Origin of the sequence: Runella zeae DSM 19591, assembly GCF_000423565.1 — a bacterium.
GTDB lineage: Bacteria > Bacteroidota > Bacteroidia > Cytophagales > Spirosomataceae > Runella > Runella zeae.
Map to the genome: position 1 here is coordinate 57,361 of NZ_KE384039.1, position 115,343 is coordinate 172,703.

Consider the following 115,343-nt stretch of genomic DNA (forward strand, 5'->3'; position numbering starts at 1 on the left):
AAAGGAACCTTGCCCGCCAAAAACTGCGCCTGAATAAAAGTATGCTCATAGCGAGCGCCGGCATTGATACTCCATTTGTTTTTGGAAGTACGCGAGTAGGCAAGGTAAGCAGAGGCTACTTGCTGGTTATAATCAAAGACATTGGCAAGTGCGGGTACATCCTGAAAATCATCACTTCCGTCGAGGGCGGTGGCTACTCGATAGTCGCTTTTTACATTTCTCAAAATACTCTTAGCCCCGATTTCTAAGGTACTTACGCTATCAAGCGGATTGGTAAAGTCGATTTGAATAGTCCCTTCATAATTGCGACTTACGTTAGGGCTTTTTTCGCGGTAATAAATAATGTTTTCGGCGTTGAGTTGGTCGAGGTTGTAATAGCTATCTTCTGCTTCTTTCGAAAACATCGTCAGAACGTTAAATTCTTTTTTAGGCTTTTTGAAAGTCTTATTATAGTCAATGTTGAGCGTACCCCCGTCCCAATCATAAATACGATACAATTTTCGGGTAAACAAAGAAGGATTGGCCGTGCCGCTCGAAAATTCATTGAAATAATCAAAATTCATGGCGTTTTTGCCATCATAAAAATTGAGTCCTGCACTCAAACGATTAAGGGTATCGATATCCCATTCAGCCGAAATGGTACTATAAAGATTTTCGCCACCGCCTCTAAATGAAGTATTTTGAATAAGCGTGGTTTGATAGCTTTCGACGGTAGAGAGGCGAGTCATGCTATTTTCGCCTAGGTTACGCCATTTGTTAAAACCTCCTCTTGCCGATACCCCAAAGCTTTTTTTACGGTAGTTGAGCGAGCCGTTGTAGTTATCATTCCAGCGTCCAAAAGACGTATTGGCTTTGCCGTTGATGCCCTGTAAATTGTTTCGTTTGGTGATGATGTTGATGATGCCTGCGGTGCCTTCGGCGTCGTATTTGGCAGAGGGTGAGGTGATTACCTCAATCTGCTTGATGTCGTCGGCGGGGATGAGTTTCAGTACATCGGCAATGCTCTTCGCCATCAGATTGGAAGGCTTATTGTTGATGAGTACTTTGATGTTTGAACTTCCACGGAGTTCGACGTTGCCGTCCAAATCTACCGCAATAGAAGGGATTTTGCGCAATACATCGCCTGCATTTCCTCCCTTGATTGTGATGTCTTTTTCGGCATTATACACAAGGCGGTCGGGTTTGTCTTCAAACAAAGCCTTTTGCTCTACGACCCTTACTTCATTGAGTTGTTGGGCGGTTTGTGAAAATGAAATAACGCCTACATCTAGGTCATTGTCTTGGCTTACTTTTAGTCCCCTCACTATTTTATCTTGATAGCCTACGAAGGTAATTCGGATCTCGTAGGTTCCGTCAGCTACTTTCAAAAACACGAATTTGCCAGTTACGTCGGAAGTTGCACCTTCTAAAATTTTGTTGTTTTGCAAGAGTGCCACCGTTGCAAATTCAACAGGTTTGCGAGATGCAGAATCAAGGATAAAACCTGTGATTTGTGATTTTTGGGCAAAAGCGTAGCCCGTAAGCCCTAAAAATAGGGCCAAGCAGCATAGATGTTTCATGGTTTAGATTATTTGGCTGTCAAAAAGAGTGAGTGAATAGATTTTGTGGTTAGGATGGATTTTGTCGTGGATACTCTATTTTTTTGAATTGGTTACAGTAAGGAGACATTTTTTTAGAGAATGTTGCATCAGCTTTCTATTTTTTGGGCTTTAGTTAACTTTTATTACCCTGACTTGATTCTTAAGATTAGCTTCCAATACCCAAAGGCTATTTTCGTTATCAAAAATACCCCCTGTAGGCATCCATTCTTTTGTAGAATGATATATTACTGATACCACACCTTGAGGAGTTATTTTTTTGACTGATTGTTGACTTATTACCGCCACATACATATTAGCATGAGAGTCGTCCCAAATCCCGAAAATATTATTGTTGGGTTTGCGGTTTGGGTCTTCTCCTGTGATGCCGTCCAAATCTTTTGCTACTAATACCCTTTTTTTGTTGACGATTTTGTACAAATCATTGTCGTCAACGTAGTAAAAAGTGCCATTTTTCTGACAAAATTGCCAGCGTACATCATGAGTAGGAATCGTTGCGAGCCATTCTATTTGTTGCGAGGCCGAAAGCCGCATCCAATCACTTCCTTTTTTGCTTTTGATGAGCCAATATCTGTTTCCGAAAGCATCGCCTACAAAACTATAATTCTGGAGAAAGCCTTTGGTATGAGGTCTTATTTTACTAAATTTTCCATTGATGTCATATTTCCATATAAAATGCCCCCACTCATTGGTTGCTTCGCCTTCATACCAAAGATGCTCACCGTATAGATTATCGTTGGCATCTATGTAAAGTTGATGGGTATGCACGTTCGGGATGACTACTTTTTTGTTTTTGCCGTCTGCGGATATTTTCCAAACACGCTCAGTATCAGTGTAGAAAATATCTCCTTTGGTGTTTTTGACAATACCTATACCAGGATGAGACCATGAGTAGGTTGTCACCAAAGTGCAAAAAAGAATTTGGTAAATAATCGCTTTCATTTTTTTTTGTTTTTGATGATACAAAGGAAAGTAGTGTAGATAAAGGGAGATAATTTCTTAGGTGAGAAGATAAAAATACTTGATAAAAGGCACCCTAAAAGCACTCGTCAAGGGATTTAGATGTTTGACGTAAATTATTTGGGCTACAACCCCACAATTCCCTAACTTTCAGCATGGAAATACTTTTTAGATATCGGATAGACCACATCTTGTTTTGGGTGGCAACGATTTCATTTCATGCCTACAACCGCAGCTATATTATTGACAAATTGAGCTGGGGCGATTTTGTGGTGGAACTATTGGTACGAAATCTCCTGCTGGCGGGCGTCATTTATGGTAATTTATGGGTATTGATTCCACGGTTATTCAATACGAAGCGGTATGGGATGTATTTTTTGAGCCTAGCAGGGTTGGTTCTGACCTATGTACTTTTCAAAAATCTCCACGATATGTATCTATATGGCTATGTATTGGGAGATACCAAACGACAAACATTGTGGGTCAATACCTTTTATAATGTCTCTATCGCGGTGTTTTATGCCATTTTTAGCATGGCTATTTGGCTGAGCAGAGAGTGGTTTTATCAAAGAGAATTGGTACAAAAAATAAGAAATGAACAACTGGCAACAGAACTGCAATACCTCAAATCGCAGATGAACCCACATGTGGTTTTTAATACCCTCAATCTTATCTATGGCTCTATTCATAAAACCAACCCTGTAGCACGACAGCTAGTGGTGCAGTTTTCAGATTTGCTACGGTATCAGTTGTATGAATGCAATGCAGAAAAAGTAGGTATCGAAAAAGAAATAGAATACCTCCAAAACTACATTAATCTTCAGCGTTTACGGAAAAATGACAATTTGAAGGTTGAGGTAAATTTTCATCAGGATATACAGGGTATTTTGATAGCTCCCTTGCTTTTTTCTCCTTTTGTCGAAAATGCCTTCAAGTTTGTAAGTGACCATGCTCATGCTTTAAATAGGATTGATATTCAGATGTTTATAGAAGAAGGTGCTTTGGTGTTTTTGTGTAAAAACACTAAGAATGAAAAACAGATGAAGCCTCAATCATCGCCGGGGGGCATTGGCATTGCCAACGTAAAAAGGAGATTGGAGTTACTTTATCCTCGGTGTTATGAACTCGAAATTCGGGAAACAAACGAATTATTTGACGTTTTTCTAAAAATCAACTTAAAGCCAAGCCTATGAAAATCAATTGTTTGATAGTAGATGATGAGCCTATAGCTCGTCAGATTTTGCGAGAATTTGTGGAAGATTTGGAGTGGCTATACCTAGTGGGTGAAGCCGAAAGCCCTTTGAAGGCCATCAATCTACTAGCGCAGCACTCGATTGATTTGCTTTTTCTGGATATTGAGATGCCTCAAATGAGTGGGCTAGAACTTCTTAAAAAAATACCAAATCCGCCTGCCGTCATTGTGACAACGGCCTATCCACAATATGCCTTAGAGGGGTTTGAGTTGGATGTGTTGGATTATTTATTAAAGCCCATTTCGATTGAGCGTTTTATAAAGGCTGCTTTGAAGGCCAAAGGTTTTTGTGAACAAAAAAATAAAAATTTGACTACAAGTGCTGATTATTTTTTTGTAAAGTGTGACGGAAAAATCGAACGAATAGAAATAAAAGATTTGCTGTATGTCAAAGCTTTAGAAAACTATATTGTTTTACAAACTACTCAGCGCAAATACATTACCTATTTGACCATGCGAGGCTTAGAAGAGTATTTGCCTACTGAGCAGTTTGTCAAAATTCATAAATCTTACCTCGTACCTGTGGGTAAAATTGACCGTATAGAGGGCAACGAAATCCATGTAGGTGACGAGAAGCTACCCCTAAGTCGCAATCTACGAGCCGAAGTATTAGAAAAAATAGAATCCAAGTTCGTTAAAAGATAACCTTCTGAGTAATTGCTCAAAGTTAGTTTCTATTATTTTTTATTCCGAAAATAGGTCTAATTGGTTGTAAGTCTTTTATTTACGATTAACGGATAACAGACTTTACAATGGGATATTTCCATGTTTCTTTTTGGGGAGGTTAGCCACTTTGTTTTCAAGCATTTTAAAAGCTCGTAACAATTTCTCCCGCGTTTGTTCAGGATAAATCACTTCATCGATGTATCCGCGATGAGCAGCTCGGTAGGGGTTGGCAAACTTAGTGGTGTATTCTTGGACTTTTTCTTGAAGTTTGGCCGCCGAATCCTCCGCTTCAGCAATCTCTTTTTTGAAAATAATCTCCGCCGCTCCGCTCGCGCCCATCACGGCGATTTCGGCCGTAGGCCAAGCGTAGTTCATATCGGCTCCGATATGCTTCGAATTCATAACATCATAGGCACCACCATAGGCTTTACGGGTAATGACCGTAACGCGCGGCACCGTAGCTTCACAGAAAGCATACAGCAATTTGGCTCCGTTGGTGATGATAGCGTTCCATTCTTGGTCGGTGCCAGGCAAAAAGCCCGGTACATCTTCCAATACCAACAAAGGAATATTGAAGCTATCACAAAACCGAACAAACCGAGCTCCTTTGGTGCTTGAATCAATATCGAGTACGCCGGCCAATACCGCAGGTTGATTGGCTACAATGCCGATGCTTCGCCCACCAAGACGGGCAAAACCAACGACGATATTTTCGGCAAAATATTTATGAACTTCCCAAAAACTGCCTTCGTCTACTAGTTCATCAATCACCTCTCTCATGTCATAAGGTTGATTGGGGTTTTCAGGGATAAGGGTATTGAGTTTGGGCCTTTTTTCATTGCTTGCTTCGTAAGGGAGCATGGGAGCTTCTTCTTCGCAATTTTGGGGAATATAACTCAACAAACGACGAAGGTCACGGAGGCATTCTACTTCATTGGCACTCACAAAATGCGTCACGCCTGATTTACTAGCGTGGGTCATTGCCCCTCCCAATTCTTCCGAAGTCACATCTTCATGCGTGACGGTCTTGACTACGTTGGGACCTGTCACAAACATATAAGAGGTATTTTCGACCATCATGATGAAATCCGTAATGGCAGGCGAATACACTGCTCCGCCCGCACAAGGCCCCATAATCGCCGAAATTTGCGGAATGACCCCCGAGGCAAGGGTATTGCGGTAAAAAATATCGGCATACCCTGCCAAAGACAACACACCTTCTTGAATCCGAGCACCACCAGAATCGTTGAGCCCAATAACAGGAGCGCCATTTTTCATGGCCAAATCCATGATTTTGCAGATTTTTTCGGCGTGGGTTTCAGAGAGAGAACCCCCAAAAACAGTAAAATCCTGTGCAAAAACATATACTAAACGCCCTTCAATAGTGCCATAGCCTGTGATAACGCCGTCGCCCAGATAGTATTCTTTATCGAGTCCAAAGTCTTTGCAGCGGTGCATGACAAACTTCCCAATTTCTTCAAACGACCCCGCATCAAGCAGCAGTTCAACGCGTTCTCTGGCGTGAAGTTTGCCTTTTTTGTGTTGTTGCTCGATACGCTTTGCACCACCGCCTAATAGCGCTTCCTCATTTTTTTTGTCCAAAATTTCTGTTTTACTGGGGGATGTTGGGGTTGTTGCCATGTAAGGGTAAGTTCATTGAAGGTTTGTATAATCTTTCACAAATTTAAGAGACTTTTGGACTTATTCTAATGTCCCATGAGCTTCTTATATTGCTAAAAAAGTATAGAGTTTGTACACATCTTGGGTATTATAATGCTTTGAGTAGCATGAAGGCATTTGCAAGCGCTTGATGATAAATCGTGGCATGGTTTTTATTTTTTAAGTAATCAAAACCCACTTTTAGCTGAGCCGAATCTTGATGCTTGAGAAATTGATAGAGTTTTTTTGCATCTCTCTCCATGATTCGTCCTTCCTTTCCTACTGCTACTATTACTTTAGTAGGCTGAGTGATGGCTACCGGAGAAAGCTTCAATAAGGATTCTTTATCCCACCACAAGCTCGGACTTACGATGATATATTGGTCAAACATCGAAGGTTTTTTGAAGAGAATTTCGGTAGCTAGTAAGCCTCCAAGTGATTGACCAATAAGCATTTTGGAGTTGCTAACTTTGTAGTTTTTTTGAATGTAAGGTTGAAGTTCTTTCTCCAGAAAAGAGATAAATTGAGAAGAACCTCCAGTGGTTGGAAAATCTTTTTTGTCTTTCTCGATAGTCGTTGGATAGGTAAAGTCGCGTTTTCTGTCTCGATTGGTAATTCCTACGACGATAGATTTGGGTAAAACATCAATCCAAGGAAAATTATAAAATTGAACTAAGCCCGATACATGAATAAAATCTTCGTCGGTCGAACCATCCAACAAATAAATAACGGGGTACAACGCCGCCGAATCGGGCGAATACCCCTCAGGTAAATAAATGTTGAGATGCCGTTTTTCTTGTAATTCATTTGAATAAAGTTCCTCAATGACTCCTATTACAAAGGGTTTGGTAGTTTTGCTTTGACTGAAAGCTGCAAGGCTTACAGAGAATATCAGTATCCAAGAGTGTAAAAGAAAACGTCTCATAAAGTAGTCCATTATTTTTTGTCAATTCCCGAAAGTACCCTACGAATGTCGTTGGCACGCTGCATAAACCCAAAGCTGGCGTTGACATCGCGTGTATCAATGTAAGTTTTGTACTCCTTCAAAAATTCAATATAATCGCCTAATGCCCTAGAAAGATTCTCTCGGTTTTGGTCAAAAATAGGTGCCCACATGGCAGGTGAGCTTTTGGCGAGGCGTACAGTGGAGCTAAAGCCCGTACTTGCCATGTCGAAAATATTTTGCTCGTCTTTTTCTTTTTCTAAGACGGTATATCCTAAAGCAAAAGAAGTAACGTGGCTTAGGTGCGATACATAAGCAAGATGCAAATCATGTTCTTCAGGCGACATGTAGTGTATTTTCATTCCGATGTCTTTAAAGAGCGCTTCTACCAAAGCGAGGCTATCAGAAGCACTTTTTTGGGTATCACACAAAATGACATTTTTTTCGGGAAGAAGCTCTCGAAAAGCCGCCGAAGGACCCGAATTTTCGGTACCTGCCATAGGGTGCGCTGCTACAAATCTTTGGCGATTGGGGTGAGAGTCGGCAGCTTCGCAAATAAGCCGTTTGGTAGAACCTAAATCAACAACCGTAGCTTTGGGAGGAATGAGGTCAAGTACTTTAGGTACTAAATCAACGATATGATTGACTGGCACCGCCAATACCACCAAGTCTGATTGAGGCACGGCCATTTCGAGAGGAAGGACTTCGTCGATAATGCCCTTGGCCACTGCCAATCTGCCATGAACTTCTGAAGCATCCACTCCGATGAAGTGCATTTTGGGGTATTTGTCGCGTAAAGAGAGGGCATACGAGCCTCCTAGCAGTCCTATTCCGATGATAGAGGTATTCATTTTAAATAATAATTTTGGCAAATAATTAAAATAACACAATGTAATAGGGTGCAAAAGTAGGGACTTCTCTAAAATAAGTGTGGAGAAGCGATAGAATCTTAGATTTTGTAGTAAAAAAGTGCAATTTCATACAGTTTATTATACATGAGTTGGGTAGACAACTTTTTTTTATAGTACTTTTAAACTTTAATTAAACTAATGTTAAGCGATAATTTGTACATGGACCGGGCGCTAGAACTAGCAATGCTTGGTAGTGGGCACGTCAGTCCAAATCCAATGGTAGGATGTGTGATTGTGTATGACGGTCAAATCATTGGAGAAGGATGGCATCAGAAGTATGGGGATTGGCACGCAGAAGTCAACGCTATAAACAATATAGCTAAAGAAGATTTGTCTAAATTAGAAGATTCTACGGTATATGTCACCTTGGAGCCTTGCTCTCACTTTGGAAAAACGCCCCCTTGTGCAGATTTATTAGTAGCCAAAAAAGTGAAAAGGGTTGTGATTTGTAATGATGACCCAAACCCATTGGTAGCGGGTAAAGGTATTCAAAAACTCAAAGCCGCTGGAATTGAAGTTGCTACAGGAGTTTTGGCTGAAAAAGGTAGGCAATTAAACATACGATTTTTTACTTTTTTTGAAAAAAAACGCCCCTATATTATTCTCAAATGGGCAGAAACAGCTGACGGATTTGTGGCTGATGAAAATAAACATCCTCTTAGCATTAGTGGTAAGCAATCTAGAATGTGGGGGCATCAATGGCGTGCCCAAGAAGATGCGATTTTGGTAGGAACTAATACCGCTCTCAACGATAATCCGCAGCTCAATACACGTCTTTGGGCGGGGCCTAATCCTACAAGGGTAGTTTTGGATCGCACCTTACGTTTGCCTACTACTTTGAATTTGTTTGATAACTCTCAAAAGACATTGTGTTACAATGCCTTTAAGAATGAAGAGAGCCAAGAGACGAGCTTTGTACAGATAGATTTTGACGAAAATTTTTTAGAACATTTTTTACAAGATCTCTATCAGCGAAAAATACAGTCTCTTTTAGTGGAGGGAGGAACCGTGCTACTCCAAACATTTTTGAATGAAGGAAAATTTGATGAAGTGCGAATTTTTAAGAGCCCACTTATGATTACAAAAGGCACGGAAGCCCCCTTGCTTTCTACGGGTTTGAAGTTTGATAAGCAAATAACGGTAGGTGATGATATTTTTTGGCGTTATATAGCATAAATTTTGTTACTTTTGGCTTAAATGTAAGTCTATACATAGAGTGTTTATACATAATTAAAGTAGTTTTTTGAAGAAGATAAATTGAAATTAAGAAAGCGTTGTAGATAGAAAGTAATTGCTGCTTGGCAATTAGTAGTTTCAAATAACAGCAGAGTATTGTAAATACTATTTTATCTATATGCTTGATAAATTTTATTCAAAAATAACCTAATTATACTGCTACAAATAAGATTTAGGGATTTAGAAGCCGTATATTTTAATGATTGTATAACCAACCAAGACAAATGTGGATACCTGACCTATACTTAACCAAAATTGATCAAACAATGACTTTATCTAGTAAAATTCTATTACTAGAGGGTGGGAACACAGACATCACTGAAGTAGAAGAGGCATTGGAAGCCTCCGCATATGATGTTTTTCGTGTTATTCCGGCCTCTAGTGATGAATTTCTTCAAACCGTACTAATCTATCAACCTAGCTTGATTGTTTGCGATGTTGCACAAGCGTCAGTGGTAGAATGGATTAAAAAAGAATCGGGTTTAGACTTGCCAGTTGTTTTTTTAGCTTTGGATAGTTCAATAAGAGTGCCAACTAATATTGAAGGCAAAGTGGCTTTTCTAACTGCTCCATATTCAAATAAGATACTTTTTTCGACAATTGAATTGGCGCTTGCCTAGTTTTTTGATAAAAATCTGTCAATTCTAGGGTTGATAGATTTTTATTGTATTTCTTCTTTGGGATTTGAGTGGCTTTTACCATCTTTGGACAAATCTATTCTTTATATTTGACCCCCTGTATTTATGTCTCGAATCGCCCTGATTACGGGAGCCACGTCCGGAATAGGACGAGCTACGGCCATTGCGTTTGCCAAAGTAGGTATCAATCTTATTTTGTGCGGGCGTCGCCAAGAACGTTTGGAGGAGTTAGCTTCCTTTCTTAGTTCACAAGTAAAAACTACTACTTTATTGTTTGATGTGAGCAATAAAGAGGCGGTTTTTTCTGCTATTGAGTCTTTACCCGAACCCTGGCGGGCTATTGATATATTGGTCAATAATGCTGGAAATGCACATGGCTTGTCATCTATTCAAGAAGGTAGCTTAGAAGACTGGGATGCCATGATTGATGGCAACGTACAAGGATTATTGTATGTTTCAAAAGCTGTCATCACAGGTATGGTGGCACGTTCCAAAGGGCATATCATCAACTTGAGTTCGGTAGCAGGTAAGCAAACTTATGCCAACGGAGCGGTGTACTGTGCTTCAAAAAAAGCGGTTGAGGCCATAAGTGAAGGTATGCGGCTAGACTTGACACAGCACGGTATCAAAGTCACCAACGTGGCGCCTGGTGCGGTCGAAACGGAGTTTTCGTTGGTGCGTTTTAAAGGAGATGAAGAGCGAGCTGCCAAAGTTTATGAAGGGTTTGAGCCATTGTTAGCAGAAGATATTGCGGATGCTATTTTGTATGCAGTCTCAGCTCCTGCCCGTGTAACGATTGCAGATATGACTATCTACGCTTCTGCTCAGTCGGCTCCCACTACGATTTATCGAAAATAGCAGTCAAACCCATGAAAATGTCTCTTTGGGAAATAAATTGCCGTCAGCACGATAGCCGTACCCAAAGAGAGAAACCCTTTAGAGTGGTAAGGTGCGAGTTCAACTACAAAACCAATGCTACCGATACTCATTTACTCAATAGTATTTTAGAAAAAGGGAAAGAATTAGCGGCTTTGGTCAATCCCAAAGCCGCTAATTATGCTACTACGCCACGTAGTTATGACAAAATCCTGAATAGTTGCGTGGCGGGCTTATTGTCGGAGTGGCTCTGGAAAAAATTATTGAATCGTCGAGGAGAGATTGTGGCCGAAACCGAATTTCATCATTCTAAGACTCAAATCGATTTGCAGGTATTAAGTTCTGGTCAAAAGATAGAAGTACGCTCTTCTTTTCCGCGCAACGGGATTCCTTTTGCAATTTGTAGCCACAGTCATGAATTTGATGTGATTGGTCCTTATGCCAATCATTATAAGCCTGAGGAAATCCAGAAAGATTATTATGTACGTACGCTCTTTCACCTAGCAAAGGTAGGAGAGCAGAAAGATATAAAAGGAAGGACTTGGCCTATCGTGGAGCGGTTGATTGACAAATTCCGGCAAGATAGGTTTGAGGCATATCTCACGGGAGGAGCTACTTGGCAAATGATGAATGACGATAGTATATCTAAAAATAAAGATTTTATTCCTGAGGACGAAATGAGTCTCGAACGTCTGGGTGTGGCTTCACAATATCGCGTAGTGCCCTTTCACAAGGCATTGGATACATTGGAGGTATGTGATATTATATGCAAAAACAATTTGAAAAGGTAAGTGCCTTGAGTTTCAGAGAGATTCGATTTTTTTGTAAAAAAAGTTAAAGAAAAGTTTGGAAAAGCATTTTTAGACCTACATATTTGCACTCCCAAACGACGCCGACGGGAGGGAAACAGAAATAATAATCGGGAGTTTAGCTCAGCTGGTTCAGAGCATCTGCCTTACAAGCAGAGGGTCGGGGGTTCGAATCCCTCAACTCCCACACTGAAAATCAGGCAGTTGTGAGAAATAGCAAATGTCTGTTTAGTTTAAAAAAAATAATAATCGGGAGTTTAGCTCAGCTGGTTCAGAGCATCTGCCTTACAAGCAGAGGGTCGGGGGTTCGAATCCCTCAACTCCCACATCAAAGAAAGAGCGATGAATTTCATCGCTCTTTCTTTTTATTTTCTATCTTTCTGGCTTTTAAGGAAAACTTATGCCTGAACAAATAGCCTTTTTGGACGAGTGGGGTAATACCGAGCTCGATTTTACGAAACCTGCTACTTCTACGCATTATATTGTGGCGGCGCTGCTGCTTTCCAAAACTTCTTTGCCCGCAATAGAAGAGCGGTTAGAGGTAACCCGTCATCAATTCTTTCCCAACGCCCACATTGACGCTTCCAAAGTGGGTAATGATGACAAGCGTCGTTTGCAGATTTTGACCGAGTTACTCAAGCTCCCTTTTCATATCTTTGGTTTAGTGGTTGATAAGCGTCAACTTCGTACCGAAGGATTTCAGTACAAAGGTTCTTTTTATAAATTTTTGCATGGCTTGGCCGACCGAGAGTTGTATCGAACTTTTCCTAACTTGGAGTTGGTGGCCAATCGTCTCGGCAGCGATAGCTTCATGGATGGTTTTGTGAAATACGTGTACGCCAATCATATCCCTAATCTTTTCAATCAGTCTAGCTTTGGTTTTGTCCAAGATTCGTCGGAGCTAATGATGCAGGCGGCGGGTTTTGTGGCTGACGCGCTGGCACGATGTTATGACGAAACGGTTTTGTCTGAGCATCGTCAGGAGTTTTCGTCTTTGCTCAAATCCAAAATGCTCACGTTTCGTTATTGGCCCGAGGCATTTCAGCCGCTTTCGGTCCAAGTGCCCGAAGAGGCTTTTCTTTATAATCGAGAAATTGCGGAGCTGAGTTTGCAATTGGCGCAAGATTACTTACATCGAAATCTAAACTATGCAAGTGCGCCGCAGAAAATCGACCAAGTCCATTGTTTGGGTTATTTGATTTTTCATTTTCGGCACGTCAATCCGATGCGCTATATCTCAAGTCGCGAGTTGATGAATCATATTCAAGCAGGGCGTAATACCAATATCAGCTTACATTATTTTCAAGCGAAGGTGATAGCGCCTCTTCGTGATGCGGGGGTGTTGATTGCGAGCAGTTCTAAGGGCTATAAGTTGCCAGCGGGAGAGCAAGATTTGTATAATTTTATCAATCATAGCAATACGATTATTCAGCCGTTGCTATCGCGAATTCAGAAATGCCGTGACCGTATTTTGTTAGCCACCAACGGCGAACTCGACTTGCTGAGTCAGTCGGAGTATAAATTATTGAAAAAGCTACTGGATTAATAGAAGAGTAACAGGATTGTAAATTGCCACCCTTGCGCTTCTCCGAGGCAGAAATCTAGCTTCGGAGAAGCGCCAACTTTTAGTGTGTAGGTTATAAATGTTGTTAAATCATTACTTCTCTTTAGAAAAAGTATATTGTACATTATAGTATAGAAGCAAAATACACGGCTAAGTGGGTATACATTGCTTTGCGGAATTCTTCGACAGTCCCTGTCTTCAAAATCTTGAATAAATCGTGGTGAGTTACGGGATTTGGGATTTCTATCTTTTTGCTTTGGTTATAATAACCCGTAAACACGTGGTCGAAAGTAGGCATCAAAAGCGTTTGAAATCTTTTGAAGGTATCATTGCCAGTCATTTCATATAGCTTCCCATGAAACGCAATCTCTTCTTCTTTCGAAACCACCCTAGCGTCGTTTTGACTTGCTACAATCGCTTCTAGTTCGTTTAAATCTTGTTCGGTTTTACGAGCAAAAAGAAATTCGGCGATTCCCATTTCTAAAATAAGCCGAAGTTCAAATACATCTTTGAGATTGTCTTGACTCAAAAGCGACGGATTCATTACCTTTTCTAAACCCACCAACAAATCGGGCTGGGCGATTACCATGCCACGGCGTGGACGTGCTTCAATCATACCCAACATCCTCAATCTACTCAGTGCTTCTCGCACCACATTTCGGCTCACATTCAGTTTTTGGGCCATCTCTTGCTCATTAGGCAACGAATCTCCTGGTTTAAACCCACTTTCGGTAAAATACAATCGGAGACTGTTTTCGACGCGGTCGGTCATCGATAGACTCCCAAGAGGCTCTAGAGTATCTAGTTTGTTTGTAGTCATAATGTTTGCTATCCCTGTACAATGGTCGTGCAAGTTAGTACTTAAACAAGAAAAGTAGCAGATAAATATATTTTTTTTCTACAATTTGGTTGATAGTTAAATCCTATCATTATATTTGTCCTACAAATAAATTTTAGAATTAAATTTGGCTATTCTAAGTACCCGTAAAAGAAAAAATGCATGATTCAAAACTTTATCAGGATGAAAAAGAAGCTAAAGTCGCCTTGGAGAGTATTATTATTGGTTGCGCTATGGTGCGCTAGTTGTACGGTCTTATTTGCCCAACAAAAAATCGGGGGTGTGGTGAGGTCAGCCGAAGATTCGGCTCCTATGCCTTTTGTGACAGTGGTGGTTAAAGGTACACAGCTCGGAGTCAATACCGATGTTAACGGAAAATATACCATTGCTGCGCAAAGTGGGCAAACCTTGGTTTTTAGTTTTGTGGGTTACAAATCACAGGAAGTGATAGTGGGAACCCAAACCGAAATCAATGTTTCATTAAGTCAAGATTTGCAGACCCTCAACGAAGTACTTGTGGTGGGTTATGGTACCCAATCGCGCGACAAAATAACGACTGCTGTATCGCGTCTCGACAATAAAGTGCTAGAAAACGTGCCCTATCAAAATGCGGCATCGTCGTTGCAAGGGTCGATTGCGGGGGTACGCGTACAGACGGTTTCGGGGCAGCCTGGCGCGGCGCCACGCGTGGTATTGCGCGGAGGTACTTCTATTATCAACCCCAACGGCGCAGCACCGCTGTATATTATTGACGGGGTAATTCGTCCAGATTTGAGCGATATAAGCTCCGAAGAAATCGAATCGATTCAAGTCTTAAAAGACGCGGCTTCGACGGCTATCTACGGAGCGCGGGCTTCTAACGGGGTGGTGATTGTGACCACTAAATCAGGTAAAAGTGGCAAGCTAAGGGTCAATTACCAATACAATCTATCAATGTCGCAGTTGGCCAAGGGGTATGACCTTGCTTCGGCGCGAGATTATATCAATTATCAACGACAGGGAATATTAGCTACGGTAGCGGTGTCGGGCAATTCGACTTATTTGACCCAATTGGCTGGGAAAACAGGCTATGGGACAGGTAATGATTTGACCAATTTGACACCCTATACCACCCAATATCTAACTGACCAGAATAGACAAAAACTCAATGAAGGCTGGCAGAGTATGCCCGACCCCGTAGATCCTACCAAAACAATTATTTTTCAGGAGACTGATTTTCAAAAGGTTTTGTTTCAAAATGCGATTTCCCAAAACCACCACGTTTCGTTGTCGGGTGGAAGTGAAAAGGCTACCTTCAATGCAGGAATTGGGTATATGAATGCGCAAGGTATTGCCATTACGACCATGTATCAGCGTCTCAATTTTGACTTGAACGGAGATTTGATGGTCAACGACCACCTGAAGTTTTATGCGCGTATGATGTACTCGCGCTCAGGAAACAATCAAGTGTTTTCAAACAACAGTATTTTTGAACGCTCTATCGACATCCCTCAAACCACCAAATATCGTTTTGAAGATGGTACATTGGCTCCTGGGTTGGCACAGTCGATTGGTAACCCCGAATATTTTCTGAATAAACTAAAAGGGAAAAACGCTTTCGCCAATCTTTCGATGGCGATAGGGAGTCATTGGCAGATATTGCCGGGACTATCTTTTGACCCACAAGTTTCGATTTATGAGACCACGGGCGACGGGCGTTCGTTTCAGCAAGGATTTTTAAACGGCCCTACCGCGTTTGTTTCCACACGTACGGCGACGGGCTCTTTTGGCAAACGTACACAATATCAGGCTGACGGCGTATTGTCTTATATCAAAAGCATCGGCCAAGCGCACAATCTTGATGCGAAGGTGGGTATTTCTTATTTTCAAAGAGATACCACTGGGTTGGGAGCGGTAGGGCAGGGGGCTTCTTCTGATTTGATTCCTACGCTCAATGCTTCTGCTACGCCTGTTTCGGTGACAGGCTTTGAAAGTCGCCAAGTATTAGTAGGATATTTTTCACGTATCAATTATGACTACATGGAAAAATACCTCGTCTCACTCAATGCTCGCTACGACGGGGCATCCAATTTAGGAAAAACGCACCAATGGGGTTTTTTCCCTGGAGTATCTGTGGGCTGGAATCTTCACAAAGAAAATTTCTGGAAAGGAATTAGTGAAGATAAGCTGCGGGTCAAGCTGAGAGCCAGCTATGGCGTAAACGGTAACATCGCTGGACTCACTGATTTTCAGTCGCAAGGGCAATATAGCGTGGGGAATTTGTATGGCGGCAATGCGGCTATCACCAATACCGTATTGGCCAATTCAAGTTTGAAATGGGAACGTTCCAAAACAGTCAATATTGGTACCGACATCGCTATATGGAATGGCCGAATCAATATGCTAGTGGACGTATATCGCCGTGTGACCGACAATCTCTTGACCGACTTGAGTTTGCCACTTTCTACCGGATTCTCAAGCGTTCGGACCAATTTAGGAAGTCTTGAAAACAAAGGAATTGAAGTAGAGCTTCGGGCCAATATGTTGCCTTCTACGTCGCCTTTGGAGTGGGTGGTATCGGTCAATGCGGCCAAAACCAAAATGAAAATTCTTAAATTACCTACCAATGGTAACCTGAATAATCGCATCGGAGGAGTTGAAATTTGGGATCCTCAGACTCGCTCTTACGTATATTACGGCGGTTTACAAGAAGGAGGTCGGGTAGGAGATATGTTTTCGTATAAACAACTCGGAATTTATGCCACCGACGAAGCCGCTGCAAGTGCCCCGATTGATTATCTGATTACAAGGACAAATCGTACCAAATATGGTGGAGACGTAATTTGGCTCGATTCTGACGGCAATGGTTCTATTGATGCCCGCGACCGCGTGTATGTTGGTAATCCTTTCCCTACTTTGACGGGTGGAATTTCAAACTCGCTTAATTATCGCGGTTTGGGGCTATATGCACGTGCCGATTATACCACGGGTCATACGATTTTTAACTACCCTCGTGCACAGATGATTGGGCAGTTTCAGGGAGATATTAATATCTCAAAAGAAGCCCTCTCTTCTTGGAAAAAACCAGGGGATATTACGGAAGTGCCTAAATATTATTGGGCTGACCAAGTGGCTCAAAACAACCTTTTTCGCAATGCCACTGCTGCAAATGGTAGTAATTCGAGGTACTACGAATCGGGCAATTTTCTTTGCTTAAGAGAGGTTTCACTCTCGTACAGTGTGCCCAAAAAATATACAAATCGCTTGAAGATTGAGGGAGTAAGGCTGAATCTAACTGCCCAAAACTTAGGGTATTTTACAAAATATAAGGGTCTAAATCCTGAAGAAGGAGGTACCGATCGGGGGCGTTATCCTGTCCCTAGAACATTCATGTTTGGTTTAAATGTTTCGCTTTAATCCTTCCGAATTATCATGAAATCAAAATCCATATTCTTAAAACTGGCTTTGTTGAGCCTTTTATTCACTGCTTGTACCGAAAATCTGAGCGTGACACCGACGAGTGTCATCAGTAACGAGTCCTTTTGGAAAACCCAAGACGATGCCAATGGCGGGGTTTATGGGATGTACGTGTACCTTCGTACGCAAGCTAGCCGTAATATGTTTTTGTGGGGTGAAGCTCGCAGTGAGACGATGAGCTCTGGCACCCAAGGCTTGGATGGTCGTGATCCTTTTTATCTCAATCAGCTGGATGCTACTACTTCGGGCCCAGACTGGCAAGGGATGTACACCATCGTTCATCACGCCAACCTCGTTTTGAAAAATGTACCCAACATTAGTTTTACATCAGAAGCAGCCAAAAACAAAATTTTGGCACAGGCTTATGCCATGCGGGCTTTTGTCTATTTCTGTATGGTTCGCACTTGGGGGGAGCTTCCGATTGTGACCGAGCCTACTGTTCAGTTTGACCCTGCTTCTATCCAAAAAGAGCGCTCTTCTGTAGCGGATGTTTTCAAACTTATCAAAGATGATATAGATAAGGGAATAGCACTTTTCCCCGACAATACTTTCCCCACTGGGCGTAATGTCTGGAGCAAGCCCGCTCTCAACGCCCTCAAAGGAGATGTATATCTTTGGACAGCCAAAAAACTAGGCGGCGGCAATGCTGATTTGACAAAGGCTTTGGAGGCTCTCAATCAAGTCAAAACCTCCGATGTAACTTTGTTGGATGATTACAGCAGTGTTTTTGATTATGCCAATAAAGGCAACAAAGAGATTGTGTTTGCTGTCAACTTCCGTCGTAATGAATTTACCAACAACGATTATCTCAATATGCATTTTGCGGCGGCGTTTGTTCCTGTCGATATTAGTAGCGAGGTATCGGCTGCTTTAGGGATTGCTGGTGGGCAAAATTTCTGGGCACCTTCTCAAGTGTTTCGTAGTCAATTTACGGATGATGACCAACGCAAAAACGGAACTTTCCGTGAGATATATACTTCCACAGGCGGTAATCGGCGATTTTATGGTTCATTTGCGGTCAAATTTGACGGGATGATAGAGCTAGGTACCCGTTATTATTTGGACGACTACGTCATTTATCGTTATGCGGATGTTTTATTGATGATTGCAGAAATCAAAAATGCTTTAGGACAAGATCCCACGGCTGAAATCATGCAAGTCAGAACGAGAGCTTATGGTAAAAATATTGCTACTCATGGTTTTATCAATGGTACGCAAGCCCAGAATGATGAGGTCATTCTCAAAGAACGCTTGCTGGAGTTGGGGTTAGAAGGTAAGCGTTGGTGGGACCTTGTGCGTTTTGGTAAAGCTTTTGAAAAAGTGCCGTCGCTCCAAAGCCGCGCTGGTAAAGATTACTTATTGCTGTTCCCGATTTCGGCCAATACCCTCAGTTTGGAAAACAAGGTAAAACAAAATCCTGGGTATTAAGTACATTGTAATTTCGATTTTTTACCCGCAGAGATTCGCCGAATGATAAAAGCGCTGATTGCCGCTGAAAAAAGGCTTTGTATTAACAACAATCTGCGGGTAAAATTAAATGGCTGTGTACTAAATAGCTGATTATTAAGATTTTTGAAATTAAAATTTATCTATAATGTATAATAAATCATCCATTGGAGGGCTATGGCCTGCTTTGTTTACCCCAGTTGACCAAGAAGGCGCTCCTCATTTTGCGGAATTAGAAAAAATTACTCAATTGTGTCTTGACCAGCAGCTCGACGGTATTTATGTCCTTGGCTCGACGGGGCAAGGAGTATTGTTTAGCGAAAAACAAAGAATTGAAGTTACCCAAAAGGTAATGGAAATCGTTGGCAATAAAATCCCTGTGATGACTCAAGTAGGGGCGTTGAATACTCGCGAATCGATACGTCTGGCGCAAGCTGCCGAAAAAGCTGGCGTGTACGGAATATCGTCGGTAGCACCTATCTATTATCAAGGAGGTACCGAAAATGCCCTTGCTCATTACCGCGCCATTAGTTCTTCTATCAATATCCCGTTTTTCCCTTACCATGTAGGCAATCAAAGCATTTTTGGAGGAGACGCTCGTGTTTATATTGACAAACTGCTTACCCTACCCAACATTGAGGGGATGAAATTGACTACCCAAAACCTCTACGAAATCAGCCTAATGCACCTCTTGGCAGGCGATGATTTAATACTTTTCAGTGGAGCAGATGAGTTGTTTTGCCAAGCTACTTTGAGTGGAACGGTGGGCGCTATTGGTAGTTTTTATAATCTATGGGGCGAAGAATGCCGCTATGTACGCAATGCTTTTATCGCCGGTAATTATGAATTGGGACAACGATTCATGCTCACTTTACAAGAAATCATCTATACGGTTTTGCCCAATGCTTGGTCGTTTTTTGACAAGGCAATGGAGCTAAAGCACGGTATTCGTATTGGTATGCCCAATCCCCCTTTGGGTATGCACAACCAACCGTGGGACGACGAACCTGTACACGAAATCTTAGAAAAAATGGCGTTGACTGTTGGGACGATTAGTAAATAAATCAAGAAAGATGAGGATGAAAAAACGAACTATCTTAGGTTTAATGGGCGGGCTGATACTTTCGGTTGCGCTCACGCAGGCACAAGAAACAACTCCTGTTTTTAATGAACAAAATGGAAAAATAACTGCCTCAGATGCCTGGATTCCCAAAAATGTGGAGGAGTTGAAGGGGCAATTGATGGGACCGTTTGTAAGAAACAAACAAGGACATATCGTAGCTATTGACGGCCAAAATAGTAAAATTAGCAAAGATGAAGGCAAAACGTGGGAGTCGTTCCCGCTTTTTGCCCAACCCGAGAAGTTCAACGTTTCGGGAGAAAGAGCAATGATTACGACCCGTAGCGGCGTTATTATTTTTGCGTTTTTAAATCTAGCGGAGCGTTCGGAATGGAAATGGGATCCTAAAACGTCCGATTCGCCGGGGGCTATTTTGCCTACCTATGCTATTCGAAGCCTTGACGGTGGCCGCACTTGGCAAAACCTGAGGCGACTTCATACCGAGCATACGGGCGCGATTCGGAGTATGATTGAAACCCAAAGCGGAAATGTCATTTTTACGTCGATGATGATGCGCCACAATCCCGGCCACCATACGGTATTGACTTACACCTCACGCGACGACGGCGAAAATTGGGAACGCTCTAATGTCATTGATTTGGGCGGTATCGGGCACCACAGCGGAGTGACGGAATCAACCATAGAGCAGCTCAAAGACGGACGTATTTGGCAATTGATGCGTACCAATTGGGGCACTTTTTGGGAATGTTTTTCTGACGATGAAGGCATTACGTGGAAAACCATCCGTCCTACGGCTATTCCGGCGGCTTCGGCTCCGGGGCAGCTCAAGCGCCTTGCTTCTGGCAAACTCGTTTTGATTTGGAATCGCCGTTTTCCTGAAGGTAAAAACACCTATCCCCTTCGTGGAGGTGACGGGCAGTTTTCGGAGATAGCGGCTAGTAACCACCGCGAAGAGCTTTCTATCGCTTTCTCGGACGATGACGGCAAAACATGGAGTAAACCACGGGTGATTGCGAAGTCATACAAAATCCAAAACAGTGACACTTCTAAAGCGTGGATTGCGTACCCCTACATTTTTGAGATAAAGCCAGGCAAATTGTGGGTGACTACGATGCAAGGTGACTTACGTATCTCCTTGAACGAAGCCGATTTTTATTAATGACAGAGGCATGAAAAATATCAAAATCATTTTCATAGTAGCATTTTTGCTGACTCAAACGTTTGCCATACGTGCCCAATCGGTTCGAGAAAATGAGGTGGTATTGAGACTTGAACCTGGGTCTAACAATCCTCGCAATAGTGAGGGGGACTTTGTGACCCTCAAAGACGGGCGTATCTTGTTTATATACAGCCGTTTTACGGGCAATTCGGCCAGTGATTTTGCCCAAGCCGACTTGGTCGCACGCTACTCTTCCGACGGCGGCAAAACATGGACTGACCAAGACCGCATGATTGTCAAAAACAACGCTGGTATGAACGTGATGTCGGTGTCTTTGTTGCGGCTGCGAAATGGCGATATTGCTTTGTTTTATGCTGGTAAAAACTCGATCGATGATTGCATTCCTCTGGTACGTATATCAAAAGACGAAGGCGAGACTTGGAGCGAAGCCACTCCTTGTATTACCGATAAGAAAGGGTATTTTGTACTGAACAACAACCGCATTATTCAGCTCAAAAATGGTACGCTGCTCATGCCCGTAGCGCATCATAAGACTCCCGAAGGAGGTGATTTTAATGATCACGGTGTCATTTACTGTTATCGTTCGGACGACAACGGAAAAACATGGACGTCAAGTTTGGCCTTAGAAAATCCAAATGCCGTGATGCTACAAGAACCCGGGCTGACTGCATTGACTAAAAAAGAAGTCATGATGTATATCCGAACCGATGCGGGAGTACAATATGCTTCTTTTTCGAAAGATGGCGGCAAAACTTGGAGCCCCGTAGCGCCTACTGAAATCCGCTCGCCACTTTCGCCGGCTTCGGTGGCGCGTATTCCTGCCACGGGCGATTTGGTATTGGTTTGGAACGACAACAGCGCCGTAAAAGAAGGTTATAAAGGCCGTCGTACGCCGCTCAATATCGCCGTTTCGAGTGATAACGGTAAAAGTTGGAAAAACCAACAAGTCCTCGAAAATGACCCTGATGGTTGGTACTGCTATACGGCGATTCATTTTGTTGGTAAAAAGAACCTATTGCTGAGCTATTGTGCTGGCAACCGCCCCAAAGGTACGGGGCTTTCGGTGACCCATGTAAGGCGATTGAGTATTGATTTTCTTTATCCATAATCCTAAGTATTCCTAAACCCATGACTTATTTTAGAGTTTATCGCTTATTAATTCCCGTTTTGTGGGCTGTGATTGGATGTACAACAGCAGTTCTAGCCCAGACAGACCCTGCTGTGACTTTACAACTTCGTCCCGGAGAAAATAATCCACGCAATAGCGAAGGTGATTTTATTACCCTGAAAAACGGCAAAATTCTCTTTGTCTATTCGCATTATACGGGCAAATCTACCAGCGACCATGCACCTGCTTATTTGGCGGGGCGTGTTTCTGACGACGGTGGCAAAACTTGGTCTGCTTCCGACCGCCTGATTGTGGACCGCGAAGGAGATATGAATGTGATGTCGGTGTCGTTGTTGAGGCTAAAAAACGGCCAAATTGCCTTATTTTATTTGAAGAAAAATTCTGAAATGGATTGTATTCCATTGATGCGTATTTCGACCGATGAGGCGCAGACTTGGAGCGAACCCATTCCTTGTATTACTGACAAAAAAGGCTATTTTGTATTGAACAACAACCGCGTGATTCAACTCAAAAATGGGCGATTGCTCATGGCGGTGGCGCTACATCGTACCCCCGAAACGGCTTGGCAAAATCGGGCTACTCTTTTTAGTTATTATTCGGACGACAACGGAAAAACGTGGACTTCCAGCCCTGCGGTGCCCAATCCTGCCCCCACCATTACGCAAGAACCGGGGCTAATTGAGTTGAAAGACGGTAAAGTCATGATGTTTATTCGGGCCGATAGCGGATTTCAGGAGCTTAGTTTTTCCGAAGACCGTGGGCAAACATGGAGCCCTATCAAACCAAGCGATATTCTTTCTCCACTTTCGCCTGCTTCAATGGCGCGTATTCCTTCCACGGGCGATTTGTTGATGGTCTGGAACAACAATAAAAAATCGGAAGAAGGCGGTCGTTGGGGCAAACGTACGCCGCTGACTATTGCGGTTTCGCGCGATGAAGGCAAAACTTGGCAACACGTCAAAAACATCGAAACCGACCCCGACGGCTGGTATTGCTACACGGCTATTCATTTTAAAGGTAAAGATGTATTATTGGCTTATTGTGCTGGAAGTCAGGCGGCCAAAACCCATTTGTCGGTGGTTAATATTCGTAAAATGAGCATCAAATCGCTTTATCAATAGCATTGTTTTCGGTGATGAATTTAGTTAGATCATATACCTTAAAATCAGACCAAAGTGGCCCTCACGTTTTGCTGATAGCGGGCGTACATGGGGATGAGTATGAGCCTATGAAGGCGGTATTGGTTTTAAAAGAAATCGTATCAAAACTACTCTGTAAAGGCTCGGTTACGATTGTTCCCACGGCCAACGAAAGTGCGTTTAGAAACGGCAGCCGTTGCGGAGAAGACGGATTGGATTTAGCCCGTACTTGTCCTGGGGCACCCGACGGAAGCATTACGGAACGCATATCGGATGAGGTAAGTCAGTTGATTCGACAGGCGGATTATTTGGTCGATATGCACACCGGTGGGGTGATGTTTGACATCGCTGCCTTGGCGGGGTACATGCTTCATGCCGATTCTTTTGTGCTTGAACGTCAGCGGACTATGGCAAAAGCTTGTCAGTTGCCTATTGTGTGGGGCACGGAGCCTACTCCCGAAGGTCGTACGCTGTCTATTGCGCGCGATGCAGGGGTTCCGGCCATTTATCTTGAGTACGGAGGAGGAACCAATTTCCGTCCACAGGTCGTAGAAGCCTACCAAATTGCCTTTTTGAATATCCTTTCTTGGCTAGAAATGATAGAAAATAAACCCGAAGAAACTCTCCAAGAGCCCGCTTTTTGGGTAGAAGACCATCGGGTTTTGTCAGGCTACCTGCAAGCGATGCTACCTGCACCTACGGATGGTTTTTTTGTAGGAGAAAAAGTAATTGGGGAGTTTGTGAAAAAAGGGGAGCGGTGGGGCTACGTCCTAGACCCGATTAGCGGGCTAGAGACGGAGGTATTTTGTGACAAAGACGGCTTGGCTTTTCTAAAAAGGGCGTTGATTAAAGTCCAAAAAGGCGACGCTTTAGGAGGAATTTTACCCATTACTCAAACCGGAAAAATTGTAATTTATGAATCCTAAGAAAGTAGCCCTCATTACTGGCGCAGCTGGCGGGATTGGTAGTGCTACCGCTAGTGCTTTGGCAGAAGAAGGTTTTCTTCTTTCTCTCATTGATACTGACGCCGAACGACTCGCACAACTCAACGAAGAATGGCAAAAACATACCCAAACCCTTCTTTTGGTAGGAGATTTGGCCGAAGCACCTTTTCTCCAACATATCGTAAAAACAACAGTCGATACATGGGGGCATATTGATGTACTAATTAACAACGCGGCTTGGCGTACCTTAGAGAGTTTGCGTACGATGCAGTTGGAAACATGGGAACGTACCTTGAAAGTATGCTTGACGGCGCCCGCTTTTTTGACCAAATGGGTGGCCGAAAACATGGAACAGCAAGGCCGTTCGGGCGTGATAGTGAATGTGTCGAGTGTGATGGCTCATCGTCCTTCGGGTATGGGATCTGCCTACATTGCGGCCAAAGGAGGTTTGGAAAGCCTGACCCAAGAAACTGCCACCACCTACGGACGAAGCGGAATCAGGGTAGTGGGCATTGCGCCCGGTTTGGTCGAAACGCCCTTGAGCCGTGATTATAAAAATGACGAAGGCAATGACATTAGCCAAAAGCTAATTGACGAAATGACCGACTTTGTACCCTTAGGTCGCGGGGCATCGCCCCAAGAAATTGCCGAAGTGATTCGTTGGGTGATTTCTGATAGTGCGGCTTATATCACTGGCACAACCTTGCCAATTGATGGTGGGTTTCATTTCAATTTCAATAAATATTCTATTAAAAAACTCCAACTGCCCAACGAATTTTGAAAACCATCTGGAATTATGCCGAGTATTTGCCTGCTATCCCCGAATCTCATCGCGTGTTTTTGGGTGAAGGACAAACGCCATTGGTAAAGTCGAAGCATATTGGCAAGCAACTTGGGCTTGAATCATTGTATTTTAAAACCGAAAACCTTAACCCAACTGGCTCCTATAAAGACCGTTTTGCGGCTGTGCTAGTCAGTCAAATGCAGGCAGCGGGTCAAAAAGTATGTATTGCCACTTCGAGCGGAAATACAGGTGCCGCCTTGGCCGCTTATTGTGCTGCCGCAGGGATTGTGTGTATTGTGGTGGTGGTTGACGGCGCACCGTTGCCCAAAATCAAACAAATGCAGCTCTACGGAGCTCAGATATTGATGGTCAAAGATTTTGGAAAAAGTGCGTCAGTCACGGAGCAGGTCTTTGCTGAATTGGCTGCTATTTGCCAAAAATTTGATTTACCGCTTCCTATTAGCGCGTTTCGATATTGTCCAGCGGCTATGCAAGGCGTACAGACTTTGGTTTATGAAATTGCTGAACAACTACCCGCTGCTCCGACGCATATCTTCTCGCCCGCAGGAGGTGGTGGCTTGACGCTTGCCATTACCAAAGGTGTATTGTCGGCGGGACTTTCTACCCGCGTACATTGTGTACAGCCCGAAGGCAATGACACGATTGCGTCGGCCTTGCGTCAAGGGCGCGAGGTGGCTACGCCTGTCGAATATTCTACAACCCTTGTGAGTGGTTTGCAAGTAGCCAATGTCATTGATGGAGACCAAGTAATCGAAAACTGCCGACAACTAGGCGGTAATGGCTATACCGTCAGTGATGCTGAGGTATTTGAATGGCATCGACAATTGGCCCAAACAGAAGGTATTTTTGGCGAACCAGCAGGAGCGGTGGCTTTGGCGGGGGTGGTCAAAGCGCTTCGGTTAGGTGAAATCGCGCCCACTGACGTGGTTGTGTGTCCTGTTACGGGTAGTGGTTTCAAAGACATGAATGCAGTAGAACGAAATTTCGGCCTTCCGGCCATATCCACTATGGGTGTTGCTGATTGTGTTGCGGCAATTCAACGATATTTTTAGTAACACCTTGTCACATTATTATGAAAAAAGTACCTTTTCTTTCTTCGGTATATCCTTGGGTAATTGTGGGTTTGCTGTGTGTAGTGGGCTGCCTCAACTACCTCGACCGCATGATGATTACGACCATGAGGGGTTCTATCATGAGTTCTATTCCCATGAGCGAATCCCAATTTGGCTTACTGACTTCGTTGTTTCTGTGGGTGTACGGCTTGCTCAGTCCCTTAGCGGGCTACCTCGCCGACCGCTTCAATCGTAGTCGCGTCATTATCGGAAGTTTATTTGTGTGGTCGTTGGTCACGTGGATGACCGCTTACGTATCGACTTTCGAAGAATTGCTCTTGACGCGCGCTTTGATGGGTATCAGCGAAGCCTGCTACATACCGGCGGCCTTGGCATTAATCAGTGATTATCACCGAGGAAGCAGTCGCTCCTTGGCGACGGGTATCCATATGGGAGGTATCATGATTGGGCAAAGTCTAGGGTTTATTGGCGGTTGGCTTGCCGAAGACCGTACTTGGAATTACGTCTTTTTGGTTTTTGGCATCATTGGAATTGTGTATGCGATACTGCTCACTTTTTCGCTCAAAGACCGCAAAGAAGACACTACAGCCGAAAACGCGATTTCTGAAACTACCTCTGCTATTGGGCTCAAAGAAGCCATTAAAGTTTTGTTTAGCAACCGAGGCTATTGGCTAGCGTTGACCTTTTGGGGAATAGCGGGAGTCGTCACGTGGATGATTGTAGGCTGGCTTCCTACTTACTACCAAGAGCATTTTGGGCTTACCCAAAGTGTAGCAGGTATGTATGCCACTGCCTATTTTCACCCCGCTTCTTTGTTTGGTGTGCTAGTAGGAGGCTATTTGGCCGACCGCTTCAGCCGTCAGAATCCTAAAGGAAGGATATTGGTTCCTATGATTGGACTAGCTATTGCGGCTCCAGCTGTTTTCATCGCGGCAAGTACGTCCGTGTTTGGATTGGCAATCGCGGGCTTTACCATTTATGCTTTTACGCGTACTTTTTTGGATGCCAACATGATGCCCATTTTGTGCATGATTGTGGATCGCCGTTATCGGGCTACGGGTTATGGTATTATCAACATGCTTTCGTGTATTATCGGCGGTATCGGCATCTACGCCGGTGGCGCTGTTCGTGATGCTCATTTAGATTTGAGCATACTGTTTCGGGTAGCCACGGTCGTGTTGTTGATTTGTATTTTTCTCCTATACCGACTTTACCTAACAGCAAATGTTATCGAAGAAAAAGAAGCTTAGATGAAAATGTTGCCCCTCTTTGAGTCTCATTTTAAGGGGATTAACCGACGATTTATTAAAGGATAAATGATAATTAACAATTAGCAGTGGCTTGCCACTTAACACATTTATGAATTTCGAAGAACTCAAAAATCAGTTGTACGTAGCCGTTATTTCGGATGTATTAGACCAAATGGGCTATACGCATCAGGCTACGCGGATTGCGTTTACACCTTATACGGGTATTAACAAAATCATGGGACGTTGTAAAACCACACTTTGGGCCGATATGTACCATACCGATTCCAATCCTTACGAACTAGAGTTAAAAGCCGTTGATAGCTGTCAGCCGGATGATGTGCTGATTGCGGCAGCGGGAGGCTCGGAGCGCTCAGGGATTTGGGGAGAGTTGCTTTCTACGGCAGCTCGCAATAGTGGTTGCGTAGGGGTGATTGTTCACGGGGCGGTTCGGGACATTGCCAAAATGCGAGAAATGGCGTTTCCAGTATTTGCGACGGCTCGCAATCCTTATGATAGCCAAAATCGCCAACGGGTAGTTGATATAGATGTGCCCGTAGAAATCGACGGCGTTCGGTTTTCGCCTGGCGATGTTGTAATGGCCGATGAAGACGGGATTGTCGTGATTCCCAAAGCCATAGAAGAGGAAGTGATCAAAGCGGCCTTGGCCAAAGTTTCGGCTGAAAATATTACCAGAGATGAGATTAAAAATGGAATGAAGGCCACAGAAGCCTATTTAAAATACGGAGTATTATGAGCACCAAAAAACAACCAATCACGGGAAGCGACGTCCCTCAAAGTCATTTGCCTTTTTCGCCGGGGATTATTTCGGGCGGCTATCTTTATATTTCAGGCCAAGCCTCGGTCGATGACAAAGGCAACATCGTCACTGATACTTTTGAAGGAGAATGTCGTCGGTCGTTTGATAATCTAAAACGCATTGCTGAAGCCGCTGGAACTACCCTTGACAATGCCGTTCAGGTACGAAACTACGTGGGTAAGCAAGAATATTTGGCCGAATTCAATGCCATTTATCGCGAGTATTTCAGTGCGCCCTTTCCTGCCCGTACTACCCTCATAGGGTGTTTGGGAGATATTCTAAAATTTGAAGTAGATGCTGTGATTGCGTTATGAAAAAGCGAATCGCTCTACTAGGGATTTATCACGAAACCAATACTTTTATCGAGCGGCCTACCACGCTCGATGATTTTCGAAATGGATATTGGCTTGAAGGACAGCAGATTGTGTCGGAGTACCGTGGCGCTCATCACGAAATAAGCGGGGTAATAGACGCCGTGGCGGAGGCCGAAGATATGGAGCTAGTGCCAGTACTATATGTAATGGCTACCCCCGGAGGTATCATTTCGGGTAAAACGTATGAAGCAATTCTCACTCAAATGTGGGATGCCCTCGCCCAAGTAGGCCACATCGATGGCTATGTGGTAGTGCCCCACGGTTCGGGAGTTGCCGAAACTTATCCCGATATGGATGGGCATTGGTTGAGTCAACTTCGTGACAAAGTGGGAGAAGATGTACCCATTATCGGAACCCTCGACCCTCATGCCAATGTGAGTCCTGCGATGGCAAATGCTACCAACGCCCTCACGGCCTATGGTACTAATCCCCACATCGACCAATACGCAACGGGGTTGCGGGCGGGGAGGTGGATGGTGGAGACATTGAGAGGCACGCTAAAACCCATCCAAAAGCTAGTACAATTGCCCTTGGCGATTAGTATCGAGCAGCAATATACTTCGCACGACCCTTGCCAAAGCCTGTTGGCGTTTATGAAGGCACAAGCGGCTGAAAATGGCCTAATTCATGCAAGTTTGTTGTTGGGGTTTCCCTACGCTGACGTGCCTGAGATGGGTTCTAGTTTTTTGCTCGTTGCTAATGGACTCCATACGCAAGAAGCTCAATTCGACCAAGTAGCTGAGCAGTTCACGGCCTATGTAATGAGTCGAAAAAGTCTTTTTAACGGAAAAAAAACAGGTATTGAAGAGGTGTATGAACAATTGTCGGATTTACCCAAACCTATTTTACTACTTGATATGGGCGACAATGTAGGCGGGGGGGCTTTGGGTAATAGCACTCATTTGATTGAGTTTTTTGAAAAAAAATCTTTTGCCAAAGTATTTACGTGCCTAGCCGATCCTGCTGCCGTGGAAGAGGCTTTTCAACATAGCCTGGGAGAGCGATTTGGGCTTGATTTGACTACTACCCAAGGCAAGTGGCATGTGTATGTTACTTTAAGACAATTGTCGGACGGGATTTTTAAGGAAGATACTCCCAAACACGGCGGTTTTGTCAATTATAACATGGGAAAGACGGCTGTCGTCCAAACCGATCAAGGCAATGTACTCATGCTTACTGAGCGTCGCACGCCACCCTATAGCCTACGTCAAATGACTGCTTTTGGACTAGAACCTGCTGTATTTGAGGTGATTGTAGCCAAAGGTGTAAATGCGCCTATTGCGGCCTATTCGTCGGTATGCCCTACCATTGTGCAAGTAGATACTCCCGGAGCTACGCAGGCCGATATGACCCTTTTTACGTATCATCGTCGGCGCAAGCCCTTATATCCATTCGAAGACTTTAGCTGATTTTGTCATGCAGATTACTGTCCAAAAATTATTTAACCTTCCCTTTTATACTGAAGGACCTGCCGTGGATTCGGAACGGCATCTTTTTTTTACGGCCCTGACGGGCGGCTGGGTCGGAAAGGTGGACGAAAAAGGCGAAGCCCTCCAATGGGCCACTGCCGTATGTCCCAACGGCCAAGTCATCGGGCCTGATGGTTCACACTGGTTTTGTGATAGTAAGCAAAGAGGGATTTTGTGTTTTGACGTAAATGGAAAGCCTCTGCCTGAGCCTGTTATGGGGCAAATTGCGGGCGAAAAAATCCACACCCCCAATGATCTTATGCTGGATAGTGAGGGCAATCTGTATTTTACTGACTCTTTGCTTACTGATGGAAAGGTGTTTTTTAAAGGGGCGGATGGGAATGAAAAAGTTGTGCTGCGAGGCATCGACTATGCCAATGGATTGGCTTTGTCAAACGATGAGCGGTTTTTATACGTAGCAGAGAGTTATCAAAATCGAATCTTGCGGGTAGAACTTGCCGAACCGGGCGTGGCCGCAGCCAAGGCAGAGGTATTTGCTGACTTGCCTACGCATGTGTCGGGCGTGATTAGCCAAAATTTACCAGATGGCCTTGCCATTGACCCTCAAGGCAATCTTTGGGTGGCCCATTATGGAATGCAGGCTATTCAGGTTTTAAATTCGCAAGGAGAGTGGTTGTTTAGTCTTGATACACAGCTTCCTCTCACGAGCAATCTTTGTTTTATCGAATATCAGCCTGAGCGTCAAGTACTGCTTGTGACGGGAGGCTACGGAGAGCCTGGCCCTGGTGCTGTGATGGTAATTACGGTTTCTCATTCATCAGTTATACTATGAAAAAACTCGCTTTGTTTCTTTTGTTTTTCGCTATGAATTTTCTTCATGAAGTATTTGCTCAGTCTAAAGTAGAATGGGTAAAACTACCCGATTTGCCCGACTTGAAAGGGCGTGCGGGGATGTTTGCGGGCGTAAGTCACCACGCTTTGATTGCCATTGGCGGAGCTAATTTTCCTGAAAAAATGCCTTGGGAAGGCGGCAAGAAACGCTGGTACAGCGATATTTTTGTGCTAGAAAAAGGCGGCACTCCCAAGCGCCTCCCTACGCAGCTTGCGGTAGCCTGTGGATATGGGGCTTCGGTTTCGTACCAAAACCAATTGCTGCTATTTGGGGGGAGCAACCAAGACGGGCATCTAACGCAGTCCGAGGCCCTGGAATGGAATGGTACGGATGTGGTTCGTAAGTCGTTGCCTGCACTGCCTTATCCTTTGGCCCAAATGGGAGGGCTAGTGCTAAACGATATGGTGATACTGATAGGTGGAAATCAAACGTCTACCGCCGCACCGCTCAAAACGTGCCTGGTGCTTGACCTTCAAGATATTGCCGCTGGTTGGAAAGAAATCTTGTTTCCAGGAGAGGCGCGTATTTTTCCGATGTGTGGTAAAGACCAACAATATGGCTACGTATTTAGCGGCGAAACATCAGGCCTAAATCGGTTGGGACATAAATACCGCGCTATTTTGACCGACGCATATCGTTTTGAATTGAGACGCGAAAAAGGTCAGCCCGTGGCGCGGTGGGAGTCTCTTGCTCCTATGCCGCGCGGCGCGTCGGCGGGCGGGGCTACGGTACCCTTACTCAAAGACGGAAGGTTCTTTTTTTGGGGTGGGGTAGATGGCATGACAGGAGCATGGCGTACTCCTCCCAAACATCCGGGCATCATCAAGAGTCTCATGGTGTATCATCCTACCGACGACACTTGGGAGTACGTAGGGGAGCAAAAAGAATGGCCCTCACGGGTGACGCTGCCCGTAGTAGAGTGGGAGGGAGTTTGGGTATATGTGAGTGGTGAAATACTGCCAGGGGTACGTACCCCTTCTTTGATGGGCGTTCGCTAGGTGAGTTTTTTATCCTTTGCATTGGAGGCGTAGCAGCATTTTTGCCCCAAATGGTAGTAAGAATGAACTATTATATTTAGGGCGTATAGTTAAGAACAAGTAACTTAAACAATAGCATCTTTTACAGGTTGAGTTTCTCTGCCCACTCCAATTCTTTGGGTAGTTCAATATTGGCAAATTCTAGGTGTATTACCCGTCTTTTTTGGTTGTTAGTTGTTCTGTTTGAACTGTGAAGTGTCAAGGGCTTCATCAACATAATGCCTCCTTGTTGTACACAACAAGTAATTTCAGTTTCAATATTCCAGTTAATTGTTTCGGGTCTATAAATTTTCTTTAAATGTGATTTTGGAATAACTTTTAATGCGCCATTATTTTCGTCTGTATTGTCGAGGTGAATCCTGATGGTTGTTATATTTTCTAAAATATTTATTGGGGGTTGAACTGCAAATTGATTTTGTTTTTTCGTCCAAGGTCCAAAGTTGTCGAGCTCTAGTTTTTTGTCTACCGAGATAGTCAAGTCTTGATGATAAGAGACATACCAGTTGGAGGCTGCTGGTTTGTCAAAATAGATGCTCTTAACCACAAAATAGTTGTCTCCTAAAATATGTCTGATTATCGTTTTTAACTTATGGTTGAAAATTAGATCAACAGTTTGCGGTAATTCTTTTAAAAATTGTCTGATGGCAAATAAATCATTCGTTTTTCTAAAAGTTTCATTCGACATATCTGCTTGATTGATGATTGTCAAGATGTTTTGTATTTCTTCAGCTGAATAGACGTAGTCAATGACGGCAAAGCCGTTGTCTAAGAGTTGCTGTTTATGTTTGATGAGGTCGTTCACGTTTATGTTACACTGAGACATTTTCTATTCTTTACATTCTGTTTTTTTTAGGACTTCTTCTGAGTCAAAAGTAAGTATAGCTCCAGGACTAAATATTGTTTTATTGTCTGTTTCTTCCGTAGAGCCATAGCCTTCTACGAAATTTTCTCCTTTAGCCAAGAATACCACTTCTCGCACCGATTCGACGCCTTCTGACTCAAAAGTATAATCAGCCCGTAGGGTATCCGCGTGCATTCGACCACGTAAAGTGCCTATGTTGCGGTCTTTCTCAAACAGTGAATACACCAAGGTTCCGTGTACATCAAGGCCCTGTTGGGTTAGGGTTAGGGTGATGGTATCGCCTTGCGCAGTCATAAGGGCATAGCATTGTGTTTGACTTTTGGCTATTACTGATGCTGCGCTTGTTGAATCTTTTAGGGTAGCTTCGTCAGTGTTGGTTTTGTTGGAATTACAGCCGCAGAGTAGAGCGACTGTTAGGAATGTGAGTAGATGGGTGGTTTTCATAGGGTGCAAATGTCGCTAGTAAATAAGACTTTTTTGCGTCAAGAAAGTCTCTTTTTCCGTCAAAAATCAATCTTCCTTAGAGAAGTGCTTTTTTGCTCCAATGAGACCATAGTCCATTTGGGTCGCAAATTGCATCGGTAAAGGTGTTAAGCCAGCGGCTTCCATCATGTGGCGATACTCTTTGCGACTATAGGCTCGTCCTTTGGTAACCCAAAACAACTGAGCAGAGTAGTCGGTGACGGCTAAGGGGCCGTCTAACGCATCGTTGAGGAAAGCATCGTGAATCCATAATTCGCCTTCTGGTCGAAGCACCTCCGCAAAACGTCGAGCAAGCGTATAGCAAACATAGGCAGGCCAATCATGAAACACACTAGCTGCCAATATAATGTCGGCTGAAGGTAAAGTATCTTCTAGCATGTCGCCGGGCATGAACCTTACTCGTTGCGACAGTGAAGTCGCCTCAGGATGTTGTTTACAAAAGCTCTCTAATGTCTCTGCTGCTACTGCCAATACCGACGGGCGGTCGAGTAGGGTGGCGGTGGCTTCGTGATTGCGCAGGAGCCATTCATAAGTGAAGTAGCCCGTACCACCCGCAACATCCAACAAATGCCCCGAATGACGCGGTAGAAATTCGGCAGCGATAGGAGCCAAGCATTGGGCACGCCCCGCGAGGGCCAGTGTCAAGCGGCGAGCTTCGTCTGGGTTGTCCATGGGTGAAGGAGTTTCGTGGTCTTTGACGTAAGCAATGCCTGCGGTAGAAGCATACTTGGGACCATCGTGTAGGAGACGCTCGGCCATTTCGATTACGCCGGGGTCATTTTTTTCTAAACCTACGTAATCCATTAGTGTAGGTACGGCGGCACGAGAAAGATGATGTCCTACCTCCGTAAGTTGTAGACGTCCCTCCGTATCGTACTTTAACATTTCCATGGCACAAAGTGCCGGAAACAAAACCATAGCGGGGCGTTCGCTGAGGCCAAGTCGCTGACGTAATTCGCTAAGTGAGAGAGGATGTGTGGCCAAAGTTTCAAAAACATTCAAATGATGAACCGCCGCAATGAGCAAGCGCGAACTATAAACGGCTCTTGCATGGCGAGTAATAGGAGCTAAGTCAGGGGTGAGAGGCATAAGTAAAAGGTGAAATATACTACTAGAATCAAAAAAGGCATCGATTACTATTTTCTTATTGAGAAAAGTTATATTTCCTAGAAATAAGTACATTGTTAGCTAAGTTTCTTTAAATTTTACCCGCCGATTGGCGCAGATCGAAGTCGCAGACAAACGCAGATTAAGTAATTGAGCAAAATTAAGCGAGTATAAAGCTAATTCTATTTTAACCCCACGTCGCATCGGCGCTCCGACTTTAGGCTGGGGTGGGTAAAAAAGACCACAACGTAGGGCTTTAGCCCTGATTTTTACGCTTTTTGTCAAAAAAAATCAGGGCTAAAGCCCACGTAAAGCTCTCACATTGTATCCCCAGCCTAAAGGCGTGGGGTTAGAGGAGTCGCATATTGTTGATAATATCCAGTTTAATTTTGCTTAGTTACTTAAGTAAATGTGCGAATTTGAAAATGAGTTAATTTGAAAATAAAACCCTGACAATCAAATAATTAAATCACTTCAAAAATCCAGTTTAATTTTGCATAATTACTTAAGTAAATGTGCGAATTTGAAAATGAGTTAATTTAAAAATAAAACCCTGACAATCAAATAATTAAATCATTTCAAAAATCCAATTTAATTTTGCATAACTACTTATTGGCTATATGCCCCCTTTTTTCGGCGCAAATCTGCGCTTGTATTATTCAGCGCACTTCTGCGGGTAAAAAATAAAACTATTTATGGTAAAAAGTTTAAACAGTTTCAATGCGTATTTTACTACATCTTTGCGTTGAAAAACTCTTTTGTTTGTTATGCGGGTTGTCTTTTTATACTTTTTATTGCTCTATCATTCAGCCTATGCTCAATATGAACACTTGCTTCATAAAGATTATAAAGAGCGTGGGAGGATGTTGAGCAACTTTTGGGAAACCAAGACTATCAACGATAATTATGATTCTACTAAGTTTTTTGATGAAGTTTTAACCATTCGAAAATTGGCCATTGAGCACGATGATGAGGGCTTAGAAATGGATACTTATATGATGGAACTTAGCTTTTTTCTTTATCGAAAAAAATACAAAGATAATTTGGTGGTCTCCAAGTTGGAATTGGATAAGGTTCTACAAATCGCAAGAGAAAAACAACTGCTGACGGAAGCGTCGGTCGAAAAGCATTTTGGTCTTTTTTATTTCAGTAGGGTCAAAAACTATGAGTTGGCTTTTGAGCATTATCTCAATATGTACGAAATCATCAAAGATAAAAAGCCCACTGAGTTTCCTGATAAGGTCAACTGTATCAATCAGTTGACTTATGCTTATTATCATTTTGCCGAATATGATAAAGTGATTCAGTATGCTCAAACAGCGATTGATTATGAAGAAACCAATCGTTTAGACCACTATTTGTTCTCCAATTATGTTTTTGTTGGTAATTGTTTTCGGTATTTAGGGCAGTTAGATTCAGCGAAGGTATATTACGAAAAAGCCTATCAGAATGCGCTTGGCAAAAAACAGGATCATGCTATTGGGTTGGCACGGGGCTATTTAGGATACTTGTACTATCTTCAAAATGAATTTGAGAAGGCTGTTCCGCTTCTTAATGCTGGGCTTCAAGTGGCCGAAAAATATCCGCTTGCCAACTATCGAGGATTGTGGTCTGTACCCGCATCGGTGGCTCAATTGGCTGAAAATAGCATTTTGTGCGTGAGTAGTTTGAGTAATTTAGAAATCAAAAAAGGGCATTTAAAGCGAGCAGGTGAGTTGATGCAGAAAGCAAAAAAATACCAACAGGATTCGGGCGAGTTTGCACTTCTAGAAATTTTGTATCCGTCATTGGCTCGTTTGGCTACCGAGCAAGGGCAGCATCGTTTGGCGACTTTATACTTGGATTCTTTGTTGTTTGTCAAAGATAGTCTTCATCGGCAGTTCAATACACGCAAGTTATTGCGTGCTCAGCAGAAGGCTGATTTGAAGCGGCAGCGTGACCAAATAGAAACACAGCGTAAAGAAAAAGTACAAGAAAGAAACTTGTATCTGATAGGCGTGGGTATGATTTTAGGTTTGGTGATGTTTGCTTATTTTCGTCAACGGAAAGTGTTTTTACGACGATTAAAAGTAGATCAGCAGCACCTAGTCGAAAAAGAAACACAACTTTTGAATGCCACCGAACAGCTTCGCCAGTTTGCTTCTAATATCTCAGAAAAGTCAAAATTGATAGAAGAACTTCAAAAAAATCCTGATGGATTGTCATCTCAACAAGCCTTATCAAGATTACAGCAGAGCACAATTATTACGGATACTGAATGGGAGACTTTCCGTCATTTGTTTGAGCAAGTACATGAAGGCTATCTACAGCGGCTCAAAGAAAAATACCCTCAATTAACCCCCGCCGAAGTTAGATTTATTACCCTTACAAAGCTCCAATTGTCAAAAAAAGAAATGACATTTGTGCTTGGGGTTTCGGCCCAAAACATTCGGACGATTTGGTATCGATTGCGAAAAAAACTCTCCCTTGCCGAAGACATTACCGCTGAAGAACTAGCGGAAAGTGTATAATTTCTTCTTAAAGTACTGATTTTGGGTAGTTGTGACGCATTTGTGACACAAATGTAATGCTTTTGTGACAGCTTAAAATTGGAGAAAGACTGCTTGCACTTCTAGCTTTGTAGCATGGCTAGGTCATCTTTCATTGCGTTCTTGTTCCGTCAAAAAACGCTAGTGCTACTACTCCTACTAGGATTGCTCATTGTCCTTATGATGGGTATTTGGTGGTATTATGACAAACAATTGGAGGCCTTGAAGGATATGCCATAGCCAATGAATCGCAGGCTTATTACCAAACCCCTCAACTCATGAAAAAAATACTACTTCTGTTTGTGATATTGACCACTATCAAATCATCGTATGCCCAGATCTTTTACGTGACTCCTTCCGGGGCAGGTTCGAAAGACGGCTCTAACTGGTCCAATGCCTACGAAGGGAGTAAGTTGCAAGACGCCATCAATACGGCGGCAAGTTATGCTTCTTCCAATAATACAACTTCGCAAGTATGGGTAGCAGCAGGGACGTATTACCCCACAGTGGATGCAGAGGGAAATGCAAACCCCGCTAATGCACGACATAAGACTTTTGTTATGAAAAATAATGTAGGGATTTATGGAGGGTTTCCTTCCACCGGCAATCCAACTATGAGTCAACGTAATTGGAAAACGAATGTTACTTTACTCAGCGGCGAAATTCAACAAGACAATGATATTTCGAATAACGTATATCATGTGTTTTTAAACGATAACAATGGACTTAACAACACCGCTATTATCGACGGAATTACTATCTCATACGGTGCTGCCAACAATATAGAGGCACTTTATGAAGAACGTGGCGGCGGTATGTACAATTACCTATCATCACCTCGTATCAGCAATTGTACTTTTTCTTTTAATCAATCTGCCTATTTTGGAGGAGGGCTTACCACTTCTGATGCTACTCCTGAAATAGAGAATTGTACTTTCTTGAGCAATTCTTCAGATACAGGAGGAGGTATTTGTAGTTTTGGAGAGTATGATTATAGTATTGTCAATTGCCTATTTATAAGCAATACTGCTAATACTTCAGGAGGTGGTATTTACAACGGAGAAAGCCAACCGTTGATTCTTAATTGTACTCTAGTCAATAATTCGGCGAGCATTAATGGTAGTGGAGTTCATAATTGGCCCAATTCGTTTCCAACTTTAAAAAATTGTATCTTATGGAATTCAGGTGCTGCGGAGGTCGGAAATTCGGGAGGGTCTAGTACAACGTATGTTAATTGCCTCATCAAAGGCTTAAATCCCGGCGGTAGCAACTTAGACGGTACCAATTCTAATAATACTCCTTTGTTTGTAGATGATGCTAATAACGATTTTCGTTTGTTACCTTGTTCGCCAGGGGTCAATCAAGGCGATAATACCGGGGTGCTTGCCAAGGACTTTGACGGTAATAATCGAATTTTTGGTGGAACAGTTGATTTAGGCGCATTTGAATTGCAAAGTACTACCTTGCTAGTGATTAATGTTTCTTCTTCTTCTAGTCCTACTACTTGTGGAGGAAGCAATGGAACCATTGAATTGTCTGGCCTTTTGGCTAGTGTAGCTTATACTATCAATTATAAAAAAGACGGCAATGCTGTTTCGGGTACTGAGTATACAAGTGATGCAAATGGTATCATTACACTCTCTGATTTAAGCGCAGGCAATTATACGGATATTGTTGCTACCCGGGGAGTTTGTGTTAGTAATCCCGTTTCAAAACAGCTTTCAGATCCAGCGCTTCCTTCTATTACCTTAGGTAGTATTGCCGAAATTTGCCCTGGAGGTACCTCTTTTAGTATTCCCTTTTCAAATCCTGACAATGCTCCTACTTCTTACTCATTGTCAGGAACTGGCTTGACCAGCGTCACCGACGGGGCATTGCCAAGTAGCCCTATCATGGTTTCATTAAACGAACCTGCTGAGACAGGGAGTTATTCATTTTCGCTGACTGTAAAAAACGCCAACAACTGCATCTCCACAGAACTCATAGGTTCGGTGGTGGTGAAAGCAGTACCTGTGGCGAGTTTGTTATCATCCAACGGGCCATTGTGTGGAAAAGGCAATGCTATTTTTGAAGTAAATGGCACCTCAGGAGCAACCCTAAATTATACTTTAACGGGTCTGGCTGGTACGCAAACACTATTGTTGAATGGAAGCAATCAGCAAATTTCTGCTTCTGATATTACAGCTAATACAACCTTAACTTTACTCAACGTTATCTCCAACACCACTCCAGCATGTACGACGGCTCTAAGTTCCTCGACTACGGTGGTAGTCAATGTTGTTCCTTCTGTATTTACCCTTAGCAGCAACAATACAGTATGCCAGAGTAATCCCAATGCTAATCCACCTGCGCTAACACCGATATTGTCAGGCTCAGAAATTGGAGTGACTTATCAGCTTCAGCGAGATGGTATCAATGTGGGTACACTTATGAATGGTACAGGAAATGTGCTAGGTTTTGGTGGACAAACCGTAGTAGGAACTTACACTGTGATGGCGAAAACGACCGTAGGTGGTTGTACGGCCCAAATGAGTGGAGCAGTAAATCCTGCTACATTGATTGTTGGAACGATACCTTCCGTATTTTCAGTGACAGGAGGAGGAAGCTATTGTAAAAATGGGGCAGGAGTAGCGATAGGGCTGAATGGTTCTCAAGTAGGGGTTAACTATCAGCTTCGACGTAGTGGTCTGAATGTAGGCAGTGCAGTAGCGGGGACAGGAAGTGGCATTAGTTTTGGGAATCAGACAGCGGCGGGTAGCTATACAGTGGTGGCAATAGAGGATGTGGCTGGTTGTAGTCGTAATATGAGTGGAGCCAAAACCGTGACTATCAATAATAACTGTAGTGCGAGAGAAAGTATTGCTTCTTGGGAGCAAGAAGATAATATAACATCAGAGGATGGTTGGGCGATGATAGCTCCTAATCCTGTGATTGGAGAAAGCTTTCAATTACAAGTAAAAGGACAATCACATCAAAAGATTAACTGGGAAATAATGAATCTACAAGGGCAGATAGTGCAGCAAAATAAATTTGAAACAGAGGCTTATTTACACAAGCAGCTAGTAGAAGTGAGAGGACTAAAAGTAGGTGTTTACGTGTTGCAAGTAATGGCAGAGAATCGTAAAACTACGCTGAAACTAATCAAAGTCAATTAAATGCTTACGTAAAACTGGTAATTGTGACTATCCGTTAAAACCTAGAAATCATATCCTATCGTTATTCATACAAAAAAAACCTCAGTTTCGTCTGAGGTTTTTTGATATAAGGCGAATCGGCTATCTTTATTTTTTCAATTGATTTTCAAACAAAAACACGCCATTTTTATTGGCAATGACGATGTCGGGCTTGCTGTCTTTGTTCATGTCTTGCACTACGATATTAAGGCCCGCTCCCGAATCGTTGTCGATGACATGTTCTTTCCAGTAGGGTTTTTGGCTGGGCGTAAACTCAAACCACAACAGATAAGCGGCGTCGGCGTCGCCGGGGTCGCGACCGTGGTGAGCCAAAAAGCGTTTCCCGGTGATGTACTCTTTTTTGCCATCACCATTGATGTCGGCCATGATAGAAGAGTGAGTTTGGGCGGTAGTAGTGCTCATGAGTTGGGTTTGGAAATTGAGTTTCCCATTGGCATCGGTGATTTGTTGATGCCACCAAACTCCCAAGGCATGAGCCGAAGCACTTATTACATCGTTTTTGCCATCGCCATCCACATCTATGATGTGCATGTGAGAACAAGGTTCACCGAGGTTGGCAGGGTGAAATACCCAATTTCCCGATTTAATGTCCTTTGTGCCTTCAAACCACCCTTCGCGTACCACCACATCTTTGATACCATCTTTGTTGATATCACCGTAGCCAATTCCGTGAGAAAAGCTTTCGGTTCCCGGTACATTTTCGGCACTTAACGGAAACCGTTGCCATTCTGTTTGCCCACGTTTGGTAGGAGCTTTGAGCCACACAATTTGTTTTTTTGCTCTATCACCGCACAAAATATCCAATCGGCCGTCGTTGTCTATGTCCACAAATCCTGGTGATTCATTAGCTACGCCCACCGAATCTGCAATGATATGTTTTTTCCAAATGCCTGGTTTATTGTGAGGGTTTTCAAACCAAAAGGCGGGTTTGCCCGGAAAATCAACAATGACCACGTCGTCCCAGCCGTCCAGATTTACATCCATGCCTAGATTGAGGAAAGAATTAGAGTATTCTTTGCGTGGATTAAAAACCCGCGAAAACATCCCAAAACCAACAGTTTCTTGGGTTTTGTCGTTGGGGGAAAGTTCGGCGGGAGCCATTTGATGCTTGGTCCAAGAAGGTGCTTCAAACCAATAATACCCTGCAATGATGTCGAGTTTACCATCTTTGTTAAGGTCGGCTACGGCTACTCCTTCGGATATAAAATCGCCCGTGATTTTTGTTTTCTTAAAATCAGTAGAAAACGATTGACCGTAGGCCATACTCACCCCCCAGGCGGCCATAAACCCTAACAAGATTTTAGTGTGATAAGTCATCTTTTTGTGTGTTTTCTGCTTTTGGTTCTACCTACTCCGCCGTATTTCCTAGTACTTTGTCAATCAACATTTGGGTTTCGTGGTGCTCATGAGAATGCCCCTGTCCCAATCTACTTCTCAGTTCTTTCAAGAGGTTTTTTGCCTCATCGGTACCAAGAGCGGCTATGCGCTGAATGGTATAAGGCAGGTGATTGGGCATAACCGACTTTTCGGCCCATTGGAGCAATCTTTTTGCATCCACAGTGGCCAGAGGCTCGGTAGCATACCAGATCATCAACGGCAGATTATGGTCAGCAATGTCTTCTTCCTTTTTTGACAGCGCTTCTACTATATTCCAACGCTGCGCAAGTGGCAGGCGCTGTATGCCAGAAGCAAGGTAGAGGCGTACCAAGGCGGAGGGGTCTTTTTTAGCTAAGTCTTCTAATTTACGCAATGTTTCTGGTAAAATACCCTTGTTTTCTACCAATAATTGTACGGCCCAGCTTCTGACATACTCGTTAGTGTTTGACAATAAAGCTGCCAATTCTTTTTCTGTAAGCCCTTTTGTGACGTGCAAGGCCCACAGCGCACGAAGTTTACGAGTAGCATCGGGGTTTTTAGCTAGTATTTCTTTGAGAGCAGCGTGTACTTTCGGGTTGGGGCCACGTTCTTGCAAAATCGTCCGGGCCTGTCTTACATACCATTCGTTTTTGTGAAGTTGATAATTCACCAACTCTGCATCCGAGGCTTTGGTCAAATCTACTTTTACCCATTTGTCATTTTCGTGGGTAATTTTGAAAATACGCCCCATCGTTTTGTCGTGTACGTCGGGATTGGAGCTGTGGCATTGGTTTTTGTCATACCAATCGATGGCAAATACCGAGCCGCTTGGGTCGTATTTGAAATTGAGCCACTGCGACCACGAATCGTTCATGGCCATGAAATCGTCGCGGTGGCGTACCACATATCCTGAACCTTTGCGCTCAGGGTGGTCGCGGTTGAAGCGTGCACCGTTGATATTGTTCATGAAGATTTCGTTGCGATATTCCTGCGGCCAAGAGCCTCCTAGATAGACCATTGCGCCTGCGTGGGCGTGTCCCCCTCCTTTGGAAGCAGAGCGGAAATTGCCCGCGTGAGGACCACGTTCACCCACCCAATGCACGTGGTCGGCGGCGGTTTTGATGTCGTCGTAGGTGTAAGGATTGAAGTGCTTGCCTGCTTGTCGCTGATAACGAGCATTTTGGATGATATGGTACATGTGCGGAATCACACAGGCAGTGATAAAGGGATGTCCATAATCGTTAAAATCAATCCCCCAAGGATTGCTCGTACCTTCTGCAAAAACCTCAAATTGATGAGTCGTAGGATGGTAGCGCCACACGCCTGCGTTGATTTTGGTGCGCTCAGAATCAGGAGCGCCTGGCTTGCCTACATTGGAGTGCGTAAAGACCCCGTGCGTACCATAAAGCCAGCCATCAGGCCCCCAGCGGAGGCTGTTCAGCGTCTCGTGGGTATCTTGCATTCCCCAGCCGTCGAGGAGCTTTTGGGGTGGGCCTGCGGGTTTGTCATTTTTTGCATCTATCGGAACATATAATAGGTAAGGGGCAGCTCCTAGCCATACGCCGCCCATGCCTACTTCCATGCCACTTACCAGATTGAGCCCTTCCATAAATACTTTCCGACTGTCGAGGGTACCATCGCCATTTGTATCTTCAAAAATCAAAATACGGTCGCGGCCTTGTCCTTCGGGTGCAGGAACAGGGTAGGTATGAGCTTCTACTACCCAAAGCCGCCCACGGGCATCAATCGTAAAACAAATAGGGCGCACTACATCAGGCTCGGCGGCGGCGAGGGTGATTTTAAAACCCTTGGGAGGGGTCATGGCTTTGGCCGCTTCGAGCCCCGAAAGACCCGCATTCAAGACGGGGTTGAGGGGAGGAAGGATGATAATATCTTTTTGCTTGAGTTCATTCGGAAACTCAGGGCGGCTAGGATAAAACTGAAAATCGTCAAAATTGATATGCGCCCATTTGTCGTGAGGGATGTAGGGGATTTGGGAAATACCCGTTTCGTCGTCAATGATTTTGATGTAAATGTCTTTGTTGAGATGCCCTTGCAAGTCTACCACTACAGGCTGTAAATTGGAGCGTCCTTGTCCGGTGATGCTAAAAATGATTTTGTGGGTAGCAGCGTCTAGAAGCTCCACTCGTGTATCTTGCAATGCCCCTCCCGAAACCCGAAAAGCGGCAAAAGGCTGAGTGACTTTGAAAGGAACGGAAGTAAGTGTACCTGTAGCCTTGGCATTGACGGTGCCTCCACTGCTCACAAAGTAGTTACCTTCAAAACCAATTTTCATTTCTTTTTCATGCATCGGTGAGGGAGTCTGCGAAATCAAAGCATTGGCGAAAGCAGTACCCGTAGCAGTCCAATCTTTTAGAGTGCCAGCTTCAAAATTCAAATTGAGAGGCTGACCGTCTTTTTGGGGAAGTTGCCCTGGCACGACTTTAGTCGTAATGTCACCTAGTACTACTTCAATGTTGCCGACCATGCCCGCTGCGCGGTGACCGGGTACGGAGCAGTAATATACGTCGCTGTTTTCGGCCACGAAGGTGATACTAGTATGCGCTCCTTTTTCCATGATGGTTTTACTTTTGACGCCTTTTTTCTCAAGGGCTATATCATGCGTCATCAGTTCGGCATTGGTAATGGAAATTCGCACGTTCTCACCTTTTTTGACACGTAAGGTAGGATTGCGGGTGCCGTCGGGACCAAAATACCCGACCATAGAAGCTTCAAGCGAAAACTCACGGTCGATGGGGGCGTTGTCGTTTTGCCCCAAAACCCATTGTGAGGCAAAACAACAGACCGCAAGCAAAGGTACAAGCAGACGATTTAGATGCATAATAAAAAGGGAAGGTTTGATTTTAAGAACAGATATAATTATTGGGGGAAATCAATTTATATGGCGTTTTGAACGAGTAGAAAAAAATAAATGTTTTGTTTATATACTGATAGTCAATGTGCTGTTGGTTCTTATTTTCTCTGTGATTTTTTATAAATATTATTCAGTTTTCATACTACTTACTTGATTCAGAAAGCCCAATAGCTATTGCCATTGGGCTTTTTTGTATGCTAAATATGAGAGCGTAATGTCAGAGGGTAAAACCTTAAAAATCAGTATCAGATTTTGGAATACTCATTTTCTGAATCCAGATGTTGCGATAAAGTACATCATGGCCTTCGGCTTGAAGTTTGAGACCACCCGGCACATCTGTGATGCCTTTGCCGCCGTCATTACCACCGTCGATACCCGAATTAGGCCCGCCCCATACTTGGTTGATGCGCTGGTTTTTGTGTACTTTTTTACCATTGAAATACATGGTAAGCATGGCTTTTTCGACCAGTTTGCCGTCTTTGAATCTTGCGGCTCTAAATACGATATCGTAGGCATTCCATTTACCAACCCCATTGTAGGCAAAGTAAGGAGAAGGGGTTTCGTTGATCACTGCCCCCATGCCATGAGAAGTAGTATCGCCGTCTAGTACTTGAATTTCGTAGCGATTTTGGAGATATACCCCACTATTGCCCCCTTTTTTCTGAATCAAAAATTCTATGTGTAATCTGAAATCTCGAAATTGGTCTTTGGTCACAATATCGGCAGCTCCGTATTTGCCTCCCGCAGCAGCAGGGTCGTTGGTATTGAGAACCGTACCTTTGTCAACAGGGTCGTTGACAATAAACCATTTGATGGGTAAAGTGGCGGCCAAACGAGGACCTTTCCAGTACGTCCATTTTTCGTCGAGCATCTTGCGCGACCCATCAAAATAAACTTCGGCACTCTTAGGCGCTTTTACTCCTACCCCTACTTGGGCGTGAAGAGTGCTACCCATGATAGTAGCCACGAAAACCAAAATGATAGATTTGGAGGTGTTTTTTTGAATCATAAAAAGAATATTTTGGATAGAAGGACGATTATGTATGAAAGAACGAAACCTTAAATTCTACTCTCAACGAGTCTCATAGACAAATAACGTAGAAGCTGAGTCGTCGTCGGGGACAAAATAAGCCCGAATGCCATTCGAGGCTGTTTCTACCCAAAAGGGGTTGTTGGTCATGGGTGCGCCGGTGGGCGACCATAGCGGAAGAGGGATTTGAAATACGGGACGTTTGTCGATGAGATTCACCAATTCAAGCCCCCCCATCGCATATACGGGAGACTCGGAAGAGGTGCGGTATTTGCGCAGCCCTCCGCAGAGCATTTGATGCTGCCCTACATAATGACAATCTTGATAATCCACATAAAACGAAGGATTGAGCAAACCTTTTTGAGAAGCGGCAAGCTTGATCTCAGGTTGTTGCTTAGCATCGAGCGGCCAAGTATAGAAGGTACGCGAGCCCCAGCTTATCCCCGTTAAGGCATGGGCTTGGGTGTCATGTACGATACCCCCGATATGGTCGCCAAACCGCATCACTTCCTCTACTTTTAAGCTCTGTGGGTTTACTTTATAAATGATAGCTTGGCTTTTGGGGCGGTACTCGGCTACTGGCACCCAGATAAATTTTCCATCAAAATCAATTCCTCCTGGATGATAAATGGCGCCTTCGCCAAGGGTGATTTGGGCGAGGAGTTTGCCGTTGGCGTCAAACTTAAAAAGGTGTCCTTTGCCTTCGCCGCCGTCGTTGTCTTGGCGTTTGCGAGTCACTTCGACCGAACTCATGTAGAAAACATTTCCGATTTTGACCATACCTTGGGGATGAAATGTAGGAAAAGACAGGGGAGTAGAGCGTACTAGCTCCCAAGGTGTATCGGGGCGGAGTTGCTTGACTTTTTCAACCAGCGCTTTTTGAGCTATTAATTGAATAGAAAAGAAGAAAAAAATAAAAAATGGCTTCATGTTTGGGCTATTTTTAACCACAGTTATGACTAAAATAAAAAGCAATTTTGGCCTTAAATCTTTTGTTAATTTTGGGTTTTTCAAACAAATACTAATCATAATTGTGGCAGTATGGTATCTACGCACATTTTTTCATTGGCCCAAACCCTCTGGGACTACCATCATGTAAATCATTTACTTCAAAAGTCGGATTGTATTTTGGTATTGGGCAGCCACGATTTGAGGGTAGCCGAAAGAGGGGCGGAGTTGTACTTAGAAGGATGGGCTCCTTTGTTGATATTTTCGGGAGGACTAGGGCGGCTTACCCAAGAGATTTGGTCGGAGCCAGAAGCTGATAAATTTGCTTCCATTGCGGTGCAGATGGGTGTTCCGAAAGAGGCTATTTTAATCGAAAACAAATCAACCAACACGGGTGAAAATATTTTGTTTACCCAACAACTTTTATCATCCAAAGACCTTGCGCCAGAGTCGTTTATTGTAGTTCAAAAACCTTATATGGAACGGCGAAGTTTTGCGACTTTCAAAAAACATTGGGCCGATAAGCAGCTTATAGTTACTTCCCCTCAAATCAATTTTGAAGATTATCCCACTACCGAAATTTCGTTGGAAGAAGTGATACACATCATGGTGGGTGATTTGCAACGTATCAAAATCTACCCCGAAAAAGGTTTTCAAGTATATCAAGAAATACCCGCTCAGGTTTGGGCAGCTTACGAAGAATTAGTGGCTTTGGGCTATGATTCTCATTTGGTGTAGTTCAGACTTATAAACTTGGAAAGTCTGCTTTATGATTCTCATTTGGTTTAGACTTTCCAAGTTTGGTTTATCCTTCTATCCAATCTTTGAAAGCGGGGGCTTTGTCGCGACTAATGATGACCTCTTGGGTGGTGGCGGGCAAAAGTTCTAATTTGAGTTTTCCATTAAAGTAAGTATGGATTTTTTTGATGGAAGGAAGTGCAGCGATAAACTGACGGTTGAGCCTAAAAAAATGTTGGGTATCAAGCAGTTTTTCCAATTCTTCGAGGGTATAATCAATCCAAAAAGTACGGTTATCGTTGCGAACCAAACATACCATTTCGTTGGTCGTAAAAAAATAGGCAATTTCTTGCTGGTGAATGGGTAATAATTGATCGTTTTGTTTGACCAAAAAACGCGTTTTAAATTTTTTCTCCTGACGCGGAAAACTGTCTAGCAACGACATCATTCGCATCTGATAATCATCCGGGGCAGGGTTTCCGCTCCATTCGCGGTATTTATCAATGGCGGCTGCAAGTTCGGTTTGCTTGATGGGTTTCAACAAATAATCAATGCTTTTGACCTTAAAGGCTTTGATGGCGTACTCATCGTAGGAGGTAGTAAATATAATAGGACTTTTGATAGAAATTTCTTCAAAAATGCTAAAACATAAACCATCTGAAAGCTGAATATCAGAGAAGATAAGGTCGGGGGCGGGGTGAGTAGCAAACCAAGATTTGGCAGCCTCAATACTCTGAATCACATCCACTATGTAGATATTGGCATCTATTTTTTGGATGAGTTTGGTGAGGCGTTCGGCAGCAGGGTATTCATCTTCAATGAGGAGAGCCTTCATGGCAAAAGGGGGATTCGTACGGTAAAATTCCAGTCGTTTTTGATAATCTCAACTTGCTGATCAGTGAGTAATCGATAGCGGTTGATGATGTTTTGAAGACCTACTTTGGTAGACTTTTCAAAAGTTCTTTTTTCTTGAAGATTGTTGGCAATACTTAGATAGTTGCTTTCTTGTAATATGCTGATTTTTAAAGGCTTTTCTTTCGAAACGATATTATGCTTAAGGGCATTTTCGACCAGCATTTGTAAGCTCAACGGGGCGATTTGTTGTTGATATGCCGTAATATCAATGTGCGTTTCTACCTGCAAATTTTCCCGAAACCTGGCTTTGTTGAGATAAATATACGACTCTACAAATGTCATTTCCTCTTCGAGTGATACGGTGGTTTTGTCGCGACTTACCAATACATAGCGATACACATCCGAAAGCTGTTCTAAGTATTTTTGGGCGGGGATATTATCGTCGCCAATAAAAGAAGCTAAGGTATTGAGGCTATTAAACAAAAAATGCGGGTCGAGCTGATTTTTGAGGGCTTCGAGTTGCGACTGAACATTTTCGCGGGCGAGGGCTTCGGTTTGTTGGATATTGTGTTTCCAAGATTGAAAAAAATAAACACTTTCATAAATCAAGGTCACTATGAGCGTGGGAATCAGACTGATACGGAAGCCTAGCAAAAGGGGCGGATGGTCGTGGTAGTTGAGCAAATAGTCACAAAAAAAATAATCAACAAAAATGGTAGTGAGCAGCGTGTAAGTCAAGCTTATCAAAGTCTGATAAATAAGTCTTTTGGTAGTTTGATTGTAGTTAGGAAAAAACTGCCGTGAACGGCTAAAAATATACCTGTTGCCTTCCCATGCCAAAAAAGTATTGAGAAGGCAAACGCTTATCCAATGGGCCATTTCTTTAAAGTCGAAAGCACTAAACGCTTCGCTGTGAACTATCAAAGGAATAAGAATCCCCAACAAGGGGATGCCAATCAATCGGGCTTTGCGGTCATTTATTACGACAGTTTCCATGCATTCAGTTTAGACTCAAAGATACGAAATATTTACACCTTTAAACTGAAGTGCAAATTCTTCTAAAGAGGTTTGGGGATGTCCCAAATCGTCCCAAGTAATAGCAGCATACAAGACTTCTTTTGAATGTTCATAAAACCCAAAAAGCTCGGCCAAATGTTTCATTTTTGGGCTGAAAAAACCTATAAATTTTACTAATCCTACGGGTAATATCATCGTTTTGAGGTGCGGATTGAAGTCTGCTTTGAGACGATTGACGATTTCGACGTAATCCATCTTTTCGTTGCCTTGTACAGCATAATGCTTATAAAAACTTTGAGGATTGCCTACGGCTCTTACCACTTGGCGGGCATAGTCGGTGGAGTTGGTCCAATAGAATTTTACTGGTTTGCCAATCCACTGCAAAGTATTTTTGTTGATTCCCCAAAAAATGCTGTCCAAAAACCAACTAGGGTGGAAAATCGTAAACGGAATTTGGGACTCCTCTATGTACTGATGCCCTTGCCTACGAAGTTGGTTTTGTAAGGTATCGCTGGGTTCTTGGGTGTGTGGGTAAGCTCCCAAAGCGCTGATTTTTAGGATTTGCTTCACGTTGTTGCGCTCACAAGCTTCCACGATGTTTTTGATGCCTTCTCGTTCATTATAAAAACGCTGCCCCGGACTTACTTCATCCGAACTCAAGTTGATATACACATAGTCCACTCCCTTGAAAGATTCGATAAGGCTGTTTTTGTCGGCTACGTTGCCTTGTGCCAATGTTGCGGCAGAAGGCAACGTTTTTTTTGCTTTGTCAATGTCCCTGACGATGGCCCTCACCTGAAAGCCTTGTAAAAGAAGTTCTCTAACGACGGGTTGAGCCAAGCGACCTGTAGCTCCCACGACCGCAATGATAGGTTTGGTGTTCATAGTAAAATTGGTTGATTGTTGATGAACCTTGCCAGCTTTGTGAAAAGGTCAATTGGTGAAAGCTGGCAAGGTTTAAAAGGTAGCTTTAAAAGGTCAAACGATAGAAAGGAATCGGTAAAAACCCTTGTTGATAAGCCGTCCCGATGCGGTTGACGCGTGGGTTGTAGGCTTGCTGGAAAATATTTTGGTGATTGGTAAAATTCTGTAAATCAATCGCAATTTCGTGCGTGGCGCGGCGGCGGTTGAGTTTGTAGCCAATCTTGAGATCGGTACGGAAGTAGCCATCTTGCTGTTGGAGAAAAGCACGAGTATCGTCATAAATCGTATTGCGAGCATCGGCCGAAGCACTCAAGTTGATAGGGCGGATATATCGCCCACCCGCTGCCGTGAGTTTCCAGTTGATAGTGAGGATATTCGCTTTCCCGAATCGAATCTCTTTGCCCGCCAAAGCATTCACTACATAGTGACCATTGAAGGGGGTATTACGTTCTATGTTGTCGCTACCTTTGTATTTGGAGTTGAAGAGCGAAGTAGTCAGTAAGAAATAGTAGCTGTTAGAAAAATATTTTTCGAGGGTGATTTCGAGACCATAATTACGCCCTGTTCCTTTATTAATCAAATTGCCTTTGTTGATAGGGTTGAAATCTGCCCCTTCCACCAAGACAGAATAAAAACTTGGGTAACGCTCCACAGGCACATCAAACAGCGATTGATAGTAGGTCTCGACTTTTAACCGTAAGTTTTCGGAGAGATTGCGTTCATAACCCAACACAAAATGGTGACTGCGCGTAAAGTCTAAGTCTTTGTTGGTGAGGCTATAAGTGCCGTCTTGGTTTTGGGTTTGATAAAAATAAAGCAAAAGAGGTTGAAGATTGCTGTGAAGCCCATAAGCTATTTGGAAGCTACTGCCATCGGGTAGAGCTTGGGATAGCCCTAAGCGAGGTTCGAGAGCAGTGGCATTGTTGAGTTCATAATGTAGCACCGTCGCCCCCGCATTGAGCGTAAGATTTTGGGTAAAACGATGCTTCCACTGTACGTAGGTTTGGGTAAGCATGGTCTCACCGGCTACGTTGCGCTGAAAGATATCTTGTGGATACAATTCCCGATTTTTGAGGTTAAATCGGTTGAAATCAATAATTAACCCTACCGATAGTTTGTTTCTAGCATTGATTTTATGGTTGATGTTGGCGTTTAGAGAAAGTTTTTCGTTGGTAAATTGCGCGTTTTCATTCGGGATTTCCTGTAAAATTTCTTTGCTTTCGTTTTTATAAATCACCGTATCTCCCTCAAAATTTTGGTAAGTACGCGAACCCGAAAGCGTGATTTTACCGTAGGTTTTGTTGGTAAAACGATGCTCGTAAGAAAGCGCAGCTACACCTGATTCAAAATTGACGCGCGTATTGTTGTTTTCGTCGCCATAAGCATCCCCTTTTTCGGTATCTACATCTTTACCCAAGAAAGTAACATTGCTTTTTCCGCCAATTGTCCAAAAACTCAAATGCCCTTTTTTACCCACCGGAACGTCGGTCTTAAACGTAAAGTCTTGATAGTAAGGAGTGCCGGCAATCGTAAAGCCGATTTTTGACATTAATCCAAACAATGAATAGCGATAATTGGCTAAATACGATGCCTTTGATTTTTTGCTAAAGGGCCCTTCGGCTCCTACTTCTACGCCGTTGAAGCCTACTTGGGTCAAAAACTCATGTTTTTCATCATTGCCTTTGCGAAGGCGCAAATCAAAGACCGAACCTAGGGCGTTGGCATATTCGGCTGGAAAAGCGCCCGTCAAGAAGTCTGATTTGGCCAAAAGATTGGCATTAATCATGGATACCGGCCCGCCTGAAGTTCCCAAAGAACCGAAATGATTGGGATTGGGGATATTTACTCCTTCCAAACGCCACAGGAGCGAAGCGGGGGAATTGCCCCGTACCACTATGTCGTTGCGGGCGTCGTTGGCGCCACTTACTCCCGCAAAATTGGCCGCCATCCGCGAAGGGTCACCTAAGCTACCTGCGTATTTGAGGGTTTCAGCGGGGCTAAAGGGCCGTGCGCTTACGGTGGTCATTTCGTTGTTAGTGACTTTGTTGTCGTCGGTACGTTTGTAAGAAACCGTCACTTCATTTAAGTGAGTGAAGCTTTCGGTCATCGAAAAGTCTAGAACTACTTCTTTACCAGCGTTGACAATGATGTCTTTGGCAAAAATATCTTCGTAGCCTACATAGGTGATTTTGAGAGCAATACGCCCAATGTTGACTTTGGGTAGGTGAAATAGCCCGTCGGTGGTGGTAGTGGTTCCGATGAGGGGGGAACTTCCTACCACCACCACCGTTGCCCCTGCGACGGGCGATTTGGAGGCGGCATCCGTGATTTTACCTCTGACAGTTTGCATGGGGGCTTGTGTCCAAGCTACATTAGATGTAAAAAAGACTGCTAATAGATAGAAAAGAGAACCGTAAATGGGTGTTTTCATGACGTGTTTGTGTTTGTTTTCGCTACAAAACTGCCACAAACACGCGTCCTCAAAAACCAAAAAAAGGGCGAAACGTAAAGAACGAAGGGTGAAACATCGATAGAAGTGGGGTGAACTGCTAAGATGCCTAATAGAGGAGTGCTACTCGTTGAGGATGCGTATAAACATTGAATCGTTGATGACGCGTAAATCCAATGAGGGTTTGTCCGAAACGAGCGGCGGTCTCAATCGCCAAACTAGAAGGCGCACCTACGGCTATTACGACGGGGATATTGATGGCTAAAGCCTTGTGTAATAACTCAAAACAAGCCCTTCCACTCAATACCAGTAGGTGTTCGTTGAAGGGTAGTTTTTTTTGGAGTAATGCCTTGCCCGCAATCTTATCGACGGCATTGTGCCGGCCTACATCTTCGGCATGAAAAGCCAAATTCCCTTCCCAATCAAACACACCCGCAGCGTGAATACCGCCCGTTTGTTCAAAAACGGATTGTACTTGGCTGAGTTGTTGGGGCAAGGAGGCAATCAATTCGGGCGACAAGGCTGGAAGCGTATCCACAAAATTGAGATGTTCATACGAATACCCCAAGGCATCTAAGGAAGACTTGCCACATACGCCACAGCTCGAAGTAGCGTAGAAATTGCGCTGAAGTTTCTGAAAATCAGGTTGAATGCCTTCTTTGAGTTTTACGGTGACGGTATTGTCCCAAGCAGCTTTGACGCCCTCTACTTGATTTGCTTCAATGATTCCTTCAGTTTTGAGAAAGCCTACAGCCAAGGCCTCGTCGTCGCCAGGCGTACGCATCGTAATGGAGATAGGTTTCGTAATCCAGCCATTGAGAGAGTCGTGGTATTGGATTCTAATTTCGACGGGCTCTTCTATGACCACAAAATCGGTGGTGGCTTCGCTTGAATCATTGAAGAAGCGATTGATAGAGACAGATTGGATACTAGGATTTTGCATGGTGTTTGGGGAAATTCATCAATACTAAAAAATACGAAAAAAGTAGCTAGAATGTTTTGATCCTGTAAAAACTTTACCTAAAGACGCAAGCCTATCTTAAAGAGCTAACACATCAGAATCGTAAAAATATCTCATAACTAGTATTTATATACTCCAAAGGCTAAGTCGCGGTATTTTGTGACTTCTGAATCGAATAGATACCACAAATATATTAGAATGTGAATCTTGGATTGAACCATAGGATATTCCGTCAAGTCGCTTAAATCAGCAAATTTGTCGATGAATGAGTGCCTTTTTTAAGAAAGTTATTATTTTTGGAAAAATGAAGCTCCAATGATTAGTAGGCGCATTTCATTATTTGAATACATTTCATCATCAAAACGACAAACTTTTATTGCCTTCTCTACCGCGTCGATGAATCATTTCGACCGATAAGGTGCCAATAACCTTTCCAAACCAAATCACCCAAAAATAATCAAGTATGAAAAGAAGGGATTTTATTCAGCTTTCGAGTATGGGCTTGGGGGCTATGATGGGCGCTTCGATTCCCGTCTTAGGCAGCGTAGTTCCTCTCGAACAAATGCTCGACCCTAAAGCTGATGCTGCTATGAAGAAGAAGATGGCCGATATTGCCCTCAATGCCGCCAAAGCCAAAGGTGCTACTTATACCGATGTACGCATTGGCCGTTATCTTCAGCAGTATTTGTTTACGCGTGAAACAAAAGTTCAGAATATCGTCAATGCCGAATCGTATGGCGTGGGTATCCGAGTGATTGCCAATGGAACATGGGGCTTTGCTGCCACAAGCGATGTAAGTACCGACGGAATCGCCAAGTGTGCCGAAACCGCCGTGGCGATTGCCAAAGCCAACGCCAAGATTCAGACCGAACCAGTCGTATTGGCGCCCCAAAAAGGAGTAGGAGAGGTGACTTGGAAAACTCCTATTCAGAAAAATGCCTTTGAGATTCCGGTGCAGCAAAAAATCGACCTGTTGATGAAAGTCAACGGAGAAGCGATGAAAAATGGGGCTGGCTTCGTAACTTCCAATTTGTTTTTTGTCAACGAACAAAAATACTTTGCTTCTACCGACGGCTCTTATATCGACCAAGATATTCACCGCATTTGGCCTACATTTACCGTCACAGCGGTGGATAAACAAGCCGGAAAATTCAAAAGCAGAGATGCCATCAGCTCGCCTATGGGAATGGGCTACGAATATTTAGATGGATTAGCAAGTGAAAAAATCGCGGGACCCAATGGCTTAGTTGGTTATCGGAATTCGTACGATATGGTAGAAGATGCTATCATGGCCGCCAAGCAAGCCAAAGAAAAAGTAACGGCCAAGTCGGTAATACCCGGTAAATACGACCTTGTACTTGACCCTAATCACCTTGGGCTTACCATTCACGAATCGGTAGGACACCCGCTGGAGCTAGACCGTGTACTAGGATATGAAGCCAACTACGCAGGTACAAGCTTTGCTACTTTAGATAAATGGAAAACCAAGAGTTTCAATTATGGCAGCAACCTTGTGAATATTGTGGCTGACAAAACCCAGCCTCATACCCTGGGTACGGTAGGCTACGACGACGAGGGCGTACCGTGTAAAGAATGGGATTTGATAAAAGACGGAATATTGGTCAACTATCAAGCTATCCGTGACCAAGTCAATATTTTGGGGGAAAACGAATCGCATGGCTGCTGCTATGCCGACAACTGGAACTCCGTACAGTTTCAGCGAATGCCCAACGTATCGTTGCGTCCCGGTAAAGAAAAACTCAACGTCCAAGACATGATCAAGGGCGTCGATAAAGGGATTTATATCATAGGGCGGGGTTCTTATTCGATTGACCAGCAGCGTTATAACTTCCAGTTTGGAGGTCAGTTGTTTTATGAAATCAAAAACGGCGAAATTGTGGGAATGTTAGACGATGTCGCTTATCAGTCAAATACCCAAGAGTTTTGGAATTCGTGTGCGCAGATTTGTGATAAAGATGACTACCGTACATTTGGCTCCTTCTTCGACGGAAAAGGCCAACCTTCGCAGGTGAGTGCGGTATCTCACGGAAGTGCGACCACTCGTTTCAATGGTGTGAATGTCATCAATACTGGTAGAAAAATCGGATAACCCCCAAAACGACATTAAAAATGGCTATTTTAACCAAAGAAGAAGCTAAAAAAATCATAGATAAGGTGTTGGCATTTTCTAAAGCTGACGAAATGAGCGTAAGCCTCACAGGAAGCCGCACCGGGAATATTAGATACGCTCGCAACTCTGTATCAACCAGTGGGGAGTCGTATGACCTAGCCTTGGCCGTAACCGCAGTGTTTGGGAAACGCTCCGGGACTTCTACTATCAATGAGTTTGATGACAAATCATTAGAAAAAACGGTAAGACGAGCTGAGGAGATTGCCAAACTTGCGCCCGAAAACCCCGAGTATATGCCGATGCTTGGCCCGCAGACTTATTTAGAAAGCAATACTTTTGCCCAAAGCACAGCCAATATCGACCCCGATTATCGTGCCAAAGTGGCGTTTGATAGCATTGACCCGTGTAAAAAGAAAAATTTGACGGCGGCTGGATACTTAGAAGATACCACGGAGTTTGTGGCGATGGGAAATAGCAAAGGTCTTTTTGCTTACAACAAATCTACGTCGGTCGATTTTTCGGTAACAGTACGAAGCGCCGATGGTACTGGTTCAGGATACGTAGCACGCGACTTTAATGATAGCGCCAAGCTGAATGCAAAAGTTTCGACAGAAATTGCGATGCAGAAAGCCATGGCCTCGGTATCGGCCAAAGCACTTGAGCCGGGAAAATATACGGTGATTTTGGAGCCTACCGCAGCTTTGGATTTGATTCAAAATATGATGCGTAGCATAGACGCTCGCAGTGCCGACGAAGGTCGTAGCTTCATGAGTAAAAAAGGAGGTGGCACGAGATTGGGAGAAAAACTACTGGACGAGCGAGTCAATATTTATTCTGACCCTACCAACCCTGATGCACCTAATGCAGGTTTTTCGATGGATGGTCGTCCGCAAGGAAAAACTACTTGGATTGAAAATGGTGTTTTCAAAAACTTGGCATATACGCGCTATTGGGCGCAAAAACAAGGCGTAAAAGCCGTGCCTCCTCCTGGAGGGTTTATTATGCAAGGAGGACGTCAGTCACTTGAAGAATTGATTAAAAGTACCGAAAAGGGAATCTTAGTGACGCGCTTTTGGTACATACGGGCCGTAGATCCCCAAACACTCCTTTATACGGGTCTTACTCGTGATGGTACTTTTTATATTGAAAACGGTAAAATTAAATATCCTGTTAAAAATTTCCGTTTCAACGAAAGCCCCGTCATCATGCTCAACAACCTAGAAGCGATGGGCGTACCTACTCGGGTAAGAGGCAATATGATCCCTCCCCTCAAAATTAGGGACTTTACCTTTACAAGTCTCTCAGATGCAGTTTAGACAAATTTCAATGAGCCACCCCAAGCAAGACTTTTGTTCCCTTGCTTGGGGTTGTCGTTTGGCATTGATCTCGACCATTTATCAAAATCACCCCGATTGGGGGAGAAATTCGTCTATTTTTATCAAGATTTTTGCTTATTGTACAGACGATTGTTCCCATTGTTGTGGATAATCATTAATCCTGTGGCTTGCCACTTAGTTCCCATACAACCAACTTAAACACAAAAACTAGCCTTGAAAAGAAGAGATTTTATGCAACTCTCGGGCATGGGATTGGGTGCAATGATGCTCCCAAATATCCCTGTCATGGGGCACTCAGTAGCCCCCGAAGCCCTCTTAGACGGTGGCGTGGATGTCGCCGTCAAAAAACGTCTAGCTGATGCCGCTCTCAATGCCGCCAAATCCAAAGGGGCTACCTATACGGATGTGCGGATTGGGCGCTATCTCAACCAATTTGTGGTAACTCGCGAAGACAAAGTCCAAAATATCGTCAATACCGAATCTTATGGCGTCGGCGTGCGAGTGATTGCCAATGGATGTTGGGGATTTGCGGCTATCGTAGATGCAAAAACCGAAGCTGATACCGCTAGAGCCGCCGAAGAAGCCGTGGCTATTGCCAAAGCCAATGCGCGTCTGATGAAGCAACCGGTACAGTTGGCTCCCCAAAAAGGCTACGGCGAAGTAAGCTGGAAAGCACCTATTCAGCGAAATGCCTTTGAAGTGCCCATCCAAGAAAAGGTAGATTTGCTGCTAGGAGTCAACGACGCCGCTCTTAAAAATGGAGCCAACTACGTCAATTCGGTGCTATTCATGGTCAATGAACAAAAGTACTTTGCCTCCACCGATGGCTCTTATATCGACCAAGACATTCATCGGATTTGGCCTATTTTTGCCGTCACCACTATTGACCCTAAAACGGGTAAGTTTGAAACTCGTCAGGCATTGAGTGCCCCCGTCGGAATGGGTTATGAATACCTCCAAACCAATCCCAAAGATAAAATAACGGGCATCACTACCCGCTACAACAAAGGCTACGATATGCTGGAGGATGTAATAGCGGCGGCCAAACAAACCAAAGAAAAATTGGCAGCGAAGTCGGTAGAAGCGGGTAAGTATGATTTAATCCTTGACCCTTCGCACTTGTGGTTGACGATTCATGAGTCGGTAGGACACCCCCTCGAACTTGACCGGGTGCTGGGTTATGAGGCCAATTTTGCCGGAACTTCTTTTGCAACTTTGGATAAATGGCAGTCCAAAAACTTTAATTATGGCAGCAAAGAAGTGAACCTTTTTGCGGACAAAACCCAAGTAGGCTCGCTAGGTGCGGTAGGTTGGGATGACGAAGGAGTACAAACCAAAAAATGGGATTTGGTGAAAGACGGTACTTTAGTCAACTATCAGGCTATCAGAGACCAAGTGCATATCATTGGCGAAAAAGAATCGCAAGGATGCTGCTACGCCGATAGCTGGGGAACGGTGCAATTCCAACGCATGGCCAATGTGTCGTTGGCAGCGGGCAAAACGCCTCTCTCGGTCAGCGAGATGATTAAAGATGTAAAAAAAGGAATTTATATCATTGGAGATGGTTCGTTTTCGATTGACCAACAGCGTTATAATTTTCAGTTTGGAGGTCAGTTGTATTACGAAATCAAAGACGGACAAATCGCCGGTATGCTCAAAGACGTGGCTTATCAGTCAAATACCCAAGAGTTTTGGAACTCCTGCGTAAAAGTATGCGACGAGCGCGATTACCGTTTGGGAGGGTCGTTTTTTGATGGTAAAGGACAACCTCAGCAAGTCAGTGCAGTATCACATGGTAGCGCTACGGCTCGTTTCAACGGAGTTAATGTGATCAATACCGCACGAAAAATCTAATCTCCAATCTCTAAACATCGAACTATCAAATGTCTGTTATATTAACTGAAGCAGAAGCCAAAGCCTTGTTACAAAAGGTTTTGAGCTATTCTAAAGCAGATGAGTGCGAAGTGAATTTATTGGGAGAAACCCGTGGTAATCTTCGCTACGCTCGCAATGAAGTATCAACAAGTGGTGCTTTGACCAACAAAAACTTAGCCGTTCAGTCTGCTTTTGGTAAAAAAGTAGGAGTAGCTACCATCGACGAATTTGACGATGCCTCTATCGAAAAAGTGGTGCGCCGTTCGGAAGAATTAGCCAAACTCGCCCCCGAAAACCCCGAATATATGGGCGTACTCGAACCGCAGCAGTATATCAAATCGGACGGTTATTTTGAGTCAACGGCTAGTATCACTCCCGACAAACGTGCCGATGCTGTAGCCAAAAGTTTGGCGCTATCGAGTGATAAAAAACTCACTGCCGCAGGATTTTTGGAAGATGCAAAAGGGTTTACGGCTTTGATGAATTCAAAAGGGCTTTTTGCCTATTATCGTAATACCAACGTTAATTTTTCGCTCACCGTCCGTACCGACGACGGAACCGGTTCTGGTTACGTAGCCAAAGGTTACAACGATTTTTCGAAGCTAGATACGGCAGTGGCTACCAAAATCGCCGTTCAGAAATCGCTAGGCTCAGTAGGTGCTAGGGCATTGGAGCCGGGTAAATATACCGTAATACTCGAACCTACTGCGGCGGCGGTACTGGTCGAAAATATTTTCTTTGGCATGGATGCTCGTAGCGCTGATGAAGGTCGTTCGTTTTTTAGTAAACCCGGTGGGAAAACAAAACTAGGCGAAAAAATCGTGGACGAACGCGTTACTTTTTATTCTGATCCTACCCATCCTGAGCTTCCGGCGGCATCTTGGTCTGGTGATGGTCAGCCTCAAGGAAAAATGCTGTGGATTGACAAAGGTGTGGTCAAAAACCTTACTTATTCGCGATTTTGGGCGCAAAAGAAAGGCGTAAAGCCCGTTCCTGGACCCAACAATATGATTATGGCGGGCGGAACAGCTACGTTGGACGAAATGATTAAAAGTACTAAACGTGGCATTTTGGTGACTAAATTATGGTATATCCGCTCGGTAGACCCTCAAACATTGCTTCTTACGGGGCTGACGCGCGACGGTACTTTTTATATAGAAGACGGGAAAATAAAATATCCAATCAAAAACTTCCGCTTCAACGAAAGCCCTATCATTATGCTCAACAACCTTGAGACTTTGGGCATTCCTGAAAGAGTAGTAAGTACCGAAACCAACCAGAATTATATCCTGCCTCCGATGAAAATTAGAGAGTTTACGTTCTCGTCGCTTTCGGATGCCGTATAACAATACCAAACCCTCCCGAAAGGGAGGGTTTTTAAACACCATTATCACACTTGAGACCTTTCGTTTTTACTCGGATTCAGTATGCTTCGGGAGATTGGGACACCGACCAACGGATGCCCTCTAATCTCCTCAATTCGTTGGTAGAATACACTACGATTCCGGTGGATGAAAAGGAAAAAATCGTTCAACTTACCAGCGTCGAATTGTTCAGAAGTCCGTTTTGCTATTTAAGTGGTCATAAATTGGTGGAATTTTCGGTGCAAGAAAGAACTCACTTCAAAAAATATGTCGAAAACGGAGGCTTTGTTTTTGTCGATGATTGCAATCACGACATAGACGGCCTGTTTGCGAAATCTTTCGAACAAGAAATGGCAAGGACTTTTGGAGCACAAGCACTTCAAAAAATCCCCAATGACCACCCGATTTATCATTCATTTTTTCATTTTGAAGGCCCTCCTACTACGAGTTTTGAACTCAACGGCTGGGGCGATGACTTGGTGCACGATTACCTAAAAGCCATTCAAATCAATGGTCGCATTGGGGTTTTGTATAGCAATAAAGACTACGGCTGCGAATGGGATTATGATTTTAGAAATAAGCGCTGGCTCGCCGAAGACAATACCAAATTTGGAGTAAATATCATCAACTACGCACTAACTACTGTTTAGCTTTTGGAAACACAAGACTTAACCCACTTTAAATCGCTGGTATCAAAATTACCGCACCTCAAAAAAGAAATTGCTAAAATAATTGTTGGGCAGCAGGAGGTTATTGACGAAATCCTGATTGCGCTCTTGGCAGGTGGACATTGTTTGTTGGAGGGAGTGCCAGGACTTGCCAAAACGCTCATGGTCAAAACCATGGCCGAAGCCCTTGAAATGAAATTTAAAAGGGTACAGTTTACCCCTGACCTGATGCCGGGCGATATTGTCGGAACGGAGATATTGGAAGAAGACCACGAAACGGGACGTAAGTTTTTTAAATTTAACCAAGGACCGATATTTGCCAATATCGTTTTGGCGGATGAAATCAACCGTACTCCTCCCAAAACCCAAGCGGCACTGCTCGAAGCCATGCAAGAGTACAAGGTCACTTATGCAGGAACCAACTATGATTTGCCGCGTCCTTTTTTGATTATAGCCACCCAAAACCCCATCGAGCAAGCGGGTACTTATCCACTACCCGAAGCCCAACTCGACCGTTTTTTGTTGTACATCAAACTTGATTATCCTACCCAGCAAGAAGAACTAGCGGTTTTGAAAAATACAACGGGTATTGTATCTAATCAGCTACAAAGAGTCTTGGCTGACCATGAAATCATGGATTTGCAGAAACTTACCCGACAAGTACACATCAGCGATGAGCTAGTGGTGAAAGTCAATCAGCTAGTGCGAGCCACACGCCCCCAAACTACTACTTCCGACTATGTCAAAAAATGGTGTAGCTGGGGAGCAGGCCCTCGGGCAGGTCAAGCCCTAATACTCTGTGCCAAAGCACGAGCAGTGCTTCAACAGCGTTTTGCGGTGATCCCCGAAGACATCCAAACCTTGGCTTACCCTGTACTACGCCACCGAATTGCTTTGAATTTTAGAGCCGAAGCCGAAAACATCACCACTGACCACGTCGTAACCGAACTCCTTAAAAATGACGCTTCTAACCACCGAACTCATTAAACTCAACAATCTCCAATTGGCGGGGCGATTGGTCAGTGAGGAGTTGATGCTTGGGATTCACGGAAGTAAGCGCTCGGGGGTAGGGATTGAGTTTGAGCAATACCGTCATTACGAACCGGGCGATGACCCCAAGCGTATTGATTGGAAACTCTACGCCCGTACCCAAAAACATTTGGTGCGAGAATCGGCCACCGAAAGCAATTTCCACCTGCGTTTTGTGCTGGATTTGTCTGGCTCAATGAACTATACCGAGAGGGGAGTTAGTCGGCTTGATTATGCCAAGATTTTATTGGCTTCGTTGACGTACTTGGGCTACCGACAAAGCGACCAAATGAGCCTTTATGCTCTCAAAAATGGGGGTTTACAGACCATTGTTCCCAGTGGTAAACAATCTTTCCAACGGATTTTGTATGAATTGGAGAAGGCGAAAGCCGGTGGTACTTGGCAAAATGACAATCCCAAATTTCCTGAGTTTCAACAAAAACAGAAGGAGTTGCTGGTACTAGTATCTGATTTTTTGCAAGTAGGCGACGAATGGCTCCAACTCATTCAGCAAGCTGCAAGCCCTCGTCGGGAGGTGCTTATTTTGCAGTTGCTGGGTGAAGAAGAAATACACTTCAACCTAAGCGGTTTTTATCGATTCAAAGATTTAGAAACCGGCAAAGAAATCGAACTTGAAGCCGCCACCATCCAAGCTGAAGTAAGAGAAAAAGCCCAAAAATATTTGGCAAATTTGGAAGAAGCCTTACTCATACCCTATGTTTACTTGATTCGTCGTAGTCTTCAAACGCCTATTGCTCAGGTTATTATAGAGGCATTGACTAAACGGAAAGCGTAATAAATTAGCCGAAAAAGAGAAATTGAAGATGGAATTTTTAAACCCTTTGATGTTGTGGAGTGCTTTGGCTGTAGCGATTCCGATTGCCCTGCATTTTTGGCACCAAAAAAAGGGAAAACTGTTGCCTTGGGCTGCCACTCAATGGCTTACCGAAAAAGACCTGCAACCAGCGAAGGGTATTCGTTTGGACAATATTTTATTGCTTTTGTTGCGGTGTTTGTTGGTGTTAGTACTGGCGTTTTATTTGGCAAAACCTATATTAAAAAATACCGCTACCTCTAGCAATCATTCTAAAATTCATCTGGTACAACCTAGTGAGTGGGTAGTAAATAACTTTCGATTTGAAATAGAAGGCGCTCTTCAAAAAGGAGAAAAGGTATATTGGATAAGCAATGTACCCGCTCCGCTCGAAAATCTTGCTGCAATACCCACGGTCTCAGACTTTGACGCTTTGGTACTGCAAACTTTCCTTAATGAAGTGGATGCCCTCCATAGTACCGAAAAAGGCACACAATATGAGCTTTATATGACCACTGATGCCACCTTTGGCGATGTTTCTACCATTTACACCTCAAGTCCTGTTGCGTTACATTCGGTGGTAGATTCTTCGCAAAAGTTGCCTCAAAATTACCTTTCTTTAACTAATAATAAAAAGGTTTTCGTAAACAAGGCGCAATTATTGACGGTGGGGGATGTATTACCATCAAACCTAAAATTTGCGAATACAGCGGTTCATCAAGGAGTGATTGAAGTTTTGTTGGATACCAAAGATAGCCTTGAACGTCAGACGATTAAGGCTGCTTTTAAATCGTTGAAAGACGTATATCAGATCGAGTTTTTGGTGGACGAACACCTACAAACTTCCAAAAAATACGATATGGTTTTGACAGACAAAACATCCTTGCTTCAAAATCAAGCGGCTTTTACGCCCCAAACGCTCTGTTTTGTATTAGGTAATGCCGCAGGTTCTTTTTCGGAGCTGAATCAAGAGCGTTTTGGAGAAGTAATTTATCTAACCGAACGCCTGACTCCTCAAACCTCTGAAATGGTTTATAACGGCCAACTTCCCGAATGGTTAGGGGAGTGTCTAGTAAGAGGCTTTGGATTGACTCGTTCGACGGCTTTGCGGAGTCCCAAGCAACTTCAGTCGATTTTTAAAGTTAGGTCAAAAGAAAATCAAGCACTTCGGCAAAAATCAGCCGAAGGTGGGTTTTCAAAATCAATTTTATGGTTGTTGGTATTGATACTTATTATTGAACGTTGGTTATCCATTACAAAAAAAGCATGAATCAACTTCAGCATATCATCAGGCAAGCGATGTATCAGCTATATGCCAACGCATTGTTGAAATGCGTTTTACTGGCCTTCGCTTTTTTCTTGCTTTCATCCCTTATGACTTCTTCGATGGCCATTGCTGTCGTGGGTGCTTTGTTGGCTTTTGGCGTAGGGGCCTATTATACAGGTCTATTCCAAAACCAAAAAACGAGAGCCATTAGGTATATTCACCATCATCTAAGTGATACAGAATACAGCCTCGACCTGCTCGAAGTGCAAAATCCCAACATCGCCGAGCAGCTTCAGTTGGAAAGATTAGGGGAAAAAATTCGGGGACAAAAATTACCTTTTTTGGCCTTGGAGAGAATCGGACTTTATATGTTGGGGGTTGCGGTAGCGGGTGGGCTTTATTATGGAGTTCCTTTTTTGAAAAAAGAAAAAGCCCTTGAAGCTTTTGGTTCGGCTACCCAACTTCAAACTTCTGAAAGTCAGCCTCTCAATGTGCCTAGTTTTGTATCAGCGACTTTGACCGTGACTCCTCCTGCTTACACGCAGCTGCCTTCCCAAACTACCACCGACCTGAATGCCTCCGCAGTCAGTGGCTCTAAACTTAAGTGGGAATTGAAATGGAGCCAATCAGAAAAAGTGAGAGTTACACTGACCAACAATCGAAACGAAGAACTGCGCTTTAAGCAGATAGGCGAGCAATTTGAATATACTGACCAACTTTACAATTCGGGCTTGTATGGCATCAAAGCTTACTGGAAAGATTCATTGATCTATCAATCAGACTTTTATCGTTTGGAAGCAGTGCCTGATTTAGCCCCCAAAATTGAGCCTACTTCCAAGGAATTGTATCAATATCATTTTCTGAAAGACCCCAAGGTAATACAAATTGGAGCCAAAATCTCGGATGATTTTAAAGTGAATCAGGCGTTTATTGTGGCGACGGTGGCGCGAGGGTCGGGAGAAAATGTGAAGTTTAGGGAGGTGAAATTTCCGATTGCACAAGCCAATTTTAAAGAAGCCAATATCTCCCAACGTATCGATTTAAAGGCATTGAATTTTGCGCCCGGCGACGAATTATATTATTATTGGGCAGCTATCGACAACAAACGCCCTGAACCTAACTTCTCAAAATCAGACACTTATTTTGTAGTGTATAAGGATACCGCAAAAGTAGAAGAGGCCGAACTTGCCACGATGGCCATGAACATCCTGCCTGAGTATTTTAGAAGTCAGCGCCAAATCATCATTGATACCGAAAAGCTCATTGCGAAACAGAAAAAAATCTCGACGAAAGAATTCAATAGCACTTCCAACGAAATTGGTTTTGACCAGAAAGCGTTGCGACTGCGTTATGGACAATACCTCGGCGAAGAATTTGAAACGTCTATTGGAGGAGGCAATGCCCTGCCCAAAGATGACCAAGGGGATGCGGTCGTAGGATTTGCGCTGCTGCATGGGTTTGTACACGCCCATGACCAAGGCGAAGGTGGCGAGTCGGGCGGCGGGCATTCGCACGAGGGCCACTCCCACGGCGAAGGCAAAAAAGATGACGGAGAAAAAGACCCCGTAGCGGCGATTTTGGAAGAATATGTCCACTCGCATGATGATGGCGAAGCCTATACTTTTTATGAACAATCGACTCGGTCGTTGCTGAAAATGGCGTTGGAACAAATGTGGCAGTCGGAGTTGCATCTGCGGCTGTACGAGCCACAAAAAGCCCTTCCTTTTGAGAAAAAAGCCTTGGAGTACCTGAAATCGGCGCAACAAAAAGCGCGCACTTTTGCTAAAAAAACGAGTTTTGACCCACCTCCCATTAAGGAAAAAGAGAAACGAATGACGGGAGAATTGAAAAACTATAACGAGGCGTATCGGAGTCAAAAAAACTATACTTCTCAGCAAGCAGCTATGTTGATAGCGGAAGTAATGGGGATAATCGAGACACAAAGCAATGCTGAAAAATTAACCTCTTGGCAAAGGCTTAAAGTGTTAGAATTGAGCAATTATCTGACTCCTAAAGCCATCAACAGTGGAATGTCGAATTGGGCTGTTTTGAGCGCGTTGCAAAAGCTCGCAAGTAACCGACCTCTTTCTACTGACGAAAAAGTAGCTTTAAAAACAAAGCTACACGGACTTGTGTCGCAAAGCTTGCCGGCTAAAAATGCCGCCTCTAATACTTCTTTTTCGAGCGAGAAAAAACTTGAAAAAGCTTTTTGGCAGCATTTGAAATAAGTGCTAAAGCGCAACGAACCCTCCTTGAATTCTGAAATTTCTTAATCGATGTTGGATTTATTTGTATGATACTATTGGATTGGTTGATATATGGAGCTTTAGTGGTTTTGCTTGCGGTGCAAGTAGGGCTGATATGGCGCCAAAAAAATGTACCAAAATTTCGTTTTTGGCTTCGAATAGGTTTGAATGGGCTGCTTTGGCTGGTATTGGTAGGATGGGTCGCAAATCCCCAATGGACGATTAGGAGCAACACAAATCGGGTGTTGGTGGTGGGAGAAAAACTACCCCAAACGGTAATTCAAAAAAACAAAGATAGTTTGCAGATTACTGAAACTTTTCCCCAAAAAGACTTTGCTAAACGCCTTGCTCAAGACCCCAATTTTTCCAAACATCTGGGAGAAATCTATCTTTTAGGGCAAAGTTTTGACGGAGAATTGGTAAGTCAACTCTCTCATAATGACTGGAAATGGCTTCCTTTTTTTGCAAAGGATAGTTTACAAACAATAAAATGGAGAGGAATACTCCGTAAAAATGAATTTCAAGAAGTCGCGGGTGCGTTGGAACTTTCGGAGGCGGCAGTGCTTAAAATCGTTTATGGGCAGCAAGTATTAGACAGTGTTGTTTTGGAAAAAGGATTTCAAAAGTTTCGTTTACGATTCCCTGCTTTTGCGATAGGACGTACGCATACTCAGCTGCTGCTAAACAACCAATTGCTCAAAAATATCGCTTTTTATACCCGTAAGCCTAGTCCTCTAAGTGTTTATTTTATTTTACAAAGTCCTGATTTTGAGAGTAAAACGCTGGCTGAGTGGCTTGGTAAAAAAAATGGAAGTAGGGTAGAGGTATTGACCACCGTAGCCAAAAATACCCAAAGCACCATTGCTATCAACAATGCGGCCAACCAAAAGACCTTTGTACCTGATATTGTCATCACCGACCCAAGCAATGCGTCACATTCCTTGGTGAAAAAAAATATAAGTGAAGGCAGAAGCGTGTTATTTTATAGCTTGACCCAACCCGAATCCGAATTGAAGGGTATCAATCAAATGTTAGGTACGCAATGGTCTGTCCGAAAAATATCCAATGCCGAACTTTTGCCACTTGAAAAAGGAATGACGGTACTTCCCTTTGAGCTGGTCAAACGTATGAATCAGAAAAAAGTGGAAGGGTTTCCTATTGCCGTCCAAAAAGCCGTAGGGCGGGTGGGTGTTAGTTTATTGAACGAAACTTTTCCCCTCAAACTCAGTGGGGATACCTTGACCTATGAGAAGATTTGGGCGGGGGTTTTTCAACAATTAGCTCCTGCGTTGAAAGGAAATATAGCAATGGAAGCGCCCATTTGGAAAGATACCAAAGCGAGTTTTGTTCTTAATCAATGGAATCAACCGAGTGTGTCGCTAGCTAATGATACTGCGCAGGTAAATCCCTCTAATGTGAATCCTCAAACGGCTACCCTGTCGTATGTTTTTAGAGATACGGGTTGGCAACCTTTTCAAGATTCATTACAGATATATGTAGAAACTGAAAACGAGGGTCTTGGCAAGACAAAACAAATAACAGAACTTCTGGAAGCTCATAAAGTGAGCAAATTATCTTCTTCCAAAAACACTCATCAAGATTTAAGGGCTCAATGGCCTGATTGGGCATGGGCTGTGCTGATAGTGCTGTGCCTCAGTATGTTGTGGATAGAACCCAAAATACCAACCCGTTTTTAGAAGACTTTCCAACAACTCTTTCCAAGTTTGAAGAAACCCGTTATTGTAACTTGGAAAGTTTAGTAATAAAAAATAACCCCGCGTTTTTAGACGCGGGGCATAGAAACGGCTGTAGATAGGTGAATGTTAATTTTTAAAGAAAAATTTACTAGGAGCAATTTCGGCTTTTACCGAATCCACGAGCGTGCCATTGGGTTGATAGCGAATCACATAACCTGCTTGTTTGAAGGAAGGAACTAACCCTGCATAAATTGTGCCTGTTTGTGGGTCAACCCCTAAACCTCCCGAAAAAAGACGATTGATGAAAGGCTTGTCGGCGGCGATTGTGGTGGCGTCAATAGAGAAACTGTAAGTTTCCCCTTTTTGCTTGTAGTCATCGGCGGCATCGTAGAAAGAATAGGTATAATAAATCGTTTTTTTATCAGCACTCAATACAAACGAGCTTGGCGACTTAGAGGCATTGGAAGACGTGATTTTTAGGCGGGTTTCGGCGGTTTTGGTTTGTGGATTAAATTTCACCAATTCGCTTCCGGCATAGAGCCAAAGTTTATTGTTGGCATCAAGACCGATAATATGAGGGTTCCGACCTACTTCTACTTGCTGTTTTACGGCATCGGTGGTTATATCAATGACCGATACTTGCGTTTTGCCGCTACCAGTATTGCCCACAAAAGCTTCGTTGCCTACCACTACGATGGTTTCAGCACCGTTTTGTACGGGGATTTTTTTTGATAACTTATTAGTGGTTGCGTCAATAACGGCTACATAGCCAGGGTTTTTGTAGAAATTTGAATAGTCGCCCGTAGCATCCCAGCAAGTGACATACGCCTTGGTATCGCTTGCTTTGACTACCGCCCTAGGATTTTCGATGTCGGTAGAAGGAATGGTAGTGAGGCTCTTGAAAGTACGGGCATTTACGATTTCGATGAGGTCTTTTCCTGCGGTGGAATTATCGACCAAAATCACCCCTTTGTCATTGACTTCGGCGTATCCGCTCAAGCCACCCGCCAACGAACGGCTGTTTTCTTTTTGGAAAATATCATAAGAACCCGTCGTTGAGTTGCGTTGTAAGAGTGAAATGGAGCCGTTGTTGTCTAGGAAATTACCAGCGTTGATGACCAACACTCCGTTGTCGTAGGGTTGGGCAGGTTCTGGCTCAGAAGTACTACAAGCCGAAAACCCGATTACAAATACGCTAGCAAAAAGTAAAGAATTACGATTCATTGGATTGTTTTTTTGATTGAAAATAAAGAACAACATTGAGTGATACCGTCCGCAATGGCATGGCATTTTTCTTAAGATTAGGATAAACAGTATTGGTGAGATTACTGCCTTGGAGGGCTATATCAGTACGCAAGTTTCGTTTGTGTATTTGATAATTGAAGATGGCATTGAGTAGATAATAAGGAGCAAAAGGGCGCCCCGAATGATCGAAGGTGACGTAGCGCTTGGAGTTGAATTGCTGCTGAATCGTGAGCGACGCTTTGCCACGGGTAGCACTGATGGTACTTCCCAAAGCATGACGAGGTACATAGATAAGCTGCTTCCCGATAAAATCTTGGGTATAAGGCCCGTAGGTTTTTTGTTGGGAAGAGTGGGTGAGTCCATAATTGAGCAAGGCATCAATCTGAGTTTTAGCCCATTGAGCTTTGAGATTCCAAGTGATTTCAATTCCTTTCGACAATACTTGCTGTAGGTTTTCGACGCGATAATTACGGTCGGGATTCCAGTATGTCCAATCGTCTATTAAATTATGAAAACCGGTGATTGTCAACTGCATTTGATTGTTGGGAGCTAATCTTTGTTTCCAACTAATGCCTAGTTCCTTGTTAAAACCCTTTTCGGGACGTAGGTCTGGATTACCGAGATTGACCCAATAACGCTCATTGAGGGTAGGCACACGGTAACTCAATGAAGCATTGCCGTTTAGGATTATTTTGGCATTTTTGAATGTCATTGCGGTGTATTCTACCCCTGCTGAAGGAGTAAAAGGAGGACTAAAACGAGTGACCAACGCTTGGCGCAGGTTGAGTGATGTACTAAGTTTTGCCGAAAACTGATGTCGTAGCAGCGCATAAAAATCGGCTCTATTTTCACGAATTGCTTCATTTCCATAGCCATCCACGTGGGCGTTGTAATGCACTACTTCGGCACCTACTTTTAGATTGGTTCCTTTTTCACAATCCCGAATCCACGAAAAATCATGCTCAGTACGCAAAATGAACCTATCGATTTGGGTATGGCTTGGTACTGCATTTTCACCTTTACTATAATCAATAAGGTCACGGATAAAACCCGTTCTAATCAAGGTTTTACCAAGTTGATAAGACCCCAACACCCGGTAAGCTTGCGTACGTGTTACTTCTTGCAGCGGTGGTTGTTGGGGTTGAATGGTGAGGTTGTTGTCGGTCAGCCAGATATTTAGCGTTAATAAATTCCCCTTGTAATGTTGCCAATACAAATCTTGGACAATTCCTTTTTGGGTAGTTTGGGTAGGTTCAAAGTTGTACGTATCTCCTTGTCGATTGCGACGAGGTTCGGCACTAAATCGGTTGTTGAAAACACTTCCATAGAGCATGGTTTTGCCCGAAAATTTCCAATAATCGCTCAAGCTACGGTTAAAACGAAAACCTATTTGTGCACTGTAGTTTTCAGAACTTTCAGCCCTAAGTGCAGTGAGGAGTTGAAGTCCAGTGTTTCGGAATTCGGGAACTGAGCGCAGCTGAATACTTCCCCCTACGGCATCGGTGCCTACGCAACTTGCGGCAGCGCCATATTGAATGCTCATCTGGTCAAAACCTGCAAGTGGAATGGTCGAAAAATCACTTTGGCCTAAAGAGGGTGCATTGATGTTGATGCCATTCCAAAGTACTGCCGTATGATTGGCCGAAGTTCCTCGAAAAGCAATGCTTGTGGCTTGCCCTGGCCCGTAACTTTTAAACGCCACAGGACTCTGGAATTGGAGGAAATCTGCTAATGTGCTATAACGAAAACGAGTCAGTTGAGTGGAGTCGATGTCTTGCACTTTTTGCCCTACCATAAAGCGTTCGGGACGAACTCCCCGCACGGTGACTTCACAAAGACTTTGTTCTTTTTGAGCATAGCTGTGTACTACTACTCCTAAAAGTATACCTAAAGTCTTGAAATCGACAAACCGTAGAAGTTTGTTTATCAAGGTATTGTGATTGAAAGTGAATAAAAAAATCGAACGCTCAATGACGCTTCATTACCCGTAAAGCTTCACTAAGAATGATATTTGGCAGGTCTCCTGACTTGTTTCATTGTCGCATGTCTTCCCATTCTTTTGATTAGAACAGTGACTAAGAGGTGCGCAACAACCATTAGAAACTTACAGTTGCGGGAACAGTTCCCGATTTTCACGGGATTCCCTTTTAAGCCATTCGGCTCGTGCTGAGACGAGCATCAGGCACCAAAAACTGCGGCAAAGGTAAACGAAAAGTTTGCGCTTGTCAAACGCTTTTAAAAAAATAAAACCACCGAGAAGTAAAGGTTGCTCGGTATCTTTCTAAGTGCTTAGGCACAGTTAACGAATAACAATTGACTGTGCACAAGCACTTAAATCTTGTTGGTTAGAAAAAACTAACATGGAAAAGGATCAAAAAACTTCTGATTAGCTTCCATTTTTTTGATTTCTTCTTCGGTGCATATACAAGCGTTGAGTTCGAAGATAATGACTTCTTTATTAAGATCTTGGCCAATGATTACCAATTCGTTTTGACGGTCACCGAAACGTTTGTCCCAACGAGATTCAATCAAAGACCGATTGTCGATGTAAGCCATATAACGAATCCTTTGGTCAAAAGGCATGCTCGCCCACCATACGCCAGCACTTTCGGCGCGCAGAGAGCCTCCCGCTTGACTCCAGTTGAGGGCTTCGTCGGGGCGTGATGCAATCCAAAAAAGTCCTTTTGAACGGATGATACCCGCGTGCCATTCATTCGATAGATAATTCCAAAAACGCTCCGGATGAAAAGGACGTCGGTCGCGAAATACAAACGAACTAATCCCGTACTCTTCGGTTTCGGGCGTGTGAGCAATTCCATTCTTTTGATTTTCAAGCTCTTGAATCCAGCCCGCCGATTGCTCGGCCTTATCATAATCAAAAAGACCCGTATTGAGGATTCGGGAAGGGGCCACTTTTCCAAAACTTGACTCGATGATTTGGGCAATGGGATTGAGCGAATGAATGATTGCTTTAAGTTCTCCCAAGGCGGCCTTCGTTACCAAATCAGTTTTGTTGAGAATGATAATGTCGGCAAACTCAATTTGGTCAGTCAGCAAATTGACAATCGTCCGATGGTCTTTGGGGTCTTCGTTGAGTTCTCTAGTTTGGAGGGTATCTACAGAACCAAAATCTTGCGCAAAATTATAGGCATCTACGACGGTCACCATGCAGTCGATTTGGGCAAAACGCGAAAGGTCGATTCCGTTTTCTTCGTCTTTGAAGGTAAATGTTTGTGCTACAGGAATAGGTTCAGAGATACCCGTAGATTCGATAAGGAGATAGTCAAAGCGTTTTTTCTTGGCTAATTTTTCTACTTCTATCATCAAGTCTTCGCGTAAGGTGCAGCAGATACAGCCGTTTGACATTTCTACGAGTTTTTCTTCAGTGCGCGAAAGGGTATTTTCGCGTTCTACGAGTTGGGCATCAATGTTGACCTCACTCATGTCGTTGACAATCACGGCTACTTTTAAGCCTTCTTTGTTGTGCAAAATATGATTGAGAAGGGTGGTTTTACCCGCTCCCAAAAATCCACTTAATACCGTTACGGGCAGTTTCTTAGGGTTCATGGTTCGTCTATTGGAGTTTTAAATGTTTTTGCAATGATGTTGCAAATATGAACTTGATTTGCCTTTTTTGCAACATTGTTGCAAAAATAAAAACCTTTAAAAAATGAAAATACTACTATGGGCAATGCTTGGACTGAGTCCAGTGTTGAACGGGATTGGTCAGAGATGCGAGACCCATTCTGTGATTACTTGGGAGGCTTTAAAGGATGTCAAGTACAAAAAGAAGTTTAGCCTTGAAGTAGGGGATTATTATTTGTATCCCACCTTTGGTAAAAATGTGATGCAGCTCAATGGCAAGCAAGTAAGTATTCATGGATACGTGATTCCTGTCGATACCGAAGGCAACTACTATGTGCTTTCTAAATGGCCGATGGCGCAGTGCTTTTTTTGTGGATTGGCAGGCCCCGAAACTATCATCATGCTCAATTTCAAGGGAAAACATCGCCGCTTCAAAACAGATGAAAAAATAACATTTTGTGGACGTTTGCGCCTCAATGCAAACAATCTCTATGAACTTAATTTCAATTTGGACGAAGCCACTTTAGCCGATTGAAAAAGGCTTAGAATGGGAGAGGGGGTATGTTAAAAAAATAAGTCAATTGTTTTGAATGAATCTAAATAAGGCTTATGTTTGCAATTATTTATAATTGTTCTAAATAAAAATAAATTGCTTTTACTAACCTTATCAAGTTCATTACATACCGCTTTAATCTCAAAAACTTAAAATTATGTGCGAATATCGAACACTTCACTTAGACTCTAAGATAGGATATGTTATTCAATGCGTTCATTGTAAGCGTATTACGATAGGATTTGGCATCATGACGGTCAGTCGTACGGTAAATGAGTTTTACAAGTTGTTGACGGATGTCCATAGTTGTCATGAATATCATTCTTTGATTGTGATGGATCCCAAAGTCCGAACGATTCCATTTTGGCAGATGTCCGAATCCACCTGTATGACACTATCACTGAATGACTTGCAGCAGTTGGGCGAATTGTTGGATTTTGCGCATGCCAAATTGCAGCTTGAAAAAATGATTTCTTCACTTCCCAAAAATTAAACCTATGAAATCGTTGTGCTTTCGTACCAACATCGACTGTCCATTTCGGCTTCAAAAAGCGGCTTGTGGGCTAGAGGGTTTACGAGGGCGGTATTGTCAGTTTAGTGTAGATTTAATGGCCCAGCATCATTTGTTGACTATTAAATCTGATGAATTAAGGCCCGACGAAGTAATGGAAGTGCTTAGGCAAGAGGGGATATGGTGTGAAGAGGTCCAGCAACCTCAATAAAGGCATGATATAGGTCATATTTTTAAGATACAATAATAGATATGTTTGCTGAAAACCCAATCTTAAAAAACATGGCTGCTCTTAATGAATTTATTGACTCTGCAAAAGTATATCAACTAGTTTTAGAACGTTTTGATGGCGGTTCTACAGCTGGGATATATTCCGAAAAAGGCCGGCAAGAAGTAAATCCTAGTATTGATATGAATCCAGAGCTGATTGAGCTTATCTTGGATTTGTACAACAATGATGAAGATTTTCCCTTTGAGAAAATGCAGAAATTTTCGATTACAGAAATCCTAAATTATTTGCAAGCTACGCATCGATATTACCTCACTAAAAAACTCCCCGAAATAGAGCAATCATTGGTGCATATCTTTAGTAAATATGGCCAAAGTCACCAATTGTTGGCGAGTTTGGCCTATTTCTTCAATGATTATAAAACCAAATTGATTGAGCATATTCGGATGGAAGAAAAAGAGCTTTTTCCTTATATCTCTACCCTGATTCAAATTTCCCAAAAGGCACAAGAGGACACAAGCGTAGCTCCCCTAAAGGCCGCCTTCAGTCTTTCTAAATTTATGGAAGCTCACTCACCTATTGAAGATGAGCTGCAAGAAGTAAGCGAATTGATTAGGAAATATTCAGGTAACCAATCGATGCCATTGCCCTACAAGATTTTTCTTAATCAAGTCGAATTGTTTGAGATGGAGCTTCGTAAACATGCTATCATTGAAGACCATGTATTGGTTCCAATGGCGCTAGAGCTTGAGAAAAAACTCCATGGATAACTCTCAAGTTTGGGAGTTTTGGGCGTCTTAACAACCACTTCTAATGGTAAATTGAAGGTGATTATTAGGCATAAAAATTGTAGCAATTAGTACTTGATTTTGCAAATCAATGGTACCAATTGCTACAGACAAATACATCCTTTATGGCTATCTCTATATGTCTCAAAGCGTAAACAATAACTCAGGTAAGAAAATCTAAAATCAGTTTAGATTCAGTTGAAAAGTAGAAGTGCACGTAGTGTTTGATTACTCGATAAAACAATTTCGTTGTTTGAGTATGAATGAGACTATTGTTGCACTTTCTCTATTTATGGACAGGGGGTTTTGTTAATATTCAGGTGAGCAACTTACTTTTTACGCTTTAAGCTAAAATGCCACTACTATAAATACCTTCATAGTTGCTTATATTTCAGTAAATCAATTTGTTAGTGTGTATATGCTTACTTTGAGCGAGTAAATATTGTTAATTTTCTAACGGTGTTAAATATTCTAGTTGGTGTATTTTTTGATTAAATACGAAACTTTTTAGTGTTTTTCATAAAAAAACCTGTGGAAAATACGCTCCACAGGTGTTAATGGTAAAGGGTTTAGGGTTATGCTTTTTTTACGAGTTTGTAGTCGATGATTGGGCGTCCTCTCGTACCTCCTTCGCTTGGGTGGAAACTAATAAACTTAAGTTTATAATAATTTCCATTGGGGTCTTTGATGATGTAAAAGCGGTCTGTTTTCACCCCTACGGTGGCTCCACTTGTAGCAGTACGCCAGTTGCTTCCAATGGCCCAACGATTTTTGGAGAAGGTGCTACTAGCGATATTCGCCTCGCCATAATTATCATACGAAACAGTGCTAGTCAGGACTTCGGCTACTTCTACACCACCGAGGTAGTTGATTGATACCAAATCAGAGAAATTGTAAGGGACGTCACTTCCGCCGAAGGCAAACGTAAACACCGAATAAGTCCATTGGATATCCCATGTTTTTTTCTTTGGTTCTACCTCTACCGCTCCTTTATCAAATGAAACGTACTTAAAGTTGTAAGTGTCATCTTTGGCAATATCGATGGTTTTGAAAGTAGTTTCGTTGATGTTGGCATACTGCAAAGTATAGCCTCCCGAAGCATTTCTGAGTATTCTGATTTTTTTCCAGGCCCGAGCCGCAATACCCCCACCAGTACCTCGATTGATGATAATGACTTTGTTGTCGGCTTCGGTAGCCGATACTGTCGGAATTGCCGTCTTCGAAAGGTCTCCGGCTATGTCGTCGAAATAGGCAAAGTCGCTAGGAGAAGGTGCTGCTTGATTTATCGCCAAAGTAAGCCCAACCGTATCGGCTGCTACCACCTCCGCAAGGCTAGTTTTGGTCAATACTTTTGCCCCTGCACTAGTGGTATTGTTGAGGATAACTCGGAAGTCGCTTCCTGAGAAAAATCCTAAATCCCAACTTGAGCGAGCTACTGGATATGCTTGGTTGTTGCTAAAATCAACATAGACGGCGTTGCCAGCACTGGCACCACTTTCTGCTCCTATGAGGCCATTCAAAGTGAAGTTGCCATTACTACCAGATGACACAATGGAGGAGAATTTGACCGTAAGCTGTGATACGTCTCCAATCAAAATGGGGCTTGTTGCCGACGCAATTTTGAAAGTAATAGACTCAGTTCCGCTCAAAAATACATTGTCGGTTTTGCTTAATTGAAACGAAGCTTCGCTGCTTTGTGCCGGAATAGTGAGCGAAATCGTATTGTTGGAAGCAGCCGGAGCAGTGGTAAACTCAGTGCCATAGGTAAGACCCGTAGGAGTGATTTGTACTGAAATAGGAATGGCAACATCCGTAGCACGCGTTAGTTTGAGCTTTACCGTAAGGGTTTTGGTATTAGCATCTAAACCTTGTTCGGCGCTTTCAAATACAACTAGATTGTCGGGTAGAGGTGGTTCCTCTTCTTTACACGAACTGACAACTCCCAGGAATACAAGGGTAAAAACAAAAGAAAGAAACTTGTTCATAAAAATTAATTTTAAATAAAGAGTGGAATGTTAAGATTAGTGGCTCCAGCGGGCATTAAGACCTAAAAAATAAGACCGTCCATAACTCATCGGTACAAAGCTGCCTCCTCCGTGAGCACTTCCCGAATCGGTGGCAGTGTTGGTAAGTCGAGTTACATTGAGTATGTTTTTGACGCCTCCGTTGAGGGTCAGGTATTTAGTGATGGGTTTGCTAAGGGTAAAATCTGCCCAGTGAAAATCAGCGACTTCGGCCAGTTTGACGTTGGGAGTTCCTGATGAAGAAAGGGTAGAAGTATAACTGGGTCGTTTGCCCGTGTATTTATAAAAGAGATTGACCTTGGTGTTGATTTTGGGAATATCGTAAGTGATGTTTGAATTCACTTCAGGAGACCACAAAAAAGTAGCAAGACTGGCATCGTCCTCAACCAGTGAATTGTAGCGTCCAATGTAGCTAAAGCCCAGCGTAGCTTGTAGACGTGAACGCACAAATGTATTTTCAAACGTAAGGCCGGTGGTCTTAAACTTATCGATATTAATTGTCATAGAGACTGTAGGCTCATTGGGGTCCACACCATAATTGATTAAGTTTCTAAATTCATTGTAAAAAAATCCTAATGTGCTCTTGAATTGACCATTGCCTTTGGTTTTTGATTGCCACGCTACCGAGCCATTGAAGCTGTTGGAGTATTCGGCTTTCAGGTTGGGATTGCCTTTGATGGAGTGACTGGCATCAAAAAAGTTAAAATATAATTCACGCAATGCCGGAGAGCGGAAACCTCGTGCATAAGCAAAGCGAAGGTCGATGTGGTCACTCAGTGTAAATTTGGTATTGAGCGACGGAATCACGGGGGGGGCATCATACACTGAATTTTTAATGAATCGTAAGCCAGGTCGAATACTTATTTTAGGAGTGGGAGTGATAGAGGATGAAATAAAAAAAGCAAAGTCGTTGATAGTAGGTGTACCCAAGATACGAGGCCCTGCCGTTGCATCCAGCGTAGCGTCAATGCCCGGTTGAAGAGACACCACCGAGCTTAGCTTATACTGAGCTGTTAGTCTTAGGGTTTTGGTGTCGAAGGTCGATATATCTTGCTCGCCTTGTCCTAAAGAAAGGGTACGTTTCCCAGTTCGAAAATCAATAATTGAGGTCTGGGTACGCCGCTGATAATCGGTATATGAAAGTTGCGAATTGATCTGCAAACGCTCGCTGATACGCCAATCTCCTTGGAGCTGGTGCATGTAGCGTTGGGTTATAAATTTCTGATCACGCGCTTGTTGCGTGTTAATGTTTATATTGCCTTCGTTGAGGATGGTTTCGTTAAGAGCATCTAATCGATACCAAATATTCCATTTTTTGCCCGTATAGCCTATTTTGATATTGCCGAGCAATTGGTCTTTGGGGAGCCAATCTTTGGAGCGTTCGGTAGAAGTGCCTTGCCATCCCCCAAAATCGTTGTTGGTCACACCTGCCGAAATTCCCCAACCCTTTTTTTGCCAACCTGCCGCAATACTATGATTGTGAAGGCCTTCGTTGTGCAACAGACGATAAGATTGATTGACGGTTTCTTCTTGCGCACGGGCATTGATCCAAATACGTTGAGTTTCTGATTTTTTAGTAATCACATTGATGACACCCGCTAAAGCATCAGAACCATACGAAACCGACATAGGGCCTTCTACAATCTCAATGCGTTCGATATTATTAATATCAATTTGGCTGAGGCTTTCACGGGTGTCGCCTCGGTCTGTAAGGGGAATACCATCAAGCAAAATTTTGACGTTGCGACCGCTCATCCCCATCAATTGTACATCCGTAGTGCCAAGTACCATGTCGTTCGAAAACCGAAAACCTAGCTCATTGTTGAGTACTCCCAGGATATTGGTAGCGCCTCTTTGCTGAATTCGCTCACTATTGATAATCCTTACTTGGTAAACTGATTTTCTGAGAGATTGAGGTTCGTATTGACCCGTCACTACTACTTCATTGAGCTGGTTTTGTTGGGTTTTTAGGGTAAGGGTAGGTATGGTGTGGATTTTGTATTTTACTTCAATTGGCTGATTGACAGGTTGATATCCAATCATTGAAAACTCAAGTTGATAATTTCCTAAGGGAACATTTGAAAATGAATATTCGCCTTTTTCGTTGGCTACGGCTACCCGCGTAGTAGATTTGAGGCGTACAACTGCGGCGGCGGCAGGCAAATTTTCTTCCAACATTACTACCCCTTTGATTTCGCTCAATGGCAGCTGAGCTGTGGAAGTAGTATGTATTCCAAGGATTATTATGATTCCGAATAAATGTAAATACTTTACCATGTCATTATTATAATGTATTTAGACTATTTCTAAATAATTGACAAAGGTAAAGTAGGGTAATCAAAAACGCAAGAATTAATTTAGACAAAATCTAAATTAATAAAAAAACATAGATCTAAAGTAAAAGTAGAAGGTGAGAGAGATTTCTATGAATCTACTTCTTTTTCGATAGCTATGAAATGGGTAAACACGCCTTCGTGGTTTTGTAAGGGATGAATCTTGATTTGACACCAATAAGGCTCACCATTTTTTCGATAATTAAGGAGTTTGGTTTCTGTTTCTGACCATGAGGCTAACTTATCTCTTACCATTATTCTACTTTTAACACTTGTATCAGGGCCTTGTAAAAAACTAGGAGTTTGTCCTAAGGCTTCCTCCAAATGATAGCCTGTCATTTTTTCAAAATTTTGGCTTGCCCACAAGATGTGTTTTTCTAAATCGGTAATGACAAGCGTGAAGTTATTGCTCAACAAATACCTAAAACTAAAAGGTAGCTGCCAACGATGTTGGCGTTGTAGTTGCTCTAGCTGTAAGATATCTTCTGCAATTTGTTGTTTTTTGGATAAAGAAGGATGAGCCACATCCCAACAGAGCAGTGGAGCTGCCTTGGTAGTTGGCTGAAATTCATGGAAGGAACGCCTTGAGGGAAGAGTAAACATAGCACAGTTAGTTTTGGAAATAATACAAAACGTGCTACTTTTTTGTTTAAAAAAAATATAAAAAAAGCATCCCAAGCCTTTTTGATAATGCTTGAGATGCTGCTTATACTATACTTTTTGGGCAACACTGACCCTTAGCGATTGGGCGGCTTGTACCATGTTTTTGAGGGATAGTTCAGTTTCGGGCCACTTTCTAGTTTTGAGGCCGCAGTCTGGGTTAACCCAAAGGTTTTTGGCAGGAAGTACTAGCAATGCTTTTTCGAGCAAGGCCACCATTTCTTCAACAGTAGGTACGCGGGGGCTATGAATATCATACACCCCTGGCCCGATTTCGTTGGGATAAGCAAAAACCTTAAAAGCATCTAGGAGTTCCATTTGTGAACGTGAAGTTTCGATCGTTATCACATCAGCATCCATTGCCGAGATACTATCTATGATATCGTTGAATTCGGAGTAGCACATATGAGTATGTACCTGCGTTTGGTCATCTACCGACGAAGAGGCGATACGAAAGGCTTTGACTGCATTGTCGAGGTAGGTTTTCCAATCACTCCTGCGTAGCGGTAATCCCTCCCGTAGCGCTGCTTCATCGATTTGAATGATTTTGATTCCTGCGGTTTCCAAATCTGATACTTCATCACGGATGGCCAAGGCAAGCTGAAACATAGTAGTACTTCGCGGCTGATCGTCGCGTACAAAAGACCATTGTAACAGTGTAATAGGGCCGGTGAGCATTCCTTTCACATAGCGTGAGGTAAGAGATTGTGCATAGGTAGCCCATTTGACCGTCATGGGTTGGGGGCGGTCGATATCACCATACAAAATCGGAGGTTTGACGCAACGGGAGCCGTAGCTTTGTACCCAACCATTTTGAGTGAAGACGTAGCCTTCGAGCATTTCGCCAAAATATTCGACCATGTCGTTGCGTTCAAATTCGCCGTGTACCAGCACATCCAACCCCAAAGCTTCTTGCCACGAGATGGCTTTTTGGAGGTGTTTTTCTATTTCTTTTTCATAATCAGCCGAGGTAAGCTCCCCTTTTTTGAACCGCGCTCTTAGTTGCCTTACATCGTCTGTTTGAGGAAAAGAGCCGATGGTAGTGGTCGGAAACAACGGGAGATTGAGCAGGGATTTTTGTATTTGCTGCCTTATCTCAAAATTGCTTTTTCGTACTGTATCACTAGGAGCAAGTGCCGCTAGGCGTTGTTTGACTTGGGGCTTGTGTATGAGCGGGGATACTTGACGTTGTTTAATAGCCTCCTGATTTGGTACAAGCAAGGTCTCATCATTGGTCTGAAATATTGTGTAAAGATCCTTGACTTCATTGAGTTTTTGCTTGGCAAAAGCCATCCATTGTTTGATTTCGGCAGGAAGTTGACTTTCATCTTTTTCGAGTTCGAGATCACAAGGGACGTGCAGTAAAGAGCATGAAGGAGCAATCATGATACGATGTGCACCGAGCTTTGAAACTGCTTTCTTTATAAAAAGGAGCGATTGGGCATAGTCATTTTTCCAAATATTACGCCCGTCGATAATACCCAACGACAACGACATTGGCTCGCGCAGGGCCGTCAAAAGATCATCAAATTGGCTTGGAAATCTTACCAAATCTACGTGCAGGGCACAAACGGGCAAATTGCTAACGGTAAGAATATTGTCGCGCAGCCCATCAAAGTAAGTTGTGAGCAGTGATTTGAGTTGGGGGAAACGTTGACGAATAGCGTCGTAGACGGTGCGTAAGGCTTCCTTTTCTTTGTAGCTCAAATCTAACACCAAACAAGGCTCATCAAACTGAATCCAAACCGCTCCTGCTTTTTGGAGACGGTCGAGTATTTTAAAATAGACTGGTAATAGGCGAGGAAGTAAGTCTAATCGATGAAAACCAGCTTCTTTTTCTTTGCCAAGCAGAAGATAGGTGACAGGGCCCAACAGGACAGGCTTTGTCAGAATCCCTGCTTTAAGTGCTTCTTCAAATTCATTGAATATTTTTTCGGAAGAAAGGGCAAACGTTTGGTCTTGCGTAAACTCAGGGACAATATAGTGGTAATTGGTGTCAAACCACTTTGTCATTTCCATGGCCTTGATGTCGAGATTGTTTTTTTGATAGCCTCTAGCCATCGCAAAATAGAGGTCAAGGGTGCTGTTGTGGGTATTGGCCGCCAAAATAGCTTGGTACCGCTCTGGGATTGCCCCTAGGCTTAAACTCATATCAAGTACATGGTCATAAAACGAAAAGTCGTTGGAAGGAATCAAATCGATTCCTGCTGCTTGCTGAATCTGCCAATGCTGAAGGCGGATACGCTGACCCACTTCAAGTAGTTGATTTTGAGTGATTTTGCCTGCCCAGTAAGATTCACAGGCTTTTTTGAGCTCACGGTGGCTTCCAATGCGTGGATAGCCAAGGTTGTTTTTGAGCATAAGAGTAAAAGGATTTGAGTGAAACAAAAAAGTTGAAAAACTTAATTGCTCTTTTCTTACCCACTGCCTGACCGCCGCTTTAATTCGTGAAAGCGCTAGTCAGTTCGTTTTTGGCAAGTGTCTCGACTCGTAATCTGATGATTACACACGGTTGCACGTCAGCTCGTGATTTACACACGATTCCTTTTTAATGCTGCATCAGCACTTCTCAAAAATTTAGATTCCCTAAAATCATTGGAAAGCTAAGTGGCAACAACCAAAAACGGCAATTGATTGAAAGAACTGCCACAAAGTTATGGAGTGTTGTTTTGTAAAAGATATAATGTGTTATTTTATTCGTAAAAAAAGTATTAAATGTGTTTTTAATGTTCAATTCTTAGATTTTTTATCTTAAAATATAATTAATTTTTTTATTTTTTATCTTTTTTAAAATAGGTTAAATTTTGCCTTTTAAAGCTCTTTGAGTTGATTCGGTTTTTGCTTATTTATAATATTTCTAAATAAATCCTTGTTTGTTGTTTTCTGGATGTATAGTTTTGTGGTATTCTTTGTAATTAATCTAAATAACAATAATAAGTTTGATATGCACCTATTAGCTACATCATTAAAGAAAGTATGGAAAGTGGGGATTGTATTGCTGATTTCACATCAACTATATGCGCAGAAGGGGCTGATAAAAGGCCAACTCACAACCACCGACGGCAAGCCCGCCGAATATGTAAACGTAAACTTAAAAGGAACCAATAAAGGGACTGTAACCAATGAAAAAGGGGAGTTTAGTATCGAAAAAGTCAAACCAGGGGTGTATGTTTTGCAGATGAGTTTTGTGGGCCTTGAAACCCAAACCCAAAATGTGACCGTAACAGATGGCCAAACTACCGAGGCCAATTTTGTACTACGTGAGAATAGCCGTCAGTTGAATGAGGTGATTGTGTCGGCTTATCCTAATAAATACAATGCCGATATGCCTTCGGTCACTTTGCGATTGAAGACCCCTTTGATCGAAACACCCCAAAATATCCAAGTATTGACGAAGGCCCTCATCAATGACCAGCAGATTTTTGATATGCTAGAAGGTATCACCCGCAATGTAAGTGGAGTGACCCGCCTAGAGCATTGGGACAATTACGCGCTTCTTAACATGAGAGGTTCTCAAATTGCCGCTTTTCGCAATGGAATGAATGTACAGATGCCTTGGGGACCCTTGGCAGAAGATATGAGTATGGTCGAAAGTATCGAATTTGTAAAAGGGCCTGCAGGTTTTATGATGGCCAATGGTGAGCCGAGTGGTTTTTATAATGTGGTCACCAAAAAACCAACGGGCATTACAAAAGGAGAGGCAACCATGACCTTGGGGAGCTTCAATACTTACCGCGCTACCGCTGATTTTGACGGGTTATTGAGCAAAGACGGCAAACTACAGTATCGTCTCAACTTAATGGGGCAGTTCAAAGGTTCGCATCGCGATTTTGAGTACAACAATCGCTATTCGATTGTGCCAGTTATTAAATACAAGTTCAATGACAAAACTTCGTTGACTGCCGAATATACCTATCAATACATGCAAATGTCGATGATTGGCTCGGCTTATGCTTTTGGACAAAAAACATACGGTGATCTTCCGGTCAATTTCACAACTGCCGAACCTAATCTAGACCCCACCAATATCAATGACCAAAGCCTATTGTTGATTCTAAATCACCAAATCAATTCGCAATGGAAACTGACTGGTCAATTGGCTTACTTTAATTACAATCAAATCGGAAGTAGTATGTGGCCCAGTACTTTTACGGATGCCGATGGTACCATGCAGCGCGGGATTAGTATCTGGGATGCGTTGGGAATCAACAAAATAGGGCAAGTGTTTGTGAACGGTGACGTAAAAACAGGGGGTATCACTCACCGTATTTTGGCAGGGCTTGATATGGGACAAAAACAATATTTTGCGGATTGGTCGCAAGGATTTAATCTCAATGGCACCGTGCCTTTCAATATTTATAAGCCTGTGTACGGGCAAGTTCCCGCTGATTCTCTACCAGTTTTTGACCGCTCGCGTAGTTTACGTAGCAGAGGCGTCAATTACAATCAAAGCTATTCGGCGCTGTATGTGCAAGACGAATTACGCTTTCTAAACGATAAAATACGCCTGACTTTGGCGGGTCGCTACACTACTGCGCAAAATGCTGACCCCTATTCTGGCTCCGTAAAAAGCAGTAAGTTTACGCCTCGTATAGGAGTGAGCGTTTCGCTCAACAAAAGTATGTCGGCCTATGCATTGTATGACCAAGCTTTTATTCCACAAGCTGGGGCTGATTTTACGGGTAAAGCTTTTGACCCGATTACTGGCAACAATACCGAAGCAGGCTTGAAAAAAGAATGGATGGGAGGACGCTGGAACTCTACGCTTTCTTTGTATCAAATTACAAAAAACAACGTACTGACTTCTGATCCAAACCACCTCAATTTCTCAATTCAGTTGGGGCAAACCAAAACCAAAGGAGTAGAGTTTGACATCAGAGGGCAGCTTTTAGAAGGATTGGATCTTACTTTCAACTATGCCTATACCGATTCTAAAGTGACCAAAGATACCGACGAAAAGAAAGTAGGTGTAGCGGTAGCGGGCGCAACAAAGCACATCAACAACGCTTGGTTGTCGTATCGGGCAACACGTGGTGGACTCAAAGGATTTGGAGCTTCATTGGGATACCAATGGCAAGTAGGACGTTCGTCTTGGTACGTGTTTGACGGTACCAACCAAGCCTTACCTGATTATTTCCGCGTAGATGGAGCGGTTTCATGGCAAAGCAACAAGTTTTCGGTCGCGCTCAATGTCAATAATATACTTAACAAATATCTTTTCTCAGGAGCGCCTTACACTTGGCTGAATGCCTACTATTGGCAAACAGAAGCCTTGCGTAACAGTAGAATCAGCATTGGTTATAAATTTTGATGAAGTATGAGTTTTAAAAAAATCATTGGAAAAATCCACTTGTGGCTGGGCTTAGTTTCGGGGGTGGTGGTATTTGTGATAAGTCTTACGGGTTGCTTGTATGCTTTTCAGGAAGAAATTCAAAACCTGACGCAATCCTATCGGTTTGTTGAACCACAATCAAAACCATTTTTACCCCCGTCGGTATTGAAATCTATCGCCGAAAAACAACTTCCCGATAAGCACTTACATGCCGTTTTGTATATGGATAGAGGCAAAGCCGCCCAAGTAAGCTTTTTTCACTTTGAGCCTTCCTATTACTACATTGTATATCTCAATCCGTATGATGGCAAAGTGCTCAAAGTAAAGGATATGGATAGTGATTTTTTTAGAATAGTATTGCAGGGGCATTTTTATTTTTGGCTTCCGCCAGCCATTGGGCAGCCGTTTGTGGCCTATTCTACGTTGGTGTTTGTGGTATTGCTTGTTACGGGCATTGTGCTGTGGTGGCCCAAAAACAAAGCCGCTGCCAAACAAAGGTTTTGGTTTAATTGGAAACAAAATCTAAAGTGGAAACGTAAAAATTATGACCTACACAATATCTTTGGGTTTTATGCATCGATTTTCATTTTGATATTGGCTTTGACAGGTTTGGTGTGGGGATTTCAGTGGTTTGCGGAGTCGGTATATGGATTGGCAGGAGGTAAAAAGTCGCTGCTATTTACAGAGCCTATTTCTGCTCCAAAGCCCGAAAACCTGGCACTAAATAGTCCTGCAATTGACCAAATATGGCACCGAATGCAGGCCGAATATCCCAAGGCGGCGGTGCTGGAGGTACATGTACCCGAATCAGACACTTCGGCGATTGCGGCAAGTGCCAATCCAGATGCTGGCACCTACTGGAAAACAGACTACCGCTATTTTGACCAGTATAGCCTCAAAGAAATCAAAGTAGGACATCTATACGGTCGCTTTGAAGAAGCTTCTGCCGCCGACAAATTACTGCGAATGAATTATGACTTGCACGTGGGAGCAGTAGGGGGATTGGCAGGAAAAGTACTTGCCTTTTTGGTAAGTTTAGTGGCTACGAGCCTGCCGGTTACGGGGTTTTTGATATGGTGGGGAAGAAGAAAAAAGGTGCCTAAAAAGGTGCTGGAGCCCGCAAAAGCCGCCAAAACGTCAGGTGGGAGGTTAATTTTAAAAAGTTAGAGTTCATGTTCAAGGAGGTTGTGGAAGGGTGCTTTCCTTCCGCATTGATGAGATAGCACTCGTGCCGAATCTTTCGGCACGAGCCTTACTAAAAGTAATTAAGAAAAAGATGTTTATGTGATTTATTTGTATTTATTCTAAATAAATCTAAATTTGCAATGATTATTACATTGTATTGTTTTTAGAAAATATGCAAAGCTCTCATTTACAGGCGGCTATCTTACGACTTGACCAGTTTTTGGAACTAAAAGGCTATCGCCGTACCCAAGAGCGGTACACAATTTTAGAAGAAATTTATTCGCATACGGAGCATTATCATTTTGATGCCTATCAGCTTCGAGAAATTTTGATGGCTAGCGGATTTCATATCAGCATGGCTACTATTTACAATACCCTTGATTTGTTTGTAGAGGCAGGGTTGATAAAAAAACACCAATTTGGCACCAATGCTTCTTTCAACTACGAGAGGGCACTTGGAAGTGGACAGCACGACCACGTGGTTTGCTTAGACTGTCATCATATCAAGGAGTTTTGTGATCCGCGTGTTTCCAATATCGAAAATAGCGTAGGAGAGTGGTTTATGACCAGGGTTTTACAACATTCATTGGTGTTTTATGGACATTGTACCGACGAACTGTGCAGTCATAAGCTAGAAAAAAACTTTAACTAGTTATTTTTTTGGTTATTTATTTTTAATTAGTATAAATAAAATAAAAAAATAAATTTATGAAAAAAGTAATGTTGCTAACACTTGTTGGCTTTGGATTGAATGCAAACGCCCAAAAAACGGCTGATATAGAGGCTATTAAGGGGCAATGTGGGTGTCAGGAAGTGACTTTTCAATATGCAGAGACATTTTCTCCCCAAAAAGATTATAAGTTTCAGGAGCGTTATCATGCTAAAGGACTGGAATGGATAGCCGTAGATGAAGAATCTAAGGATAAGTTGGTATTGGTACACTTGCTTGTGATCAACGACAAAACAGTCATCAAACATTGGCGTGAAGACTGGGAATATGAAAATGCCAATGTGTTGGCGTATCAAAAAAACAAAGATTGGAAGTCGGTAAAACTGCCTTCGTCGCAAGTCAAAGGGCAATGGACCCAAAAAGTATTTGAAGTAGACGATAGCCCGCGTTATGAGGGCACAGCATCGTGGTTTCATAAGGACGGAAAACACGTATGGGCCAATGTAACGGATGCGCCTCTTCCTCGCCGTGAGTATTCCAAACGCTCTGACTATCAGGTGATGCGACGCAACAATCGCATTCATGTCACTAAAGAGGGGTATTTGCATGAGCAAGACAACGATAAAATCATCCGAACCGAAAAAGGGGATGAACTTCTAGCCCAAGAAAAAGGACTGAACGATTATCGTAAAGTCGATGAAAGCAAATGCGACGTAGCCAAAAGGTGGTGGGAAAAACACCGCTCATATTGGGGCGAAGTACGAGCGGTGTGGACGGAGCTTATTGCACAAAACAAAGGAATCAGCCTGACCGACGAAAAAGTGGAAGGAAAATCGTTGGGACAAATGCTTGAAAACTTGTCGTATCGTTCCGACAATCCCGCTACTCGTCAAGAGATTAAGGCTACTATTCTGAAATTTGTCAAAAATCCAGAAGCCTACTCAATGCGCTAATGCGGATGGTTTTTCATCCATTCATCCATCGAAAACCTGCCTGACCCTGCCACCAAAAATACAATGAGCAGTATCAAAGTGGTGACAGAAAGCCACAACTCCGAATTCAGAAAAGAGAAACCTTTGGTAATATTGACAAAGAAAACGGCAATTATTAAAATGGGAATTTGGAATAGTACTGCCGTTCGGGTTTGGCAGCCAAGAGCAATCAAAAAGCCGCCCATTAGGTGAGCAAAAGCCACATAATGAACCGCTATGACAGAACTCAAAAAGGAGTTGTGGTCACTGATAAGTTGGGAAAGCCGCGACGTATCACTGATAAAACTCACTCCTTTCAAAAACAATAACAAGCCAAGAGCGATACGGATCACATCTAGCCAAGCTGGATGATGCGTATCGCCCCAATGTTCGATGCGTTGGAGCGTATTCATAGCATGAAAATGTTTGGTTTTCAGAAAGTTAAAATTTTTATTTGATTTTGCCAATATTGATTTGTACTTTTTTGAAATGTAATGAAAGACAAATCTTAATAAATAAAGAAAAGCACGTCAGTTTTGATTATTGGCATTTCGAGCAAAGAAAAATGCACTTAATACAGGATAATGTTGAAACCACCGCACGGCTGTTTTAGCTTGCGGTGTGTTTTATTTTATCTTTACTCAAATGCTTCTTTTGTGGAACTACATCGATCAGATTGTTTTGTTGTTTTGCTTTGTGATTTCATATCTCAAAACCATTCAATTTTTACGAAAATCTACCGTCCCGGTTCATAAAATTCCCGCTTTTTTTGTGGTATTTGGCCCTGTTTCTATTGCTACTTCTATGGGGTTAGGGCATCTTTTTGAAATTAGCTATCATGCCCTAGAACGGGTCTTGGACAAAAGCTTTGTGTTTGATTTTCGGTTGTATTCATTGATACTTTTGGGGGTAGTACTGCTATCACTTAGTGTACGAATGCTCGGTGAGATTAGAGATTTGTTTCGAGGTTTTCCGCGCCGACAAGCGATTTTCAAAACGGCCTTTTGGATGATTGTTTTGAGTGCGCCAACGGGATTTTTCACGCCTATTGGCTATGTACCTACTGTTGCTTGCCTGATTACCTTGGCATTTTTACCTTTTGTGATCAAAAAAGCAGGGCAAAATACGGTGGAACAAAATGTAGAAGTATTTTTTTGAAATAGTACAAGTTGGTGGCAAGCTGGTTAGTAGATTTTTGGGGATGGCCTTTTTTGTAAAAATGCAGTAGGTAAACATGATAATTGTACCTTTACACCCAAAATCAATTTCCATTTATATATACATATGTCAACACTTACTAAACCTGTACGAGTCCTTGTGGTAGGATGCGGAAACATGGGAGCTTCTCACGCTACGGCGTATCATACATTCGAGGATTTTGAAATCTGTGGTATTGTCTCAACGGGAAAAAGCAAAGAAGTTTTAAACGAGAAATTGGGAGGCGGTTATGCTTTGTATTCCGACTATGCCGAAGCTTTGAAAGCCACTCAGCCCGACGCTGTGTGTATTTCAACTTACCCCGACACCCACGAAGCTTTTGCGATTATGGCCTTTGAACACGGATGCCATGTGTTTATCGAAAAGCCAGTAGCCGATACGGTAGAAGGAGCCAAAAGAGTAGTAGAAGCGGCCGTGAAAGCCAATAAAAAACTCGTGGTAGGGTATATTTTGCGCCATCATCCTTCTTGGGCCAAGTTTGTGGAAGTTGCTCAAGAACTAGGCAAGCCGCTCGTAATGCGTATGAATCTCAACCAACAAAGCCACGGCTACATGTGGGATGTACATCGCAACTTGATGAAAAGCCTAAGCCCCATCGTAGATTGTGGGGTGCACTATATAGATGTAATGTGTCAAATGACTCGCTCGAAGCCAGTGTGGGTATCGGCGATTGGGGCGCGTCTTACCGAGGATATTCCAGCGGGAAATTATAACTATGGTCAATTACAAATCAGATTTGAAGATGGCTCGGTAGGTTGGTATGAAGCAGGATGGGGCCCAATGATGAGCGAAACAGCCTTCTTTGTAAAAGATGTAGTAGGTCCTAAAGGTTGTGTATCGATTGTGGCCAAAGAAGCCGGAGGCGCTGGTAAATCTGACAACGTAGATGCACACACCAAAACCGAATCTTTGCGAGTACACTATGCCGATTTGGATGCCAACAACGCCTTTGTGAAGGAAGATGAATGGATTAATCTTACCGATGAGCCTGACCACCAAGAGCTTTGTAACCGTGAACAACAATATTTCTTGAAAGCAATCTTGGAAGATGTAGATCTCACCGACCACATGAATGATGCTGTAAATAGCCTCCAAATTGCTTTTGCGTGCGACGAATCTGTTCGTACGGGAGAAGTAGTAAGATTGTAAAGGTCTATTAATCAGTGATTATATTGTGTTTTTTTCTAACTTAGGCAGACTCACTCGGGTCTGCCTAAGCCTTTTTATTAGCAATAGGTTTTGTCGAAAATCCTTCCTATGAAAATTCAATTTGAAGAACTTCAAATAAACACGGATACGTCGTTTAAGATAATGCTCAATCCTCGCATGAGTGATTTTTTCTTTTGGCATTTTCATCCTGAGTTTGAACTGGTGTACATCGAAGGTACGCACGGAACCCGTTATGTCGGAAAACACATGTCGCTTTTTGAAGAAAGTGATTTGGTATTGATAGGTTCTTACATTCCTCATCTTAATTTTGACTATGGTGCCAAAACCCACTATGAAAAAATTGTGGTTCATTTTCGGGCTTCTTTTTTAGAAAAGACCTTGGCAAATACACCCGAATTTGAGCCCCTATTTAAGTTGTTTGAGAGCGCCGCTAGAGGGGTTGCTTTTGGGGCTGAAGCCAAAAACATGGTAAAGCCCCGTTTGCAGAAATTGCCTTATATGCAAGGAATGGAGCAGTTTTTGGAGTTGTTGAGCATTTTATATGATTTGGCGGCAGCGGTGGAAAAGGAATTTTTACATGAAAAACCCGTTGAAAATCAATACAATCGTCGAGAGCAAGAACGATTGTTGAAATTGTATCGGTTTATTGATGAGCAATACCAACGCAAAATAGACATCGAAGAGGTAGCAGCCCTGTCAAACCTAAGCAATGCCGCCTTTTGTCGGTATTTTAAGAAAATGACGAGATTGACCTTTACTGAATTTTTGAACCACTATCGTATCAACCAAGCCAAAAAGTTGCTTTTGGTGGATAAAAACGTAACTGAAACCTGCTTCGAATGTGGGTTTGAGAGTCTTTCTTATTTTAATCGTACCTTCAAAAAAATAACGGGCCACAACCCGTTAAGTTTTAAAAAGAATTTTATGCGTACCTTCTAAGAATTGATCGTATCTACTGGGACATCAGGTACTTCAATCTCAGAGTCAATGGTAGGAGGCAGCAGATAGAGCGAATCTTCGGCAACATCGGTTGAGTCGGATTCTGCTTCAATAGGCGATGAGGGCAAACAATCACGGTAGCTTTTCAGAATCGTAATCTTAGGTTTGGGGAAAGGCCCTCTTTTGTAACCAATGGTGGCATCGTCATATACTTTTTCAAGAAAACGACCCACCAACGGCAAGGCGGTCTTGGCACCTTCGCCTAGATTGGTACTGCGAAAGTGAATACTGCGGTCGTCACCGCCTACCCAAGCACCCACTACCAGGTCTTTGGTAACTCCCATAAACCAGCCGTCGGAGTTGTTGGAGGTAGTACCTGTTTTTCCGCCAATCTCAAATCCTTGTTTAAAAAGTCCACCAAAAGTCCAGATATTTTGAGAGGTTCCACCGGGCTCTTCGATACCTCCTTTGAGCATATGCACCATCAAAAAGGCAGATTCTTCGCTGATGACTTGTTTGCTTTCTGGGGCAAACTCCTCGATTGGAGTTCCATTAAAATCTTCAATACGAGCTACTACCACCGGGTCGGTATGGCGGCCATTGTTGGGAAATACCGCATAAGAAGCCACCATATCATATAAGGATACGTCAAAAGGTCCCAAGCCAATCGACGGTACGGCTTTGAGGGGAGTGGTAATACCCAATTTGTGGGCATAGTTTACGACCGACTGCGCCCCGATTTTATTGGTAAGGTGAGCGGTGACTGAGTTGATAGAACGAGCCAAGGCTCTTCGAAGGGTGAGTTCTTGATAACTAAAGCCGCCAGTTGAGTTTTTGGGACGCCATATTTTTACGGTATCACGACCTTTTACTCGTTCTTTCACTTCGATTTGGAAGGGTTCATCCACCATTTTGTCGCATGGAGCCATGTTGAAAGCTGAGCTATCAATAGCTGCACAATATACAAAAGGCTTAAAAGTCGAGCCTGGCTGACGCTTGCCTTGCTCAACGGCGTCGTACTTGAAAAACTTGTAGTTGAGACCACCCACCCATGCTTTTACTTGTCCTGTGTACGGGTCCATGGCCATCATACCTGCTCGCAAGATTCGTTTGTAATAATTCAATGAATCAATCGAACTCATGACCACTTTTTTCTCACGGCCAGTTTTCCAGTCGTAGATAGTCATGGTGTCTTTTTTGTTCATATAATACAAAATCGAATCTTTTTGTATTTCTTCGGGTAGTTTGGCAAATCGCTTATAGAGTGCCTTATAGCGGTCGGTGCGTTTGGCTACATCATTCAAGAAGTTAGGGATTTCGGCGCCATTTTCGTCGCGCCAAGGATTTTGGTTGAGCCAGTGGTTTTCGAAGGTTTGTTGAAGCATACGCATTCTTTCGGCTACGGCAGCTACGGCATGCTTTTGCATACGAGAGTCGATGGTCGTACGGATTTTAAGCCCGTCGGTGTAGGGATCATAATCGTTTTCTTCCCCCCATTTTTCCATGAATTTCTCAACAGCCCCGTTGAAATACTGATAAATGGCGTATTCGTTATCTTCTTCATTAAAACGTTCGGGCGTAAGGCGCAGTTCAATTGGCAATTTGGCCAAAGAGTCGGCAGAAGAAGATTTCAAGTACCCATACTTGACCATCTGCGACAGCACAGTGTTGCGCCGAGTGAGAGAGCGGTCGTAGTTTTTGACAGGATTATAAAGGGTAGTTCCTTTTTGCAGTCCTACCAATACTGCCGCTTCTTGCACCGAAAGTTCGTAAGAAGATTTATTGAAATAATAACGAGCCGCTGTTTTGATACCGTAGGTATTGTTGGCATAATCTACCGTATTAAAATACATCGTTAAGATTTCTTCTTTGGAAAAATTGCGCTCAAGCCTGATGGCTGTCAACCATTCTTTGGTTTTGTAAACGAGTGTACGTACCAATGGAACATTGCCTAACAGTCCTCTGGCGGATTTGCGACGGGTACGAAACAGCTTTTTAGCAAGTTGTTGCGTAATGGTACTCCCACCGCCACGCTCGCCACCCTGCAAAATCCCGAAAGCTACACCCATGAGGGCACGAGAGTCGATGCCGGAGTGTTCATAAAAACGAGCATCTTCGGTAGCAATCAATGCCTTGATGAGGTATGGTGAAATGCTATCGTAATCTACAGGAGTGCGGTTTTCGGTGTAGAGTTTTCCGATGAGTTTGCCATCAATCGAATAAATCTCGGAAGCTTGGGCGACTTTGGGATTTTGGAGGTCTTCGACGCTAGGCATGCTTCCACAAAGCCAGAGGAAATTGGTTTCCACACAAAAAATATAGAAGGCAAGCCCGCCTATCCCATACAATAAAACTTTCCAAGCCTTAACTACGGCGCGATAGTAAGGCGAACTGACATCAACACGTTCATAATACTTCTGCCAAAATAAGTTTTTGTAAGTTTCATAGCTGTTAGTCCATTGATGGAGCCTTTGCTGACCTACTATTTTTCCAAGTAGGGTATACATTAGTTTCCCTAGCCATTTGATTAATTTTCTAATGGGGCTGGTAACTGTGTTCCAAAAGCTGCTCAATTTCTTCAAAAAATCTTGCATAATTGAATCCTAAATAAGTTTTCGGGTCAAAGATAGGGTTATTGGAAGAAATCAAAAAATCATGTAACTGAGTTCTTATTTTTGGGGGTATTTTTGAAGGAAAGAAAATGAATACTAAAAGAGTACAATCCGCCTTGGATAGCCATTTTTAAATCATGAGAAGGAAGAATAAATGAAACAAAACGGGGATTAAACACTATGAAAGCTTTAAGTTTATGAATGATTTTTTGACTTCAAACAACTTTTCAATCATATTTGCGTTTACTAAACGTCAAAATAAAACCAAATCATAAAAACGACATGAAGAAATCATTCTTTTTCTTATTCTTCTCAATTATTGCGCTCAATATTGCTTGTAGCCAGAATCCTCCTGCTAGTCCACGTATGACGGCCGACGGAAAAGATGTAAAAGTAACTTATGGCCAACCTTCCAAAAAAGGACGCGTGATTTTTGGAGCTGATGGTAGCCAAAGCCTTGAAAAATATGGTAAAGTATGGCGTACAGGTGCTAATGAAGCTACTGTAATTACTTTCAAAAAAGACGGAAAGTTTGGTGGCAAAGAGGTAAAAGCCGGTGATTATGGATTGTTTACGATCCCTGGCGAAAAAGAATGGGTAGTGATTTTAAACAGTGAACCTAAGCAATGGGGAGCTTATAGCTACAAGGTAGATAAAGACGTATTGAGAGTGACTGTACCTAATATTGCTTTGAAAGAGCCGGTTGAAAAATTAACTTTTGAGGTCAAAAACAACGCTCTTGTATTTTCATGGGACGCTTCTAGTTTCTCGGTGCCTTTGCAGTTTTAAGAATATATTTTTTTCAAAAAAGCTCAACTTAACGGTTGGGCTTTTTTTATGGTTTAGATTTCTTCTTGACTATAATGGGGAGGCACATTTGCTTAAAGCAACAGTTTTGGCTAGGCAAAATGATAATAGGACAGCATCCTTCGTTTGAGCAATGACCGTTTTGAGTAGTAAAAGTATAAGTTCCTGGTGTTTCCAATAAAATGGTGTTTCCCTCTTTGCCTTCTATAAGTCCCTGACCGTCGCTTTGGTACCACCCTGTTACTTGATATTGTGCTGGTACTTTCACTTCTACTTTTTCTTGGGGGCACAACCTAAATGGGACACTAAAGCAAACATTGTCACTGTCATCTTCACGGAGATTATCATTGTTGGGAGTTGAATCCTTGTCTAGTTCATTGCTATAAATGACCTCAGATTGGCTAAACCACACACCTTCATAGCCCACTTTTATTTGGGAGCGTATGACTAAGCTCACTATGTCGGAGTCTATACCGATAGAGTCAATCTCCCACCTGTGGGTAAGGGGATTGTAATTGCCTCGGGATGCGCTGCTGCTAATATATTTTAAAACTGGCGGAAGAGAATCACTAACTACCACACGCGACGCATTTTGGATACCCTCATTCCATATTTTGACAGTATAAATCACCGTGTCGCCAATAGCTTTAATTTTTTTATCAACTACTTTCTTTAAATGTAAATCAATAGATTTATTACAATCAAATACAAAAATGTAGGAAGGAATGCGAGTGCGAGGCAGTGTACAGGCAGGATTGGTAGCGGCGATTTCTACGTAGAGGGTATCATTGACTGTGGCAATGCCGGGAAGGCGAAAAGCAGTCGTGTCGTGGGCGAGTGCAGCACCGCCCTGTGCTTGGTGATACCAATGGGCGGTAGTACCCGAAGGAATGATAGCCTTTAAAATCGGGAATGAATCGCCCAGGCAAAGTCTTACACTTTGTACAATGGGCAAAGTAGTAGGGCAAGGATTATTAGAAGATGTGTTAGTGGTATCGTTGCTAAAACAAGCGTGAGGAGATATTGCTCTTGTTTTAATGATGATTCCAAAATATAAAACAGATAATATCCACACAAGCCCTGAGGAGGCTTTTTTGGATTGCAAGAATGTCATAATTTTATAGAGTTGGTTTCGCATGCTTCCCAACGTCTTACGACATACTATTACAACCCGACTGGAATGTCAGTGGCTATTTTTCAATAAAAAGGCTCCTATCAATAATCGAGCCAAATAACAGCAGTAGGGTAAGTAAAAGTACTAAAAAGAAAGCAAGCGGCTTTAAAATAGACACTTACAGGATACTGAAATAGTTTTGACGCCTTTACTATCCTTATATCCCATAAATATACCGCTTAGATGAGCAAAAATTATACCAAAACGACAAGTTGAATCCTTTTCAATCAATAATGAGGCGCGAAAGTAGAGCAGGTACAAAACATAGAGAAGGTAAGGGTTTGACAGTTAGTAGATTAGGAAATGGGTAGGGCCGACTTATAATAATATTTTAGGGGCAATACCAATAAATAATGAGTCTTACGGTCTTTAGTATTAAAAAAAGTAACATATGTCCATTTCTCGTCGTCAAACCCTTTTCACACTTGCCACTGCTAGCGCCGCAAGTGTATTGCCCAAAACCTCCTCCGCGTCGGTGATTAAGTCTCCTGCGTTTGTACCTTGTCTAAATATGAGTACCATTCGAGGACAAAAACTAGGCTTTGTGAAAGAATTAGAAATAGCTTCTAAAGCGGGCTTTCGCTCAGTCGAAATCTGGATTGATTCACTACAAGAGTATATCAAAAATGGGGGTACGCCCGCTCAGGCACTCAAGATTTTGGGGGATTTAGGGGTTAAGGTAGAAAATGCCATTGGTTTTGCTCCGTGGATTATTGATGATGATGCCGCTCGTGCCAAAGGGGTAGACCAGCTCAAAAGAGAAATGGAGCTCTTGGCTCAAATTGGCTGTATGAGAGTCGCTACGCCGTCGGTAGGAGCGCAAGGGCCACAAGCTCCTCGTATTGACCTCCTAAAGGCTGCTGAGCGCTATCGGACTATTCTCGAAATCAGCGATCAAACCAAGGTGATTCCGCAGCTCGAACTATGGGGCTTTTCAAAAAACCTCAACAAACTGAGCGAAGTAATGTATGTCGCTATTGAGAGTGGGCATCCTTCGGCGAGGGTGTTGTTGGATGTATACCATTTGTACAAAGGAGGTTCTAGTCTTGATACCCTAAAACTAGTAGGAAAACCTGGCGTCGAGATTTTTCACATCAATGATTATCCAGCCTCATTGCCCAAAGAGACCATTACCGACGCCGACCGTGTATACCCTGGAGATGGTGTAGCTCCTATTGCTCAAATCCTTAAAACAATCAAAAATCCTGACCGTCCTATTATACTTTCATTGGAAGTATTCAATAAGACTTATTATGCCCAAGATGCACTCAAAGTAGCTAAAACAGGGCTCGAAAAAATCAACAAAGTGATTGCCAGGGTTTGATTTAAGGAGAAAATAAACGTTTTGCACGATATTTGCGTTAACTACCCATAAAAACGCCTAACATTGTTGTACAACGACTATAAAGCACCAATAATACCCAAGCCCGAATGCAGTTTCTTTTTCCAACCTTTTTGTGGAGTCTATTGGCGGTGAGTATTCCGATAGCAATCCATTTGTTTAATTTTCGTCGTACTCGACGCATCTATTTTTCAAATGTCTCGCTTTTGAAAAATGTTGAAATGGAAACGAGTTCCTTTCGGCGTCTTAAGCAGTATTTGATTTTAGCAACGCGCGTCTTGGCTATTATTGCACTTGTTTTGGCATTTGCACAGCCCTATCTTCCTAGTCAAAACAAAACGGGAACCAATGCCCAAAGCGTGACGAGCGTATACATTGATAATTCATTTTCGATGCAAAATGAAGATAATAATCAACGCTACTTAGACATTGCTACTGGTAAAATAGATCAGTTGTTGACATTGTTTCGAAATGCTACCCGGCTTCAATTGCTCACCAACGACTTTAGTCCTGACGAGCAGCAGCTTACTACTACCGACCGGGTCAAGGATCGCCTTACGACTCTGAAACTATCACATACCCCGCGTAGCTTACCCACTATTTATAAAAGACAGGAAAATTTGATGGCTCGCTATACTGGAAGCGGCAAAAATCAATTGTTTTGGTTTTCAGATTTTCAAAAAAGTACAGCGGGAGACTTAGGCAATTTGAAGATAGATTCACTCAATAAACTTTACCTTGTTCCTGTTCAGACTACCGCTTCACAAAATGTGTACGTAGATTCGGTTTGGCTCAATACGCCTTTTGTGAGAGAGTTTCAAAACAATATTTTGTACGTAAGAGTAAGCAATGCTGGTAACAATGACGTCAAGAATCTGGTAGTTAAGCTGTTTTTAGACGACGTACAGGTCTCCACTGCCCCCGTAAGCCTTGCCCCCAAAGGCTCAGCTACTACTGCTTTCAATTTCAATGTGCGTGGCAAAGGCTTTAAACGTGGTCGGGTGACATTTGATGATTTGCCTATTACTTTCGACAACGAATATTTCTTTGTACTCAACGCGTCGCCATTGATAAGAGTGGTGCATTTTTCGGGGCAAAGCAATCCTGCCCGCGCCGTCGAAAATGTGTATTCTAATGATAGCCTTTTTACTTTTCGTAGCCTCAATGCCACTAATGCCGACGTGGGTTTGCTCAAGCAAGCGGATTTGGTGGTACTAGAAAGCTTAGAGCGGGTAGAAGGTACTTTACGTACTGAAATTGAGAATTTTGTAAAAAAAGGTGGAAGTGTATTGGTGATTCCACCTTCCAATCCTGATATCGTCAGTTATGGTAGCTTTTTGGCAGCTTTGGGAGTAGGAGGCTTGATTGAGCGCCCTTCCAACGAAGGAATTCCCTTGGCCAATCCTGAACGTAATAGTCCGTTTTTTAGTGATGTTTTTGAGCAATCTGTTCGCCAAGAAAACCTGGAATTGCCCATCGTAAAGCCAGTATGGCAGTGGCAGCCAAATGGTGCTAAAATCCTCAATTTGAGAAGTGGAGATGTGTTTTTGAGTCAATCATCGTTACAGCGTGGCAAAGTATATGTCGTCGCCAATCCTCTCACAGATTCCTTTGGGAGTTTTGCACAAAATGCTCTCTTTGTACCTGTCATGTACAAAATTGCGGCTCAGAGTGTAAGAGAGCAACGTACTGCATTCTCATTTGATGAAAATACAATTAGCCTTACTGTACCCGAAGCCCCTCAAAATACGGTTTTTAAACTTAAAAAAGGCAAGATTGAGTTGATACCAGTGCAGCGTTTGAATGGCAACCAACTCACTTTAGAGATGCCTAAAAGCAACCAACTAGGAACCGACCAAGAAATGGAATCGGGCTATTATGAACTTCAAAAAGAGGGACAAATTTTGCAGCTATTGGCCTTTAATCACGACAATCTTGAATCACAATTAGATTATTTTAGTCCAGCCGAGTTGCGTCAGCTGTTTAATAATCAGCCTAATGTACAGGTTTTTGACAATATAGCCGACGGAGATTTTATCAAAGAATTTCAGAAACAAAATATTGGACTAAGCTTATGGAAATATTTTCTTTGGGCAGCTTTGGCATTTTTGTTGGCCGAAATTTTGATTATCCGATTTGTAAAATAAATAATTCTTACTGACCCCTACCTGCATTCAAAATGCAGGTAGGGGTGCATGTTATTGAAGCTGATTTTCAACAAAATAGGTCATGGCTTTACTCAAAAATTGAGCATAAGCAAGGTTAGATTTACCATCAATCGTGGTATAACGTTCGTCGGTGAGATACAATTCTCCTAATCCTTTATACGCCTCTGCCTGAGGGTCTTCAGAGTGTGCCGTTCCCCAAAATTGACGGATATTTTCATAATGCCTGAGAATCAATGCCTGCACCGACACACTCTCAGGCGATAAGTGCATCTTGGACATAATCGCCGCCGCAATTTCTTGTTGTTCGGCTTTAAGCTGTTCAAAATTTCTTTTACCCATCTTTAATAAATGATGTTCAGCATTATTGATGGTCTCCTCACCATAGGCATCTATGGCCGCTTTACGGTAGGTTCCGGCTGTCTCTTTAGACAGTCCTTCATATAAGTCTTCGTGATTAAGCATGTTTTTGTTTTTTAGGTCTAACATTGTTTTGTCAATCGTCTGAAGAAGGGTTTCTAGGCGGTTTTTGCGAGTTTGGAGTGCTGCTTTGTGAGTGGCAAACGCTTCAAACAAGTCAAACTTAGGGTCGTCGAGGATGCGACGAATCTCTTCGAGCGGAAAGTCTAGCTCTTTGTACAACAATACTTGCTGTAGTCTCAGTAGTTCTTTTTCTCCGTAGAGTCGATACTTAGCCTCGGTGCGTAGCGAAGGCTTCAACAATCCCAAGCGATCATACAGATGAAGTGTGCGCACACTTACTCCTGCGATTTTAGCTAGCTGTTTTACCGTATACTTTACCATTTCTATTTAAGATTGACGGTTCAAAGGTAAACTATGACCTAAGGTAAGAGTCAAGTGTTTTTTGAAAAAAGTAAAGAAAAATCAGTGACTTTTTGAAGGGCCAAAACGTCCTTAAAATAAGAAAATGGTGTTTTAACGCTATAGGTGCAATTATTTGCAAAAAAATGGCGTTAGTTTTATGGAAATTTTAAAAGTATTTATGTCGCGATTTTTTAGATTATTAATTGTTGTAATTACGGGAAGCAGTATCGTATCTCAAGCCCAGGATAGTCGCTTCACACTTAATCTAGCGGTAGGTAAAAGCCTTTCTATGCGTGAAGTGGCTACCAAAATATTTGGGGAAACGAGAGGGGGCGAACTTGCTGATGATGGTCTTGGAGCCCAAATAGTAGCAAGTTACTATCCTACTAGAAGAATAGGGTTGGCTGCTCGTTTTTCTTATAACCAAAACAATACCCGAGAAGAGGGCATTAAACTCATTGCCTCTGGACAGTATGGGGTGGTCAATCCTGTGGTTGTGTCTTCAGAGGGATGGACGGCACTTAGTGGGATGATTGGGCCTACGTTGCGCTTAGGTGGTGAGCGTCTTGGTTTAGAAGGGCGTCTGTTGGTAGGATATGCTACGGTCAAAAGTCCAAATTTTACGACTAAGGGGGCATTTCAAAATTACGAAATCCAAGTTATAACTAATTCCCAAAATGCCCAAGATTGGGCCTATGGGGCAGGAGCGACTTTTCATATAGGGATTACATCTGCGGTAGCATTGGTAATTAATGCCGATGCTACGCTGATTAGTACTACTTTTAAAAATGTAAGTAATCAAGTGTCAACCACAGGTTTTCCAGAAGTAAATCAGCAGGTTAACATTGATCAGCATGTAGGGGTTATGAATGTAACGGGTGGTTTGCGTTTCTCTTTTTAAACAATCAATTGATTCTAGAGCCTATTAAACTTTGTTTATATAAAAATTTTGTCTCTTTCAAAAAGAGGTGATTACACTATTTATTGTTTAGTTTGCAATGCTATTCTAAGCCGATGAGAGAAACCCTCGTCGGCCTTTTGTTGTTAATACAATTAGGGAATTTTTAGATTCTCAAGTTTTTTCTCTTTTGGGAAAAGTATTCATATGCTCTCAACACACAATTTTCTTACATTATATCAGAACGACAGCTTCGTTCAAATGATTGTCAATCAGATAGCTAGTCAGCAGGCTCACATCCAAGTAAAAGGCTTGGCAGGAAGTTTGGATGCGGTATTGGCAGGGGCGGTTTATCAAAGTTTGCCTCGGCTCTGTCTCTTCGTAACCAACGACCGTGAAGAGGCGGCTTACTTGCAAAACGACTTGCAAAATTTACTTGGAAAAGAGATTTTGTATTATCCTACTTCCTACAAACGCCCTTATCACTACGAAGAAATCGAAAATGCCAATGTATTGATGCGGGCTGAGATTTTGAATAAACTCAACGTATCGACTCCTGAGCATTTGCTGATTGTGACTTATCCAGAGGCGTTGTTTGAAAAGGTAATCAATAAGCGTTCTTTACTTTCAAATACTTTTACCGTAAAAGTAGGAGAAAGCCTGGATGCTCAATTTTTGCGGGAATTTTTGTTGAGTTACGACTTCGAAATCACCGACTTTGTCTACGAAGCAGGGCAGTTTTCGGTGCGGGGGGGGATTATCGACGTGTTTTCGTTCGCAAGTGAGCACCCTTACCGCATAGAGCTATTTGGCGATGAGGTGGAAAGCATTCGTTCGTTTAATCCCGACTCACAGCTATCAGTAGAGACTCAAAAGCAAATCAATATTATTCCTGATATTCAAAACAAACTTACGCTGGAGACGCGCGAGTCGTTTTTGAGTTTTTTTCCTTCCAATGCTCTTCTTTGGTTTAAGGATGTTGAACTTACGCTTGAGGTCATTGAAGAATGTTTTGAAAAAGCCGAAAAAGCCCTAGAAAATGTTAAGGGAGGAGATATACAGCTCGTGTCGGATCCAAACGAAATATTTGAAACACGCAGAGGTTTTTTGAATCAAATCAAAAATTTTAAGACGATTGAGTTTGGTCGGCGTTTTTATAGCCCTTTTACCATAAAAGACGACAGCAATCTGCCAATTCGCGGCACATGGGGGGCTAAACCGCAACCTTCTTTCAACAAAGACTTCAAACGTCTTATTGATGACTTATCAGAGCGCCAGCACCAAGGATTTACAAACGTGATTGTGGCGGAGTCGGCCAAGCAGCTCGAACGCCTCGAAAAAATCTTTGACGAACTTGACCCCTATGTGAAGTTTCGTCCGATGAATATCTCCCTGCGGGAAGGATTTGTGGATGAGCAGCTAAAAATAGTCTGTTATACCGATCACCAAATATTTGCGCGGTTTCATAAATACCACGTCAAAGAAAAATTTAGTAAATCTAAAGCCCTTACATTAAAAGAACTGAAGTCACTCAAATCGGGCGATTTTGTGACTCACGTCGATTATGGTATCGGTCGGTTTGCAGGTCTTGAAAAGGTAGATGTGGGCGGAAAAGAGCAAGAGGCGATTCGGCTCGTGTACCGCGACAACGACATCTTGTTTGTGAGTATTCATAGCTTGCACAAAATCGCCAAATATACTGGCAAAGAAGGCGGTGCAGTGACGATGAGCAAGCTAGGCTCACAAGAATGGGAAAATAAAAAATCAAAAGTAAAACGACAACTCAAAGACATTGCGCAAGAGTTGATTGGGTTATACGCTAAGAGGCGTTCGGCCAATGGATTTGCTTTTACCCGTGATACTTATTTGCAAGCCGAGCTTGAGTCCTCGTTTTTGTACGAAGATACCCCCGACCAAGCAAAGGCCACGTCGGATGTGAAAGACGATATGGAAAAACCACATCCTATGGATAGACTCGTATGTGGAGATGTGGGCTTTGGCAAGACCGAAGTTGCTATTAGGGCGGCTTTCAAAGCCGTCACTGACAGCAAACAAGTGGCGGTGCTCGTGCCTACGACGATTTTGGCCATGCAGCATTATAAGACTTTTAGCGAGCGATTAGCCGATTTTCCGGCAAGGGTCGAATACATCAATCGCTTCAAATCCGACAAGCAAATCAAGGAGATTCTGAAAGAAGTAGAAGCAGGAAGGGTGGATATTTTGATTGGGACGCACCGGATTGTTAACAAAGACATTAAGTTTAAAGATTTAGGGCTGCTCATTATCGACGAAGAGCAAAAGTTTGGGGTGAAAGTCAAAGACCGACTCAAAGAAATGCGGATTAATATTGATGTGTTGACATTGACGGCGACGCCTATTCCGCGTACGCTTCATTTTTCGTTGATGGGAGCCAGGGATTTGTCAGTGATTGCTACGCCCCCTCCCAATCGTCAGCCTGTGACGACAGAAGTACAAGTATTCAATGAAATATTTATCAGGGATGCGGTAAGTTATGAAGTAAACCGAGGAGGACAGGTGTTTTTTGTGCATAATCGGGTCAATGATATAGAATCTATCGCAAATCTTATTTTGAGGCTAGTACCCGAAGCGCGCATTGGTGTAGCTCATGGTCAAATGGATGGCGAAAAACTCGAAAAAGTGATGATGAGGTTTATCGAAGGTGAATACGATATTTTGGTAAGTACCAACATCATCGAATCGGGTATAGATATTCCCAATGCCAATACCATTATTATCAATCAAGCGCATTATTTTGGGATGTCGGATTTGCATCAGATGCGTGGGCGGGTAGGTCGTAGCAATCGGAAAGCGTTTTGTTATCTGCTTACGCCTCCTATTTCGCATCTAACTACCGATGCCCGTAAGCGTTTGCAGACACTAGAAGAATTTTCGGAGTTGGGTGATGGCTTCAAGGTGGCTATGCGGGACTTGGATATTCGGGGTGCTGGAAATTTGCTTGGGGCAGAGCAAAGTGGTTTTATCAACGACCTTGGTTATGAGCTATATCACAAGATTTTGGATGAAGCAGTGCAAGAATTAAAACAAACTACTTTCAAAGATTTGTTTGATTTGGGAGAGGCCGTTCAGGTGGTCAATACCGACTGTCAGATGGAAACTGACTTAGCAATTTTAATTCCTGATAGCTATGTGAAAAATATTTCTGAACGTTTGTCGTTATATACTCGTCTGGACAACATCGATAGTGAAGATGAGTTAAGTGCGTTTAGAGGTGAGGTTACAGACCGCTTCGGCCCGCTCCCTGAGGAAGTGAAAGGGTTAATAGAGATGGTGAAAATCAGGTGGATGGCCGAAGCGCTATTTATGGAAAAGTTGACCCTTAAAAACAACACGCTCAAAGGTTATTTTGTCACTACGGGCAATGATGCCTTCTTTCAATCAGATAAGTTTGGGCATATTCTCTCTCATATTCAGCGCAATCCAAAGCGCTTTGCGCTCAAAGATCTCAAAAATAAATTATTGGTAACTTGCTCAGATGTCAAAACCGTAGCTGAAATGCGGGCTATTTTAGAAGCCTTGACCCTGAAATAAAATCAAAAAGCCCAAATCGCAAGATTCGGGCTTTTGTTTTCAAAGAGGGTATTATCCAGGGTACTTTTCGAGAATTTTGTCTACCTCACGAGGAAGTTTTTCAGTAATGTTGGCGGGACTACTCACCGCATTTTGAATAGAACCCCGCCAAACTAGTTTTTTGGTACGAGTATCTACCATATCTACTACGAGGGTGCCATCTTCATATTTTTCGGTACGAGTACGTCCCCATCCCCAATACCCAGGCGCCCATCCACGCCATCCCCAGCGTCCCCATCCCATATAGGGACCATAAAGGGGCGGGTCGGTGACGGTTCGGGTTTTTTGCTGCACAAAAAAGTGATAGCCAATCAGCAAATCAGGTGAATCTTCATCTTTTTGTAGGCCTTTTTCAGCAAGCGAATTGTCAACGACCATCTCCACATTTTGGGTGGCGATGTCATTATAATAAAGAGGGTTTTTCCCTGCCTTCACGTCGGGTTCCATAAAAGCATACGACTTATATTTGGATAAATCGGCGTTTGAACGAGATACTTTTACGGTATTACAGCTCATGACTGCAAGTATAAGTACTGTATTTATTAAGAATGTTTTCATAGCAATTTTGATTGATTTTAATTTCAATGCTTAGTTTCACTAATTGACACATTACGAATGACATACCATATCAGAAGTGGGGAAAAACGAGTACAAAACAGGGTGGAAAGCGGTCAAATGTTATGCTAAACAGAGTGAGGTGGGTAAAATTTTTCGCAAAAAAAAGTATTATTAATTTGTACTTAGTCTAAATAATACAGAAGTTTGCGTCGGTAAATGAAAAAGCCTAAAAACGATGTCAAACATTTCTTCATTCTCTAAATTTTCATTGGTAGCGGTTGTAGCTTTAGGGCTAGGCGCTTGTTCAAAAGAAGACGAAACCGTACCACAGCTACGAAAATCAATTGATTATAGTACCCTTACCGAGACTACTCCTTACAGTAGTTTGTTTGTGGACGAAACTGGCAAAACCACGGTTGATTTGGCCAATGGCAACAATCGCTATAAGATGTTTCAGACACTTAATACCTACATCAGCTCCTCAATCAGTGGCAATAGGCAGATTGATGCCACAGTCTTGAAAAATATGTACGCCAATACAGGCAACCCTTTTGCTGACAGTACTAAACTAAACACCTCAGGGGTACAGTTACGCAACGTAACCGCCTCTTCTTGGTCTACTACCGAAGCAGAAAAAGTAAGAGCTCACATTGATACTTACATTAATTCAGTAGCCGAAGCAAGCAAATCAGTAACTGCCGTGGCAGAAAAAGGCAAAGCTGGAAAACTAGGTACTTACTTGGTAGATGCCAAGGGAATTGAACCTATCCAAATCATTCAGAAGTCGTTGATTGGTGCTTTACAGTATGATTATATTGGTAATGTGCTCTTAACCAAAGGGTTGGATGCTGATAACTCTAAAGTATTGACAGGGAAAAACTACACCCAACTTGAGCAAAATTGGGATGAGGCTTATGGTCTCTTGACCCTCAATCAGGTGTATTTGAAGGGTTCAACAGACGCCCAAAGAGGGACTACCGAGTTTGCGTTGGGGTCGTATATTTGGGAATACAACAAAGCGGCTTATGCTAAGATTTTCCCTGCTTTTTTGCGAGGTAGAGCGGCGATTGTCAATAATGATAAAGTAGAGCTTAAAAAACAAGCTGATTTTATCAAGGCCGAAATGGAAAAAGCAATTGCCTCGGCGGCACTTGGATACTTAGGCCCTAAATACGTAAATGCCCAAACTGAAGCAGCTCGTGCTCATGCGATTGGCGAAGGATTAGGATTTATTTATTCATTGCGTTTTGCTACAATCAACGGCGCTGACGCTACCTTCTCCGACAATATCCTCAAGGCTTTGATCTTAGATGCCCCTAATGGCTATTGGGACTTGACACCTGCCAAAATTTCTGCTGCATCAGACGCGATTAAAGCAAAATTCAAACTGTGATTCAATCCAAAACATAGTTGATACTTGAGAAATGTAAATGGACTATTTGCTCAAAATCAATTACTTATTTTAATATTATCTATTTACCAAAAGGAGGACAAGGCATCGGTAGTTGCTTTGTCCTCCCTTGTCGCTTAAAAACCCTATGTTAAAATCGAAACATACTTTATTCAAAACGAGTGTTTTGGTATTGTTCGGAATGCTGATTTGGGCTTGTTCTAACAACGACAGCCCTCAAGAACCTGAACCTACCGATACCTCCAAAGACCGAAAAGTATTACTAACGCATTTGGCGGATAATATTATCATTCCTTCTTACGCCAATTTCAAAGTGAAGTTTGATGCGATGAATAGTAAGTCGCAAGCTTTTACGGCTAAACCCGATGCTACTACCTTGGGCGAGTTTCGTCAGGCTTGGCGTGAGGCTTATATCGAATGGCAAAAAGTGGAGTTGTTTGACGTAGGGCCTGCCAATCGAGCGGCTATGCGAAATTTTTATAATATTTACCCCACTAGCGTAGCGGGTATCACGCAGTACATAGCCGACCCGTCGGTCAATTTAGAAGTAGCAAGTTCTTATGACAAACAGGGATTTCCGGCATTAGATTACTTACTCAACGGAGTAGGCACAACCGACGCCGAAACGGTAGCTTTTTATACCAATGCTACCGACGGTGCTAAGCGTTTGGCGTACATAAAGCGCATCGTGGATCACATGAATGCTTTGATTACCAAAGTAATAAGTGATTGGAATGGAAGCTACCGCGAAGAGTTTACGACCAAAACGGGGCTAGACATTGGCTCGCCAATGGGAGAACTAGTGAATGGATATGTGCTTCATTATGAGCGTTTTATTCGTTCTGGTAAGTTTGGGATTCCATCAGGTGCTATGCTCAATGGCGTAGTAGCTCCCGAAAAAGTAGAAGCTTTTTATAAGAAGGATATTTCCAATATTTTGGCACAAACGGCTCATCAAGCCGTAGTCGATTTTTTCAATGGTAAAAATGTAAAAACAAACGCCGAAGGGCCTTCTTTCAAAACCTACTTAGATGCTTTGGGAGCCAAAGACAGTGCTACTGGCAAGACTTTGTCCGAAATCATCAATGAGCAGTTTGGGGTAAGCAAATCCAAAATAGATGCCCTCAAGCCTAACCTTTTTGAAGAAGTAAAAACCAACAATGCTGCCGTAGTGCAAGTATATACCGAAATGCAAAAAGCGGTTAGGATGCTTAAAGTCGACATGACCGCCGCTATGAGTATTGTAATTACTTATACCGACAACGATGGCGATTAGGGAATAATTGATGATAGCTATTTTTTCATTTTGATGCCATCTTATTTTCAAAAATCAGTATCAGCCGCTCCGCTTGCCGTTTTTAGGATTGTGTTTGGGTTGATGCTTTTGGGGAGTGTGGTGCGGTTTTGGGCTAAAGGGTGGATTGAGCAACTCTACATTCAGCCGCGCTTTTTTTTCCCTTTTTATGGTTTTGAATTTGTCAAACCACTGGGTGAATATACCTACGTGGTTTTTGCTATTTGTGGACTTTCGGCTTTGTTGGTGGCGTTGGGGTGGTTTTATCGTGGGGCAAGTGTGGGGCTTTTTTTGAGCTTTACTTACATCGAACTTATCGATAAATCCACTTATCTCAATCACTATTATTTTGTGAGTCTGATATGTTTGATGCTTATCTTTCTGCCAGCTCAGGTCTATTTTTCGGTAGATGCGTTCCAAAATCGGGTTCGAGTGGCTGATAGTATTCCGCTGTGGTGTCTTGATGCGTTGAAGTTGATGGTGGGTATTTTGTATTTTTATGCCGGTTTGGCAAAACTAAACAGCGATTGGCTATTGCGAGCAATGCCACTGAAGATATGGCTTCCTGCCCGCAATGATTTACCAATCATCGGCTTCTGGTTTAATCACCCAATCGTCCCTTTTGTTTTTAGTTGGTTGGGTTGTATTTATGATTTAAGCATTCCTTTTTTACTCTGCAATCGCCTTACTAGACCTTGGGCTTATGGAGCGGTGGTTGTTTTTCACTTGCTTACGGCGATTCTTTTCCCGATTGGTATGTTTCCTTATGTCATGATTGTGACGGCGCTTGTGTTTTTTTCTGCAAAATTTCACCAAAAAATCATCGAAATAATAGGCAATACAATAGGGCTATCAGAGGCTTTTATGTATCCTCGTCAAATCTTCAAATATGCGTTTGCGAGTCAGAGATTGTTGTTAGGAATGTTTGGTATATTTTTTTTGATACAACTTAGCTTTCCATTTCGGTATTTATGCTATCCTGGAGAGTTGTTTTGGACCGAGGAAGGGTACCGGTTTTCGTGGCGTGTGATGCTGATGGAAAAGGCAGGTTATGCGCAATTTACGGTCAAAGACGTTTCTGGCCGACAAGTCATCGTCAACAACAATCAGTTTCTGACGCCTTTGCAGGAAAAAATGATGGCTACGCAGCCCGATATGATTTTGCAGTATGCGCACATTTTACGGGATTATTACAAAAACCAAGGCTTTCATGCACCGCAAGTGTACGTTGATTCTTATGTAGCTCTAAATGGCCGTTTGGGGCGTCCTCTTATCGACCCGCGTGTAGACTTAGCCAAAGAAAAAGAATCTTTTAAACACAAATCCTGGATTATTCCATTCAATGATGAAATTAAAGGTTTATAGCTATAAAATCGTTACGAGTTATTTGTTGAATGTCTTTTGTAACTGTTTAGTAATCAATGGTTTTTGTCAAAAAAATATTTTTCAAATGAGGAGAATTTTAATAATTAAATGGAGGAAATACTCATTTTCAAATTATCGGATTTTTAAATTAGTATCTCTAGCCAATCTCCTTGTTTTGAGTTTATTGTCAGTTGCGGCATTGGCCCAATTTCGCGTGTCGGGGGTGGTTCTTTCGCAGCAAGATAGTAGTGCCGTCAAAGGCTGTGCGATTTATTTGGAAGGACGCCAAGAAGGCGAACGTTCGACCATTACCAACGAAAAAGGGGAGTTTTCTTTCGGAGATTTATCCAATGGTAATTACACATTACAGCTTATTTCGTCTGATTTTAAAGCGCTTAAATATCCTTTTAGGGTAGAAGGCAAAGACCAAACCTTGCGTTTATTATTGCAAGGGCGTCAGGAGCGTCTCGACGAAGTGGTCATTAAAGACAAACAGACTGATTTTGGTTTTACGCGGATGAGAGGCGTAGAAAGCATGGGTATCTATGAAGGTAAAAAAACGGAGGTGATTATTCCAGAACAACTCGTAGCCAACCTTGCTACCAACAATGCCCGTCAGGTATATGCGCGGGTAGCAGGATTGAATATTTGGGAGAATGACGGCGCAGGTTTGCAGTTGAGCATTGGAGGGCGGGGATTGGATCCCAATCGTACCTCCAATTTCAACGTCCGTCAAAATGGCTATGACATTAGTGCCGATGCTCTCGGCTATCCCGAAAGCTACTATACGCCTCCTGTAGAAGCGATTGGGCGGATTCAAATTGTGAGAGGGGCTGCTTCGCTGCAATACGGAACGCAGTTTGGAGGCCTGCTCAATTTTGTGATGAAAAAGCCTAATCCTAATCGGAAATTAGAGGTATTGGCGCGGCAAAGCGTGGGCTCTTTTGGGTTTTATAATACCTTCACAAGTGCAAGCGGAACCGTCGGAAAACTGAGCTATTATTCTTTTTTTCAGTACAAGAGAGGCGACGGCTGGCGTGCCAATTCTCATTTTGATAATGTTACGCTTTATGCCGATGTGGACTATCGGCTGTCCGAAAAAAGTGTAGTAGGGATTGACATCACCCACATGAGTTATTTGGCGCAGCAACCCGGAGGACTGACCGACGGGATGTTTCGAGAAAATCCACGACAGACCAACCGCGAACGCAACTGGTTTAAAGTAAATTGGAACTTGATGGCGATGCATTTTGACCACAAGTTTAGCATCAATCAAGAGTTTAATTTAAGACTGTTTGGGCTTTTGGCCAATCGTTATTCGTTAGGATTTCGGCCCAACCGCGTTGCTACTATCGACGATAACTCTAAGCGGGATCTCATCAAAGGTGATTTTGAAAACTGGGGTGCAGAGGCTCGCTATTTGAATCGGTATTTTATCAAAAAAAGCCTTTCGGTATTGTTGGCGGGAGTACGCTATTATCATGGGTTCAATCATAGTCAGCAAGGACTCGGTAGTACAGGCAGCGATGCCAATTTTAGTTTTGTAGAGCCTGAAAGATTCATTACTTACGATTATCGTTTTCCTAACCGAAATGTATCTGCTTTTGTAGAAAATGTATTTTATCTCAACGACCAATGGTCGATTACCCCAGGGCTACGTTATGAATATATCTATACTACTGCGGATGGTTTTTATGGAAATATTACCCGCGATTTGGCAGGAAATATCCTAAATATACAGCGAACTGACGAATACCGTACCAACGGGCGACAATTTGTGCTGGGTGGGGTAGGAGTGAGCTACAAACCTCATAGTCAGATAGATATTTACGGAAATGTCTCCCAAAACTATCGCTCTATTACTTTTAGCGATATGCGCATTGCGAATCCGTCGCAGGTCATTGATCCCAACATGAAAGATGAAAAAGGCTACTCGATAGATTTGGGAGTAAGAAGCCAACAAACCACTTTCTATAATTATGATGTTGGAGTGTTTTATCTTAATTATAATAACCGTATTGGCGAAGTACAATTTTATGATGAAAACAACCGCGTTTTACGCCTCAGAAGCAACATTGGTCAGGCGATTATTATGGGGATAGAATCTTACGCCGAGGCCGATTTTTGGCGACTCCTACGACCTGAAACCAAAAATGGAAGCGGAGTGATTTTTGCAAATGTAGCCTACATCAAATCAGAATACAAAGCGAGTAAGATGCCGGGTATCCAAGGAAATCAGGTGGAATTTGTCCCCAAAATCAACCTAAAAAGTGGCCTACGGGTAGCGTACAAAAACCTGAAAGCATCTTATCAGTTGACTTACCTTACTGAGCAGTTTGCCGATGCTACCAATGCCCGTGATGGGGGAGTGGCGGGAGTAGTAGGCTTGATTCCGACTTACAAAATCATGGATTTGAGTGTTTCTTATGAATTTAAGAAGTATCGGATAGAAACAAGCCTCAACAACCTCGCCAACGAAATGTATTTTACCCGGCGTGCCACGGGCTATCCCGGCCCCGGGATTTTGCCTTCGGATGGCCGTAGTTTTTATTTGACTCTACAAGTAAAACTATAGCCACTATCTAATCTCCGACACCACCACATAATTGCCCGTTCGAGTGATTCCGTACTGAAACCATTTGGATTTGTGGCTACGGTCAAACGCAAAACCCTGCCCTTCGCTGATGGTAGGTATCTTTTTGATATACTCTAAAGTAGCGCCTCTCGATGGTAATTTGAGAACGTATAGCTCAGGCTTGTCGTGGCCCGTACAATAGAGCAAGCCGTCTTTTCCCCAAGTACCTCCCGAGGTGCTTTTGGGAGCGAAGGCTTCTAAAAGCAAAACAGGAAAAGCCCACGAAGCGACTTGTTGCCATTGAGGAGTAAATTTGACGAGGGTAGTCCAACGGTTGTCGCGCCCACCGTCCGAATTTTTGTCGGAATAATTGGCAAAAGCTACCCACCAATGCCCTTGATAAAAATCAATCCAAGTGGCTGAACCCGGAAAAAGCCCAAAACTGTGGGTATCAATATGTTTGAGGGTAGTTTTGTCAAAGATTTCAATGGAGCTATTCATGGGTTTGTCGGGGTAGTTGGAATGCGCACAATAGAGCTTATTGCCAATTACAACTCCACTATTGAGGTGTTTGAGCAGTCCCGTCGAATCTTTCCACGCCGCTACCTGCTTGGCGTTTGCCTTGGTATGTTTGGTGATGGAGGTGTTGTTGATGACATAAAAATGCTCCGCATCGACAGCGACTCCTTGTTTGACCTCCGCAAGTTGAAAACGTTGAATTTCGTGGGCGGTTTGAGCTTGTACATTTAGATATAAGGTTAGCCCAGTGAGTAAAATCAGGATTTTATACATTTGTGTAATAATAAAGACTACATTCAGAAAGAGATCACTAGCCTTCTCATACCTACCAACGGTTGATTTTGGGAGAGTAATTTTTAGGCTCTATTGTCTTATGCACAAGATAGATTTTTCTTTTCAAAACAAATTTGGCATTCATGAGTCATTCTACAAAACTGCGTGCAAAGCGCGTATTTTCCTTCTTTTTTTCAGTGGCTATGTTTTTCGGTGCTACTACCTTTGCCCAAACGGCCACTTTGGCGGATGTATCTTTTATGAAAGGGCATTGGCTAGGTACTTTCAATGGCGGGCCTATTGAGGCATTTTGGGCCGCTCCCGCAGGCGACAACCTGACGGGCTTTATGCGGATGATGAAAGACGATAAAGTAACCATGTACGAAATGCTCGTTTTTGAACAAACCGCCAAAGGTCCTATTGTATTGGTAAAGCATTTCAAGCCAGGTTTGATTGCCATGGAGGAAAAAGAGGTATCAGACCGTTATCGTTTTATTGAAGCCAAGAAAGGCCAAGCTCTTTTTGAAAAAGAAGACGCTTCGGTGCGTATCATTTATGAGCATCGTAGCGAAAATCAGCTTGTCATTCAGCGCGGAAAACAAGAAAACGGTAAGTGGGTTTTTATGGATTTGTTTGTTTTCAACCGTGTGAAATAAACTACTTAGGTATCGCAAGCAGCACATTGCTGACGGCTCTTTCGCCTTCGTGGTCAAATTTTTTGTTGTCGCTCGGATAGTTGACCACCCCTTGGTTGGCTATCCACATTGTAGTAGAGCCTCCTCCGTCGAGATTGAGGGCATCGCGACAACCTAGTTGCCGCGCCAAAAAGGTAAGTTCGGGTAAATTCATCCCAAAAGATTGGGAGGAGCGTCCATCTACAGTGATAAGGAGGACTTTGTTGTGATGCGTAATACAGACACAGGTACGAGGATGCCGATTGTCGTTAAATGCGTTTTTGGCGAGTATTTCGGGTTGTCCATTAAGCAGAAGCAACGGTCCCGATAGCATTACATCTTTGTAAGGAAGGTGGTATTCCCAACCTACTTGTGGTTCGCCTTTCAAAATTTTAAGTTTTTTGTTGGCAATAACCACGGCGGCTTTTCCATGAAATGCCGCCGTACTTCCTTTGAGGGCTCTCGTTGTATCAGAGATATATCCTTGGCTTTTAAAAAAATCGACTGAGCCGCCGTTTTTTACATCAAAAAATCCTCCGTTGACTCCCACAATGGCTCCATTCTCTTGCGCTATTTGGCTAGTAGGGCGGAGTTGACCTTTGGTTTTATCGGTTTTGGGAAGAGAGTCGGCAGTGGTGAGTGCCCAAGAAAATTGTCGGCTTTTGCGAGGCAATTCTAAGATATTGATGCTTTGATTGGCCTTAAAAAGCTCATTGTTTTGGAAGTGTATCTTCTTCCAAATGATACCCTTGGGTAAGTTTTGTATCTCCCAGGAGCCTTGTAACAAGGCAGTTGAGTCGCTGGCAGTTTGGGCTTGCAGATAGGAGGCAGTTAGAAGTAATAAAAACAGAATCGGTTTCATTTTATTTTCTAATTTTGTGGCATAATTCGTTGGGAAGGTAGAAGTAAAAAGCTATAAAAGCGTACAAAAGTAGAAACAAACTTAATCATAATCGCTTCGGCGACTCGTAATTAACCAGTAACAGTTAACAAAAAAAATCAATGGCAAAAGTTCCCGTAAATAAACATCAGCCTGTCTATCAAATGCCTACCTCACCTTTGGCGGTGAAGACCAAGAAGTTTGGTTTGGACAAAAAACAATACGTAAATATCGCAATGCAACAGCTTTGGGAGCAGCAAAAAGTGTGGACCTTGCTACCGCTTGGGTTGTTGTTAGTGAATGCTATTTTGGGTATCACGGGGGTCTATCCCAATATTTGGGCCTATATCGTCATCATTTTGGGGGCATTGTTGTACGTTGGTTTTTGGTGGGTACAATATACCGGCGTGACGCAGCTCGAACAGTACAAACAGTTGTTTGACAAGTATATGTACGAAATCGACAGTCGTCAGATTTTGGTCAAAACCAATGCGAAAGAGGGTGGCATTATGCAGTGGGAGCAAATCAAAAGTGCTTATAAACACAAAGATGCGTATGTGCTTGTGATGGGAAAAGGGCAATTCCTGCATTTTCCAACTTCGGTATTTAATTCCGAGCATGATATTCGGCTCTTTGAACGGATTCTCAAACAAAAAAATCTGTTGTTAGAAGATAACAAGAAATAAAGCTGAGTCATTTTAAAGTAGGGATTCATCAAAGAAGACCTTCTGATTTGTGTTTGAGTAAGCCAAATGCTCAAATATAAACAGAAGGTCTTTTTATTTCTTGTCTTCAGTTGCTGAGATTTCATAGAAACAATAAAACTAGGAGATTTCTATCCATGAGATGAAGTCTAGTGGCAATTATTAAACAGACATTAAAAATAAAAATATTTTTAGAAGTTTGAAGATTGAAAAAGTACAATTTTGAGGATGTTAAAACTTAATACTATATAGGCTTTAACCCGTTTATTTACAAATAGTTGGCTAATTTGACTTTCGTTTAGAAAGTGTGGTATTATTTCCTGTTTAACGAAAATTTTATAAAACTCTTTCAAGAGAATAAACTATATTTGTAGCCATAGCATTTAGAAATCAGTTAAAAATTTTTATTTTTCCTTTGATTTATCCCATAAAATAAAACTTAATCCTTGATTATGAGCTACTTGGTAAAAGAATCTAACAATTACCG

90 protein-coding genes, 2 tRNA genes and 2 riboswitches (2 of these 94 only partly in view) are annotated in these 115,343 nt (G+C 42.8%); of the genes, 60 read left to right on the forward strand and 32 right to left on the reverse strand.

From position 1 onward, the window contains the following. Together G563_RS0125035 and G563_RS0125040 are read right to left on the reverse strand one after the other, a co-directional pair. Positions 1-1,559: the 5' portion of a TonB-dependent receptor gene (locus G563_RS0125035; RefSeq protein ID WP_028667739.1), read on the reverse strand. Its footprint begins 844 nt before the window's first position; 1,559 of the gene's 2,403 nt are visible here — the first part of the coding sequence; its start codon is at positions 1,557-1,559; its stop codon lies beyond the left edge, outside the window. A 150-nt stretch (positions 1,560-1,709) separates the two neighbouring features. Continuing rightward, positions 1,710-2,540: a hypothetical protein gene (locus tag G563_RS0125040; protein WP_028667740.1), complete on the reverse strand. Its 831-nt coding sequence runs from the start codon at positions 2,538-2,540 to the stop codon at positions 1,710-1,712. A 173-nt stretch (positions 2,541-2,713) separates the two neighbouring features. Here G563_RS0125040 and G563_RS0125045 point away from each other — a divergent pair, with 173 nt between their 5' ends. Then, entirely contained in the window at positions 2,714-3,751 is a 1,038-nt protein-coding gene (locus G563_RS0125045; protein ID WP_028667741.1) for a sensor histidine kinase, read from the forward strand. Further along, positions 3,748-4,455 carry a LytR/AlgR family response regulator transcription factor gene (locus G563_RS0125050; RefSeq protein WP_028667742.1) on the forward strand — a complete coding sequence of 236 codons (708 nt, stop codon included), beginning with the start codon at positions 3,748-3,750 and terminating at the stop codon, positions 4,453-4,455. The genes G563_RS0125045 and G563_RS0125050 overlap by 4 nt, the downstream gene beginning before the upstream one ends. A gap of 102 nt (positions 4,456-4,557) precedes the next feature. Here G563_RS0125050 and G563_RS0125055 read toward each other — a convergent pair whose 3' ends face one another. From G563_RS0125055 to G563_RS0125065, 3 genes are all read right to left on the reverse strand, one after another. Further along, the gene (locus tag G563_RS0125055; protein ID WP_028667743.1) at positions 4,558-6,117 is read right to left on the reverse strand and encodes an acyl-CoA carboxylase subunit beta; all 1,560 of its coding nucleotides are present in this window, start codon (positions 6,115-6,117) and stop codon (positions 4,558-4,560) included. A gap of 127 nt (positions 6,118-6,244) precedes the next feature. Further along, positions 6,245-7,060 carry an alpha/beta hydrolase gene (locus tag G563_RS0125060; protein WP_028667744.1) on the reverse strand — a complete coding sequence of 272 codons (816 nt, stop codon included), beginning with the start codon at positions 7,058-7,060 and terminating at the stop codon, positions 6,245-6,247. A gap of 11 nt (positions 7,061-7,071) precedes the next feature. Then, positions 7,072-7,929, reverse strand: a complete 858-nt coding sequence (locus tag G563_RS0125065) for a prephenate dehydrogenase (protein WP_028667745.1) — start codon at positions 7,927-7,929, stop codon at positions 7,072-7,074. Between the two features lie 198 nt (positions 7,930-8,127). Here G563_RS0125065 and ribD point away from each other — a divergent pair, with 198 nt between their 5' ends. The 7 genes from ribD (at position 8,128) to G563_RS0125100 (ending at position 13,094) form a co-directional block, all read left to right on the forward strand. Then, positions 8,128-9,165: a bifunctional diaminohydroxyphosphoribosylaminopyrimidine deaminase/5-amino-6-(5-phosphoribosylamino)uracil reductase RibD gene (gene ribD, locus G563_RS35850; RefSeq protein WP_037328187.1), complete on the forward strand. Its 1,038-nt coding sequence runs from the start codon at positions 8,128-8,130 to the stop codon at positions 9,163-9,165. A 326-nt stretch (positions 9,166-9,491) separates the two neighbouring features. Next, the gene (locus G563_RS0125075) at positions 9,492-9,845 is read left to right on the forward strand and encodes an ANTAR domain-containing protein (protein ID WP_157585599.1); all 354 of its coding nucleotides are present in this window, start codon (positions 9,492-9,494) and stop codon (positions 9,843-9,845) included. 123 nt (positions 9,846-9,968) lie between these two features. Beyond that, positions 9,969-10,721 (forward strand): SDR family NAD(P)-dependent oxidoreductase, encoded by a 753-nt coding sequence (locus G563_RS0125080; protein ID WP_028667747.1) that lies wholly within the window; start codon positions 9,969-9,971, stop codon positions 10,719-10,721. Positions 10,722-10,732: 11 nt separating this feature from the next. After that, positions 10,733-11,530 carry a hypothetical protein gene (locus G563_RS0125085; RefSeq protein ID WP_028667748.1) on the forward strand — a complete coding sequence of 266 codons (798 nt, stop codon included), beginning with the start codon at positions 10,733-10,735 and terminating at the stop codon, positions 11,528-11,530. A 130-nt stretch (positions 11,531-11,660) separates the two neighbouring features. Continuing rightward, positions 11,661-11,735 (forward strand) — tRNA-Val (locus tag G563_RS0125090). A gap of 64 nt (positions 11,736-11,799) precedes the next feature. Then, positions 11,800-11,874 (forward strand) — tRNA-Val (locus G563_RS0125095). A gap of 74 nt (positions 11,875-11,948) precedes the next feature. Continuing rightward, positions 11,949-13,094 carry a DUF3800 domain-containing protein gene (locus tag G563_RS0125100; RefSeq protein ID WP_028667749.1) on the forward strand — a complete coding sequence of 382 codons (1,146 nt, stop codon included), beginning with the start codon at positions 11,949-11,951 and terminating at the stop codon, positions 13,092-13,094. Positions 13,095-13,236: 142 nt separating this feature from the next. Here the strand turns inward: G563_RS0125100 and G563_RS0125110 are convergent, their stop codons facing one another. Beyond that, positions 13,237-13,932 carry a FadR/GntR family transcriptional regulator gene (locus tag G563_RS0125110; RefSeq protein WP_028667750.1) on the reverse strand — a complete coding sequence of 232 codons (696 nt, stop codon included), beginning with the start codon at positions 13,930-13,932 and terminating at the stop codon, positions 13,237-13,239. A gap of 201 nt (positions 13,933-14,133) precedes the next feature. Between G563_RS0125110 and G563_RS0125115 the strand changes: the two genes are divergently transcribed. The 15 genes from G563_RS0125115 to G563_RS0125185 all read left to right on the forward strand — a co-directional run bounded on the left by G563_RS0125115 (position 14,134) and on the right by G563_RS0125185 (position 31,964). Beyond that, positions 14,134-17,346, forward strand: coding sequence for a SusC/RagA family TonB-linked outer membrane protein (locus G563_RS0125115; protein ID WP_028667751.1), 3,213 nt, complete (start codon positions 14,134-14,136; stop codon positions 17,344-17,346). A 15-nt stretch (positions 17,347-17,361) separates the two neighbouring features. Next, positions 17,362-18,834 carry a RagB/SusD family nutrient uptake outer membrane protein gene (locus G563_RS0125120; RefSeq protein WP_028667752.1) on the forward strand — a complete coding sequence of 491 codons (1,473 nt, stop codon included), beginning with the start codon at positions 17,362-17,364 and terminating at the stop codon, positions 18,832-18,834. A gap of 166 nt (positions 18,835-19,000) precedes the next feature. Further along, positions 19,001-19,915 carry a dihydrodipicolinate synthase family protein gene (locus tag G563_RS0125125; RefSeq protein WP_028667753.1) on the forward strand — a complete coding sequence of 305 codons (915 nt, stop codon included), beginning with the start codon at positions 19,001-19,003 and terminating at the stop codon, positions 19,913-19,915. 16 nt (positions 19,916-19,931) lie between these two features. Next, positions 19,932-21,092: a sialidase family protein gene (locus G563_RS0125130; RefSeq protein WP_028667754.1), complete on the forward strand. Its 1,161-nt coding sequence runs from the start codon at positions 19,932-19,934 to the stop codon at positions 21,090-21,092. Between the two features lie 10 nt (positions 21,093-21,102). Further along, positions 21,103-22,221: a sialidase family protein gene (locus tag G563_RS0125135; RefSeq protein ID WP_028667755.1), complete on the forward strand. Its 1,119-nt coding sequence runs from the start codon at positions 21,103-21,105 to the stop codon at positions 22,219-22,221. A gap of 20 nt (positions 22,222-22,241) precedes the next feature. Then, positions 22,242-23,363, forward strand: a complete 1,122-nt coding sequence (locus G563_RS0125140; RefSeq protein WP_051211196.1) for a sialidase family protein — start codon at positions 22,242-22,244, stop codon at positions 23,361-23,363. Positions 23,364-23,377: 14 nt separating this feature from the next. Beyond that, positions 23,378-24,307, forward strand: coding sequence for a succinylglutamate desuccinylase/aspartoacylase family protein (locus tag G563_RS35855; RefSeq protein ID WP_051211197.1), 930 nt, complete (start codon positions 23,378-23,380; stop codon positions 24,305-24,307). Further along, on the forward strand, positions 24,297-25,106 hold the full coding sequence (locus G563_RS0125150; protein WP_028667757.1) for an SDR family NAD(P)-dependent oxidoreductase: 810 nt from the start codon (positions 24,297-24,299) through the stop codon (positions 25,104-25,106). The genes G563_RS35855 and G563_RS0125150 overlap by 11 nt, the downstream gene beginning before the upstream one ends. Continuing rightward, on the forward strand, positions 25,103-26,182 hold the full coding sequence (locus tag G563_RS35860) for a pyridoxal-phosphate dependent enzyme (RefSeq protein ID WP_211235314.1): 1,080 nt from the start codon (positions 25,103-25,105) through the stop codon (positions 26,180-26,182). The genes G563_RS0125150 and G563_RS35860 overlap by 4 nt, the downstream gene beginning before the upstream one ends. Before the next feature lie 20 nt (positions 26,183-26,202). Then, positions 26,203-27,453: an MFS transporter gene (locus tag G563_RS0125160; protein WP_037328192.1), complete on the forward strand. Its 1,251-nt coding sequence runs from the start codon at positions 26,203-26,205 to the stop codon at positions 27,451-27,453. 109 nt (positions 27,454-27,562) lie between these two features. After that, positions 27,563-28,207 (forward strand): RraA family protein, encoded by a 645-nt coding sequence (locus G563_RS0125165; protein ID WP_028667759.1) that lies wholly within the window; start codon positions 27,563-27,565, stop codon positions 28,205-28,207. After that, positions 28,204-28,584, forward strand: coding sequence for a RidA family protein (locus tag G563_RS0125170; RefSeq protein ID WP_037328195.1), 381 nt, complete (start codon positions 28,204-28,206; stop codon positions 28,582-28,584). The genes G563_RS0125165 and G563_RS0125170 overlap by 4 nt, the downstream gene beginning before the upstream one ends. Beyond that, a complete protein-coding gene (locus G563_RS0125175) occupies positions 28,581-30,053 on the forward strand; it encodes a M81 family metallopeptidase (RefSeq protein ID WP_028667761.1) in 1,473 nt (490 codons plus the stop codon). Before G563_RS0125170 ends, G563_RS0125175 begins: the two co-directional genes overlap by 4 nt. A gap of 7 nt (positions 30,054-30,060) precedes the next feature. After that, positions 30,061-30,906, forward strand: a complete 846-nt coding sequence (locus tag G563_RS0125180) for an SMP-30/gluconolactonase/LRE family protein (RefSeq protein ID WP_028667762.1) — start codon at positions 30,061-30,063, stop codon at positions 30,904-30,906. After that, positions 30,903-31,964 (forward strand): hypothetical protein, encoded by a 1,062-nt coding sequence (locus G563_RS0125185; RefSeq protein ID WP_028667763.1) that lies wholly within the window; start codon positions 30,903-30,905, stop codon positions 31,962-31,964. Before G563_RS0125180 ends, G563_RS0125185 begins: the two co-directional genes overlap by 4 nt. Positions 31,965-32,085: 121 nt before the next feature. On the opposite strand, the gene G563_RS0125190 is transcribed toward G563_RS0125185, so the two are convergent. From G563_RS0125190 to G563_RS0125200, 3 genes are all read right to left on the reverse strand, one after another. After that, positions 32,086-32,805, reverse strand: a complete 720-nt coding sequence (locus G563_RS0125190; RefSeq protein WP_028667764.1) for a phytanoyl-CoA dioxygenase family protein — start codon at positions 32,803-32,805, stop codon at positions 32,086-32,088. 24 nt (positions 32,806-32,829) lie between these two features. Beyond that, a complete protein-coding gene (locus tag G563_RS35865) occupies positions 32,830-33,309 on the reverse strand; it encodes a hypothetical protein (RefSeq protein WP_037328197.1) in 480 nt (159 codons plus the stop codon). A gap of 66 nt (positions 33,310-33,375) precedes the next feature. Continuing rightward, positions 33,376-34,437, reverse strand: a complete 1,062-nt coding sequence (locus tag G563_RS0125200; RefSeq protein WP_028667765.1) for a methyltransferase — start codon at positions 34,435-34,437, stop codon at positions 33,376-33,378. A gap of 785 nt (positions 34,438-35,222) precedes the next feature. On the opposite strand from G563_RS0125200, the gene G563_RS0125205 reads away from it, so the two are divergent. Continuing rightward, complete coding sequence (locus tag G563_RS0125205; protein ID WP_028667766.1) at positions 35,223-36,965, forward strand: tetratricopeptide repeat protein; 1,743 nt, start codon at positions 35,223-35,225, stop codon at positions 36,963-36,965. A gap of 296 nt (positions 36,966-37,261) precedes the next feature. Then, positions 37,262-40,138 carry a T9SS type A sorting domain-containing protein gene (locus tag G563_RS0125215; RefSeq protein WP_028667767.1) on the forward strand — a complete coding sequence of 959 codons (2,877 nt, stop codon included), beginning with the start codon at positions 37,262-37,264 and terminating at the stop codon, positions 40,136-40,138. Positions 40,139-40,264: 126 nt separating this feature from the next. On the opposite strand, the gene G563_RS0125220 is transcribed toward G563_RS0125215, so the two are convergent. The 4 genes from G563_RS0125220 to G563_RS0125235 all read right to left on the reverse strand — a co-directional run bounded on the left by G563_RS0125220 (position 40,265) and on the right by G563_RS0125235 (position 46,368). Next, the gene (locus G563_RS0125220; protein WP_229598568.1) at positions 40,265-41,461 is read right to left on the reverse strand and encodes an FG-GAP repeat domain-containing protein; all 1,197 of its coding nucleotides are present in this window, start codon (positions 41,459-41,461) and stop codon (positions 40,265-40,267) included. Positions 41,462-41,525: 64 nt separating this feature from the next. Continuing rightward, a complete protein-coding gene (locus tag G563_RS0125225) occupies positions 41,526-44,375 on the reverse strand; it encodes a PVC-type heme-binding CxxCH protein (RefSeq protein ID WP_028667769.1) in 2,850 nt (949 codons plus the stop codon). 265 nt (positions 44,376-44,640) lie between these two features. Beyond that, positions 44,641-45,363, reverse strand: coding sequence for a 3-keto-disaccharide hydrolase (locus G563_RS0125230; protein ID WP_229598569.1), 723 nt, complete (start codon positions 45,361-45,363; stop codon positions 44,641-44,643). Between the two features lie 117 nt (positions 45,364-45,480). Beyond that, positions 45,481-46,368: a DUF6454 family protein gene (locus G563_RS0125235; protein WP_037328199.1), complete on the reverse strand. Its 888-nt coding sequence runs from the start codon at positions 46,366-46,368 to the stop codon at positions 45,481-45,483. Between the two features lie 111 nt (positions 46,369-46,479). On the opposite strand from G563_RS0125235, the gene G563_RS0125240 reads away from it, so the two are divergent. Then, positions 46,480-47,124: a YdcF family protein gene (locus G563_RS0125240; protein ID WP_028667772.1), complete on the forward strand. Its 645-nt coding sequence runs from the start codon at positions 46,480-46,482 to the stop codon at positions 47,122-47,124. Between the two features lie 67 nt (positions 47,125-47,191). Here the strand turns inward: G563_RS0125240 and G563_RS0125245 are convergent, their stop codons facing one another. The 5 genes from G563_RS0125245 to fdhD form a co-directional block, all read right to left on the reverse strand. Beyond that, positions 47,192-47,959, reverse strand: coding sequence for a LytR/AlgR family response regulator transcription factor (locus G563_RS0125245; protein WP_028667773.1), 768 nt, complete (start codon positions 47,957-47,959; stop codon positions 47,192-47,194). After that, positions 47,956-48,975, reverse strand: a complete 1,020-nt coding sequence (locus G563_RS0125250) for a sensor histidine kinase (RefSeq protein ID WP_028667774.1) — start codon at positions 48,973-48,975, stop codon at positions 47,956-47,958. The genes G563_RS0125245 and G563_RS0125250 overlap by 4 nt, the downstream gene beginning before the upstream one ends. Positions 48,976-48,990: 15 nt before the next feature. Then, positions 48,991-49,881 carry an SDR family oxidoreductase gene (locus tag G563_RS0125255; protein ID WP_028667775.1) on the reverse strand — a complete coding sequence of 297 codons (891 nt, stop codon included), beginning with the start codon at positions 49,879-49,881 and terminating at the stop codon, positions 48,991-48,993. Positions 49,882-49,966: 85 nt separating this feature from the next. Continuing rightward, entirely contained in the window at positions 49,967-52,351 is a 2,385-nt protein-coding gene (locus G563_RS0125260) for a TonB-dependent receptor (RefSeq protein WP_028667776.1), read from the reverse strand. A 127-nt stretch (positions 52,352-52,478) separates the two neighbouring features. Continuing rightward, positions 52,479-53,312 carry a formate dehydrogenase accessory sulfurtransferase FdhD gene (fdhD, locus tag G563_RS0125265; protein ID WP_037328200.1) on the reverse strand — a complete coding sequence of 278 codons (834 nt, stop codon included), beginning with the start codon at positions 53,310-53,312 and terminating at the stop codon, positions 52,479-52,481. A 481-nt stretch (positions 53,313-53,793) separates the two neighbouring features. On the opposite strand from fdhD, the gene G563_RS0125270 reads away from it, so the two are divergent. The 10 genes from G563_RS0125270 (at position 53,794) to G563_RS0125315 (ending at position 67,758) form a co-directional block, all read left to right on the forward strand. Beyond that, positions 53,794-55,440, forward strand: coding sequence for a TldD/PmbA family protein (locus G563_RS0125270; protein WP_028667778.1), 1,647 nt, complete (start codon positions 53,794-53,796; stop codon positions 55,438-55,440). Between the two features lie 20 nt (positions 55,441-55,460). Further along, positions 55,461-56,777: a TldD/PmbA family protein gene (locus G563_RS0125275; protein ID WP_028667779.1), complete on the forward strand. Its 1,317-nt coding sequence runs from the start codon at positions 55,461-55,463 to the stop codon at positions 56,775-56,777. A gap of 234 nt (positions 56,778-57,011) precedes the next feature. Next, positions 57,012-58,652, forward strand: coding sequence for a TldD/PmbA family protein (locus tag G563_RS0125280; RefSeq protein ID WP_028667780.1), 1,641 nt, complete (start codon positions 57,012-57,014; stop codon positions 58,650-58,652). Positions 58,653-58,681: 29 nt separating this feature from the next. Beyond that, positions 58,682-60,019, forward strand: a complete 1,338-nt coding sequence (locus G563_RS0125285; protein WP_028667781.1) for a TldD/PmbA family protein — start codon at positions 58,682-58,684, stop codon at positions 60,017-60,019. 50 nt (positions 60,020-60,069) lie between these two features. Beyond that, positions 60,070-60,687 carry a DUF4159 domain-containing protein gene (locus G563_RS0125290; RefSeq protein ID WP_028667782.1) on the forward strand — a complete coding sequence of 206 codons (618 nt, stop codon included), beginning with the start codon at positions 60,070-60,072 and terminating at the stop codon, positions 60,685-60,687. Positions 60,688-60,690: 3 nt separating this feature from the next. Beyond that, a complete protein-coding gene (locus G563_RS0125295) occupies positions 60,691-61,692 on the forward strand; it encodes an AAA family ATPase (protein ID WP_028667783.1) in 1,002 nt (333 codons plus the stop codon). After that, positions 61,664-62,530, forward strand: a complete 867-nt coding sequence (locus tag G563_RS0125300) for a DUF58 domain-containing protein (protein WP_028667784.1) — start codon at positions 61,664-61,666, stop codon at positions 62,528-62,530. The genes G563_RS0125295 and G563_RS0125300 overlap by 29 nt, the downstream gene beginning before the upstream one ends. 28 nt (positions 62,531-62,558) lie before the next feature. Then, positions 62,559-63,818: a BatA domain-containing protein gene (locus G563_RS0125305; RefSeq protein WP_028667785.1), complete on the forward strand. Its 1,260-nt coding sequence runs from the start codon at positions 62,559-62,561 to the stop codon at positions 63,816-63,818. Then, positions 63,815-66,043 (forward strand): hypothetical protein, encoded by a 2,229-nt coding sequence (locus tag G563_RS0125310; RefSeq protein WP_028667786.1) that lies wholly within the window; start codon positions 63,815-63,817, stop codon positions 66,041-66,043. The genes G563_RS0125305 and G563_RS0125310 overlap by 4 nt, the downstream gene beginning before the upstream one ends. 65 nt (positions 66,044-66,108) lie before the next feature. Continuing rightward, positions 66,109-67,758 (forward strand): hypothetical protein, encoded by a 1,650-nt coding sequence (locus tag G563_RS0125315; protein WP_037328202.1) that lies wholly within the window; start codon positions 66,109-66,111, stop codon positions 67,756-67,758. Positions 67,759-67,884: 126 nt separating this feature from the next. On the opposite strand, the gene G563_RS0125320 is transcribed toward G563_RS0125315, so the two are convergent. The 3 genes from G563_RS0125320 to G563_RS0125330 form a co-directional block, all read right to left on the reverse strand. After that, positions 67,885-68,982 carry a DUF5074 domain-containing protein gene (locus G563_RS0125320; RefSeq protein WP_028667788.1) on the reverse strand — a complete coding sequence of 366 codons (1,098 nt, stop codon included), beginning with the start codon at positions 68,980-68,982 and terminating at the stop codon, positions 67,885-67,887. Further along, positions 68,972-70,933 carry a TonB-dependent receptor plug domain-containing protein gene (locus G563_RS35870; protein WP_051211199.1) on the reverse strand — a complete coding sequence of 654 codons (1,962 nt, stop codon included), beginning with the start codon at positions 70,931-70,933 and terminating at the stop codon, positions 68,972-68,974. Before G563_RS35870 ends, G563_RS0125320 begins: the two co-directional genes overlap by 11 nt. A 66-nt stretch (positions 70,934-70,999) precedes the next feature. After that, positions 71,000-71,208, reverse strand: a riboswitch (cobalamin riboswitch). Positions 71,209-71,358: 150 nt separating this feature from the next. Then, on the reverse strand, positions 71,359-72,570 hold the full coding sequence (locus G563_RS0125330) for a GTP-binding protein (protein ID WP_028667789.1): 1,212 nt from the start codon (positions 72,568-72,570) through the stop codon (positions 71,359-71,361). A gap of 103 nt (positions 72,571-72,673) precedes the next feature. On the opposite strand from G563_RS0125330, the gene G563_RS0125335 reads away from it, so the two are divergent. The 4 genes from G563_RS0125335 (at position 72,674) to G563_RS0125350 (ending at position 74,651) form a co-directional block, all read left to right on the forward strand. Continuing rightward, complete coding sequence (locus G563_RS0125335) at positions 72,674-73,123, forward strand: hypothetical protein (RefSeq protein WP_028667790.1); 450 nt, start codon at positions 72,674-72,676, stop codon at positions 73,121-73,123. A gap of 175 nt (positions 73,124-73,298) precedes the next feature. Beyond that, entirely contained in the window at positions 73,299-73,634 is a 336-nt protein-coding gene (locus G563_RS0125340) for a hypothetical protein (protein WP_157585603.1), read from the forward strand. A 4-nt stretch (positions 73,635-73,638) separates the two neighbouring features. After that, positions 73,639-73,863 carry a hypothetical protein gene (locus G563_RS0125345; RefSeq protein WP_028667792.1) on the forward strand — a complete coding sequence of 75 codons (225 nt, stop codon included), beginning with the start codon at positions 73,639-73,641 and terminating at the stop codon, positions 73,861-73,863. 71 nt (positions 73,864-73,934) lie between these two features. Continuing rightward, positions 73,935-74,651, forward strand: a complete 717-nt coding sequence (locus G563_RS0125350; protein WP_028667793.1) for a hemerythrin — start codon at positions 73,935-73,937, stop codon at positions 74,649-74,651. A gap of 593 nt (positions 74,652-75,244) precedes the next feature. On the opposite strand, the gene G563_RS0125360 is transcribed toward G563_RS0125350, so the two are convergent. The 4 genes from G563_RS0125360 to metE all read right to left on the reverse strand — a co-directional run bounded on the left by G563_RS0125360 (position 75,245) and on the right by metE (position 82,047). Further along, positions 75,245-76,654: an HmuY family protein gene (locus tag G563_RS0125360; RefSeq protein WP_028667794.1), complete on the reverse strand. Its 1,410-nt coding sequence runs from the start codon at positions 76,652-76,654 to the stop codon at positions 75,245-75,247. A gap of 36 nt (positions 76,655-76,690) precedes the next feature. Beyond that, positions 76,691-78,970: a TonB-dependent receptor gene (locus tag G563_RS0125365; protein ID WP_028667795.1), complete on the reverse strand. Its 2,280-nt coding sequence runs from the start codon at positions 78,968-78,970 to the stop codon at positions 76,691-76,693. Positions 78,971-79,116: 146 nt separating this feature from the next. Beyond that, positions 79,117-79,629 carry a PAS domain-containing protein gene (locus tag G563_RS35875; protein WP_051211200.1) on the reverse strand — a complete coding sequence of 171 codons (513 nt, stop codon included), beginning with the start codon at positions 79,627-79,629 and terminating at the stop codon, positions 79,117-79,119. A 108-nt stretch (positions 79,630-79,737) separates the two neighbouring features. Then, positions 79,738-82,047, reverse strand: coding sequence for a 5-methyltetrahydropteroyltriglutamate--homocysteine S-methyltransferase (metE, locus tag G563_RS0125375; protein WP_028667796.1), 2,310 nt, complete (start codon positions 82,045-82,047; stop codon positions 79,738-79,740). 95 nt (positions 82,048-82,142) lie between these two features. Continuing rightward, positions 82,143-82,275: riboswitch (cobalamin riboswitch) on the reverse strand. Positions 82,276-82,630: 355 nt separating this feature from the next. Here metE and G563_RS0125380 point away from each other — a divergent pair. The 4 genes from G563_RS0125380 (at position 82,631) to G563_RS0125395 (ending at position 87,826) form a co-directional block, all read left to right on the forward strand. Continuing rightward, positions 82,631-84,997, forward strand: coding sequence for a TonB-dependent receptor (locus G563_RS0125380; RefSeq protein WP_037328204.1), 2,367 nt, complete (start codon positions 82,631-82,633; stop codon positions 84,995-84,997). 6 nt (positions 84,998-85,003) lie between these two features. Then, complete coding sequence (locus tag G563_RS0125385; RefSeq protein ID WP_028667798.1) at positions 85,004-86,185, forward strand: PepSY-associated TM helix domain-containing protein; 1,182 nt, start codon at positions 85,004-85,006, stop codon at positions 86,183-86,185. Positions 86,186-86,375: 190 nt separating this feature from the next. Further along, positions 86,376-86,855, forward strand: a complete 480-nt coding sequence (locus tag G563_RS0125390) for a Fur family transcriptional regulator (protein ID WP_028667799.1) — start codon at positions 86,376-86,378, stop codon at positions 86,853-86,855. 56 nt (positions 86,856-86,911) lie between these two features. Then, positions 86,912-87,826, forward strand: coding sequence for a DUF6607 family protein (locus tag G563_RS0125395; RefSeq protein WP_028667800.1), 915 nt, complete (start codon positions 86,912-86,914; stop codon positions 87,824-87,826). Here the strand turns inward: G563_RS0125395 and G563_RS0125400 are convergent. After that, positions 87,823-88,257: a DoxX family protein gene (locus tag G563_RS0125400; RefSeq protein ID WP_028667801.1), complete on the reverse strand. Its 435-nt coding sequence runs from the start codon at positions 88,255-88,257 to the stop codon at positions 87,823-87,825. The two genes, G563_RS0125395 and G563_RS0125400, sit on opposite strands and share 4 nt — an antisense overlap. 232 nt (positions 88,258-88,489) lie before the next feature. Here G563_RS0125400 and G563_RS0125405 point away from each other — a divergent pair, with 232 nt between their 5' ends. The 3 genes from G563_RS0125405 (at position 88,490) to G563_RS0125415 (ending at position 91,171) form a co-directional block, all read left to right on the forward strand. After that, complete coding sequence (locus G563_RS0125405) at positions 88,490-89,002, forward strand: hypothetical protein (RefSeq protein ID WP_028667802.1); 513 nt, start codon at positions 88,490-88,492, stop codon at positions 89,000-89,002. Positions 89,003-89,128: 126 nt separating this feature from the next. After that, entirely contained in the window at positions 89,129-90,211 is a 1,083-nt protein-coding gene (locus tag G563_RS0125410) for a Gfo/Idh/MocA family protein (RefSeq protein WP_028667803.1), read from the forward strand. Between the two features lie 108 nt (positions 90,212-90,319). Continuing rightward, positions 90,320-91,171 carry a helix-turn-helix domain-containing protein gene (locus G563_RS0125415; RefSeq protein WP_028667804.1) on the forward strand — a complete coding sequence of 284 codons (852 nt, stop codon included), beginning with the start codon at positions 90,320-90,322 and terminating at the stop codon, positions 91,169-91,171. Here G563_RS0125415 and G563_RS0125420 read toward each other — a convergent pair. Further along, positions 91,168-93,678 (reverse strand): penicillin-binding protein 1A, encoded by a 2,511-nt coding sequence (locus G563_RS0125420; RefSeq protein WP_229598564.1) that lies wholly within the window; start codon positions 93,676-93,678, stop codon positions 91,168-91,170. The genes G563_RS0125415 and G563_RS0125420 overlap by 4 nt on opposite strands. Positions 93,679-94,065: 387 nt before the next feature. Between G563_RS0125420 and G563_RS0125425 the strand changes: the two genes are divergently transcribed. Then, positions 94,066-94,572, forward strand: coding sequence for a DUF2911 domain-containing protein (locus G563_RS0125425; RefSeq protein ID WP_028667806.1), 507 nt, complete (start codon positions 94,066-94,068; stop codon positions 94,570-94,572). A gap of 46 nt (positions 94,573-94,618) precedes the next feature. Here G563_RS0125425 and G563_RS0125430 read toward each other — a convergent pair whose 3' ends face one another. Beyond that, the gene (locus G563_RS0125430) at positions 94,619-95,728 is read right to left on the reverse strand and encodes a DUF11 domain-containing protein (RefSeq protein WP_028667807.1); all 1,110 of its coding nucleotides are present in this window, start codon (positions 95,726-95,728) and stop codon (positions 94,619-94,621) included. Positions 95,729-96,155: 427 nt separating this feature from the next. Here G563_RS0125430 and G563_RS0125435 point away from each other — a divergent pair, with 427 nt between their 5' ends. Both G563_RS0125435 and G563_RS0125440 read left to right on the forward strand, forming a co-directional pair. Further along, positions 96,156-97,088, forward strand: coding sequence for a sugar phosphate isomerase/epimerase family protein (locus tag G563_RS0125435; RefSeq protein ID WP_028667808.1), 933 nt, complete (start codon positions 96,156-96,158; stop codon positions 97,086-97,088). Between the two features lie 107 nt (positions 97,089-97,195). Then, positions 97,196-99,253, forward strand: a complete 2,058-nt coding sequence (locus G563_RS0125440; protein ID WP_028667809.1) for a BatA domain-containing protein — start codon at positions 97,196-97,198, stop codon at positions 99,251-99,253. A 51-nt stretch (positions 99,254-99,304) separates the two neighbouring features. Here the strand turns inward: G563_RS0125440 and G563_RS0125445 are convergent, their stop codons facing one another. Then, positions 99,305-100,075: a MerR family transcriptional regulator gene (locus G563_RS0125445; protein WP_028667810.1), complete on the reverse strand. Its 771-nt coding sequence runs from the start codon at positions 100,073-100,075 to the stop codon at positions 99,305-99,307. Between the two features lie 178 nt (positions 100,076-100,253). On the opposite strand from G563_RS0125445, the gene G563_RS0125450 reads away from it, so the two are divergent. Beyond that, positions 100,254-100,997, forward strand: a complete 744-nt coding sequence (locus G563_RS0125450) for a hypothetical protein (protein WP_028667811.1) — start codon at positions 100,254-100,256, stop codon at positions 100,995-100,997. Positions 100,998-101,201: 204 nt separating this feature from the next. Continuing rightward, positions 101,202-104,564, forward strand: a complete 3,363-nt coding sequence (gene mfd / locus G563_RS0125455; protein ID WP_028667812.1) for a transcription-repair coupling factor — start codon at positions 101,202-101,204, stop codon at positions 104,562-104,564. 51 nt (positions 104,565-104,615) lie between these two features. Here mfd and G563_RS0125460 read toward each other — a convergent pair whose 3' ends face one another. Then, positions 104,616-105,161: a DUF4136 domain-containing protein gene (locus G563_RS0125460; RefSeq protein ID WP_028667813.1), complete on the reverse strand. Its 546-nt coding sequence runs from the start codon at positions 105,159-105,161 to the stop codon at positions 104,616-104,618. Between the two features lie 235 nt (positions 105,162-105,396). Between G563_RS0125460 and G563_RS0125465 the strand changes: the two genes are divergently transcribed. The 4 genes from G563_RS0125465 (at position 105,397) to G563_RS0125480 (ending at position 111,806) form a co-directional block, all read left to right on the forward strand. Next, positions 105,397-106,554, forward strand: a complete 1,158-nt coding sequence (locus G563_RS0125465; protein WP_028667814.1) for a DUF4856 domain-containing protein — start codon at positions 105,397-105,399, stop codon at positions 106,552-106,554. Between the two features lie 145 nt (positions 106,555-106,699). Then, positions 106,700-107,848, forward strand: a complete 1,149-nt coding sequence (locus tag G563_RS0125470) for an imelysin family protein (protein ID WP_028667815.1) — start codon at positions 106,700-106,702, stop codon at positions 107,846-107,848. Between the two features lie 33 nt (positions 107,849-107,881). Then, positions 107,882-109,231, forward strand: a complete 1,350-nt coding sequence (locus tag G563_RS0125475) for an HTTM domain-containing protein (protein WP_028667816.1) — start codon at positions 107,882-107,884, stop codon at positions 109,229-109,231. Between the two features lie 85 nt (positions 109,232-109,316). Continuing rightward, entirely contained in the window at positions 109,317-111,806 is a 2,490-nt protein-coding gene (locus tag G563_RS0125480) for a TonB-dependent receptor domain-containing protein (protein WP_084650983.1), read from the forward strand. Positions 111,807-111,809: 3 nt separating this feature from the next. Here the strand turns inward: G563_RS0125480 and G563_RS0125485 are convergent, their stop codons facing one another. Continuing rightward, on the reverse strand, positions 111,810-112,598 hold the full coding sequence (locus tag G563_RS0125485) for a hypothetical protein (protein ID WP_028667818.1): 789 nt from the start codon (positions 112,596-112,598) through the stop codon (positions 111,810-111,812). Positions 112,599-112,801: 203 nt separating this feature from the next. Between G563_RS0125485 and G563_RS0125495 the strand changes: the two genes are divergently transcribed. Beyond that, on the forward strand, positions 112,802-113,254 hold the full coding sequence (locus G563_RS0125495; protein ID WP_157585609.1) for a DUF6265 family protein: 453 nt from the start codon (positions 112,802-112,804) through the stop codon (positions 113,252-113,254). 1 nt (position 113,255) lies between these two features. Here G563_RS0125495 and G563_RS0125500 read toward each other — a convergent pair whose 3' ends face one another. After that, on the reverse strand, positions 113,256-114,134 hold the full coding sequence (locus G563_RS0125500) for a phosphodiester glycosidase family protein (RefSeq protein WP_028667820.1): 879 nt from the start codon (positions 114,132-114,134) through the stop codon (positions 113,256-113,258). Positions 114,135-114,274: 140 nt separating this feature from the next. Here G563_RS0125500 and G563_RS0125505 point away from each other — a divergent pair, with 140 nt between their 5' ends. Further along, the gene (locus G563_RS0125505; RefSeq protein ID WP_051211201.1) at positions 114,275-114,838 is read left to right on the forward strand and encodes a YcxB family protein; all 564 of its coding nucleotides are present in this window, start codon (positions 114,275-114,277) and stop codon (positions 114,836-114,838) included. Between the two features lie 470 nt (positions 114,839-115,308). Then, positions 115,309-115,343, forward strand: the 5' portion of a protein-coding gene (locus G563_RS0125510; protein WP_028667822.1) for an alpha/beta fold hydrolase. Its footprint extends 739 nt past the window's final position; the window shows 35 of its 774 coding nt (coding positions 1-35); the start codon lies at positions 115,309-115,311; the stop codon falls past the right edge of the window.

What these genes read in the sequence shown, in the direction of transcription:
- G563_RS0125350 (WP_028667793.1), top strand. Translation starts at nt 73,935, where the DNA reads ATGGCTGCTCTTAATGAATTTATTGACTCTGCAAAAGTATATCAACTA.
- G563_RS0125225 (WP_028667769.1), bottom strand. Translation starts at nt 44,375, where the DNA reads ATGCATCTAAATCGTCTGCTTGTACCTTTGCTTGCGGTCTGTTGTTTT.
- G563_RS0125040 (WP_028667740.1), bottom strand. Translation starts at nt 2,540, where the DNA reads ATGAAAGCGATTATTTACCAAATTCTTTTTTGCACTTTGGTGACAACC.
- G563_RS0125125 (WP_028667753.1), top strand. Translation starts at nt 19,001, where the DNA reads ATGTATAATAAATCATCCATTGGAGGGCTATGGCCTGCTTTGTTTACC.
- G563_RS0125250 (WP_028667774.1), bottom strand. Translation starts at nt 48,975, where the DNA reads ATGGAAACTGTCGTAATAAATGACCGCAAAGCCCGATTGATTGGCATC.
- G563_RS0125440 (WP_028667809.1), top strand. Translation starts at nt 97,196, where the DNA reads ATGCAGTTTCTTTTTCCAACCTTTTTGTGGAGTCTATTGGCGGTGAGT.
- G563_RS0125180 (WP_028667762.1), top strand. Translation starts at nt 30,061, where the DNA reads ATGCAGATTACTGTCCAAAAATTATTTAACCTTCCCTTTTATACTGAA.
- G563_RS35855 (WP_051211197.1), top strand. Translation starts at nt 23,378, where the DNA reads ATGAATTTAGTTAGATCATATACCTTAAAATCAGACCAAAGTGGCCCT.
- G563_RS0125160 (WP_037328192.1), top strand. Translation starts at nt 26,203, where the DNA reads ATGAAAAAAGTACCTTTTCTTTCTTCGGTATATCCTTGGGTAATTGTG.
- G563_RS0125255 (WP_028667775.1), bottom strand. Translation starts at nt 49,881, where the DNA reads ATGAACACCAAACCTATCATTGCGGTCGTGGGAGCTACAGGTCGCTTG.
- G563_RS0125330 (WP_028667789.1), bottom strand. Translation starts at nt 72,570, where the DNA reads ATGAACCCTAAGAAACTGCCCGTAACGGTATTAAGTGGATTTTTGGGA.
- G563_RS0125400 (WP_028667801.1), bottom strand. Translation starts at nt 88,257, where the DNA reads ATGAATACGCTCCAACGCATCGAACATTGGGGCGATACGCATCATCCA.
- G563_RS0125170 (WP_037328195.1), top strand. Translation starts at nt 28,204, where the DNA reads ATGAGCACCAAAAAACAACCAATCACGGGAAGCGACGTCCCTCAAAGT.
- G563_RS0125385 (WP_028667798.1), top strand. Translation starts at nt 85,004, where the DNA reads ATGAGTTTTAAAAAAATCATTGGAAAAATCCACTTGTGGCTGGGCTTA.
- G563_RS0125395 (WP_028667800.1), top strand. Translation starts at nt 86,912, where the DNA reads ATGAAAAAAGTAATGTTGCTAACACTTGTTGGCTTTGGATTGAATGCA.
- G563_RS0125300 (WP_028667784.1), top strand. Translation starts at nt 61,664, where the DNA reads ATGACGCTTCTAACCACCGAACTCATTAAACTCAACAATCTCCAATTG.
- mfd (WP_028667812.1), top strand. Translation starts at nt 101,202, where the DNA reads ATGCTCTCAACACACAATTTTCTTACATTATATCAGAACGACAGCTTC.
- G563_RS0125110 (WP_028667750.1), bottom strand. Translation starts at nt 13,932, where the DNA reads ATGACTACAAACAAACTAGATACTCTAGAGCCTCTTGGGAGTCTATCG.
- G563_RS35875 (WP_051211200.1), bottom strand. Translation starts at nt 79,629, where the DNA reads ATGTTTACTCTTCCCTCAAGGCGTTCCTTCCATGAATTTCAGCCAACT.
- G563_RS0125100 (WP_028667749.1), top strand. Translation starts at nt 11,949, where the DNA reads ATGCCTGAACAAATAGCCTTTTTGGACGAGTGGGGTAATACCGAGCTC.
- G563_RS0125055 (WP_028667743.1), bottom strand. Translation starts at nt 6,117, where the DNA reads ATGGCAACAACCCCAACATCCCCCAGTAAAACAGAAATTTTGGACAAA.
- G563_RS0125270 (WP_028667778.1), top strand. Translation starts at nt 53,794, where the DNA reads ATGAAAAGAAGGGATTTTATTCAGCTTTCGAGTATGGGCTTGGGGGCT.
- G563_RS0125345 (WP_028667792.1), top strand. Translation starts at nt 73,639, where the DNA reads ATGAAATCGTTGTGCTTTCGTACCAACATCGACTGTCCATTTCGGCTT.
- G563_RS0125465 (WP_028667814.1), top strand. Translation starts at nt 105,397, where the DNA reads ATGTCAAACATTTCTTCATTCTCTAAATTTTCATTGGTAGCGGTTGTA.
- G563_RS0125275 (WP_028667779.1), top strand. Translation starts at nt 55,461, where the DNA reads ATGGCTATTTTAACCAAAGAAGAAGCTAAAAAAATCATAGATAAGGTG.
- G563_RS0125390 (WP_028667799.1), top strand. Translation starts at nt 86,376, where the DNA reads ATGCAAAGCTCTCATTTACAGGCGGCTATCTTACGACTTGACCAGTTT.
- G563_RS0125285 (WP_028667781.1), top strand. Translation starts at nt 58,682, where the DNA reads ATGTCTGTTATATTAACTGAAGCAGAAGCCAAAGCCTTGTTACAAAAG.
- G563_RS0125200 (WP_028667765.1), bottom strand. Translation starts at nt 34,437, where the DNA reads ATGCCTCTCACCCCTGACTTAGCTCCTATTACTCGCCATGCAAGAGCC.
- G563_RS0125485 (WP_028667818.1), bottom strand. Translation starts at nt 112,598, where the DNA reads ATGTATAAAATCCTGATTTTACTCACTGGGCTAACCTTATATCTAAAT.
- G563_RS0125335 (WP_028667790.1), top strand. Translation starts at nt 72,674, where the DNA reads ATGAAAATACTACTATGGGCAATGCTTGGACTGAGTCCAGTGTTGAAC.
- G563_RS0125500 (WP_028667820.1), bottom strand. Translation starts at nt 114,134, where the DNA reads ATGAAACCGATTCTGTTTTTATTACTTCTAACTGCCTCCTATCTGCAA.
- G563_RS0125340 (WP_157585603.1), top strand. Translation starts at nt 73,299, where the DNA reads ATGTGCGAATATCGAACACTTCACTTAGACTCTAAGATAGGATATGTT.
- G563_RS0125320 (WP_028667788.1), bottom strand. Translation starts at nt 68,982, where the DNA reads ATGAATCGTAATTCTTTACTTTTTGCTAGCGTATTTGTAATCGGGTTT.
- G563_RS0125410 (WP_028667803.1), top strand. Translation starts at nt 89,129, where the DNA reads ATGTCAACACTTACTAAACCTGTACGAGTCCTTGTGGTAGGATGCGGA.
- G563_RS0125430 (WP_028667807.1), bottom strand. Translation starts at nt 95,728, where the DNA reads ATGCGAAACCAACTCTATAAAATTATGACATTCTTGCAATCCAAAAAA.
- G563_RS0125185 (WP_028667763.1), top strand. Translation starts at nt 30,903, where the DNA reads ATGAAAAAACTCGCTTTGTTTCTTTTGTTTTTCGCTATGAATTTTCTT.
- G563_RS0125150 (WP_028667757.1), top strand. Translation starts at nt 24,297, where the DNA reads ATGAATCCTAAGAAAGTAGCCCTCATTACTGGCGCAGCTGGCGGGATT.
- G563_RS0125230 (WP_229598569.1), bottom strand. Translation starts at nt 45,363, where the DNA reads ATGGGTAGCACTCTTCACGCCCAAGTAGGGGTAGGAGTAAAAGCGCCT.
- G563_RS0125140 (WP_051211196.1), top strand. Translation starts at nt 22,242, where the DNA reads ATGACTTATTTTAGAGTTTATCGCTTATTAATTCCCGTTTTGTGGGCT.
- metE (WP_028667796.1), bottom strand. Translation starts at nt 82,047, where the DNA reads ATGCTCAAAAACAACCTTGGCTATCCACGCATTGGAAGCCACCGTGAG.
- G563_RS0125165 (WP_028667759.1), top strand. Translation starts at nt 27,563, where the DNA reads ATGAATTTCGAAGAACTCAAAAATCAGTTGTACGTAGCCGTTATTTCG.
- G563_RS0125420 (WP_229598564.1), bottom strand. Translation starts at nt 93,678, where the DNA reads ATGTATACCCTACTTGGAAAAATAGTAGGTCAGCAAAGGCTCCATCAA.
- G563_RS0125115 (WP_028667751.1), top strand. Translation starts at nt 14,134, where the DNA reads ATGAAAAAGAAGCTAAAGTCGCCTTGGAGAGTATTATTATTGGTTGCG.
- G563_RS0125380 (WP_037328204.1), top strand. Translation starts at nt 82,631, where the DNA reads ATGCACCTATTAGCTACATCATTAAAGAAAGTATGGAAAGTGGGGATT.
- G563_RS0125240 (WP_028667772.1), top strand. Translation starts at nt 46,480, where the DNA reads ATGGTATCTACGCACATTTTTTCATTGGCCCAAACCCTCTGGGACTAC.
- G563_RS0125045 (WP_028667741.1), top strand. Translation starts at nt 2,714, where the DNA reads ATGGAAATACTTTTTAGATATCGGATAGACCACATCTTGTTTTGGGTG.
- G563_RS0125175 (WP_028667761.1), top strand. Translation starts at nt 28,581, where the DNA reads ATGAAAAAGCGAATCGCTCTACTAGGGATTTATCACGAAACCAATACT.
- fdhD (WP_037328200.1), bottom strand. Translation starts at nt 53,312, where the DNA reads ATGCAAAATCCTAGTATCCAATCTGTCTCTATCAATCGCTTCTTCAAT.
- G563_RS0125075 (WP_157585599.1), top strand. Translation starts at nt 9,492, where the DNA reads ATGACTTTATCTAGTAAAATTCTATTACTAGAGGGTGGGAACACAGAC.
- G563_RS0125305 (WP_028667785.1), top strand. Translation starts at nt 62,559, where the DNA reads ATGGAATTTTTAAACCCTTTGATGTTGTGGAGTGCTTTGGCTGTAGCG.
- G563_RS0125220 (WP_229598568.1), bottom strand. Translation starts at nt 41,461, where the DNA reads ATGGCCGCCTGGGGGGTGAGTATGGCCTACGGTCAATCGTTTTCTACT.
- G563_RS0125435 (WP_028667808.1), top strand. Translation starts at nt 96,156, where the DNA reads ATGTCCATTTCTCGTCGTCAAACCCTTTTCACACTTGCCACTGCTAGC.
- G563_RS0125460 (WP_028667813.1), bottom strand. Translation starts at nt 105,161, where the DNA reads ATGAAAACATTCTTAATAAATACAGTACTTATACTTGCAGTCATGAGC.
- G563_RS0125060 (WP_028667744.1), bottom strand. Translation starts at nt 7,060, where the DNA reads ATGAGACGTTTTCTTTTACACTCTTGGATACTGATATTCTCTGTAAGC.
- G563_RS0125080 (WP_028667747.1), top strand. Translation starts at nt 9,969, where the DNA reads ATGTCTCGAATCGCCCTGATTACGGGAGCCACGTCCGGAATAGGACGA.
- G563_RS0125085 (WP_028667748.1), top strand. Translation starts at nt 10,733, where the DNA reads ATGAAAATGTCTCTTTGGGAAATAAATTGCCGTCAGCACGATAGCCGT.
- G563_RS0125065 (WP_028667745.1), bottom strand. Translation starts at nt 7,929, where the DNA reads ATGAATACCTCTATCATCGGAATAGGACTGCTAGGAGGCTCGTATGCC.
- G563_RS0125505 (WP_051211201.1), top strand. Translation starts at nt 114,275, where the DNA reads ATGGCAAAAGTTCCCGTAAATAAACATCAGCCTGTCTATCAAATGCCT.
- G563_RS0125245 (WP_028667773.1), bottom strand. Translation starts at nt 47,959, where the DNA reads ATGAAGGCTCTCCTCATTGAAGATGAATACCCTGCTGCCGAACGCCTC.
- G563_RS0125050 (WP_028667742.1), top strand. Translation starts at nt 3,748, where the DNA reads ATGAAAATCAATTGTTTGATAGTAGATGATGAGCCTATAGCTCGTCAG.
- G563_RS0125215 (WP_028667767.1), top strand. Translation starts at nt 37,262, where the DNA reads ATGAAAAAAATACTACTTCTGTTTGTGATATTGACCACTATCAAATCA.
- G563_RS0125135 (WP_028667755.1), top strand. Translation starts at nt 21,103, where the DNA reads ATGAAAAATATCAAAATCATTTTCATAGTAGCATTTTTGCTGACTCAA.
- G563_RS0125260 (WP_028667776.1), bottom strand. Translation starts at nt 52,351, where the DNA reads ATGAAAACACCCATTTACGGTTCTCTTTTCTATCTATTAGCAGTCTTT.
- G563_RS0125475 (WP_028667816.1), top strand. Translation starts at nt 107,882, where the DNA reads ATGCCATCTTATTTTCAAAAATCAGTATCAGCCGCTCCGCTTGCCGTT.
- G563_RS0125310 (WP_028667786.1), top strand. Translation starts at nt 63,815, where the DNA reads ATGAATCAACTTCAGCATATCATCAGGCAAGCGATGTATCAGCTATAT.
- G563_RS0125360 (WP_028667794.1), bottom strand. Translation starts at nt 76,654, where the DNA reads ATGAACAAGTTTCTTTCTTTTGTTTTTACCCTTGTATTCCTGGGAGTT.
- G563_RS0125315 (WP_037328202.1), top strand. Translation starts at nt 66,109, where the DNA reads ATGATACTATTGGATTGGTTGATATATGGAGCTTTAGTGGTTTTGCTT.
- G563_RS0125445 (WP_028667810.1), bottom strand. Translation starts at nt 100,075, where the DNA reads ATGGTAAAGTATACGGTAAAACAGCTAGCTAAAATCGCAGGAGTAAGT.
- G563_RS0125130 (WP_028667754.1), top strand. Translation starts at nt 19,932, where the DNA reads ATGAAAAAACGAACTATCTTAGGTTTAATGGGCGGGCTGATACTTTCG.
- G563_RS0125405 (WP_028667802.1), top strand. Translation starts at nt 88,490, where the DNA reads ATGCTTCTTTTGTGGAACTACATCGATCAGATTGTTTTGTTGTTTTGC.
- G563_RS0125205 (WP_028667766.1), top strand. Translation starts at nt 35,223, where the DNA reads ATGCGGGTTGTCTTTTTATACTTTTTATTGCTCTATCATTCAGCCTAT.
- ribD (WP_037328187.1), top strand. Translation starts at nt 8,128, where the DNA reads ATGTTAAGCGATAATTTGTACATGGACCGGGCGCTAGAACTAGCAATG.
- G563_RS0125470 (WP_028667815.1), top strand. Translation starts at nt 106,700, where the DNA reads ATGTTAAAATCGAAACATACTTTATTCAAAACGAGTGTTTTGGTATTG.
- G563_RS0125120 (WP_028667752.1), top strand. Translation starts at nt 17,362, where the DNA reads ATGAAATCAAAATCCATATTCTTAAAACTGGCTTTGTTGAGCCTTTTA.
- G563_RS0125450 (WP_028667811.1), top strand. Translation starts at nt 100,254, where the DNA reads ATGGAAATTTTAAAAGTATTTATGTCGCGATTTTTTAGATTATTAATT.
- G563_RS35865 (WP_037328197.1), bottom strand. Translation starts at nt 33,309, where the DNA reads ATGAAAACCACCCATCTACTCACATTCCTAACAGTCGCTCTACTCTGC.
- G563_RS0125415 (WP_028667804.1), top strand. Translation starts at nt 90,320, where the DNA reads ATGAAAATTCAATTTGAAGAACTTCAAATAAACACGGATACGTCGTTT.
- G563_RS0125235 (WP_037328199.1), bottom strand. Translation starts at nt 46,368, where the DNA reads ATGAAGCCATTTTTTATTTTTTTCTTCTTTTCTATTCAATTAATAGCT.
- G563_RS0125365 (WP_028667795.1), bottom strand. Translation starts at nt 78,970, where the DNA reads ATGGTAAAGTATTTACATTTATTCGGAATCATAATAATCCTTGGAATA.
- G563_RS0125480 (WP_084650983.1), top strand. Translation starts at nt 109,317, where the DNA reads ATGAGGAGAATTTTAATAATTAAATGGAGGAAATACTCATTTTCAAAT.
- G563_RS0125495 (WP_157585609.1), top strand. Translation starts at nt 112,802, where the DNA reads ATGTTTTTCGGTGCTACTACCTTTGCCCAAACGGCCACTTTGGCGGAT.
- G563_RS0125425 (WP_028667806.1), top strand. Translation starts at nt 94,066, where the DNA reads ATGAAGAAATCATTCTTTTTCTTATTCTTCTCAATTATTGCGCTCAAT.